The sequence below is a fragment of the Dickeya zeae NCPPB 2538 genome (assembly GCF_000406165.1).
Taxonomy (GTDB): Bacteria; Pseudomonadota; Gammaproteobacteria; order Enterobacterales; family Enterobacteriaceae; genus Dickeya; species Dickeya zeae.
In genome coordinates this window covers 1,122,812-1,204,643 of sequence record NZ_CM001977.1, presented here as the reverse complement: position 1 = coordinate 1,204,643, position 81,832 = coordinate 1,122,812, and the positions used below count along the sequence as shown (strand labels likewise).

Annotated in this window: 67 protein-coding genes and 1 other annotated feature (1 of these 68 only partly in view); of the genes, 33 read left to right on the top strand and 34 right to left on the bottom strand. The window is 54.1% G+C overall.

Annotated elements, in window-relative coordinates; all coding sequences use genetic code 11:
* Both DZE2538_RS05380 and DZE2538_RS05375 read left to right on the top strand, forming a co-directional pair.
* Positions 1 to 516: M15 family metallopeptidase (locus DZE2538_RS05380; protein ID WP_038915780.1), on the top strand; the 516-nt coding region annotated here is incomplete at its 5' end.
* 137 nt (positions 517 to 653) lie between these two features.
* A complete protein-coding gene (locus DZE2538_RS05375) occupies positions 654 to 842 on the top strand; it encodes a YpfN family protein (RefSeq protein ID WP_019844574.1) in 189 nt (62 codons plus the stop codon).
* Positions 843 to 967: 125 nt separating this feature from the next.
* On the opposite strand, the gene ypfH is transcribed toward DZE2538_RS05375, so the two are convergent.
* The 6 genes from ypfH to dapA form a co-directional block, all read right to left on the bottom strand.
* Entirely contained in the window at positions 968 to 1,654 is a 687-nt protein-coding gene (gene ypfH, locus DZE2538_RS05370) for an esterase (protein ID WP_038915779.1), read from the bottom strand.
* Between the two features lie 238 nt (positions 1,655 to 1,892).
* Positions 1,893 to 3,911 (bottom strand): tRNA(Met) cytidine acetyltransferase TmcA, encoded by a 2,019-nt coding sequence (locus DZE2538_RS05365; RefSeq protein ID WP_038915778.1) that lies wholly within the window; start codon positions 3,909 to 3,911, stop codon positions 1,893 to 1,895.
* A 19-nt stretch (positions 3,912 to 3,930) separates the two neighbouring features.
* A complete protein-coding gene (locus tag DZE2538_RS05360; RefSeq protein ID WP_019844577.1) occupies positions 3,931 to 4,383 on the bottom strand; it encodes a DUF441 domain-containing protein in 453 nt (150 codons plus the stop codon).
* A 313-nt stretch (positions 4,384 to 4,696) separates the two neighbouring features.
* Positions 4,697 to 5,410: a phosphoribosylaminoimidazolesuccinocarboxamide synthase gene (purC, locus tag DZE2538_RS05355; protein WP_038913415.1), complete on the bottom strand. Its 714-nt coding sequence runs from the start codon at positions 5,408 to 5,410 to the stop codon at positions 4,697 to 4,699.
* Between the two features lie 121 nt (positions 5,411 to 5,531).
* Entirely contained in the window at positions 5,532 to 6,572 is a 1,041-nt protein-coding gene (bamC, locus tag DZE2538_RS05350; RefSeq protein WP_012883841.1) for an outer membrane protein assembly factor BamC, read from the bottom strand.
* A 16-nt stretch (positions 6,573 to 6,588) separates the two neighbouring features.
* A complete protein-coding gene (dapA, locus tag DZE2538_RS05345; protein WP_038915777.1) occupies positions 6,589 to 7,467 on the bottom strand; it encodes a 4-hydroxy-tetrahydrodipicolinate synthase in 879 nt (292 codons plus the stop codon).
* Positions 7,468 to 7,614: 147 nt separating this feature from the next.
* Between dapA and DZE2538_RS05340 the strand changes: the two genes are divergently transcribed.
* The 4 genes from DZE2538_RS05340 (at position 7,615) to arsC (ending at position 10,687) form a co-directional block, all read left to right on the top strand.
* On the top strand, positions 7,615 to 8,184 hold the full coding sequence (locus DZE2538_RS05340) for a glycine cleavage system transcriptional repressor (protein WP_019844581.1): 570 nt from the start codon (positions 7,615 to 7,617) through the stop codon (positions 8,182 to 8,184).
* Between the two features lie 2 nt (positions 8,185 to 8,186).
* Positions 8,187 to 8,654 (top strand): thioredoxin-dependent thiol peroxidase, encoded by a 468-nt coding sequence (gene bcp / locus DZE2538_RS05335; RefSeq protein ID WP_019844582.1) that lies wholly within the window; start codon positions 8,187 to 8,189, stop codon positions 8,652 to 8,654.
* A gap of 198 nt (positions 8,655 to 8,852) precedes the next feature.
* Positions 8,853 to 10,316 (top strand): beta-barrel assembly-enhancing protease, encoded by a 1,464-nt coding sequence (gene bepA / locus DZE2538_RS05330; RefSeq protein WP_038915776.1) that lies wholly within the window; start codon positions 8,853 to 8,855, stop codon positions 10,314 to 10,316.
* Positions 10,317 to 10,330: 14 nt separating this feature from the next.
* Entirely contained in the window at positions 10,331 to 10,687 is a 357-nt protein-coding gene (arsC, locus tag DZE2538_RS05325; RefSeq protein WP_019844584.1) for an arsenate reductase (glutaredoxin), read from the top strand.
* Positions 10,688 to 10,696: 9 nt separating this feature from the next.
* Here arsC and hda read toward each other — a convergent pair whose 3' ends face one another.
* From hda to upp, 3 genes are all read right to left on the bottom strand, one after another.
* Positions 10,697 to 11,404 (bottom strand): DnaA inactivator Hda, encoded by a 708-nt coding sequence (hda, locus tag DZE2538_RS05320; RefSeq protein ID WP_016942004.1) that lies wholly within the window; start codon positions 11,402 to 11,404, stop codon positions 10,697 to 10,699.
* 115 nt (positions 11,405 to 11,519) lie between these two features.
* A complete protein-coding gene (gene uraA / locus DZE2538_RS05315; protein ID WP_038915775.1) occupies positions 11,520 to 12,833 on the bottom strand; it encodes a uracil permease in 1,314 nt (437 codons plus the stop codon).
* A gap of 187 nt (positions 12,834 to 13,020) precedes the next feature.
* On the bottom strand, positions 13,021 to 13,647 hold the full coding sequence (gene upp / locus DZE2538_RS05310) for a uracil phosphoribosyltransferase (RefSeq protein WP_012883833.1): 627 nt from the start codon (positions 13,645 to 13,647) through the stop codon (positions 13,021 to 13,023).
* Positions 13,648 to 13,917: 270 nt separating this feature from the next.
* On the opposite strand from upp, the gene purM reads away from it, so the two are divergent.
* From purM to speG, 11 genes are all read left to right on the top strand, one after another.
* A complete protein-coding gene (gene purM / locus DZE2538_RS05305; protein WP_038915774.1) occupies positions 13,918 to 14,955 on the top strand; it encodes a phosphoribosylformylglycinamidine cyclo-ligase in 1,038 nt (345 codons plus the stop codon).
* A complete protein-coding gene (gene purN, locus DZE2538_RS05300) occupies positions 14,955 to 15,593 on the top strand; it encodes a phosphoribosylglycinamide formyltransferase (RefSeq protein WP_016942008.1) in 639 nt (212 codons plus the stop codon). Before purM ends, purN begins: the two co-directional genes overlap by 1 nt.
* Before the next feature lie 278 nt (positions 15,594 to 15,871).
* Entirely contained in the window at positions 15,872 to 16,870 is a 999-nt protein-coding gene (galS, locus tag DZE2538_RS05295; RefSeq protein ID WP_019844586.1) for an HTH-type transcriptional regulator GalS, read from the top strand.
* 413 nt (positions 16,871 to 17,283) lie between these two features.
* Entirely contained in the window at positions 17,284 to 18,279 is a 996-nt protein-coding gene (mglB, locus tag DZE2538_RS05285; protein WP_016942010.1) for a galactose/glucose ABC transporter substrate-binding protein MglB, read from the top strand.
* A 121-nt stretch (positions 18,280 to 18,400) separates the two neighbouring features.
* Entirely contained in the window at positions 18,401 to 19,921 is a 1,521-nt protein-coding gene (mglA, locus tag DZE2538_RS05280) for a galactose/methyl galactoside ABC transporter ATP-binding protein MglA (protein ID WP_023639205.1), read from the top strand.
* Positions 19,922 to 19,940: 19 nt separating this feature from the next.
* Positions 19,941 to 20,951: a galactose/methyl galactoside ABC transporter permease MglC gene (mglC, locus tag DZE2538_RS05275; protein WP_023639204.1), complete on the top strand. Its 1,011-nt coding sequence runs from the start codon at positions 19,941 to 19,943 to the stop codon at positions 20,949 to 20,951.
* Positions 20,952 to 21,200: 249 nt separating this feature from the next.
* Positions 21,201 to 22,022, top strand: a complete 822-nt coding sequence (locus DZE2538_RS05270) for an ABC transporter substrate-binding protein (protein WP_038915772.1) — start codon at positions 21,201 to 21,203, stop codon at positions 22,020 to 22,022.
* A complete protein-coding gene (locus DZE2538_RS05265; RefSeq protein ID WP_023639202.1) occupies positions 22,022 to 22,867 on the top strand; it encodes an amino acid ABC transporter permease in 846 nt (281 codons plus the stop codon). Before DZE2538_RS05270 ends, DZE2538_RS05265 begins: the two co-directional genes overlap by 1 nt.
* Positions 22,868 to 23,042: 175 nt before the next feature.
* A complete protein-coding gene (locus DZE2538_RS05260) occupies positions 23,043 to 24,152 on the top strand; it encodes an ABC transporter substrate-binding protein (protein ID WP_038915771.1) in 1,110 nt (369 codons plus the stop codon).
* On the top strand, positions 24,145 to 26,310 hold the full coding sequence (locus DZE2538_RS05255) for a TonB-dependent siderophore receptor (protein ID WP_038915770.1): 2,166 nt from the start codon (positions 24,145 to 24,147) through the stop codon (positions 26,308 to 26,310). Before DZE2538_RS05260 ends, DZE2538_RS05255 begins: the two co-directional genes overlap by 8 nt.
* Before the next feature lie 131 nt (positions 26,311 to 26,441).
* Positions 26,442 to 27,008, top strand: coding sequence for a spermidine N1-acetyltransferase (gene speG, locus DZE2538_RS05250; protein ID WP_038915769.1), 567 nt, complete (start codon positions 26,442 to 26,444; stop codon positions 27,006 to 27,008).
* A gap of 40 nt (positions 27,009 to 27,048) precedes the next feature.
* On the opposite strand, the gene ybbP is transcribed toward speG, so the two are convergent.
* Positions 27,049 to 29,481, bottom strand: coding sequence for a putative ABC transporter permease subunit YbbP (gene ybbP, locus DZE2538_RS05245; RefSeq protein ID WP_038915768.1), 2,433 nt, complete (start codon positions 29,479 to 29,481; stop codon positions 27,049 to 27,051).
* Positions 29,478 to 30,164 carry a putative ABC transporter ATP-binding protein YbbA gene (gene ybbA, locus DZE2538_RS05240; RefSeq protein ID WP_019844594.1) on the bottom strand — a complete coding sequence of 229 codons (687 nt, stop codon included), beginning with the start codon at positions 30,162 to 30,164 and terminating at the stop codon, positions 29,478 to 29,480. Before ybbA ends, ybbP begins: the two co-directional genes overlap by 4 nt.
* Here ybbA and tesA point away from each other — a divergent pair.
* The 3 genes from tesA (at position 30,132) to DZE2538_RS05225 (ending at position 32,536) form a co-directional block, all read left to right on the top strand.
* Positions 30,132 to 30,773 carry a multifunctional acyl-CoA thioesterase I/protease I/lysophospholipase L1 gene (tesA, locus tag DZE2538_RS05235; protein WP_152486123.1) on the top strand — a complete coding sequence of 214 codons (642 nt, stop codon included), beginning with the start codon at positions 30,132 to 30,134 and terminating at the stop codon, positions 30,771 to 30,773. The genes ybbA and tesA overlap by 33 nt on opposite strands.
* Positions 30,774 to 30,837: 64 nt before the next feature.
* Entirely contained in the window at positions 30,838 to 31,614 is a 777-nt protein-coding gene (locus DZE2538_RS05230; protein ID WP_038913406.1) for an SDR family oxidoreductase, read from the top strand.
* A gap of 61 nt (positions 31,615 to 31,675) precedes the next feature.
* On the top strand, positions 31,676 to 32,536 hold the full coding sequence (locus tag DZE2538_RS05225) for a thioredoxin family protein (RefSeq protein WP_038913405.1): 861 nt from the start codon (positions 31,676 to 31,678) through the stop codon (positions 32,534 to 32,536).
* A gap of 98 nt (positions 32,537 to 32,634) precedes the next feature.
* Here the strand turns inward: DZE2538_RS05225 and DZE2538_RS05220 are convergent, their stop codons facing one another.
* The 8 genes from DZE2538_RS05220 to menF form a co-directional block, all read right to left on the bottom strand.
* Positions 32,635 to 33,831 carry a nicotinamide mononucleotide deamidase-related protein YfaY gene (locus tag DZE2538_RS05220; RefSeq protein ID WP_038915767.1) on the bottom strand — a complete coding sequence of 399 codons (1,197 nt, stop codon included), beginning with the start codon at positions 33,829 to 33,831 and terminating at the stop codon, positions 32,635 to 32,637.
* A 184-nt stretch (positions 33,832 to 34,015) separates the two neighbouring features.
* On the bottom strand, positions 34,016 to 34,561 hold the full coding sequence (locus DZE2538_RS05215) for a YfaZ family outer membrane protein (RefSeq protein WP_038913401.1): 546 nt from the start codon (positions 34,559 to 34,561) through the stop codon (positions 34,016 to 34,018).
* A gap of 281 nt (positions 34,562 to 34,842) precedes the next feature.
* Positions 34,843 to 36,234, bottom strand: a complete 1,392-nt coding sequence (gene menE / locus DZE2538_RS05210; RefSeq protein WP_038915766.1) for an o-succinylbenzoate--CoA ligase — start codon at positions 36,232 to 36,234, stop codon at positions 34,843 to 34,845.
* Positions 36,222 to 37,190 (bottom strand): o-succinylbenzoate synthase, encoded by a 969-nt coding sequence (gene menC / locus DZE2538_RS05205; RefSeq protein WP_038915764.1) that lies wholly within the window; start codon positions 37,188 to 37,190, stop codon positions 36,222 to 36,224. The genes menE and menC overlap by 13 nt, the downstream gene beginning before the upstream one ends.
* Positions 37,190 to 38,047 (bottom strand): 1,4-dihydroxy-2-naphthoyl-CoA synthase, encoded by an 858-nt coding sequence (gene menB, locus DZE2538_RS05200; protein ID WP_012883812.1) that lies wholly within the window; start codon positions 38,045 to 38,047, stop codon positions 37,190 to 37,192. Before menB ends, menC begins: the two co-directional genes overlap by 1 nt.
* Positions 38,031 to 38,822 (bottom strand): 2-succinyl-6-hydroxy-2,4-cyclohexadiene-1-carboxylate synthase, encoded by a 792-nt coding sequence (gene menH / locus DZE2538_RS05195; RefSeq protein ID WP_038915763.1) that lies wholly within the window; start codon positions 38,820 to 38,822, stop codon positions 38,031 to 38,033. The genes menB and menH overlap by 17 nt, the downstream gene beginning before the upstream one ends.
* Positions 38,822 to 40,498, bottom strand: a complete 1,677-nt coding sequence (gene menD, locus DZE2538_RS05190; protein ID WP_038915762.1) for a 2-succinyl-5-enolpyruvyl-6-hydroxy-3-cyclohexene-1-carboxylic-acid synthase — start codon at positions 40,496 to 40,498, stop codon at positions 38,822 to 38,824. The genes menH and menD overlap by 1 nt, the downstream gene beginning before the upstream one ends.
* A gap of 98 nt (positions 40,499 to 40,596) precedes the next feature.
* Complete coding sequence (gene menF / locus DZE2538_RS05185) at positions 40,597 to 41,922, bottom strand: isochorismate synthase MenF (protein WP_050568654.1); 1,326 nt, start codon at positions 41,920 to 41,922, stop codon at positions 40,597 to 40,599.
* 1,088 nt (positions 41,923 to 43,010) lie between these two features.
* Between menF and rcsD the strand changes: the two genes are divergently transcribed.
* Together rcsD and rcsB are read left to right on the top strand one after the other, a co-directional pair.
* Complete coding sequence (gene rcsD, locus DZE2538_RS05180; RefSeq protein WP_019844605.1) at positions 43,011 to 45,680, top strand: phosphotransferase RcsD; 2,670 nt, start codon at positions 43,011 to 43,013, stop codon at positions 45,678 to 45,680.
* A gap of 6 nt (positions 45,681 to 45,686) precedes the next feature.
* On the top strand, positions 45,687 to 46,337 hold the full coding sequence (gene rcsB / locus DZE2538_RS05175; RefSeq protein WP_019844606.1) for a response regulator transcription factor RcsB: 651 nt from the start codon (positions 45,687 to 45,689) through the stop codon (positions 46,335 to 46,337).
* A 101-nt stretch (positions 46,338 to 46,438) separates the two neighbouring features.
* Here the strand turns inward: rcsB and rcsC are convergent, their stop codons facing one another.
* Together rcsC and gyrA are read right to left on the bottom strand one after the other, a co-directional pair.
* Positions 46,439 to 49,327 (bottom strand): two-component system sensor histidine kinase RcsC, encoded by a 2,889-nt coding sequence (rcsC, locus tag DZE2538_RS05170; protein ID WP_269077915.1) that lies wholly within the window; start codon positions 49,325 to 49,327, stop codon positions 46,439 to 46,441.
* A gap of 124 nt (positions 49,328 to 49,451) precedes the next feature.
* Positions 49,452 to 52,085, bottom strand: a complete 2,634-nt coding sequence (gene gyrA / locus DZE2538_RS05165) for a DNA topoisomerase (ATP-hydrolyzing) subunit A (protein ID WP_019844608.1) — start codon at positions 52,083 to 52,085, stop codon at positions 49,452 to 49,454.
* Between the two features lie 254 nt (positions 52,086 to 52,339).
* Here gyrA and ubiG point away from each other — a divergent pair, with 254 nt between their 5' ends.
* The 6 genes from ubiG (at position 52,340) to DZE2538_RS05135 (ending at position 58,990) form a co-directional block, all read left to right on the top strand.
* Positions 52,340 to 53,098: a bifunctional 2-polyprenyl-6-hydroxyphenol methylase/3-demethylubiquinol 3-O-methyltransferase UbiG gene (gene ubiG / locus DZE2538_RS05160; protein ID WP_038915759.1), complete on the top strand. Its 759-nt coding sequence runs from the start codon at positions 52,340 to 52,342 to the stop codon at positions 53,096 to 53,098.
* A gap of 544 nt (positions 53,099 to 53,642) precedes the next feature.
* Entirely contained in the window at positions 53,643 to 55,931 is a 2,289-nt protein-coding gene (gene nrdA / locus DZE2538_RS05155) for a class 1a ribonucleoside-diphosphate reductase subunit alpha (RefSeq protein ID WP_019844610.1), read from the top strand.
* A 162-nt stretch (positions 55,932 to 56,093) separates the two neighbouring features.
* Positions 56,094 to 57,224: a class Ia ribonucleoside-diphosphate reductase subunit beta gene (nrdB, locus tag DZE2538_RS05150; protein ID WP_038915758.1), complete on the top strand. Its 1,131-nt coding sequence runs from the start codon at positions 56,094 to 56,096 to the stop codon at positions 57,222 to 57,224.
* A 5-nt stretch (positions 57,225 to 57,229) separates the two neighbouring features.
* A complete protein-coding gene (gene yfaE / locus DZE2538_RS05145) occupies positions 57,230 to 57,490 on the top strand; it encodes a class I ribonucleotide reductase maintenance protein YfaE (protein ID WP_038915757.1) in 261 nt (86 codons plus the stop codon).
* 133 nt (positions 57,491 to 57,623) lie between these two features.
* On the top strand, positions 57,624 to 58,538 hold the full coding sequence (locus DZE2538_RS05140) for an SPFH domain-containing protein (protein WP_019844612.1): 915 nt from the start codon (positions 57,624 to 57,626) through the stop codon (positions 58,536 to 58,538).
* A gap of 2 nt (positions 58,539 to 58,540) precedes the next feature.
* On the top strand, positions 58,541 to 58,990 hold the full coding sequence (locus tag DZE2538_RS05135) for an NfeD family protein (RefSeq protein WP_038913393.1): 450 nt from the start codon (positions 58,541 to 58,543) through the stop codon (positions 58,988 to 58,990).
* A gap of 16 nt (positions 58,991 to 59,006) precedes the next feature.
* On the opposite strand, the gene cueR is transcribed toward DZE2538_RS05135, so the two are convergent.
* Positions 59,007 to 59,438, bottom strand: coding sequence for a Cu(I)-responsive transcriptional regulator (gene cueR / locus DZE2538_RS05130; protein ID WP_012883798.1), 432 nt, complete (start codon positions 59,436 to 59,438; stop codon positions 59,007 to 59,009).
* Positions 59,439 to 59,561: 123 nt separating this feature from the next.
* Here cueR and copA point away from each other — a divergent pair, with 123 nt between their 5' ends.
* From copA to ybaK, 3 genes are all read left to right on the top strand, one after another.
* Complete coding sequence (gene copA, locus DZE2538_RS05125; protein WP_038915756.1) at positions 59,562 to 62,387, top strand: copper-exporting P-type ATPase CopA; 2,826 nt, start codon at positions 59,562 to 59,564, stop codon at positions 62,385 to 62,387.
* 238 nt (positions 62,388 to 62,625) lie between these two features.
* Complete coding sequence (locus tag DZE2538_RS05120; RefSeq protein WP_038915755.1) at positions 62,626 to 63,438, top strand: TraB/GumN family protein; 813 nt, start codon at positions 62,626 to 62,628, stop codon at positions 63,436 to 63,438.
* Between the two features lie 17 nt (positions 63,439 to 63,455).
* Positions 63,456 to 63,935, top strand: coding sequence for a Cys-tRNA(Pro)/Cys-tRNA(Cys) deacylase YbaK (ybaK, locus tag DZE2538_RS05115; RefSeq protein ID WP_038915753.1), 480 nt, complete (start codon positions 63,456 to 63,458; stop codon positions 63,933 to 63,935).
* A 119-nt stretch (positions 63,936 to 64,054) separates the two neighbouring features.
* Here ybaK and DZE2538_RS05110 read toward each other — a convergent pair whose 3' ends face one another.
* From DZE2538_RS05110 to ushA, 4 genes are all read right to left on the bottom strand, one after another.
* Positions 64,055 to 65,437, bottom strand: a complete 1,383-nt coding sequence (locus tag DZE2538_RS05110) for a glycoside hydrolase family 28 protein (RefSeq protein ID WP_038915752.1) — start codon at positions 65,435 to 65,437, stop codon at positions 64,055 to 64,057.
* 250 nt (positions 65,438 to 65,687) lie between these two features.
* Positions 65,688 to 67,280 (bottom strand): methyl-accepting chemotaxis protein, encoded by a 1,593-nt coding sequence (locus DZE2538_RS05105; RefSeq protein WP_012883794.1) that lies wholly within the window; start codon positions 67,278 to 67,280, stop codon positions 65,688 to 65,690.
* Positions 67,281 to 67,973: 693 nt separating this feature from the next.
* Entirely contained in the window at positions 67,974 to 68,366 is a 393-nt protein-coding gene (locus tag DZE2538_RS05100; protein ID WP_019844619.1) for a hypothetical protein, read from the bottom strand.
* Between the two features lie 595 nt (positions 68,367 to 68,961).
* On the bottom strand, positions 68,962 to 70,614 hold the full coding sequence (gene ushA, locus DZE2538_RS05095; protein WP_038915751.1) for a bifunctional UDP-sugar hydrolase/5'-nucleotidase UshA: 1,653 nt from the start codon (positions 70,612 to 70,614) through the stop codon (positions 68,962 to 68,964).
* Positions 70,615 to 71,209: 595 nt separating this feature from the next.
* Between ushA and ybaL the strand changes: the two genes are divergently transcribed.
* A complete protein-coding gene (gene ybaL / locus DZE2538_RS05090; protein ID WP_023639179.1) occupies positions 71,210 to 72,895 on the top strand; it encodes a YbaL family putative K(+) efflux transporter in 1,686 nt (561 codons plus the stop codon).
* 54 nt (positions 72,896 to 72,949) lie between these two features.
* Here ybaL and hemH read toward each other — a convergent pair whose 3' ends face one another.
* The 8 genes from hemH to DZE2538_RS05050 all read right to left on the bottom strand — a co-directional run bounded on the left by hemH (position 72,950) and on the right by DZE2538_RS05050 (position 81,348).
* Entirely contained in the window at positions 72,950 to 73,912 is a 963-nt protein-coding gene (hemH, locus tag DZE2538_RS05085; RefSeq protein WP_038915750.1) for a ferrochelatase, read from the bottom strand.
* A gap of 267 nt (positions 73,913 to 74,179) precedes the next feature.
* Positions 74,180 to 74,824 (bottom strand): adenylate kinase, encoded by a 645-nt coding sequence (gene adk, locus DZE2538_RS05080; protein WP_012883789.1) that lies wholly within the window; start codon positions 74,822 to 74,824, stop codon positions 74,180 to 74,182.
* A 287-nt stretch (positions 74,825 to 75,111) separates the two neighbouring features.
* Entirely contained in the window at positions 75,112 to 76,995 is a 1,884-nt protein-coding gene (gene htpG, locus DZE2538_RS05075) for a molecular chaperone HtpG (protein WP_023639177.1), read from the bottom strand.
* Positions 76,996 to 77,170: 175 nt separating this feature from the next.
* Positions 77,171 to 77,776, bottom strand: a complete 606-nt coding sequence (gene recR, locus DZE2538_RS05070; RefSeq protein ID WP_038915748.1) for a recombination mediator RecR — start codon at positions 77,774 to 77,776, stop codon at positions 77,171 to 77,173.
* Positions 77,776 to 78,105 (bottom strand): YbaB/EbfC family nucleoid-associated protein, encoded by a 330-nt coding sequence (locus DZE2538_RS05065; RefSeq protein WP_012883786.1) that lies wholly within the window; start codon positions 78,103 to 78,105, stop codon positions 77,776 to 77,778. The genes recR and DZE2538_RS05065 overlap by 1 nt, the downstream gene beginning before the upstream one ends.
* Positions 78,106 to 78,148: 43 nt before the next feature.
* The gene (gene dnaX / locus DZE2538_RS05060; RefSeq protein ID WP_038915746.1) at positions 78,149 to 80,176 is read right to left on the bottom strand and encodes a DNA polymerase III subunit gamma/tau; all 2,028 of its coding nucleotides are present in this window, start codon (positions 80,174 to 80,176) and stop codon (positions 78,149 to 78,151) included.
* Positions 78,758 to 78,822 (bottom strand) — a sequence feature (DnaX frameshifting element). (Overlaps the previous gene by 65 nt.)
* Positions 80,177 to 80,250: 74 nt before the next feature.
* Positions 80,251 to 80,799, bottom strand: a complete 549-nt coding sequence (gene apt / locus DZE2538_RS05055; RefSeq protein ID WP_019844626.1) for an adenine phosphoribosyltransferase — start codon at positions 80,797 to 80,799, stop codon at positions 80,251 to 80,253.
* 180 nt (positions 80,800 to 80,979) lie between these two features.
* Positions 80,980 to 81,348 carry a DUF454 family protein gene (locus DZE2538_RS05050; RefSeq protein WP_019844627.1) on the bottom strand — a complete coding sequence of 123 codons (369 nt, stop codon included), beginning with the start codon at positions 81,346 to 81,348 and terminating at the stop codon, positions 80,980 to 80,982.
* 118 nt (positions 81,349 to 81,466) lie between these two features.
* Here DZE2538_RS05050 and miaE point away from each other — a divergent pair, with 118 nt between their 5' ends.
* Positions 81,467 to 81,832 carry the 5' portion of a tRNA isopentenyl-2-thiomethyl-A-37 hydroxylase MiaE gene (gene miaE, locus DZE2538_RS05045; RefSeq protein ID WP_019844628.1) on the top strand. It continues 405 nt past the right edge of the window, so only the first 366 of its 771 coding nucleotides appear in the window; its start codon is at positions 81,467 to 81,469; its stop codon lies off the right edge, out of view.

Here is an 81,832-nt window from a genome sequence, read left to right as displayed (position 1 = left end):
CGCCAGCGCCAGATCTGGAATGGCAAGTTTACCGGTCAGCGCCCGCTGCTGGACCGTCACTGCCAGCCGCTCGATGCACTAGCGCTGGATGAAGGCGCTCGTTGTGAGGCTATTCTACGCTGGTCCGCATTACCGGGCGGCAGCCGCCACCATTGGGGCAGTGATCTGGATGTTTACGACCCGGACTTATTACCTGCCGGTCAGAAATTGCAACTGGAACCCTGGGAATACCAGTCAGGCGGTTATTTTTCCAGTCTGAACGACTGGCTCACCCACCATATGGCCCGCTTCGGTTTTTACCGGCCATTCGCCCAGGATAACGGTGGTGTCGCGATAGAACCCTGGCACCTCAGCTACGCACCGCTGGCTCAGGTTGCGCAGTCACAGCTAACGCCTGAGTGCATTTTACACGCCTGGCAAGGCGAAGAGATTGCCGGGCGGGAGTGGTTGGAACACAATCTATCGAGCCTGTTTCAGCGCGTTATATTGTCTGCTGATACACAATATACCGGTTGATCAATATATCGGTTGATAGACAGCGTATCCGCTGACATGCAACCGATCTGTATTTACCGATAACCTGAAATAATGGCAGCTCACCAGCTACAATAAGGCTTATACGATAAGAGTCGCTAAAATAATGAGGAACAACCATGGGATGGCTGGCTGATTACTGGTGGGTAATACTGCTGGTGCTAGTGGGGATGCTGCTCAACGGTATCAAGGAACTACGCCGCCTTGACCATAAACGTTTTCTGAATAACAAACCGCCTTTGCCGCCACACCGCGATAACAACGCACAGTGGGACAACGAAGACGACTGGCCGCAGAAAAAACCCTGAGACATACACTGAACATCATAAGGCCGGGTCACTCTTGTGGCCCGGCCTGTTTATTGATGAGCGGTTTCTGCTGCATTTCTCGCTTAAAATACATGGCTTAAAACACGAACCCCGCCATCGGTCAGTTAGCGAAATGCCACCAGCTCACCGCGTTCCCCCATCACCGCCTCATCCCAGAAGCGTTTAGGAATATAGTGATGCAGTCGGTCCAGCGCGTATTCCATCATGCGGCCATCGATGGCGTGCCCGAGTTGCGGCACCAGATCCAACGTAAAATCCGATCCCTGAGCGCGCAAGCTCTGTGCTGCCTGCCGGGCATGATCGGCGGTAATCACCGGGTCTTCCTCACCATGAACCAGATGAACCACCACATCGTACATCGGCTGGTCAGGCAGCGTGGCAAAACGGCCACTGAATGCCACAACCCGCCCAGCCAGATTCTTCTCTGCTTTCAGCGCTTCCAGGATCATGATTGAGCCCTGAGAAAAACCAATCAACGCCGTGTGGGAATAATCGATTCCCGTAGACGCCTGCCAATAGCGAACCGTATCGATAAAACGCGGCATAACGGCATTCACGCGGCGGGCACGGTTATCTTCCGTTACCCCCTGAACCGAAAACCACTGGCGTCCTTCGCCCAAGCCAATCGCTTCCGGGCCCCCCACACTGATAACCTGCGCCATGGGAAATGCATCGGCAAAATAACGGCCAATCTGTCCCATAGAAACCGGGTTGTCGCCTACGCCGTGAAATAGTAAAAACAACTGCTTAGGTGAAGGTGGCTGTTGCACCACAAAATAGTCATGCTTCATATCGCCTCTCCTGCGGTTCTCTTCTGGGGGAACCGACTATGTAAAATATTCAGCGGTCACTATACGCCCCTCGATGGCGGGTCAATATTGAGGTTTATTGAACAAGTTATTCCATTATCCTGTATCAGGATCAGTGTATATGAACGGGGAAAATCAGCAGGTCATCTCACAGTTTTAGTTGCAAAATTGTGATCGCTACCACTTGAAATAAATCTGAGGAATAAAACCACTTATTTCGCTATAGGATAACGTCATGCCAGCGTTGCCATTGTGCGGCATCCAAATGCTGCAACGCCTGGGCCGTTTCGGTACGCCAGCGCTGAACCAACGCCTTTTTGCCCGCCAGTTGCAGTTGCTGAACGCACTCCGTCGCACTTTTACCTTGCTCAAGCCACAACCTTAAGGCCACCAATGCCATCGGCGAATGGAATACCAAACGTGACAACGCCCCCTGACAGGCTTCCGGCGGACGGTGAGCCAGAGCAAACCCCGCCAGATTACGCCAGTCATCAACCGTGAATGCCTGTTCTGTCTCCAGTGGCAAATCCAGCGTCAACGGAATATCGCGCCGCAGCCAAAACCAATCCCGACGTAATTCATGGTGTGCTAAAGCGGTCAACGCCTCCCCCGCTTCACTGAGCGGGAACAGTGCCATCGCGCTATAGCACCCACTGCTGGCCTCAACATGACTACCGATACGCACCAGTTGGAACCCGCAACGTTGCCAGAACTGCCACAAGTCTGGCTGAAAACCGAAACTGACAGACAGAAAATCCAGTTGCGCCTGTTGAGCCTGTTGCTGTTGATCTCGCACCAGTGCCAGACCGATTCCCTGACCTCGATGGGCGGCTAGCACAGCGATACGACTGATACGACGCGATCGTAACACCGGTGCCTGCCATTGATTAGCGTGTGCGGCCAACGACTGCGCCACCAAATTTCCGCTTGGGCGACGGCGTCCGGCCCACACCTCCTGCGCCAGTGTCGCCGACAATCCCCCTTCATCCACCAGCCAGATAACCCCGCCAATCTTCTCGTCGACACAAGCGCTGGCAACATACATACCGGGGGCATCCATCAAGCGGCGTAAATCTAGCGCAGAAGTACGGTAATGGGCGCTACAGAGCAATCCATAGCAGCCTTCCAGACGTTCGGGCTGGCTCAGCCAGTCATCCTGCCTCTCCAGACGAATAACAGGGGGAGCATCAAGTCGTTTCGGTACCTGTTTTTCAGCATCAAACAGCATCATGCGATCCACAATATGCTCCAGCGGATCATGCTGCGCCCAACGTAATGGCTCAGTCAGTTCGATAGCCTGCCAGTTCGGCAATGAGGCACAAAATTTAAGCAGAAAACCACGACCAGTCCCCTCATAGCCTTGAACCGTGGTTGTCATCACCACACGACGGAAAAACGGCAATAACGATCGCAATAGCGACGTAGGGATAGCGGCGGCTTCATCAATCAACAGCCAGTCTACCGGTGGTGTACCGTGCTGCTGACAGAACGCCAACAGGGCGTCCGGCGCCCAAAATGTTGCTGCATCCCCGGCTTGTCGTAACAGAATCTCGCCAGCAGCGCGTGACGGTGCCGTTACCCAACATCCCCCCTGACACTGGCTCGCCAGCATACCGGACAGCGTTGATTTGCCACGCCCACGCGGGGCGGTAATCACCGACACGGCACATGCGGTATGCTGCAATTGCTGCACGATGCGGTACTGGCAAGATGTCGGCTCACCAGTAGCGGGTAGCCAGTCCGGGCGGTGTGCCGGGGGAGACATCACCGGTTCGGCGTCTTGCTGGCGCCATACCATGACCTCTTCATCCGCCAGCAGTTGGCACTGCACATGTCGGATAAAACGAGGCGTGGCAATCGGCTGTGATTGTTCACTCCAGCGCAGGCTATCGGCATCCGGGCTATCAGGCCACGACGCCCACTCGGGAACCAATAACACGAGCCAACTACCAGCCTTGAGCGCCCCAGCCAACATCGCCAGCGCTTGTGCATCGAAGCCTTCTCTGGCATCAAATACCGCGTGCAGATACTCCTGCCCTAACACACCACGCACGCGCGAAGGCGCTAAAGGGGTCATGTGCTGCGGTGCTGATGTGCCCACCCACAACCAGTCTCCGGGTAGCAGAGCACTCAAGCGTATAGCCTGCTCGCCGCACCAGTCAGACTGGCCGCTTAGCACCAGCAGACGACGAATGCCATAACGCTGCTGATAGTGCTGGCTGACAACGAAAGATTCCACGACACTCCCCAAAGCACACTTAGCCTTTGCCGATCAGTAACGAGAGCAATCCCGCTGCAATCAGTGGCCCCACTGGCACGCCACGAAATAGCGCTACCCCCATCACGGTACCCACCAACAAACCGGCCACAACCGAGGGTTGGTTACTCATCAGTGCGACGCCTCGCCCACCGAGCCAGGAAACCGCGATACCAATAGCCACCGCCAGTAACGATTTCCAGTGTAAAAATGAAGAGAGCACATCACCGGCAGAAATTTTGCCGCTGGCAATGGGTGCCATCACGCCGATGGTGAGTACCAGCACCCCAAACGACAGGCCATATTTTTCCACCCACGGGAAATAGTGATTCAGCGGCGTAATACGCACCACCACCAAAAACAAAATAGCCAGGGTAACCGTCATGTTCTGGCTGATAATACCGAGGGCAGCCAATGCCAGTAAGATAAGTAACGTTGGGTCAAAAAAGGCCATAAAACATATCCTTGCCTGAATCGGTCGACACACAGGCAGGAAATAATAGCACTCATTTCACTCAGACAGCATGATTCACTAAAGCAATATGAAGAGTGCCACGCAGCAGGAGACCAGCCGCGAAGAGGCATCAGAGAGACCTACGATCGGATGTCGTCAGGCAGTATCCGGCAACGGGCTAACAGACACCGACTTGTCAGACAAATCGCTACCAGATAGACCTTTGGCAGATTAACAGGTATCAGGCAAACAGCTGTCCCGTTCTGGCAACCGGAAACTACAGCCGCCTGCCAGAACGTAAACGATTGCGCAGTTAGTCCAGTTTAACACCCAGACGGCGTGCGACTTCTTCATAGGCTTCAATCAGGCCACCCAGGCTCTGACGGAAACGGTCTTTATCCATTTTGTTCAGGGTTTCTTTATCCCACAGGCGGCTACCGTCCGGCGAGAACTCGTCGCCCAGCACCACTTCGCCTTTGAACAGACCGAACTCCAGCTTAAAGTCCACCAGGATCAGGCCCGCATCGCCAAACAGCTTGCTCAGTACTTCATTGGCTTTGTAGCTCAGTTCCTTCATACGCGACAGATTCTCTTCGCTGACCCAGCCGAAGGTCTTGCAGTAGGACTCGTTCACCATCGGGTCGTGCATGGCGTCGTTTTTTAGGAACAGGTCGAACAACGGCGGATTGAGAATCTCACCTTCCGTGATACCCAGGCGTTTAACCAGCGATCCTGCAGCACGGTTACGCACTACGCATTCGACTGGCACCATTTGCAGCTTCTTCACCAGTACTTCAGTATCCGACAGCAGACTCACCATCTGGGTTGGGATCCCAGCTTCTTCCAGCTTGGTCATGATGAAGTGGTTGAACTTGTTATTCACCATCCCTTTACGATCAAACTGCTCAATGCGAGCACCATCCCCTGCTGACGTATCATTGCGGAACTCCAGCACCAACAGATCCGGATCTTCCGTGGTGTAGACCGTTTTCGCTTTTCCGCGATACAACTCAGCTAGCTTTTGCATCTTTTATTACTCCACACAAGTAAGGGCCACCCGCACCGGGCCCGTTAATTGAACGTGTTGATAAACCCATCACGTTGATGACTAAATGAAGAAGGGCCGGAGAACCCGACCCTTTTGCGTTTTACGACTTGCTGAACGCGGCCTGCAACACAGCGACCAGCGCATCATTTTGCGACTGGCTTAGCGTATGTCCTTTGGAGTCGATAAATTGCAGCGTACTGCGGTTACCCAAATCACCGACCTGCAGTTTGTAATCGCCGTTCGGCAATTGTGGATCGCGCGCACCCAGTTCATTCCAGGTTCCGCTGCTCGGTGCCTTATAGCTGACAGACACCGAACCTTGCGGACGACTGCGATCGTTAACGGTCATCCCGACTTTATCCAGCGCTTTCGGCAGACGGTCCCATACCTGATTGTAGGTACCACGCACCACCAGCAATGGCAGACCGGAATCATCAGCACCGCTCTGCACATTGAGCTGCTGGCTGTTACGACTAGCCTGAGCGCTGTCATTATCGTTCAGGCGCTTATCCAGTTCGTCAGACAGCGTATTGAGCATCATCGCGGTATAACGCTGAGTTTCGCTACTATCTGTCACCGGGCTGGTGTTCTGCTGCAGATCCAGCAGTTTCACGGTCAACGCCAATTGATAGCCTTGCGTCTGCAGCGTTATCTGGTAACGCGCCTGATGCGCGACATCTTCATCTTCACGCTTCCAGGTGATCCAATCGGTCGTCAGCGTCCGGTTGGCATCCTGGCGGCTGGCAATCGTGTAGCCTTTCGACTGGAGGACCTGCGTCAACACCGACCACAGACTGCTGTTGCGCGCATTGTTCTCCAGCAACAACGTCGCCGTATTGCCAGACACCTGACCGCGGGAACCATTCAACAAAGCCAATGGCTGCATCGGCGGGCGAATATCCAGCGCTTTACCAACCAGCCCATTCTGGTTGACTGGAGGAATATCGAAATCCCCATTCTGCAGCGGCAGAATCAGACCGGGCGGTACATTCAACGCCCGGTGTTCGGGGGTTTGCAGATAGGATTCATCGCCGTTAACCTGACGCTTGTAGCGTTGATCGCTGGTACAGGCGGCCAGCAACATGATCAGCGAAACACCGACAACCTTTGCCACCATCGACTTTTGCAATGAAGAACTCATCAAATCTCCCTAACGGTTACAGCAGACCCGCCTGCTTCATAGCCTGCTCCATCACGTCGCGACCGGCATCGGTCAGCGGCGTCATCGGCAGACGAAGCGTATCGGTCGCCATCAATCCCAATGCCTTACAGGCCCATTTCACCGGAATCGGATTGGGTTCAACAAACAGTTTATGATGCAACGGCATCAGACGCTGATTAAGACGGCGGGCTTCAACGAAATTCCCTTGAGCCGCCAGCTTGCACAGCGCCGCCATTTCACGGGCCGCGATATTGGCTGTCACGGAAATCACGCCGTTGCCACCGAGTTGCATAAAGTCCAGCGAGCTGGCGTCGTCGCCGCTCAGCAAAATGAAATCTTCATGAACCAGCTCTTGGATCTGGCTGACACGGCTTAAGTTCCCGGTCGCTTCCTTAATGGCAACAATATTTCTGACTTCTGACAGACGGGCGACGGTTTCCGGCAACATGTCACAACCCGTACGGGATGGCACATTGTAGAGGATCTGCGGCAGGTCGGTGTGCTCGGCAATCGCCTTGAAATGCAGGAACAAACCATGCTGGGTCGGCTTGTTGTAATACGGCGTCACGGTCAGGCACCCGGCCACATCCGTATTGTTAAAACGCTGGGTGAGGGAAATCGCCTCAGCCGTTGAATTAGCACCGGTACCGGCGATAACCGGGATTCGACCGTCGCTTAATTCCAGCGTCAACATCACCACGTCGCCATGTTCATCGTGACTCAAGGTGGCGGACTCGCCGGTGGTGCCCACCGACACAATCGCGGACGTACCGCTAGCGACATGATAATCAATCAGTTTTTTCAGGCTCGCGCGATCAACGGCACCTTTGTCGTCCATCGGCGTCACCAGAGCAACAATACTACCCGTAAACATTAGCCATCCCCTCCACAAACAAGTGCTTCATGGTACTTTTGACTTCTATGCAAAAGCAAGCAGACAACCGTGGTTGTCTGCGCTTGGCAGGTGGTTTTTTTTATGTTTACCATGTTACTCCCAACATTTTGTACAGGAAGCACTATTTTGCCGCGCCCACAAGAACACTATCTGGTCATTACCGCGTTGGGGACGGATCGTCCCGGTATCGTTAATACGATTACCCGCCACGTCAGTAGCTGTGGTTGCAACATCGAAGATAGCCGACTTGCGATGCTGGGCACCGAGTTCACGTTTATCATGTTGCTTTCTGGCAGTTGGAACGCGATTACGCTTATCGAATCCACCCTGCCGCTCAAAGGTGTCGAACTGGATTTGCTGATTGTGATGAAACGTACAGAATCGCAGTCCCGCCCGCCGATGCCTGCCACCGTGTGGGTCAAAGTGGATGTTGCTGACTCCCCACACATCATTGAACGCTTTACTGATCTGTTTGATTCTCATCAAATGAACATCGCCGAGCTGGTGTCCAAAACCCGCCCTGCCGATGGCGATACGCCGCCGCAACTGTATATCCAGATTACGGCGCACAGCCCGGCTGCGTTAGCCAGTTCAATTATTGAGCCGGCCTTTCATCAGCTATGTACAGAACTGCACGCGCAAGGCAGTATTAGCGTTGTGAACTATCCACAGCACGAAGAGAAAGATGGAGAGTAGTGATGACCACACTGAAAGCCGGTGATACCGCACCGAAATTTAGCTTGCCCGACCAGGATGGCGAACAAGTTAATTTGGCCGACTTCCAGGGACAACGGGTGTTGGTGTATTTCTATCCCAAGGCCATGACGCCAGGTTGCACCGTGCAAGCCTGTGGGCTTCGCGATAACATGGACGAGCTGAAGAAATTCGGCGTTGAGGTTCTGGGTATCAGCACCGATAAGCCGGAAAAATTGTCCCGCTTTACGGAAAAAGAGCTGCTGAACTTTACCCTGCTGGCTGATGAAGACCATCAGGTAGCAGAGCAGTTCGGCGTCTGGGGTGAAAAAACCTTCATGGGTAAAACCTATGATGGCATTCACCGGGTCAGTTTTCTGATCAACGCTGAAGGCAACATCGAAAAAGTATTCGATGACTTCAAGACCAGTAATCACCACGATATCGTATTGAATTACTTAAAAGGTGCCTGAACCTTTTCCTTTTCTTGATTATTCTGCTCCTGATTATTGCCGACGCGGTATTCGGTGCGTCGGCAAACCACAAACCACAAACCACCACGCATTTCCCATTTTTTACACCGCCTTTTTCCCTATTCATGTTTCATTGTTTGCCACTGCTGGCTAAGATGATGACCATTCTTTCAGGTTGTTCGAAAGGTTGTCTTCGTTATGTCCTATCGGTTTAAACAGACGGTCATCGCCCTACTGGCAGGCACGTTACTCAGCGCAAGCCCGCTGATGGTCACGGCCACGACACAGGACACATTGCCGGATATCGGCACCACCGCGGGCGGAACGCTCAGTATTAATCAGGAACTGGTGATGGGGGATTTCTACCTACGCCAGTTGCGTGCCGGTGCGCCGCTGATTAACGACCCGCTATTGCTGCAGTACATCAATCAGTTGGGCGGACGGCTGGTTAAGTCAGCTGATTCCGTGCGTACGCCGTTTCACTTCTTTCTGGTCAACAACGACGAAATCAACGCCTTTGCCTTCTTCGGCGGCAATGTTGTGCTGCACTCTGGGCTATTCCGCTATGTGGAAAGTGAAAGTGAGCTGGCCTCGGTACTGGCACACGAAATCTCCCACGTAACCCAGCGCCATTTAGCACGCGCCATGGAAGCCCAGAAAGCCAGCGCCCCGCTCGCCTGGGCTGGCGCGTTTGGTTCACTGCTGCTGGCGATGGCAAACCCACAGGCCGGGATCGCCGCACTTAGCGGTACGCTGGCAGGTGCACAGCAAAGCGTCATCAGCTTTACCCAAGCGAATGAACAGGAAGCGGATCGCATCGGGATTCAGGTATTGCAACGAGCCGGGTTTGACCCACAGGCGATGCCCAATTTCCTGCAACGACTGGCGGATATCTCGCGCTACGCCACTAAACCGCCGGAAATGTTGCTGACGCACCCATTGCCGGAAAGCCGACTGTCGGACGCCCGCAACCGCGCCAATCAGATGAAGTCCACGCCGGTGCACTCCTCACAGGATTTTCTGTTCGCCAAGGCGCGTGTGTTGGGAATGTACGTCTCGCAAGATAACCCGTATGGTGCCGCCCTGTTGGACAACTGGGCCAAAGGTAACGCACGCGAGCAGTTAGCGGCTCAATACGGCCGAGCTATTCGGGCCTATCAAACCAAAAAGTACGATGAAGCACGCGCGACGCTGCAACCCTTGCTGGATAAATCGCCGTCAAACCCTTGGTTTCTTGATCTGATGACCGACATCGATATCGGTCAGCAGCGGGCGGATCAAGCCGTCGCCCGTTTGCAGAAAGTGCCGGATGCGCAGGACAACCCAGTCCTGCAGATCAATCTGGCTAACGCGATGGTAGAAAGCCATAAATCCGCTGACGCTATTCGTATCTTGCGTAAATACACCTATGCCCATCCGGACGATCCAAATGGCTGGGACTTACTGGCGCAGGCGTCTGCCGCGCAGAATATGCGCGGCGAGGAGCTGGCATCCCGGGCGGAAAGTCTGGCACTTAACGGCAAACTGGATCAGGCGATTCGTTTGCTGAGTAACGCCAGCTCACAAAGCAAGCTCGGCAGCCTCGATCAGGCACGCTACGATGCCCGCATCGATCAGTTACGTGCGCTGCAGCAACGTTTCCGCCCTTATGAAAAATCCTGAGAAAGGTGAATGGAATGAGTAAATCGGTGACCATCTATCATAACCCCCGTTGTTCCAAGAGCCGCGAAACGCTGGCTCTGCTCCAGCAACAGGGCATCGAACCGGAGGTGGTGTTGTATCTGGATACGCCACCGGACGCCGCAACCCTCACCAGACTGATTAAACAGCTTGGATTGAGCAGTGCGCGCGAACTGATGCGTCGAAAAGAGGAGTTGTACCGCGAGTTGAATCTGGCCGACGGCGCGCTGACAGAGGCTCAACTGATTGAGGCAATGGTCACCCACCCGAAATTGATTGAACGCCCAATCGTGGTTGCCAACGGTCACGCTAAACTGGGTCGCCCACCGGAGCAGGTGCTGGATATCCTGTGACAGAGGGCGTTACAGCCCGAGGATCTCTTTGACGAAAGGAATCGTCAGTTTACGTTGGGCAGTGATGGACGCGTGATCGAGCTGGTCTAGCGTCATAAATAGCGTGCGCATTTCCCGGTCCAGCCGTTTTAGCAGAAAACGGCTGACGTCTTCCGGCAGTTCAAAACCACGTAACCGAGCCCGCAATTGTAACGCTTCGCCTTTTTCTTCATCCGACAATGGCTGCAAGCGATAGATTTGCCCCCAGTCGAGACGTGAGGCCAGATCCGCCAGTTGCAGATTGATCTGACGCGGCGGACGATCGCCGGTAATTAGCAAGCGGGTGCGGCCACCTTCCTGAATGCGGTTGTATAGATTAAACAGCGCCATTTCCCATGCATCATCACCGGCGATCGCTTCAATATTGTCGATACAGACCAGCGACAGTTGCTCCATCCCGTCCAGTACTTCTGGAACGAAATAAGCACGCTTATCCAGCGGCACATAGCCGACCGCACGACCAAGACGGGACAATTCAGCGCAGGCTGCATGCAACAGGTGACTACGACCGCCGCCTTCACGTGACCAGAAATAGATGTAACTACCATGTTCCTGATCTAACGTCGTGTGGATAGCGGCCAGCAGAGACGTGTTTTCTCCCGGGTAGAAACTGGCAAAGGTTTCGTCATCGGGTAAGTAGAGTGGCAATGATAACTGTGCCGGTGTGTTCAGAAGCACCTCAAACCAAACAGGCAGGAAAACGAATCAAGTTTAGCATAGAAACCTTTTGCGATTGAACCGGCATCCCGCCGGTTCACCGCACTGCCCGTCGCAACATCAACGGGCCGGAGAATTAGTGTGCAGAAGAGGAGTGAGTAGAGGTTTTGTCGCCCGCATCGTCACTCACATCAATCACCTCTTCTTCTTTACGGAACAGGCTGATAACGCGAAACACGAGGCTCAGGAATACACCCACCACCGTGGCCAGCGCCATCCCTTTGAGCTCGACCGCCCCCAGATGGATCTTCGCACCACTCACGCCGATGATCAGGATGACCGAGGTCAGGATCAGGTTCTGCGCCTTGTTGTAATCCACCTTGGATTCGATCAGCACACGAATACCGGATGCACCGATAACACCGTAAAGCAGCAGCGACACACCGCCCATGACCGGAACCGGCACTGCCTGAATTGCCGCAGCCAGCTTACCGACGCAGGAGAGCAGAATCGCAATGATTGCCGCGCCGCCAATAACCCAGGTACTGTACACTTTCGTGATCGCCAGTACGCCGATATTCTCGCCGTAAGTCGTATTCGGCGTGGAACCAAAAAAGCCGGATAGCATGGTCGAAATACCGTTAGCAAACAACGACCGGTGCAGACCAGGGTCACGCATCAGATCTTTTTTCACGATATTGGCGGTGACCACCAGATGACCCACATGCTCAGCGACCACCACCAGCGCGGCGGGCAGTACCGTCAGCATCGCCACCCACTCAAAACGCGGTGTATAAAAGGTGGGTAAAGCGAACCAGTGCGCCTGAGCGATCGGCGTTAAATCCACCATGCCCATCACGAAAGCAAGCGCATACCCTACCAGTACGCCAATCAGGATAGGGATAATCGCCAGAAAACCGCGAAACAAGACGGAGCCCAGCACGGTTACCGCTAGCGTTACCAGTGAAACAGTGACAGTCTTGGTATCCATTTCAGTACCGGCAGCAGGCAGCAAGCCCGCCATATTGGCCGCCACACCCGCCAGTTCCAGCCCGATTACTGCGACAATCGCCCCCATCGCCGCCGGTGGGAAAATCACGTTCAGCCAGCCGGTTCCGACTTTTTTCACCAGCAACGCCACCAGACAAAACAGTGCGCCGCACAGAATAAAGCCGCCCAGCGCCACTTCATATCCCTGCGGCAACAGCAGAAAAACCGGCGAGAGAAACGCAAAACTAGAGCCCAGATACGCCGGGATTTTACCTTTACAGATAAACAGATAAAGCAATGTACCGATACCATTGAACAGCAGTACGGTCGCTGGGTTAATCTTAAACAGAATGGGCACCAGTACGGTGGCTCCGAACATCGCAAACAGATGCTGGAAACTCAGCGGTATCGTTTGCAAAAGCGGGGGGCGTTCACTGACGCCGATGGCGCGACGAGTCATCGTGTTTTCCTCTGTGTCTCAGACTGAAAAATACCGGGAACCCCGGCAGAAAGTTCAGCGTCGACCATTTTCCATCGACGCTGAAAAAATCTCGCCATCCGTGGAATGCGCAGGGGCCAGCCGTTAGGTTAGGTCAGAAACGGCGGCTTATACGCAAAAAAAAGCCGACTCTACAGTCGGCTGGATATCATTTCGTACCAAACAGCTTGTCGCCCGCATCGCCCAGGCCCGGCATAATGTAACCGTGCTCGTTGAGGCCCTTGTCGATAGAGGCGGTGTACAACTCTACATCCGGATGCGCTTTCTCCAGCGCGGCAATCCCTTCGGGAGCAGCAACCAATACCAGCACCTTAATGCTACGGCAACCGGCTTTCTTCAGCAGGTCGACAGTGGCAATCATCGAGCCGCCAGTCGCCAGCATCGGGTCAACGACCAGCGCCATGCGTTCGTCGATGTTAGAAGCCAGTTTCTGGAAATAAGGGACCGGCTCCAGCGTTTGTTCGTCGCGGTACATCCCTACCACGCTGATACGCGCACTCGGTACGTTTTCCAGCACCCCTTCCATCATGCCAAGGCCGGCACGCAGGATCGGTACGACGGTAATTTTTTTACCTTTGATTTGGTCAACTTCAACCGGGCCGCACCAGCCTTCGATGGTCACTTTTTCCGTCGCCAGGTCGGCGGTGGCTTCATAAGTCAGCAAACTACCGACTTCAGACGCCAGTTCGCGAAAACGCTTGGTACTGATATCGTGCTCGCGCATCAGACCCAATTTATGCTTAACGAGCGGGTGTTTTACCTCGACGATTTTCATTACTTTTTACTCCCATCGGCAGTGGACGGCCAAAAAAATCGCGGGATTATACCGCTTTTTCAAATGTACGCCATAGATTCCAGTCTGATCCAAATCAAGCGAAAACGGAAATTATCGTTCTCCATCCCCCAGACCGCCGATAACGGCCTCCATCGTCTCCTGACGAAAGCGTCACACAGCGAAGACACCGCTCGCAAACGTTTGCTTACGCTGTTAGAATTAGCGCGCTCCATTTTTTAAACCAATCGTAACCTCCGTGGGGACTCCGCAGTGACCGATAAAACCTCTCTCAGCTATAAAGACGCAGGCGTGGATATTGATGCTGGCAATGCATTGGTAGACCGTATCAAAGGTGTAGTGAAACAGACCCGTCGCCCGGAAGTCATGGGTGGATTGGGCGGTTTCGGTGCCCTGTGCGCCTTACCGCAAAAATACCGCGAACCGGTACTGGTTTCCGGTACCGATGGGGTTGGCACCAAGCTGCGTCTGGCGATGGACCTGCAGCGTCACGATACGATTGGTATCGACCTGGTGGCAATGTGCGTCAACGACCTGGTGGTACAAGGTGCTGAGCCACTGTTTTTCCTGGATTATTACGCCACCGGTAAGCTGGATGTGGACACCGCAGCGCGCGTGATCACCGGTATCGCCGAAGGCTGCAAACAGTCTGGCTGTGCACTGGTGGGTGGCGAAACCGCTGAAATGCCCGGCATGTACCACGGTGATGATTACGACGTGGCCGGTTTCTGCGTCGGCGTGGTTGAAAAAGCCGAGATCATCGACGGCAGCAAAGTACGTGAAGGCGATGCACTGGTAGCACTGGCTTCCAGCGGCCCGCACTCCAACGGTTACTCGCTGATCCGTAAAATCCTCGAAGTGAGTGGCACTAATCCGGAACAGATTCAACTGGATGGCAAACCACTGGCTGATCACCTGCTGGCCCCGACTAAAATTTACGTGAAATCTGTACTGTCACTGATTGAAAACGTAGACGTACACGCTATTTCCCACCTGACCGGCGGCGGTTTCTGGGAAAACATTCCGCGCGTACTGCCGGAAGGTATGCAGGCGACTATTGAAGAATCCAGCTGGCAGTGGCCGTCTGTGTTCCAGTGGTTGCAGCAAAACGGCAACGTTAGCCGCCACGAAATGTACCGCACCTTTAACTGCGGCGTAGGCATGATCATCGCGCTGCCAGCCGAACAAGCGGACAATGCTATCGCTCACCTTACCAGCAACGGTGAAACCGCCTGGAAAATCGGTGTTATTACCCGTACCGATGGCGGAGAAACCGTGGTCATCCAGTGATGAAAAACATCGTTGTCCTGATTTCAGGTCAGGGAAGCAATCTGCAGGCGTTAATTGACGCCTGCCAGCATGGTCGCCTTCCCGGGCGAATTAGTGCGGTACTGAGCAATAACCCTGATGCTTTCGGTCTCAAGCGGGCGCGTGACGCTGGTATCGCCACCCATGCGCTACTGCCGGGCGATTACGCCAGTCGTGCTGACTTTGATGCAGCACTGGCAGTCGAAATCGAGAAATATCAGCCAGATGTCGTGGTATTGGCCGGATATATGCGGATCCTCAGCGCCGAATTCGTTACCCGTTTTCTGGGGAAAATGCTGAATATCCACCCATCGCTATTACCTAAATATCCCGGCTTGCATACCCACCGCAAGGCGTTGGAAAACGGCGACAGCGAGCACGGCACCTCAGTGCATTTTGTCACTGAAGAGTTGGATGGTGGCCCGGTTATTCTGCAAGCCAGAGTGCCCATTTTTCCCGGCGATACCGAGCAGGATATTCAAGAACGGGTGCAAACGCAGGAACACAGCATCTACCCGCTGGTTGTCGGCTGGTTCCTGGCAGGACGTCTGGCACTGCGCGATAATCACGCCTGGCTTGACGGCGAAGTGATTCCCGCAAGCGGCTACGCCGCCGAATAAACCGCCTGATTCAGCGTCCGCCTACCTCACGCCCTGGCATCGTCGGGGCGTTGTTTTTGCGTGTTATCCTCATCATGCCTTCATAAACAGAGTCGCATCAAGCCGCGCTCTTTTTCCCGGATAATGACCCTCGTCACAAAGGTTACAGAATTGTATGTAACCGCTTTCATCACTGTGACATGACTCACGTAGTCTATCCATAACGCCTGACAGAATAGCCCCCAACAGGTTGAATGCCAGAGGCGCCCTTGTGAACTTTTTCTTCTGTGGTGAGTTGCATGATTACCATCCGTGATGTCGCACGTCAGGCGGGCGTTTCCATCGCTACCGTTTCCCGTGTGCTCAATAACAACAGCGCGGTCACCCAACAGACACGCGATCTGGTACTGCAGACCGTCGAACAATTGGGCTACCGGCCAAATGCTAACGCGCAGGCACTGGCATCACAGGTCAGCGACACCATCGGCGTGGTGGTCATGGACGTGTCGGACCCGTTCTTCGGCGCGATGGTCAAAGCCGTTGATACCGTAGCGCAGCGCCTGCAAAAGCATGTGCTGATAAACAACTCCTACCACCAGGAAGAAAAGGAGCGGCATGCCATCGAAGTCCTGATCCGCCAGCGTTGTAACGCGCTGATCGTGCATGCCAAAGCCTTATCCGATGAGGAGCTGGCAGGCTTCATGGATCAAGTCCCCGGCATGGTGCTGATCAACCGGGTGCTGCCGAACTACGCGCACCGCTGCGTCTGCCTCGACAACGTTAGCGGTGCCATGATGGCGACCCGCATGTTGTTACAACAAGGGCATCAACGCATTGGTTATCTGCGATCCAGTCACCCGATAGAAGACGTAACGGAGCGTCTGACCGGCTGGCGACAAGCGTTACAGGAACATGGCATCGAGCCGCCTGATGAGTGGATTGCCGCCGGCGAGCCAGACCTGCAGGGGGGAGAAGCGGCGATGGTGGAACTGCTGGGACGCAACCAACAGTTAACAGCCGTCTTCGCTTATAACGACGGTATGGCGGCAGGTGCGTTAATGGCATTGAAAGATAATGGCATTGCGGTACCGGAACGGTTCTCGGTGGTCGGCTTCGATGATATCCCCATTTCCCGTTACACCGACCCGCGCCTGACCACTATCCGCTACCCTATTGTTTCCATGGCAAAAATCGCCACAGAGCTGGCGCTAAAAGGCGCGGCAGGGTTGCTGGACCCAACAGCCAGACACTGTTTTATGCCGACACTGGTACGGCGGCATTCGGTGGCGGCCCGTTAAAATGTGGAAGCGGTCACTAATTCATTCAAATCATCCATGTAACCGCTTTCAATTTGTGAGTAAATTCACAGTTAATTAACATTGCGCTCTCTATGATGGTGGCGTACTGCGTAGGCCGGACGCCTTGTAACACGGTCGCCCAGTCAGTTGAATTGTTAGCGGCCGCCACGGCGAAAACGTTCACAATATCAGTTTCAGGACGCTGTTTATATTCAGGATGCATTATCAGGTCGCACCGCCAACCGGCGAACGCCGCCTGAAACAGGGAAGTCAGGCTTTAAGCGGGCCATGCCTGCAAACTCCATCAGACCGGCGTTACCCGCCACTGATGACGACTAACTGACTGCCGTACTACGTCTACCTTGCGTTGTGCGGCCGGACTGAGAACTACCCTGCATAAACCCGGAGATATCATGAATAAGAAGGTTTTCACTCTCACCGCCCTGGTTGCCAGCATGATGTTCGGAGCCTCCGCCCATGCCGCGGATACCCGTATCGGCGTCACCATCTACAAATACGACGACAACTTCATGTCGATGGTGCGTAAAGATATTGAAAAAGAAGCCAAAGCCCTGGGTGGCGTCGAACTGCTGATGAATGACTCGCAGAACGACCAATCCAAACAAAACGATCAGGTCGATGTCCTGCTGGCCAAAGGCGTTAAAGCACTGGCTATCAACCTGGTTGACCCGGCTGCCGCCGCCATTGTGGTACAGAAAGCGAAAGCGGCCGATGTACCGGTGGTGTTCTTCAACAAAGAACCGAACGCTAAAGTACTGGCCAGCTATGACAAAGCCTACTACGTCGGTACCGATTCCAAAGAATCCGGGATCATTCAGGGTCAGTTGATCGCCAAACACTGGAAAGCCAACCCATCATGGGATCTGAACAAAGACGGCGTTATCCAGTACGCTCTGCTGAAAGGCGAACCGGGCCATCCGGATGCCGAAGCACGTACCAAATACGTGATTGATACCCTGACCAAAGACGGCATCAAAGTCCAGCAGTTGCAGATGGATACCGCCATGTGGGATACCGCTATGGCGAAAGACAAGGTTGACGCCTGGATGTCTGGTCCTAACGCCGACAAGATTGAAGTGCTGATTGCCAACAACGACGCTATGGCAATGGGTGCGGTCGAAGCACTGAAAGCGCATAACAAGAGCAGCATTCCGGTATTTGGCGTTGACGCGCTGCCAGAAGCCCTGTCGCTGATCAAATCCGGCGCACTGGCTGGTACCGTGCTGAATGACGCCGATAACCAGGCCAAAGCCACTATCGATCTGGCGAAAAACCTGGCGTTGGGCAAACCGGCAGCGGAAGGCACCAACTTCAAAATTGAAAACAAGGTGGTTCGCGTACCTTACGTGCCGGTTGATAAAGACAACCTGGCGCAATTCACGAAGTAATCTTGTCGGGGCGCGGCAACCGCTGCGCCCTTCACTGTTTGAACGACCGGTTTTTTCAGCCAGACAGTCATGTTCGGTCTGGCAACGTTTCAGCCAGGTAATTATTTCGACCAGGTAAAATATGACCAGTGATACTCTAACCACTCAGCGCGAATTCCTGCTGGAGATGACCAATATCAGTAAGTCGTTTCCCGGTGTAAAGGCATTGGATAATGTCAACCTGAAGGTGCGCCCTCACTCTATCCATGCCCTGATGGGAGAAAACGGCGCAGGAAAATCGACTCTACTGAAGTGTCTGTTCGGCATTTATCAGAAAGATACAGGCAGCATTCAATTCCAGGGGCAGGAGATCGATTTCAAAAGCGCGAAAGAAGCGCTGGAGAACGGCGTATCCATGGTGCATCAGGAATTGAACCTGGTTTTGCAACGCTCGGTCATGGATAACATGTGGCTCGGCCGTTATCCCAAAAAAGGGTTGTTCGTCGATCAGGAAAAAATGTATCGCGACACCAAAGCCATTTTCGATGAACTGGATATCGATATCGATCCGCGCGACAAAGTAGCCACACTGTCCGTGTCGCAGATGCAGATGATCGAAATCGCCAAAGCATTCTCCTACAATGCCAAAATCGTCATCATGGACGAGCCCACCTCATCGCTGACGGAAAAAGAGGTGAACCATCTGTTCACTATCATTCGTAAGCTGAAAGACCGGGGTTGTGGCATTGTTTATATCTCCCACAAAATGGAAGAGATCTTCCAGTTGTGCGATGAAATCACCGTACTACGTGACGGTCAGTGGGTCGCAACTCAGCCGCTGGAAGGCCTGAATATGGACCAGATCATCGCCATGATGGTGGGCCGTTCCCTCAATCAACGCTTCCCGGATAAAACCAACACCCCGGGCGACGTGATGCTGGAAGTACGCGGTTTGACCTCAATGCGTCAACCGTCTATCCGCGATGTGTCGTTTGACCTGCGCCAGGGCGAGATTCTGGGGATTGCGGGTCTGGTCGGTGCCAAACGTACCGATATTGTCGAAACCCTGTTCGGTATCCGCGAAAAACTCAGCGGCACTATCAAGCTGCACGGCAAAGAGATCAGCAACCATAACGCTAACGAAGCGATTAATAACGGTTTCGCGTTGGTCACCGAAGAGCGCCGCTCTACCGGTATCTACGCCTATTTGGATGTCGGCTTCAACTCGCTGATTTCCAATATTCACAAATACAAGAACAGCCTCGGCCTGCTGGACAACAAACGCATGAAAAGCGATGTGCAGTGGGTGATTGATTCCATGCGGGTAAAAACCCCAGGCCACCACACCGCTATCGGCTCGCTGTCTGGCGGTAACCAGCAGAAGGTCATCATCGGACGCTGGCTGCTGACTCAGCCGGAAATACTGATGCTCGATGAACCGACCCGCGGCATTGACGTGGGCGCGAAATTCGAGATTTATCAGCTGATTTCAGAGCTGGCGAAAAAAGGCAAAGGAATCATCATCATTTCGTCTGAAATGCCAGAGCTGCTGGGCATCACCGACCGTATTCTGGTGATGAGTAATGGCCTCGTCGCAGGCATTGTCGAAACCAAGAACACCACGCAGAACGAAATTCTCCGTTTAGCGTCGTTACACCTTTAATGATGCAAGGGCTGTTACCATGAAAGCTACAACTAAAAAAAGTGCGCTCACCTGGCTGAAAGACAGTGGCATTTACGCCGTACTGCTGGTACTGCTGGTGATTATTATTATCCAGGACCCCACCTTCCTCAGCCTCACCAACCTGAGTAACATTCTTACCCAGTCTTCGGTGCGCGTCATTATCGCGCTTGGCGTCGCTGGGCTTATCGTCACGCAGGGTACTGACCTGTCAGCTGGTCGTCAGGTCGGCCTCGCCGCCGTGGTTGCTGCCACGCTGTTACAGGCGATGGACAATACCAACAAGGTGTTCCCACACCTGGAAACCATGCCGATCCCGCTGGTTATTCTGATTGTTTGTGCTATCGGTGCAGTGATTGGTCTGGTCAACGGTCTTATCATCGCCTACCTGAAAGTGACGCCGTTCATCACCACATTGGGTACGATGATCATCGTTTACGGTATCAACTCACTGTACTACGACATCGTGGGCGCTTCCCCGATCGCCGGCTTTGACGACCGTTTCTCCACTTTTGCACAGGGCTTTGTGCGCTTCGGCGATTTCAAACTGTCCTACATCACGTTCTATGCAGCGATTGCGTCACTGTTCGTGTGGATTTTGTGGAACAAAACCCGTTTTGGTAAAAACATCTTCGCTATCGGCGGTAACCCGGAAGCCGCCAAAGTGTCTGGTGTGAACGTGTCGCTGAACCTGATTTGGGTGTATATGCTGTCCGGCGTGTTCTATGCCTTCGGCGGTATGCTGGAAGCAGGCCGTATCGGCAGTGCCACCAACAACCTCGGCTTTATGTACGAACTTGACGCCATCGCGGCGTGCGTGGTCGGCGGCGTGTCGTTTGCCGGTGGTGTGGGTACGGTTGCCGGTGTCGTGACCGGGGTTATCATCTTCACCCTCATCAACTACGGTCTGACTTACATCGGCGTCAGCCCTTACTGGCAGTACATTATCAAAGGCGGCATCATCATTTTCGCCGTTGCCCTGGACTCCCTGAAGTACGCCCGCAAAAAATAACGCGAACCGTGCCTCACGCTGTCAAACCTGCCACTTCGGTGGCAGGTTTTTTTTATCCAGCTTAATGTATCGGTACGATAAGATACCGCCAATCAACGATGCTTATGCCCGGCTTTCCAACTGCCCGACAAAGACCGTATTTTGCACTCGCCCGCTGCTGCTATAAAATAGCGCCTTTGTGATTTCCACACGGAATGCGGCCACTCGCCCCGCGTTCATCGTTGTGATGCTCGCTTATAGGGAAAATAGATGAAAAAACTCCTCGCTCTGATGGCTCTCACGCTGAGTACCTGTTTGGCGCTTAGCACCGCGCAGGCCGGTGGCACACTGGACCGGGTTAAACAAACCGGTGTTGTCCGTAACGTGTTGTTCAATGACTACCCACCCTTCAGTTATCTGAATGATAACAATCAGTTGGTCGGTTTTGATGTCGATGTTGCCAACGCTGTCGCGCAGAAACTGGGGGCAAAGCTGGAACTGGCAACGCCAGGCTGGGAAACCATCGTCGGTGGTAAATGGCAAGGCCGCTGGGATATGTGCATCTGTTCGATGACGCCAAACGCCGAACGTGCCAAGGTTTTGGATTTCGCTACCCCTTATTACAGCACCTTCGCCGTGCTGATCGTCCATAAAGATGAGAAAAACATCCACTCCGCCGCTGACCTGAGCAACAAAAAAGTCGGGCTGGGGTTGGGTTCCAGCTACGAGAATTACCTCAACAAAAGTCTGGTGATCCCCGGTGGCAAGCCGATTGCCTTCCCATTTGACCATGTTCAGGCAGTCCCCACCGATGAAGAAATGGCATTCCGTAATCTGGCGTTAGGCCCAGGTAAACGTCTGGATGCGGTCATTTCCGATCGCATCACCGCTAAACCTCGCCTCGAAAAACTGCCGCAACTGCGCATTCTGCAGGAACTGTATGCTGAACCAAACTGGATTGCTGTTGATAAAGGCGACCCGGAATGGAGCAAAACACTGGCCGACACCATCACTGCGCTGCGTGCCGACGGTACCCTAAAAGCCATCTCCATGAAGTGGTTTGGTGAAGACATCACCGGGGTCACCCCGTAATGTCGCGCTCCCCCGCTAAAACCCCATCCAACATGCCACCGGCGCCTGAGCGCGCCGGATTCGGTTTTCGTTTGCGTGCGGGGCTGACCTGGCTGGTGTTGCTCAGCCTGCTGTTGTGGCTGTTTTCGTTTATGGATTTGGATACCGGCCTTATCCGTCAGAAACTGCCCTCCATGCTGGGCATGCACCTGTCGCCGGATGGCTTCATCCAGGGGGCGGTGCTGAGCGTCGTCATCACCATCATCTCCATGCTGTTCTGTATCCTGCTGGCGGTTATCACCGCAGCAGGCAGGCTCTCTTCCAGCGCCATCGCATTTGGTTGCGCCACGTTTTACGTTTCGCTGTTTCGCGGCACGCCGCTGCTGGTGCAGGTACTGATAATCTACCTCGCACTGCCCCAGGTCGGTATTGTGATGAGCGCTTTCACCTCCGGTATTATTGCGCTATCGCTCAACTACGGCGCTTATCTGGCGGAAACCATTCGCAGCGGCGTCCTCTCGGTTCCCCGAGGTCAGAAAGAAGCGGCGATGGCCCTGGGGTTGTCGCGCTGGGTCATTACCACCCATGTGGTAGCACCGCAGGCGCTGCGCATCATCATTCCTCCAGCCGGTTCTCAGTTCATTTCAATGATCAAAGACTCGTCGCTGGTATCGCTGATGGGCTTGTGGGAACTGAACTTTCTGGCGCAGTCTTACGGGCGCAGCACCTACCACTACATGGAAATGCTTACCACCGCCGCCGTAATTTACTGGTTGCTGTCTATCGGGCTGGAATTGCTCCAGGGCCGACTGGAACGACGCTTCGGACGTGGTTACGAACATCACGACGATAAGGCCCCTTCTTAAACCTCCGTTAGTGCGCTCGCCGTACCACAACGGCAGTAACAATTATCCGCATCACCCACGATAGCCCTGTGAAATAGCAGGGCTTTTGTTTTTTTACTTTCGTTTTTCGTCTTTTTGTTGCAAATAAAAATAATTCTTATTATTTTTTCACGCCTAATTTTTACGAGAAAAGCACATGCGCATCCTTTTTCTCCTCTTCACCCTACTCAGCCTTTCCCCTCTGGTGCAGGCCAAAACCGTCACCGATATCACCGGTCGTCAGGTCATCATTCCGGATAACCCACAACGGATCGTGCTGGGTGAAAGTCGCATGTTGTATACGCTGGCCTTGCTGGAACCGGGGAACCCGGCGCAGCACATCGTGGGATGGCCAGGCGACCTGGCACGTTACGATGCCCAAAGCTGGGGGCGCTACATAACGGCATTCCCTGATATCGCACGTATTCCACAGTTGGGTAATGGCAATCTCAACAGCGTCAACGCGGAGATGCTATTGCCACTGAAGCCCGACCTGGTGATCCTGCCTCGGCTGGCCAAAGGAGCTGACAACGAACAGAGCATCCAGCAAGCGTTAACGCAGGCGGGCATTCCTTATATCTATGTCGACCTGCGCATTGACCTGCTGAAAAACACCGTCCCCAGCCTGCGCCTGTTGGGTGAGGTACTGAACCAGCAGTCACGTGCCGATGCCTTTATCACGTTCTACCAGCAGCATATGGATGCCATCAGAACACGGCTCGCGCAGTACCAGGGGCGCAAACCGACGGTGATGTTGCATTTGCATCTTGGTCGCCGGGATACCTGCTGCACCACTGCCGTCAACGGTAATCTCGGCGAACTGTTGACCTTTGCTGGCGGCGATAACATCGCGGCAGGCAAAGTCAAAGGGGTGTACGGTGAGCTGAGCCCGGAACAGGTCTTAGCCGCTCAACCTGATGTCTATATTGCCACCGGCATGGCCGGGCCTGACGGCAAACGCTTTTCTGACCTGATGCTCGGCCCGGACGTCACGCCCCGTCAGGCAAGTGACAGTTTACGCACGCTACTGCTGCAAGAGCCTCTGCTCTCACACCTCAGCGCCGTCGGCAACGGCCGGGCCTGGAGTATGTGGCACAACTTTTATCTCAGCCCTTATCACGTGGTGATGGTGGAAATGTTCGCCAAAGCCCTCTACCCGACGCTGTTTAGCGACATCGATCCACAGCGCACCTTACAACAACTCTATCAACAATTTTTACCGATTGATTTTTCAGGGACCTATTGGAGTCAGTTAACACATGAATAACCGCCACTGGCAAAAAAGCTGGCCGCTGCTAGCTTTGCTGCCACTCAGCCTTCAGGCCACCGCCGCATCAACCGATAGCACTACCCCGTCAGAGACCAAAAAGCAGGAAGATACCCTGGTGGTAAACGCCAGCACACCTGCTACCAGCACTGGGGATACCGGCTATCAGCCGCACAACGCCGTCATCGGCACCCGTACCGACAGCCGCCTGCTGGATATACCGCAGGCCGTTAATGTGGTGCCGCAGCAGGTGCTGGAGGATCAGGCGGTCAGAAACCTTGACGATGCGTTATACAACGTCAGTGGCATCACTCAGGCCAACACGCTGGGCGGAACACAGGATGCCGTGATGAAGCGAGGTTTCGGTGATAACCGCGACGGTTCCATCCTGCGTGACGGTGTGCGTTCGATTCAGGCTCGCAACGTCACCCCGACCACCGAGCGAGTAGAAGTCCTCAAAGGGCCGGCCTCCATGCTGTACGGCTGGGGCGACCCTGGCGGTATGATCAACATCATCAGCAAAAAACCGGAACTGGTGCAGAAAACCCATATCGAAGGCTGGAATAGCAGCTTTAATGGCGGGGGCGGCCAGTTTGACATCACCGGCCCGCTCAGCACCTCTGGTCTGGCTTATCGTCTGATTGTCGATCACGATGAAACCGATTACTGGCGTAATTTCGGACGCAATCGTCAGACAACCGTTGCCCCTTCACTGATGTGGTATGGCGAAAATACCACCGTGCTGGTTGCTTATGAGCACATGGAATACCTGACGCCGTTTGATCGCGGGACCGTTATCGATAGCCGTACCGGCAAACCCGTTGCCACGCCGCGCGAACGACGGTTTGATGAAACCTATAACGCCACCCGTGGCGATCAGGATACCCTGACGTTCCAGATGGAAAATACGCTGAACGAGCGCTGGAAAAGTAAACTGAATTACGCTTATAGCCGCAATACCTATAACGATAATCAGGCGCGTGCCATGTCGCTTAATCCAACAACCGGATTTCTGACACGCCGGGCTGATGCAACGCAGGACGCACACAGTCAGTCACAGAATGTGCAACTGGCGTTAAATGGCGATATCGACTGGGGCAGCATCAACCACCAGTTGTTATTCGGTTTCGATCATGAAGCTGACCGTACCCATCGCGGCAATATGATTCGTGGTAAAAACAACAGCAGTTTCAATATTTATAACCCGGTATACGGCCTTTTCCCGGCATCCAACTCGGTTATCGCAGCTGAGAGCGACCAGAAAGAAGACGTCGACAGCACCGGCGTTTTCATGCAGGACGCCATACGACTGGATGAACACTGGATGCTGTTAGGCGGCGTGCGCTATGACCGCTTCGATGTCATGTCAGGCAAAGGACGTCCCTTCGTGACCAATACCGACAGGTCGGACAGCCGACTGGTGCCACGCGCGGGTGTCGTGTACAACCTCACGTCTTACGCCTCGTTGTACACCAGTTATAGCGAATCCTTTAAGCCTAACTCGGCAGTCAACAAAGCAATAGGGGCGACGATGGAGCCGGAAGTCGGGCGCTCCTATGAGATTGGTGCCAAGCTGGATCTCCCCAATCGTATTACCGCCAACCTGGCGTTATTCGATATTCAAAAACGCAACGTGATGGTGGATGAACTACAGGTCATTAACGGCATCAGCGAAACCGTTACCCGCACTGCCGGTAAAGTGCGTTCGCAAGGGGTAGAAGTGGATGTGGCGGGTAAACTAACCGACAGCCTGAGTCTGATTGGTGCCTACGCTTTTACCGATGCACGCGTCACTTCCGACCCGACGAATCAGGGTAATGAAATGTCTAACGTGGCGCGCCATACCGCGTCACTGTTCCTGACCAACGATTTCGGCAATCTGGGCCTTCACGCGGGTGATGATCTGCGCGCAGGCGTCGGCGCTCGCTACGTGGGCCGTCGCCCCGGCGATGCCGCCAACAGCTTCTTCCTTGACGACTACACCGTGGCGGATGCCTTTATCGCCTATAGCGTGCCGCTCAACGGTTACAAGGTGAAATGGCAGTTGAACATCAAAAACCTGTTCGACAAAACCTACTACCCCTCCAGCGGCAGCAGCCAATATGTGGCGATTGGCGACCCGCGTGAAGTGGTGTTGCGCGCCAGCGTCGATTTCTAATTATTACCGCGACGCCTCTCATGCGTGCCGTCTCCCGGCTGCACGCATGAGATGCACTTTCGGCATCGGCCGATTGACCACACGAGGCAAGCTGGTTAACGTCTCGTCATCACACATGATCAGGAGGCGTTATGCCGGAGATCCACGAAGTCGTACGTCTGCGCCCGCTAGAGCGTGACGACCTCACCTTTGTTCATCAGTTGGATAATAACGCCAGCGTTATGCGCTACTGGTTTGAAGAGCCTTACGAGGCATTTGTCGAATTGAGCGACCTGTACGACAAACACATCCACGACCAGAGCGAACGTCGTTTTATTATTGAGCACGACGCCACCAAAGTCGGTCTGGTGGAACTGGTGGAAATCAACCATATCCACCGTCGCGCCGAATTTCAGATAATCATCGATCCAGCCCATCAGGGGCAAGGTTATGCCAGCGCCGCCGCGCGACTGGCAATGGATTACGGCTTTTCAATTCTCAACCTCTACAAGCTGTACCTGATCGTAGACAAAGAGAACCAGAAAGCCATCCACATCTACACCAAACTAGGCTTTGAAGTGGAAGGCGAGTTGATTCATGAGTTCTTCACCAACGGCGAATACCACAACGCCATCCGTATGTGCATCTTCCAGCATCAGTATCTGGCGAAGTACAAACACCCCGGCAACAAAAACACTGAAGACGCGATAACACGCTGACTCATTGAGAGTCAGCGAGAGTAAAGCGCCTGAGTCAACCTCAGGCGTGATAACGACGGAACAGCGCCTTACCGCGTAACAGACGTAACCCTAGCCAACTGCCGTACAGCGACAGCAGCAACGCCGCCACGACCGGCAACCCGCCCCACAGCCACAGGTTCGGCTGCCACGGAAAATCAAACACCTTGCGTTGCAACAACCACAATGCCGCTTCCGCTCCCAGTGCTGCCGCCACACCGGCCGATAACCCCAGCACCGCGAACTCCCACCACAAGGTGGCGCGTAATAAACGCTGCCCGGCCCCTAGCGTGCGATAGACAATCAACTCCTGACGTCGCTGGCGCATCCCCACCTGAATCTGTGCCAACAACAACAGTGCGCCGCAGAACAGCACCAGCACCACCATCACTTCTAGCGCCAGCCCGACCTGCTGCAACACCGCACCAAGCTGCTGCAGAATCGCCCCGACATCCAACACCGTCAGCGTGGGAAACTGTCGATTCAACTGGGTGATCAACGTATCGCCGCCGTCATAACGAAAGCTGGTCAACCACGACTGCGGCTGGCTATCCAGCGATCCGGGCGGGAAGATAAAGAAAAAGTTCGGCCGCAGGCTTTCCCAATCCACCTGCCGCAGGCTGCTGATGGTGGCCTGAAACGGCTGGGTATCGCCGGTAAACGTCAGCGTATCGCCAATCTTCACCCCCAGACGTTGCGCCACACCTTTCTCTATCGACACTTCGCCCGCTTTGGGCGGCCACTGCCCTGCCACCAGCGGATTATGCCCCGGCAACTGCGCCAGCCAGGTCAGGTTCAACTCCCGGTTGACGGTTTCCCCACCGGGGTCATCCTCGTGCACCAGATCGGTCGCCCTCAGCCCATTGATTTCCGTCAGACGGGCGCGAATGATCGGGTAGAACGTTTGCGGTTTTACCTGATGCTGCACCAGAAAATCCCTGACCTGTGGCACCTGATCCGCATTGATATTCAACACAAAGTAGTTAGGGCTACCGGGGGGTAACTGCTGTTGCCAGCGCGCCAGCAAATCACCACGCAACAGCAGCAAAAGCGACAACAGCATAAAAGAGAGCGAAAACGCCGCCAGTTGCCCCAGCGTGACCCATGGTTGACGTAACAAGCGGTTAATTGCCAAACGCAATGACAGCCTTTTCAGCGTCAGGCGACGCAACACGAGCAAGCTGCCCCAGCCAATCCCCCCCAGCAGCAGCGATAATGCCAGCATCCCGCCAAGCAGCGACCATAACAACGCGCCGCCACCAGACAACACCACCAGTAAACCGATAACAACCACTGCCACGGCGGGCAGGTAATAGCGCAACGGCCACACATTCGCGACCACATCCTGACGTAATACCCGCAGCGGCAGGGTCGCCAGCAACTGCCGGTAAGGGCGAATCCCCACCAGCAATGAAATCAACACCAGCGTTCCCAGCGCCCAGCACCACGGCCATAGCCCGGCAGCGGGTAATTCGCCCGGCAACACCGGTGCAAGTACCCGTATCAGCAACGCTTCAAAGCCCATTCCCAGCAGGCTGCCGCACAATGCCGATAGCATCAGTACCGAGACCCACTGCCCGATAATCAGCCGACGCAACGCCTGACGCCCAGCCCCCAGCGTTTTCAGTACCGCCACCAGGTCGTAACGGCTGCGGCAATAATGCCCCATCGCCACCGTGACCGCCGCCACCGAAAGCAGTAACGTCAGCAGTGCCGACAACAGCAGGAACTGCTGGGAGCGTTGCAACGATTTACCCACGGCCCCCTGCGAATCCGCCATGCCATACCAGCGTTGATCCGGCTTCAACTGTGGCGTGATAACATCGCTAAAGCGGGTGAGTTGTGAGGGTGTCCCGGCAAACATATAGCGCCAGGTAATGCGTCCACCGGGCTGAATCGCGCCGGTTTTTTCCACATCCGCCAGATTCATTAATATCCGTGGTGCGGTCTCGAACGGATTAAACCCCGCGTCCGGTTCTTGCAGTAGTTCACCGGCGATGGTCAAGGTGGTATCGCCGACATCCAACTTATCGCCCACCTTTATCCCTAGTAACGCGAGCAGACGCGGGGCGACCAGCGCCGTGCCCGGCGACACCCTAAGTCCAGCGGGTTGTGTCTTCAGCTCGCCATACAGTGGATACTGCGTATCGGTGGCTCTGACCTGTGCCAGTTGCGCGTTGTCCCCCGCATAAGTCATGGTCATGAACGATACTTGTCGACTCTGCGTCAGTCCTACTTGACGCGCCTGCTGTAACCACTGTTCATCTACCGGGCGGGATGCCCGCAGCACGCGATCACCCGCCAGAAAATCCCGACTTTGCAGACTCAGCCCTTTCTCCATCCGATCGCTGATAGACCCCAGCGCCAGCACGCAAGCCACCGACAGCGTCAGTGCAAGCCAGACAATCAGCAACGACGGCGATCGCCACTCTCGCCAAAACCAACGCCAGATCATGCATCCTCCCACAATTTTCCGTCGCGCAACCGCAGGCAACGCTCACAACGCGCCGCCAGTTGTTCATCATGCGTCACCAAGATCAGCGTGGTAGCAAAGTCGCGATTGAGGGAAAACAGCAGATTAGCGATACGATCGCCGGTTTGACGGTCGAGGTTACCGGTCGGTTCATCGGCAAACAACAACCGTGGGCGGCCGCTGAACGCACGAGCCAGCGCAACGCGCTGCTGTTCACCGCCGGAAAGCTGCGCGGGCAGGTGGTGTAATCGCGCTCCCAACCCAAGCTGTTGTAAAAGCTGCTCCGCCTGCTGGCGGCTGTGGCGATCGCTTTCGCCACGCAGCAACGCCGGTAGCTGCACGTTCTCGAGCGCGGTCAGGGTCGGTACCAGCATAAAAGACTGAAACACAAACCCCACATTCTGCGCCCGCAGTGCGGCACGGCCTTCTTCATCCAGGCTATCGAGCCGCTGACCAAGCAGCGACACCTGCCCACTGCTGCCGTCATCCAGTCCGGCCAGAATCCCCAACAGGGTCGATTTCCCTGAACCGGACTCGCCCACCAGCGCAATGGTCTGAGCAGGTTTGACAACCAGCTCAACTCCGGTGAGGATGGAGAGCTGATGTTCCCCCTGACCAACGTGCTTACTAAGATGATGAACTTCAAGAATGTTTTCTGCAGGCATGTCGTTATCCTTCTATTCTGGGGCCTGTTCAGTCTGCGCGCCTTCGCGACAGATACGCTATTGGTGCTGGGCGACAGCCTGAGCGCAGGCTATCGTATGGCGGCGAACCAGGCCTGGCCTGCATTACTGGATGCGACCTGGCAGTCGCGCTCCCCTGCCGTCACGGTCCGGGTGGTGAACGCCAGCATCAGCGGCGACACCGCCGCACAGGGGCTGGCGCGACTGCCGGTGTTGCTACAACAACATCAGCCGCGCTGGGTATTGATTGAGCTGGGCGGCAATGACGGTCTGCGTGGGTTTCCCCCCCAAAACCTGGAGCGGGAACTCGCCAGCGTAATTACTCAAGTCAAAGCGGCCCATGCCCAACCGTTGCTGATGCAAATCCGCTTGCCAGCCAACTATGGACGGCGCTATACGGAATCGTTCAGCGCGGTTTATCCGCGGCTTGCTACAACGTTAGGCGTTCCTCTGCTGCCGTTTTTCATGGAACAGGTTTATCTCAAACCAGAATGGATGCAGGATGATGGCATCCATCCTAACCGTGACGCTCAGCCGTTTATCGCACAATGGATGGCGACACAGCTTGACCCCATTATTAACCAACACTGAGTCTAGTAAAGATTAACAGTTAACCACGACTCTTGATATTTAAGCGTTTTCGTTAGGTAAAGTTATGCAAAAAGCGGTTTTGATTACCGGTTGCTCCAGCGGCATTGGCCTGATTGCCGCTCAATGTTTGCAACAACGCGGCTATCGCGTACTGGCGGCCTGCCGCCGTCATCAGGATGTGGCGCGCATGAATTCGCTGGGCTTTGAAGGGATCGATCTGGATCTCGACAACAGTGCCAGCGTCAGGCAAGCGGCGGATATCGTGATTGCCTTGACCGGCAACCAGCTCTACGGCTTGTTTAACAACGCCGGTTACGGGTTGTACGGCCCGCTCAACACCATCTCCCGTCAGCAACTGGAACAGCAGTTTTCCAGTAATCTGTTTGGCACCCACCAGCTAACCCAGCTGTTGCTGCCTGCCATGTTACCGCACGGCGAAGGGCGAATTATCCAGACCAGTTCAGTCATGGGACTCATCTCCACCCCAGGGCGAGGCGCTTACGCGGCCAGTAAATATGCGCTGGAAGCCTGGTCCGACGCCTTGCGTATGGAACTACACGGCAGTGGTATACATGTATCGTTGATCGAACCCGGCCCCATCAGTACCCGATTCACTGACAATGTGGCACAGACGCAACAGGATAAACCGGTTACCAACCCCGGTATCGCCAGCCGTTTCACGCTGCCGCCGCAAGCCGTGCTGCCGAAATTGATTCACGCGCTGGAAAGTCCACGCCCGAAATTACGCTATCCGGTCACGTTGCTTGCCCACGGCATTACCATACTACGCCGCGTGCTACCGGGCTGCGTGCTTGACCATCTGCTGCGGACAAAATCCTGATTCGGGGTTGAAGTGTCGGACATCACCCCCATAATGGCTAAAAAGGCTGAGAGAGAATGACATGTTTGAACAACACGCCAACGTGATTGATATCAACGAGACCAATTTGCATCAGGTGCTGGAACAGTCCATGAGCGCCCCGGTGCTGTTTTATTTCTGGTCTGATCGCAGTACTCACTGCCAGCAACTGGGCCCGGTGCTGGACAAACTGGCGGCGGAGTATGCCGGTCAGTTTATTCTGGCAAAAGTGGACTGCGATGCTGAGCAACGTGTGGCGGCGCAGTTCGGTCTGCGCGCTATTCCAACGGTGTATCTGTTCAAGGACGGTCAGCCCGTAGACGGTTTTCAGGGTCCGCAGCCGGAAGACGTCATCCGTGAACTGCTGCAACGTGTCTTGCCGAAAGCCGAAGACCTCAAACTGGCGCAAGCGCAGCAGTTGATTCAGGAAAACCAGTTAAAAGAAGCGGTAGTCCTGTTGAAAGACGCCTGGCAGTTGGACACCAAGCGCAGCGACATCGCGCTGTTGCTGGCGGAAGTGCAGATCCAACTCAATCGCTCCGAAGATGCGCAAGCGGTGCTGGATACGATCCCACTACAGGATCAGGACACCCGTTATCATGGGCTGGTGGCGCAAATCGAATTGATGAAACAAGCGGCGGATACACCGGAGATTCAGCACCTCCAACAGCAACTGGCGGCGTCACCGGATAACCAGGAACTGGCGGTACAGTTGAGTCTGCAACTGCATCAGGTCGGGCGTAACGAAGAAGCGCTGGAACTGCTGATGGGCTTGCTGAAAAAAGATCTGGCGGCGGCCGATGGCAGCGCCCGTAAGACACTGATGGATATCATGGCGGCACTGGGTACTGGCGATGCGCTGGCTGCTCGCTACCGCCGTCAGTTGTACTCTTTGTTATACTGATCGTTGTTGTACTGATCCTTGTTGTATTGATCCTTAGCGAATTCCTGACGCTAACGACGGGGGCCACGGCCCCCGCTTTCGTTTTCCCAGGTGGCAGATTAGCGCGTCGCCAGCACGCTTATCCAACCATGACCACCATACACCGGCCAGCCGTTAAGCCAGCGGCGCAGCATATTCATCGCCAGCATCGCCACCACATCCTGATGGGTTTTACGGCTATAGCGTCGTGCATTCACCTGAATGGTCTGGGCAAATGTCCCTTCTGGGGTATGCAACGCCAGCGTCAAAACACCGTCCTCCTCAGAACGACCCACGTATAACGCTAATTGCGCCTGATGACGCTCTGCCAGCGTTAGCGTCTCTCCGGCGGAGTCGTCCAGTGTTAATGCAGTCTTCTCCAACCGTAATTCACCGCCGGATAGCGGGACTTCCGCCTCGCGTAACTGCCAGTTGAGCAAACCGGCGGTGAAGTCTTCCGCCACCGCCAGACGCAGCCCACGCTCGTGCAGGCGTCGGGCCAATTGCGCAGGTAACCCTTCCGTGCCCTCGAAAATCATATTCTCGCCCGCGACATCACGCACCGTTTGCCACACCGCTTCCATCTCCTGACGCCGGGCTGCGGGGCCAGTGAGTTTCAGCTCGATTATCGGCATTGAGGAGCGATACCCCAGCACGACGTCCGGTGGTAACGACAAGCAGTCAAGCTGGCTGGCAAGATCGCTTTCGGAGCGCCCAAATGTGGTCAGCCGCAGACACAGTGGCGGTTCAGCCACCGTAAAACGCTGGCGAAGACGCGGCAGAATCTGCTGCTCCACCATCACTTTAAATTCAGAAGGCACGCCGGGGGTGAAAAACATCAGGCACCGGTTCAGTTGCATGGCAAACCCGCAGGCGCTACCAACCGGGTTATCTACCAGTTCCGCACTGGCAGGCAGTTGTGCCTGTTTGCGGTTGCTATCAGCCATAACACGGCCGCGCTCGGTGAAAAAGGCCTCCATCTGGACGAGCCATTCAGGATGCTCAACCAGTGTTTCTCCGGCAGCGGTAGCGGCCGCCAGCGCACTGAGGTCATCACTGGTTGGGCCCAACCCACCATTGACGATCAGTACGTCGGCTATCTGGCTACGCTCGGTTAACGCGGCGACCAGTTCTTCGAGTTTATCGCCCACTGTCATACGACTGGTCATCGGCACACCCTGTGAAAACAGGTAATCCGCCAGCCAGGCGGCGTTGGTATCCACAATCTGCCCGTGCAGGACTTCATCACCGGTACATAACATCTCAACCCTAAGCATCCACGGCACTCCTTATGATGGTTTCACACCACTTTAGAAATTCGACGCCATAAACACAATGGTGCGTTTTAGCTGATAAAACCGTCAGCAGGCAAAATCCGCCATCTGATAAAAAGACAAAAGGCGTGACTCAGCACGCCTTGGGTTTTTACACATCGATCGTTTTACACATCGATAATGGGGATTAGAAATTCAGCCCCACGCCAACGTAAGCGGTATCCGCGACACGGTTATTGTTGCTGGATTCGCCAGACGCCATATTGATATAGCGATAACCGACATCCAGCGATAACGGACGGAACGGCTGCCAACGCACACCACCACGGGCTTCCACATAGTGATCAACGTGGCTGGAGAACGCGTCCGGCGAGTAATACCCTTCACCGTACAGGGAAATAGAACTGGTCATCGGCACTTGCAATCCACCACCCAGCGCCACGCCATAACCGTCTTTAAAACGATTCTGGTTCAGATAAAGCCCTTTGGCACCGACTTTCAGCGACGCATTACTCAAGGCAAAGGTATAATCCACACCGGCGCTGTAAACGTCGTTGCTGTGTTTGTCATCATGACCCCAGCCGACATTACCAGACAAACCGGGCATGCCCAGACCGAAACCTGCACTGGCACCGGTGTAATCTCGTCCTGCTTCCCCGGAAAGACTGATGGCATGAGCGGAAACCGTCGCCATCAGCAAACCTCCCGCCAAAGCAATACCCCACTTTTTCATATCTATAATCCTTAATACGATTAAGAGCCTATCCCAGTAGGCGTTATTGACGCAGCCAGTTTGGACTCGGACAGCGCGGAGAACCCGGAGCGTACACGGAGTACGTGAGGAGTTCGAGCACTGCCCAGGGCCAAAATGGCCAGTGAAATAGCCCTAATGGGATAGGCTCTAAGTTAAACGCGCATAGCACGATGATGCTAACAGGCATTTTACCCGAATATTCAGCGGCCAAAAGCGTAAATAACCGCAAGTGTAATACGATTGGGCTGGGAATCAGGTGGTTATACCAGACTACGCGGTTGCTGTTCCACCCAGGCTTTCACCTGTTGACGGGAGATTTTTATCCCGCCGTTTTTCAATTCGTCCGGCAACAGGTAACAGGCTATCGGACGTTGAAACCCCGCCAGCCGGGATTGCCACCACGCAACTAATTGCGACAACGGCAGATGGTTCGCCACCTCCACCACCGCCACCGGACGCTGACCGAACTCGGGGTCATCCACAGGCACCACGCACGCGTAGGTCACATCTGGGTGTTGCATCAGCACGGCTTCCACATCTTCAGGTTGAATGCCTTCACCGCCGCTGAAAAACTGGTTATCCAGCCGCCCCAGAATTCGCCACTCGCGGCCATCCCACTGGCCACGATCACGGGTATGAAACCAACCCTTCGCGTCAGTAAGCGGGTTGACCCGCCCTTCGCGCCAGTACCCCAGCGCCAGACAACGGCCACGCAGCAAGATCTCCTCACCCTCCAGCATGATCTCACGCCCTGCCAGTGGTAACCCAACGCCGTCATGGCCGTCAGCCCGCTTGGCGCAGACTGTCGATGCCAGTTCGGTAAGACCGTAGCCACACCAGCAACGGATCCCCCGCGCTTCGGCCTGTTGCATCAGCTCTGCCGGGATCATCGATCCGCCCAGCAAGACCGCCCGCAGGCTTACCGGTGAACGATTCTGCGACAACAAACGCCAGAGCTGGGTAGGCACCAGCGACGCATGGGTACACACGCGCAACGCGACATCCAGCGGCTGCTCGGGTTTCACGACCAGTGACGCACCGGCGGCCAGCCAGCGCCAGACGATCCCCTGTCCGGACACATGAAACAGCGGCAGCGACAGCAGCCAGCGATCGCCAGCACTGAACGCCATCAACGCCAGCACACCTTCAGCGCTGGCAAGATGCGCTTCACAGGTATGCACCGCGGCTTTCGGCATGCCGCTGGAACCAGAGGTTAGAGTCATGGTCGCCAGTCGTTGCGCCGCCCATGGCAGCGGTGGCGGCATCTCTGGTGCTGACAGGGGTGACGGCACATGTAACGGCATGATGCCTTGCGGCCAGCCGTGTTCGCCGGTACACAACCCATACTCGATATTCAGTGACGGCAACAACGCATCCAGCAGCGTATCCGGTAGTTGAGGATTCAACGGCAACAGACGTGCGCCGCACTGCAACAACGCCAGATAACAAAACAGCATCGTGGTGCTGTTTTTACCGCGCAGCGCTACCCCCATCCCCGGCTTAACCCCCTGACGCACGAAACCGATCGCCAGTTGATTCAGATGTGTTGCTACCTGCTGCCAGGTCCAGATTCCGCCATCGTCTATCAGCGCCGGGGCCATCGGCTGAGACACCGCCCAGCTTCGCCAGGGCCAGTCGCTCAGGCCTGCCATACCTGCTCCAGACGGTCTACCGTCATCAGCGGTAACGTACTATCAGGCCAGGCGCGAACGACCTGCGCCTGCATCAGGTCCAACGTATCCAGCCCTGGTAGCACTCCCGGCGTCAGCCAATGCGCCACCCGTGCCAGTTGCGTCAACCCCAGACTGGATTCAATGCTGGAACTGATAACCGCCGTCAAACCGGCCTGATGCGCCTGCTCAGCCAGTTGCCGACAACGGCTCAGGCTGCCAGTGAGTGACGGTTTGATGATAATCGCTGCCACCCCCGGCTCGGATTCCACCTGAAACCCCGGCTCACGCACGCTTTCATCCCAGGCGATAGCAATACCGGTAGCCTTGGCGAAATCGCGCGACTCGTCACGCGTTTTACACGGCTCTTCCAGAAAAGCGATGCGGGCACGATAAGCCGGTGTGACATAGCGGGCAAAACCGTCGGCCTTCTGCCGTGTCCAGCTACGGTTCGCATCCAGACGCAACCGCAAATCAGGCAAGGCTTCCAGCAACAGATTGACGATCATGCCGTCACGTACCGCCTCATACAGCCCGACTTTCACCTTTGCCAGCGGCTCGGGCAGGTGCTGCAACATGGCAAACAGTTCATCCGGATCGCCACTACACAACGGTGCCTTACGGTAATCCGCCGCGTTGGGTAACGCCCCTGTCAGTTCTGCCAGCGCACAACTGACGCCGAAATCCACCGACGGCATCCCACATTCATCCGGCGCTTGTCCAGCCAGCCAACCTTGTAACGGTAGCTGCGCCGTATTGAATGCCTCTTCAAGCGTTTCCACGCTGAACTGCGGTAGCGGCGCTATCTCACCCCACCCTTCGCGCTCGCCATCACGCAAGCGAAGCAGCAGCCCATCACGGGTTTTCAGACGCTGGTTACGCAACACCACCCCGGCGTCCATCGGCACGCTGTAACGATAGAGGGTAGCCTCACGCATCAGGGGTTCCGTTTGAATTTGCTGAAATCAGGCTGACGTTTTTCATTGAAAGCATTACGGCCTTCCTGCCCTTCATCCGTCATGTAGAACAGCATCGTGGCGTTGCCCGCCAGTTCCTGCAAGCCCGCCTGCCCGTCGCAGTCTGCATTCAGCGCCGCTTTCAGGCAACGCAGCGCCATCGGGCTGTTCTGCAACATCTCGCGACACCAACGCACGGTTTCGCGCTCCAGTTCAGCCAGCGGCACCACGGTGTTAACCAGTCCCATATCCAGCGCCTGTTGAGCGTCATACTGACGGCACAGGAACCAGATCTCACGGGCTTTTTTCTGCCCCACGATACGCGCCATGTAGGACGCGCCCCAACCGCCGTCAAAAGAACCGACGCGCGGCCCGGTCTGACCAAAAATGGCATTATCCGCCGCGATGGTCAGATCACACATCATGTGCAGCACATGACCGCCACCAATGGAATACCCGGCCACCATCGCCACAACCGGCTTCGGACAGGTACGGATCTGACGCTGGAAATCCAGCACATTGAGGTGGTGAACACCGCTGTCATCCTGATAACCGCCGTAATCGCCACGAACTTTCTGATCGCCACCGGAACAGAATGCCTTCTCACCAGCACCTGTCAGGACGATGACACCAATACCATCATCATGACGGGCATTGTCCAGCGCCTGAATCATCTCTTTTACCGTTTGCGGGCGAAACGCATTGCGCACCTGGGGACGATTGATGGTGATTTTGGCGATGCCGTCGGTCGACTTGTGATAGAGAATATCGACAAAATCCCCGCTGCAATCGTGCCATGTTACCGGGGCGTAAAGCAGTTCTTCACTGGGATAAAGCATAGTGGATCTTCCTTTCGGGATACGAAATAAACTGGCGAACCCGGTCGGCATAACCTGACGGGTTCGCATGATGAGCGTTGTGCCCGGCACCCTCCACACTCAGCAGCGGTAAACGATGCTGTGTGGCCAGCGCCTGAAATTTTGTGTCCTGGCTACCACAGAGATAACCGAATGGAACCTGTAACTGATGCAATGCGTCAACCAGACAAGGCTGACGAGATAAGGATGTCGCCTCCAGCATATCGGCGACGGCAGGCCCGTGGTTGTTGCTGCGCAGTGCTATCAACGTTGCACGCTGCTCCGGGGATAACCGGGCGAAAACCGGCTGTTGATACCAGTCCACCAGCACACTATCGAGAGGTTCAGCGCGAAAACGCCGCGCCCAGTTGGCATCATGCTGCTGTCGTGCCTCACGTTCGTCTGGCGATACCAGTCCCGGATGCCCGCCTTCCACCAACAGCCCCTGCAACCCATCCGCAGAACCCTGACAGGCGTGGTACATGGCGATACGACCACCCAGCGAATACCCTAACAACCAATACCCGGCAATGCCTTGTTGTGCCAATAACGTGGTCAACTGCCAACTGACATCGGCGAAATCAGCCACCGTTAACTGCCGGGACTCGCCGTGCCCCGGCAAATCCACCAGCAGCAACGGCCAGTCGGTTAAATACGGCAGCACGGGTTGCCAGTCCTCGCCGCTGCCGAGCAGTCCGTGCAGCACCACCAGCCAGGATTTTCCCGGTTGTGGCTGCCCCAGACGACGGCAATGCATTACCACGCCGACACCTCGGCCAGCAGTTGTTGCAATGTTTCCGCTCCCGCTTTGGGTTCTACTACCACTTCAAGCAGTGTCGTGCCACCCAACCGCCACCCATTGCTGACAGCTTCCTGTACGTCTGACCATTGCTGCGCTCTGGCATAACGTAGCCCGAACAGCGCCGCCGCATGGCGGAAATCCACCTGCTGTGGCATGCAATAGAAGGTTTCGCGTTGAGCTTCCGGGGTCGGCAATAACGAGAAAATCTGCCCGCCATTATTGTTTACCACCACCAGCACCAGTGGCGCAGGTGGCTGGCGCAATAATGCCAGCCCATTAAGGTCATACAGCGCCGACAAGTCACCGACAATCGCCAGCATCGGCCGGGCGTTAGCACGCTGTACGCCAGCCAGCGTCGACAGCAGTCCATCAATACCGCTGGCACCACGGTTGGCGTACACCGGATACCCAGCAGGTAAACGAGCAAACGCATCCACCAGTCTGACCGTCAGGCTGTTGCCGACAAAAAATTGCCCTTCTGGCGGCAGCAGTTCCGTTACGCGATGCGCCAGTTGCGCCTCACCGAAACCACTGGATAAACGGACGGCAACCTGGCGAGCAACCCGTGCCGCGCAAGACTCCACCTCAGGAGCCCAGGCAGGCTGTACTGCCACTGGATGCGCGGCCAGCCAGCCGGAAATATCGGCAACCAGACGACGCCCACGATGGTGGGCAGGGTCGAGCCGACCCGGCAGTGCATCAACCAACCAGTACTGTTCAGGCGCTATCGTCGCCTGCCACTGCAATAGCCGCTTACCGGTCAGGCTGGCGCCAAACTGCACCACAATCTCAGCCTGACGTAGCGCATCCGCTTGCGGGTGTTTTAGCCATACATCGGCGCAGGCCAGCGGTTGGCCCGTCTGCGATAAGACATCGCCGATAAGTGGCCAGCCGAGCTGACGCGCCCAATCGGTTATCTGCACGCCAGCCTGTGGCGGCACTCGCCCGACCAGCACGACACCACGCCGCTGTCGCCATTGCGGCCAGTCTGGCTGCATCGGCACCATCGGTAATGTCTGTTCATGCTGCAACCACGGCTGGGGCTGATGCCACCAGTCGCCCAGCACCTGTAACCAGTCCTGAAACGCGGCCGGGTCGTCATCACCGTATAACGGCTCAGCGAAGGGGCAGTTAATATGCAATGCACCGTGGCGTAATTCACCCAACGCATTATCGAGCGCAGACACCAGCCAGCGAGCGGGAATGTCTGGGGTAGGACGCGGCAATTCCAGCGTCACCGTCGGGTGCGAAGCAAACATACCGGGTTGCCGAATCGCCTGATTCGCACCGCAATCGATAAGCTCCGGTGGGCGGTCCGCTGTCAGTATGACCAGCCGTTCGCCGGTCAATCCCGCTTCAATGATCGCAGGATAAAGATTGGCGGCCGCCGTACCGGACGTCACCACCACCGCCACGGCTTCACCTGAGGCCTTAGCCAGCCCCAATGCCAGATGACCAAGACCACGCTCGTCAAAATGAGTATGGCATACCAGCGCCGGATGCGAGGCCGCCGCCAGCGTTAACGGGGTCGAACGTGATCCGGGCGCAATACAGACATGGCGCACGCCTTGATGACTGAGCGCCTCGAAAACCACCGTTGCCCAGCGACGGTTAAAAATATGTGTGGACATGATCGACTCAACAACTCCGGTTGCGGGTTGTGGCAATAATTATATTTTTTTTCATCCGGCCAACTTTGATATAAGCCAGTAACAGGCAATAAATCGCGCTATGAAATAGCCTCATCCAGCAACGATTTTAACCCGGCAGCCTTATTTTCCAGCTCCTGCCATTCTTGCTCAGGATCAGAGCCCGCCACGATTCCCGCGCCAGCGTACAGCGTCAGTTGACTCTCAGCCACACTGGCCGAACGCAACGCCACGCTGAATTCAGACTGCTGGCGCGACAAATACCCTGCCGAACCGGCATACCAGCCACGCTGAAACGGCTCATGTTGAGCCAGAAACGTCCGTGCCACAGCACGCGGTAACCCAGCCACAGCGGCGGTCGGCTGCAGTAAATACAGACACTCGCTATCCCTGCTACTGCGCAGCGTCGCCTGAATTGTCCGCCGTAAATGTTGCACCTTGCGTAAACGCACAATCTCCGGCGGCATCACATCCAGTGTCAATGCGACCTGATGCAATCGCTGGCAGATATCGTCCACCACCAACATATTTTCACACTGGTTTTTAACATCGTTCATCAGCCAGTCTGCCAATTCAGCAGCTTTTTCATCGTTCTGGTGGCTGGCTACCGTTCCAGCCAGCGCCTCGGTTTCCAGACGGGTATGCCGTCGGCGATAGAGGCGCTCAGGGCTGGATCCAAGAAATGCCTGGTGCGGTGCAAATGCCAGCATAAAATGGTAGCAGTGGTGATTAACGGCACGACTAGCCGCCATGAATGTCGTCGCCCGCAAAGGTTTATCAAGCGATAAGACCGTCGCTCGTGCAGGCACGACTTTTTCCATTTTACCGGCAGCAATATCCGCCAGAGCCTGATGCAATAACGCAATCCACTGCTGGCGATCTGGACAATGCTGGGTGGCTTCAATGCGGGAATGCAGTTGCGGCAACGGTTGAGGAGCTTGTAGCTGACGCAGAAAGTCTTGTGCGTCGCGAGCCTCGGCACGCAGCGATATATCGCTGAATAAATTCACCCGCAGGCGAAGACGTCGTCCTTGCCGTAATAAGGCGATACGCGGCAAAAACAGAAAGGAAGACGTGTTGGCTCCTGATGGGCGCTGTTCAAAGGCATTCAACCCCCACAAGCGCACGCTATCATCCACATCATGACGTTGCAGAAATGCCTCGGCGTGCGCGATATCCTCAAACACACGCACCTGACCACACACCGCTGCTTCTTCATCATCCTGACGGTGCTGCCAGTAAAACTGCGGATGAACAGGCTGCGAGGCCAGCCACGCCAGCAATTGCGAACTGTCCTGCAATGACATGGTCAGCGTAATCGCATGAAAACCTGCCTGCTCCGGCAAGGGTTCGTTGAGTGCCTGATGCATCTGGCGCAGCAGGTCGGAGAATTGCAACACATTCACCCCATAGCCTAACTGAAAGTAGGGAATTATACGGGCCTATCCCTACAAAAAAAAGTCATTAGCTTGATATCTACCCCGTAATAACCCGCATATTCACCCATTATTTCTGTATTGCGCTCACAATCTGGCAAGATGCGCTAAACACATCCGATGTGAAGCGCATCGCCATAAGCTGCACAAACGTATTGTATAACCAGACGGCCTGCGATTTCCGTTTGCCTACCGACATATTAGCCACACAATCGCCTAAAATGGTTTCTCAATAATTCTGCGTCAATAACGCAAATTGCCACAAAATGAAACACCTCCATTATCCTTATAAAAAGGAGGGATTATTGTGTTTTTCTTCATTCTGACTGTTTATGCTTTTTTCCTATTTATTCCTGCGATAAATCAATCGATAAAAGCGCTGATTGTTCATCTGGTATATAAAAATGGGTAGTATTTATTTTACGTGCGGCGACTGACGTGAATACCGTAAGCAGCCCTAAGCGCCTTACCGCTTAAACAACGTGTTGTATAAACAGCCATGGTATAAATCGCTACCGCACAGAATGAAAAACAATCCGGTGAAGTTAGCATTAAGTGACAAATTTCTTATTACCGACGGCCCTAGAATTTCATTGCTATCATCAAATTTCACTCCGTTTTATCATAAATTACCTTCTCTTTGCCGGGTTATTCCCGGCATTTTTTATCTGCACGCACATTGTAGAATTCGTGGCGTATTTCCCGCTGACCTACCACTTCAGCGGCTGTACCCTCTGGTTGTCGTCACACTTCCCCTTTCGATAAAACGCCACAATTGTGGTAAAAATACCCTTCTGTCAGGTTCAGTGACGATAGTTATTGAGTAATGGATACGATTTCAGGTTCCTTTTTACGTTCTTTCACACATGCTCTGTCATCGCGGAAGGGTAACAACGCGGTGCTCCTCGCCATGCGGGCTGCTGGTTTTATTGCCCATCATGTCCTCGCGGGGAAGGCATTCATCGCGTGGAGGCGGCCGGGACCCGGCTTTGCCCAGCCACGGCTGACAGATAACGTCAGTCCCCGTCTTTTTATCTCTTCATCAGGAGCCTGATGTCATGCCTGCGGTTATCGTGCGTTTTTTCCTGCTGTTTATTCTGTTATTGCTGCTGATGACCGGCACCTATAGCTATAACTACGTTACTGGCTGGATGACGGAGAAAAAGTCCACCCTGACAGACATTGCGGAAGGCATGCAAAAGCGTATTGACGCCTATCGTTTTTTTACCGACCAGATTTACAAAAACCTCATCAATGATGCCAGCGCGCCGACTCCCCCTAACGTCAATCTGATTACGCTGATGCCGAACGTGTTTTATGTCGAGAAAAGTGGTCATAAAACCGATGCATTGGTATTCGGCCCCTACGACAAGAGCACCCTCGGCACCATGCAACGGATGTCGCAATATCTGGATGTATTATGGGGCGCGAAGACGGATATCTACTCGATGTACTACCTCAACGGGCAGGACAATAGCCTGACGATGATATCCACCCAGCCGCTGAAAGATATCTCGTCGCAATTCCGTGGTAGTTATTTGTCATCCATGGTGGAGTCACGCAAAGCCGAGATGCTACAGCAGGCGAATACGCTGGATGAACGTGAAAGTTTTTCCCCTTTGCGTAAACTGCGTTTTTACAACGATTACTATTTTACGCTGCGTACCACTTTCAATCAGCCCGGACATCTGGCGACTGTCATTGCATTTGATTTATCAATCAATGATTTAATTCCACACTCGCTATCTCAAGACGGCTTCATCCTTCGACAGCAGACACCACCGGTCAACGCCGACGCCAGCGCTGATAACGACATTCCCACCGACATTCGTCGCCAGGGTTCCTTACTGGAAATCTCCGCCCAGTTAATGAACGCGCCGATCAAGCTGGTATATGCCATTCCGTTGGGCCGACTGGTGGCGGATATGCTACGCAATAATATCTGGCTGATTGCGCTCAATCTGGCGTTGCTATTTATCTCACTGGCGTGGTTTTACGCGTTACGACGCTACTATGCCCGCCCCAAAGATGACCTGTCACATCACCTGCAAGAACAGCAGCGGATGTACAGCGAAATTGTCAGCCGTATCCCGATAGGCGTACTGGTTTACGATTTCAGCAACAATAAAGTGATGGTGGCAAACGCACTGGCGGAAAGGCTGTACCCTCACCTTAGCCTAAAGAAAATCTCCACGCTGGCAGAAGAACATCAAGGGGTGATCCAGGCTACTGTGGATAATGAAATGTACGAAGTCCGCGTTTTTCACAGCCAGCACACGCCTTCACTGTGCCTGTTCCTGTTACGCGAACAGGATCAGGAGATACTGATTACCAAAAAGCTGCAGTTGGCACAGCGGGAGTTCGACAAGAATGTGTCGGTTCGAAAACGCCTGTTCCGCAATCTGAGTCAGGAGTTCCGACAACCGTTGTCCGCTGCGCACCAATTGGCGCTGGCATTACGTCACATCGATACGCCGTCAGAGCAGCAAAAAGCGATCCAGACGCTAATAGCCGAGACCAGCAGTGCTATCCGTCTGATGGAAAACATCGCCCTGCAAGCACGGCTGGAAACCGCTGAATGGCATCTGGTGCATGGCTCGTTTTCACCGCTGACGTTATTCGACGATTTAATCCTGGAGCTACTGCCGCGTATCCAGCAAAAAGGGCTTAAGCTGTTCAATCACTACAAACTTGACCCACGCCAGACCTATCTGGGCGACAGCGAATTGCTGAAGAAAACCCTGTCGTTACTGCTGGATTACTCCATCACCAATACCGATTACGGCAAAATTACCCTCACTTGCGAGCTGTCGACCCATGCTGCCGATCAGTTGCTGATCCGAATCAGCGACACCGGCACGGATATCTCCGGCATGGAGCGAGATAATCTGGTGCATCCGTTCGCCACAACCCCACTTTCCGATCGCTTCCGCCACAATTCCGGATTAACCCTATTTTTATGCAATCAACTGTGCAACAAACTGGGCGGTCAACTGCAAATCAATAGTCGGCCAGGGCTTGGCACCCAGTATGTGCTGACCTTGAAAATGCAGCCGGAGCCACTGCCTGCGCAAGAAGATGAGAAATTATTGGACGATATCACACTGCTTCTGAATATCACCTCGGACGAAGTTCGTACCATTGTGAGCCGTATGGCTGGCAACTGGGGTGCGGATGTCGTGGTTTATGACGAGCGGCTGGTGAATCAGGATGCAGATATCACGATTACCGATGATCCCAACAGGGTGAATAGCGATACGTTACTGGTCACCAGTGACGATACGCAGTTGATCCCGCTGGGGCACCGTCGTCTGCGTACCAATTACAACATCAGCCAACTGCTGCAGGACGGTCTGCTAAAACTGATCGAACAGCAACTGGAGACAGGCAACGATGATGGCCGGTCTGAAGAACAGGATGATATCGGCTTCTATGTCCGTCAGTTACACAACAGTGACTACTATTCCTTGTTTGTTGATACAGTACCGGAGGACATAAAGAGACTATATACTGAAGCCCAAAATGGCGATTTTTTGTCACTCGCGCAAACCGCACACCGCCTGAAGGGTGTCTTTGCCATGTTGAATCTTCATCCCGGCAAGCAGTTATGTGAAGCGCTGGAAAAGCTTATTACCACCCAGGATCGTGCGCAGATAGAAGACCATCTTCAGCAGATAGACAGTTTTGTCACAGCACTATTGCAGCCTGGTGGCCAACAATACGAGTAAAAAACAATGAGCAATCTAAACGTAATTATCGCAGACGACCATCCTATTGTTTTGTTCGGCATTAAAAAATCGCTGGAGCAAATCGAATGGATTAACGTCGTGGGTGAATTCGAAGACTCGACAGCCCTGATTAATAATCTTCCCAAACTGGACGCCAACGTCCTGATCACCGATTTATCCATGCCTGGCGATAAGTACGGTGACGGCATTACCTTAATCAAATATATCAAGCGCCACTTCCCCCATTTGTCCATCATCGTGCTGACCATGAACAACAACCCGGCGATTCTCAGTGCCGTATTGGAGTTGGACATCGAAGGGATAGTGTTGAAACAAGGGGCACCGACTGACCTGCCCAAAGCCCTGGCCGCGTTACAAAAAGGCAAAAAATTCACGCCGGAAAGCGTCAGCAAGGTACTGGAAAAAATCAGCGCCAGCGGCTATGGCGATAAACGCCTGTCACCGAAAGAAAGCGAAGTGTTACGCCTGTTTGCCGAAGGCTTCCTGGTGACCGAAATCGCCAGAAAGCTCAACCGCAGCATTAAGACTATCAGCAGCCAGAAGAAATCGGCCATGACCAAACTGGGCGTGGACAACGATATTGCGTTGTTAAACTACCTCTCCTCGGTCGGCGTGTCGCCGTCTGACAAAGAGTAATCATCTTGTCGGCAAACAGGTTTGTTTGCCGACATCCTCTTTCTTTATATTCTTTGTGACGTGGTGATGGGATCAGCAAAGACTGCGTGACGGCTATACCGTTACACCGTGTTACCCTGCCTGACCAGATTACTGTAATACGACAGTGATTGTTGCAATGTATCCAGCGTCACCGGTTTAGACAGGCAATTATCCATCCCGGCCTGCAGGCAGCGTTGCCGCTCTTCGGCTAACGCGTTAGCCGTTACACCAATCACCGGTAGTGTCTGCCCCATCTCCCGCAACCGCTGTGTGAAACGGTAACCGTCCATATTCGGCATGTTGACGTCAGTCAGGACGATATCTACCGGGTTTTTCGCCAGTACGTCCAACGCATCCAGCCCGTCATTGGCAGTAATCACCTGATACCCGAGCGAACCGAGCTGGTCAGCCAGCAACCGACGGTTAATAGGATGATCATCCACCACCAGCAGGCGAATATCGCCATTTTCAGTACGACTGTAGCTGACCGTCGACAGGGAAGACGCCGCCGTCGACAGCGCCTCTTCTCCGCGATAAATACGCTGCAACAACGTCGGCAGTTCGTGTAATACAGCGGTACTGTAGAGCCAGTACCCAGTCCGGGTCTCCTGAGCAGCGCCGGCATGCGTTCCGCTGATTTCCACACAGGCGTGCGTACTCGGTTCAACCTCTGGTGGATGGTCAATTATCATCACGTCATCGTGGCTTACCGTGAGCTCCTCTTCATAGCGCTGAACGGTCAGACCGTAGGACTGGAGTAAATCCAGCAGATAGCGCTCCATCACCGCATTGCGAATCTGTAACCAGCAGGTTTTTCCCTGCACATCCGGTAATTCGACTGTCTGCGGATAGCTCGCACGGTAAAGCGGAATACGAATGCCGAACTCACTGCCAAGCCCAGGCTCGGATTCAATCGTAATGTCGCCATCCATCAGGCTAACCAGTTTTTCACAAATCGCCAGCCCTAACCCGGTCCCCTGAAAATGGCGCTGCACACCGGTTCCAGCCTGAAAGAACGGGTCAAACAACTTCATTACGGCACGGGTATCGATTCCCACCCCAGTATCCCGCACTTTAAACACCAGATACCCTTCATCGCTGCACACCACCTGAAACACGATACAACCGGTATCGGTGAACTTGATGGCATTACTGAGCAGATTACTCAACACCTGTTGTAGCCGCACCGCATCTCCCATCAATTGCAAGGGGACGCGAGGGTCGATATAGCAATACAATTCGAGGCGCTTTTTCACCACCAGCGGCAGATAGTTGCTCACGATGTGATTGATCATCTCACGCGGTGCAAACTCGCTGGGCTCAATCTTCAACTGTTCCGATTCAATCTTCGAAAAATCAAGGATATCGCTGATGATCTTCAGCAGCAGCGATGAAGAGTTTTGCATTGCCTCCACCAGCCGGTTGGCATCCGAAGGCAGCGATTTGGTCTGCAGCAAATCCAGGTTGCCAATAATCCCATACAGCGGCGTGCGCAGTTCATGACTGACTGTCGCCAAAAACATCGATTTGGACTGGCTGGCCTGCTCGGCGGCATTCGCCATTTCCTGCAACGACTCTTCCATACGCACCCGGGCGCTGACGTCAAGCAAGACACAAATGGCCACATTCTCGTTGCGATAGCGTGAGTGTACGAAACTGATTTGCAAATGGTGGTTGCGTCCGGTCACCACATCCAGCGATTTGGACTGCTGTTCGCAAATGATACGAATAATGCGTACCCGGTCCTCATACGTCAGGAGGCTGAGGTAATTGTGGGCCAGTTCATTACTGAGAATATTGGTGCCGTCACTAATCCTTAAAATACAAATCCCGACGGGGGCCGAGGCCACGATTTTACGGTTAAATTGCTCATTCTCTTCCAGTTGGAACGCGTTACGCTCTGCTGGCAAAAAGATCTTGCGTTCAAAAAGGCGCGTCAATAAAAACAGACAGATAGCCGATATCAGGTTCAACAACGCGATATTGATCATCAGCGTATTGAGCGACATCAGCAGCACTTCCAGTGGCAGTGAATACACCACCGCCATTGATGTCGGCGGTAGCGCCTTTTTCATCAACAGCGCGCTATACCCCTCGCTATAACCGAAGTAATTGTTCGAGTCGGGATAACGGCCAGGAATATTACCGCCAGACTGGTTATTGGTCAGTTGCAGCAAGACACGGTCATTCTGATCTAACAATCTGACGCTAAACGGCAGGTCGCCATTGAGTATGAAATCATCCAGCCTGATGGTCTGCTCGATCCCCATCATGGTGACCAGATGATTATCAACATACACTGGCGTCAGCGCGTACAGATAACCCACTTCCGGCGTCGGCCCTGGTGTCACCCAAAACAGGCTTTCCTCGCGGCGATTGCCGGTCAGGTTGGATTTCTGGTTCTGTAACCGCTCCTGCACACTTTTCAACAGGCTATCGCTATCCAGCGATTGATTGCGGATACTAAAATCGACGAGACATTGCTGGCTGCCATCAACAAAAAAGATACGGTTAAGGTCATACACCGACGAAAAGTCATCATGCCACTGTTCAAAAAAACTGCTCAGTGACTGTAACTGGGCGGGGTTCTTTGCGTACTGCTCGGCGCAATTAAACGTGGGTGACAACGGGTAAAGAGAAAATGGCGTTTTTTTGGTCGATGGACGTTCGCGAGATAACGTCGGGGTACTGAAGCGATTGGCGGCGATATACCGTAATTCACGTGCAATATCTGTAGTATGGCGGATATACCCCAGCGACTGTTCAAAATTGAGTGAGAAAATCTGGCGCAGGTGCGATTCCCGTTGATTCAGTTCTTTGTTCACATAAAAAACTGAAATCAGTGCGCCAAGAATCCACAACGTGGTCGCCAGCACCCGGAACATATACCGGGAGACTTTAAGGGTAGTCTGAAAAGAAGCGATAACTTTCAAAGGGATACCGTAGAGGTTGTCAGCACGGGAAAACACGGTCAGAACCAGCCGATACAGTACCGATCCTGCATAAAAAAAGCCAGCGCATCAGGCGCTGGCTCTTGCGGGCTTACCGACAGTACAATTTACCTGCAGGACTATTTACCTGCAGGACAAAGCATTACTCATCGTCTGCGGGAATATCATCATCGCTGTCCGGCTCGTCGATATCCTCTTGCGGTAGTTCACCATCAACCGGTACCACGCTATCGAGTTCATCGTCTTCCACCGGCTCAGCCACACGCTGCAGGCCGACCACGCGCTCTTCCTCAGCGGTACGGATCAAGGTGACCCCCTGAGTGTTACGGCCAACAATGCTGACCTCGGATACGCGGGTGCGCACCAGCGTACCGGCATCGGTGATCATCATGATCTGATCGGCGGTATCAACCTGCACCGCACCGACCACTTTGCCGTTGCGCTCGCTGACCTTGATGGAAATCACGCCCTTAGTGGCACGCGATTTCACCGGGTACTCGGTCACGGCTGTACGCTTACCGAAGCCGTTTTGCGTCACGGTCAGAATATCGCCATCACCGCGTGGAACAATCAGCGACACGACGCGATCGTCATCCTGCAGATTGATGCCACGTACCCCGGTAGCCGTACGTCCCATCGTACGCACTGCGGACTCAGAGAAACGTACCACCTTGCCTTCGGCGGAGAACAACATCACTTCGTTGCTGCCGTCGGTCAGATCGACGCCAATCAGTTCATCGCCGTCATTCAGATTGACCGCGATAATACCGGCGCTACGCGGACGGCTGAATTCAGTCAGCGCGGTCTTCTTGACCGTACCGCTGGCCGTCGCCATGAACACGTTCATCCCTTCTTCGTACTCACGTACCGGCAGAATGGCGGTAATACGTTCATCCTGTTCCAACGGCAACAGGTTAATAATCGGACGACCACGCGCACCGCGGCTAGCTTCCGGCAACTGATAGACCTTCAGCCAATAGAGGCGACCACGGCTGGAGAAACACAGGATAGTATCGTGAGTATTCGCCACCAGCAGACGGTCAATAAAGTCCTCTTCTTTGATACGAGCGGCAGATTTACCCTTACCACCACGACGCTGGGCTTCATAATCGGTCAACGGCTGATACTTCACATACCCCTGATGAGACAGGGTCACCACCACGTTCTCTTGGGAGATCAGGTCTTCAATGTTGATGTCAGCGCTATTGTGGGTGATCTCGGTACGGCGCGCATCGTTATATTGCTCGCGAATCGCCACCAACTCCTCACGGATAACTTCCATCAGGCGCTCAGGGCTACGCAGGATAAACAGCAACTCGGCTATCTGCGTCAGCAGTTCTTTGTATTCATCCAGCAGTTTTTCATGTTCCAGACCGGTCAGTTTCTGCAAACGCAGATCCAGAATCGCCTGAGCCTGCTGTTCGGTCAGGTGATATTTGCCGTCATGGATACCGAATTCCGGCTCCAGCCATTCCGGACGCGCGGCGTCATCACCGGCACGCTCCAGCATCGCAGCCACGCTGCCCAGTTCCCACGCCTGAGCCACCAACGCAATTTTTGCATCAGCAGGGGTCGAGGCATGACGAATCAGTTCGATAATGGGGTCGATATTAACCAGCGCAATCGCCAGACCTTCCAGGATGTGGGCACGTTCGCGTGCTTTGCGCAGCTCGAAAATGGTACGGCGCGTCACCACTTCACGACGGTGACGAACAAACGCCGCCAGAATTTCCTTCAGGGTCATCAGCTTCGGCTGTCCCTGATGCAACGCCACCATATTGATGCCGAACGACACCTGCATCTGAGTCTGGGAATACAGATGGTTAAGCACCACCTCGCCCACGGCATCACGCTTGATCTCAATAACGATACGCATGCCGTCCTTGTCGGACTCATCACGCAACGCGCTGATACCTTCGATGCGCTTGTCTTTGACCAGTTCGGCTATCTTTTCAATCAAACGTGCTTTGTTCACCTGATAAGGGATTTCATGCACGATGATGGTTTCACGACCGGTCTTGGCATCCGCTTCGACTTCGGCGCGCGCGCGGATATACACCTTACCGCGGCCAGTACGGTAGGCTTCTTCAATACCGCGTTTGCCGTTGATGATAGCGGCAGTCGGGAAGTCCGGCCCTGGAATGTGAGCCATCAGCCCTTCAACGCTAATGTTCTCATCATCGATATAGGCCAGGCAGCCGTTAATCACTTCAGACAGGTTATGGGGCGGAATGTTGGTCGCCATCCCCACCGCAATCCCGGAAGAGCCGTTAACCAGCAGGTTGGGGATACGGGTGGGCATCACGTCCGGGATCTGTTCTGTGCCGTCATAGTTGGGCACAAAATCCACGGTTTCTTTGTCCAGATCGGAAAGCAGTTCGTGGGCAATCTTCGACATGCGCACTTCGGTATAACGCATCGCCGCGGCGGAGTCGCCGTCGATGGAACCGAAGTTACCCTGCCCGTCTACCAGCATGTAGCGTAACGAGAACGGCTGGGCCATACGCACAATGGTGTCGTAAACCGCGCTATCACCATGTGGGTGATATTTACCGATAACGTCCCCGACCACACGGGCCGATTTCTTATAAGGCTTGTTCCAGTCGTTACCCAGCACACTCATCGCGTACAGCACGCGGCGGTGTACCGGCTTTAGACCATCGCGAACGTCCGGTAACGCACGCCCGACAATGACGGACATGGCGTAATCCAGATATGAACTTTTCAGCTCTTCCTCGATGTTGACCGGTGTAATTTCTCTGGCTAGGTCGCTCATGGAGCCGCTATCCCTCTATTCACATCTACCCGATTTTAAAAGGTGGAAAATGATATCATAAACCGGGGTTTCAGGGGAAACTTCGCGCCGGTTTGCTGGCGCTTCTTTACCAGATGCAGCGCATTTCATTGCGGCGGTGTTACCCCCATCACAAGACGCCGCAAGTTATCAAACCGGTGCGAGCGACTACACCCCGCGCCTTTCGCTCGTTATACTCGGCCCCAGTCAATATTGATGAAAGGTGATCACGCACCATGAATACAGACACCACGAACCCCGCAGAAGCCGATGTTCTAAAATCCTCGGCTGCAACACCGAATGTCGACCTTGATGAAATCGCCAAATTTGAGGCTGTCGCCTCACGCTGGTGGGATCTGGAAGGGGAATTTAAACCGCTGCACCGTATTAACCCGCTGCGCCTGAACTACATCATCGAACGTGCCGACGGCATTTTCGGCAAACAGGTACTGGATGTGGGCTGCGGCGGCGGTATTCTGGCCGAAAGCATGGCACGAGAAGGTGCCCGTGTGACCGGCCTGGATATGGGGGCTGAACCCTTGCAGGTTGCCCGGCTGCACGCGCTGGAAAGCGGCATTGAGGTCAGTTACGTGCAAGAAACGGTGGAAGCGCACGCCGACGCCCATACCGGTGTTTATGACGTCGTCACCTGTATGGAGATGCTCGAACATGTGCCGGACCCACGATCCGTGGTGCTGGCTTGCGCCAGACTGGTGAAACCCGGCGGCCACGTCTTTTTCTCTACTATCAACCGCAACGCCAAAGCCTGGCTGATGCTGATTGTCGGCGCCGAATACCTGACCAACATGGTGCCGCGCGGCACACATGACATCAAAAAATTCATCCGTCCGGCAGAACTGCTGACCTGGGTAGACCAGACGCCGCTACAGGAACGTCACATGACCGGGTTGCACTATAACCCGTTACTAGACCGTTTCCGGCTCGGCACGAACGTCGATGTCAATTATATGATTCATACCGCGCACGCAGGCTGATCACACAGAGCAGTCAGGCGTAACCGTTAGCGGTATATGTCTTTGTTAACGGTATATCGCTTTCATGACGCAAGCCGGTGTTCACTCCACCGGCTTTTTTATCAATGGAGAATAAGTTTCCTGGCATAAACTGCGCCTTATCAACAATTGGGCAACAGATCAAACTCAGATTATTCCTAACAACTTGTCTGAAACACGGTTTTAGTCATAACGCGAGCGCGGCAACAGGACAAGAAACCGGCGGTTGATCAATTTTTTTATTTTTTATCCCCTGCGGTTGACAAAATAAGGAAGCCGCACAGTGGCTGGGATTTAGCGCGCTTGTAACATTTATTCCCTATGTTATCCACAAGAGAGCCCCATTTTGCTCACTTGCAATACGCCACTTTTCACATTATCTTGTTATCAAAAGCTGGCCCACCCCCTATATATAGTGTTTACTTCTGACAGAAAACACTATTTTTTTGTTTGCGTTTTTTGTAAATGAAGCAGCGGGGGGGCCGATAAAAACAAAACTCGTGTCAAAAAACAGGTGCTACGCCACATGAACCAGAGTCTGCTTGTTACCAAACGCGATGGCAGTAAAGAACGCATCAATCTGGACAAAATCCACCGGGTAATCACCTGGGCAGCAGAAGGGTTACACAATGTCTCTGTTTCTCAGGTAGAACTGCGTTCCCACATCCAATTCTACGACGGCATCAAAACTGCCGATATCCACGAGACGATCATCAAGGCTGCGGCTGACCTGATCTCTCGCGAAAGCCCCGACTATCAGTATCTCGCTGCTCGTCTGGCTATCTTTCATCTTCGCAAAAAAGCCTACGGCCAGTTCGAACCACCGAAGTTGTATGATCACGTGGTGAAAATGGTCGAGATGGGTAAGTACGATCGCCATTTGCTGGAAGATTACACGGAAGAAGAATTCGCTCACATGGACGCTTTCATCGATCACTGGCGTGACATGAATTTCTCCTATGCAGCCGTAAAACAGCTGGAAGGGAAATATCTGGTCCAAAACCGCGTGACCGGTGACATCTACGAAAGCGCCCAGTTCCTGTACATTCTGGTCGCCGCTTGCCTGTTTTCCAGCTACCCGCGTGAAACCCGGCTGGACTACGTCAAGCGTTTCTATGACGCCGTATCGACGTTCAAAATCTCGCTGCCAACGCCGATTATGTCTGGCGTGCGTACGCCGACCCGCCAGTTCAGTTCTTGCGTGCTGATCGAATGTGGCGATAGCCTGGACTCCATCAATGCGACATCCAGCGCTATCGTGAAATACGTGTCCCAGCGCGCCGGCATCGGCATCAACGCGGGCCGTATTCGTGCACTGGGCAGCCCGATCCGTGGTGGTGAAGCCTTCCACACTGGCTGTATCCCATTCTATAAGCACTTCCAGACCGCGGTGAAATCCTGCTCTCAGGGCGGGGTGCGTGGCGGCGCGGCCACACTGTTTTACCCGCTGTGGCATCTGGAAGTGGAAAGCCTGCTGGTGTTGAAAAACAACCGTGGCGTGGAAGGCAACCGCGTGCGCCACCTTGACTACGGTGTACAGCTCAACAAGCTGATGTACCAGCGTCTGGTGAAAGGCGAAGACATTACGCTGTTTAGCCCGTCCGATGTCCCGGGGTTGTACGACGCCTTCTTCAACAATCAGGATGAATTTGAACGCCTGTACGTGAAATACGAGCAGGACGACAGCATCCGCAAAAAACAGCTCAAAGCCGCCGAACTGTTCTCGCTGATGATGCAGGAACGAGCCTCCACAGGTCGTATTTATATTCAGAACGTCGACCACTGCAACACGCACAGCCCGTTTGATCCGCAGGTTGCACCGGTGCGCCAATCCAACCTGTGTCTGGAAATCGCGTTGCCGACCAAACCGCTGGAAGACGTCAACGATGAAAACGGCGAAATCGCACTGTGCACCCTGTCAGCCTTTAACCTGGGCGCTATCAGTTCACTGCATGAACTGGAAGAGCTGGCGATATTAGCAGTACGTGCGCTGGATGCCCTGCTCGATTATCAGGACTACCCGATTCCGGCTGCGAAACGCGGCGCGATGGGCCGCCGTACGTTGGGTATTGGTGTTATCAACTTCGCCTACTATCTGGCGAAACACGGTGTGCGTTACTCCGACGGTAGCGCTAATAACCTGACGCACCGGACCTTCGAAGCCATCCAGTACTATCTGCTGAAAGCCTCGAATCAGTTGGCGCGCGAACAGGGTGCCTGCCCGTGGTTCAACGAAACCACCTATTCGCAGGGCATTTTGCCAATCGACAGCTACAAGCGTGATCTGGACAATATTTGCAGTGAACCGCTGCATTATGACTGGGAAACGCTGCGTAAGGATATCCAGACCTATGGTCTGCGTAACTCTACGCTGTCAGCACTGATGCCGTCGGAAACGTCGTCGCAGATCTCCAATGCTACCAACGGCATCGAGCCTCCGCGCGGCCACATCAGCGTCAAAGCATCCAAAGACGGTATTCTGCGTCAGGTGGTGCCAGAGTACGAAACGCTGAAAAACGCCTATGAGTTGCTGTGGGATATGCCGTCTAACGATGGTTACCTGCAATTGGTTGGTCTGATGCAGAAATTCGTCGATCAGGCGATTTCAGCCAACACCAACTACGACCCGGCGCGTTTCCCGTCAGGCAAAGTGCCGATGACGCAGTTGCTCAAAGATCTGCTCACAGCGTACAAATTTGGGTTGAAAACCCTCTACTACCAAAACACCCGCGACGGTGCCGAAGATGCGCAGGACGACCTGCTGGACTCTGCACCGCAGGATGACGGCTGCGAAAGCGGCGCGTGTAAAATCTAAGCACGGCGCTGGGGGAGCCGCACTGGCGGTTCCCCCCGCAATGACGACTTCCTCATCTCGTCGCGGTTAGCCTGACAGGGTAGCGGCGACATAGCCCGCTCGGGTTACAGAGGTTTAACAGCGCCGCCCTCGGGCCGCGCTGTTGGCTTGTTTGGAGAGACCATGGCTTATACCACTTTTTCACAGAATAAAAACGATCAGTTGCTGGAGCCGATGTTTTTCGGCCAGCCGGTTAATGTGGCGCGCTACGATCAGCAGAAATATGACATTTTCGAAAAGCTGATCGAAAAACAGCTGTCCTTCTTCTGGCGCCCGGAAGAGGTAGACGTTTCCCGCGACCGTATCGACTATCAGGCGCTACCAGAACACGAGAAACACATTTTTATCAGCAACCTGAAATACCAGACCTTGCTGGATTCCATTCAGGGCCGCAGTCCTAACGTCGCCTTGCTGCCGCTCATTTCCATCCCGGAACTGGAAACCTGGGTGGAAACCTGGGCGTTCTCGGAAACGATTCACTCCCGTTCCTATACCCACATTATTCGGAATATCGTCAACGATCCGTCGATAGTGTTTGACGACATCGTCACCAATGAGGAAATCCTCAAACGGGCTAAAGACATCTCCGGCTTCTACGATGAGCTGATTGAGCTGACCAGCTACTACCATCTGCTGGGAGAAGGTACCCATCAGGTCAACGGCAAGACCGTGACCGTCAACCTCTACGAGTTGAAGAAAAAACTCTATCTGTGCCTGATGAGCGTTAACGCGCTGGAAGCCATTCGTTTCTACGTTAGCTTCGCCTGCTCTTTCGCCTTCGCCGAGCGCGAACTGATGGAAGGCAACGCCAAAATCATCAAGCTGATCGCCCGCGATGAAGCATTGCACCTCACTGGCACCCAGCACATGCTCAACCTGATGCGCGCAGGCCAGGACGACCCGGAAATGGCCAAGGTCGCGGAAGAGTGCCAGCAGCAATGCTACGATCTGTTCGTGCTGGCGGCACAACAGGAAAAAGAGTGGGCGGAATACCTGTTCCGCGACGGCTCGATGATCGGCCTGAACAAGGACATCCTGTGCCAGTATGTTGAATACATCACCAACATCCGCATGCAGGCAGTTGGTCTACCGTTGCCATTTGAAACCCGCACCAACCCCATTCCGTGGATCAATGCCTGGCTGGTGTCGGATAACGTGCAGGTGGCACCGCAGGAAGTGGAAGTCAGCTCCTATTTGGTCGGCCAGATTGACTCAGAAATCAACACCGACGACCTTAGCGACTTCCAACTGTAATCACGATGACGGCTCCCACCATTACACTGCGCCTGTCAGGGGCGCAGTTGCTTTGCTCTGACGAACACGCCACTTTGTTGGAAGCGCTCGAATCCCAGCGTGTGCCGGTCGAGTACCAGTGTCGTTCTGGTTATTGCGGCTCCTGCCGACTACGTCTCACCAAAGGCAAAGTCGCCTACCGGGAAACACCGCTTGCCTGCCTGCAACGGGACGAAATTCTACCCTGCTGTTGTATGCCAGTAGATGACATCGAACTGGATATGTAATCGGTGTTTTGCTCTTGCAGCCTGCTTTACAGGCAGGCTCGCATAATCCCTTGTTCACCCGTAACTTTACTACGCCAGTTAGGCTATCCTGCGTTACACTTTCCACAGGAGAAACCCACGGAGAACAGAGCACATGCTGACCTTTATCCCGGTTCTGATTGTCGTTGCGCTGGTGATCGTCTGGTCTGGTATCAAAATCGTACCGCAAGGCTATCAGTGGACAGTGGAGCGCTTTGGCCGCTATACCCGCACGCTGATGCCCGGCCTGAACCTGATGGTGCCGTTTATGGACAGAATCGGCCGCAAAATTAATATGATGGAGCAGGTGCTGGACATCCCATCGCAGGAAATCATCTCCAAGGATAACGCCAACGTTACCATCGACGCCGTCTGCTTTATTCAGGTGGTAGATGCTTCCCGCGCCGCCTATGAAGTCAGTAATCTGGAACTGGCCATCATCAACCTGACCATGACCAACATTCGTACTGTGCTCGGTTCGATGGAGCTCGATGAAATGCTATCGCAGCGCGACAGTATCAACACCCGGTTGTTGCATATCGTTGACGAAGCCACTAACCCCTGGGGTATCAAAGTTACCCGCATCGAAATTCGTGACGTGCGCCCGCCAGCTGAGTTGATTGCCTCGATGAATGCTCAGATGAAAGCAGAGCGAACCAAACGCGCCGATATTCTGGAAGCGGAAGGGGTGCGACAGGCCGCGATACTGAAAGCCGAAGGGGAAAAACAGGCGCAAATTCTCAAAGCCGAGGGGGAGCGTCAATCCGCCTTTCTCGAAGCCGAAGCGCGGGAACGTGCAGCAGAAGCGGAAGCCCGCGCCACCCAAATGGTGTCTGAAGCCATTGCCGCAGGCAACATCCAGGCAATCAATTACTTCGTGGCGCAGAAATATACCGACGCGCTGCAAACCATCGGGTCTGCCAACAACAGCAAAGTGATCATGATGCCATTAGACGCCAGCAACCTGATGGGCACCATTGGCGGCATCAGTGAACTTATCAAAGAGAGTCAGGCAGACCGGAGAAAATAGTCATGATGGCGCTGGTGTTGGAAAACGCCCACTGGTTCTGGTTATCGCTCGGCGGGTTGCTGCTGGCGGCTGAAATGCTGGGTGCCGCCGGTTACTTGCTGTGGAGCGGTGTCGCGGCACTGCTCACCGGCATTCTTGCCTGGCTATTACCGCTGGACTGGGCCTGGCAATCTACCGCCTTTGCCGTACTCACAGTGATTGCCGCGTTATCATGGTGGCAGTGGTTACGTCGCCGCCTTGAAAAACAGCCCTCTCCGGTGCTCAATCAGCGTGGGCAGCAGTTAATTGGCCTGCATACCACGTTGAGCGAACCGCTGGTTAACGGCTTTGGTCGCATCAACATTGGCGACAGCAGTTGGCGCATCCAGGCGGAGCAAGACCTGCCTGCTGGCACCGTGGTGGAAGTCACCGCCGTGGAAGGCATTACGCTACAGGTCAAGCCGCGTGCGTAATATCATGGGATAGATTCTAAGGCTGTGGGTGCTTACCCTGCCCACCTGCGCCAGTATGGCAGCACCCTGCCAGTTGGGTAATGATCGGGCATTCTGCGCTACTGTCACCGGGGCAGGACTCTGCCAACGTTAGTAAACGCTGACGCATCGACTTAAGCTCTTCTATCTGCTGCTCGATATCCTGCACTTTCTGTAATGTGCGGGCTTTCACATCGGCACTGTGCCGCATCGGATCATTGAACAAGGTGACCAGTTCACGACACTCCTCCAGCGTGAACCCCACCTGACGCGCCTGACGCAACAGCGTTAGCTCTTCGATATGGTGAAGATCATAACTGCGGTAACCATTTTCGCATCGCAGCGGCGCCGTCATCAGTCCCTTTTCTTCATAGAAACGGATAGTCTTGCTGGTCAGTCCGGTTTTTTTCGCCACATCACTGATATTCATGATTCCCCCTTGACCCTTCCCTTGCTGGAAGGTTTACGCTTCAGGTAGTGCTTAGAACTAATCAAAATCACGACGGCGGTCAATGCCTTTGACAGTCTGCTGTGATCACCGAGGAATATTATTATGTCGCAAACCATACGTCTTTCATTACAGGGATTATCCTGTGAACACTGCGTCGGCAGGGTAAAAAAAGCCCTGGAGTCCCGGCCGGATGTGGAACAGGTTGATATATCACTGAAACACGCCAACGTTACCGGTGATGCGGATCCCCAAACACTGATAACCGCCATCGAAGAAGCCGGTTATGAAGCCAGCCCAGCCATCCCCAATGCTACCCTGCAACTCTCCGGCCTCAATTGCCAGCATTGCGTGGCATCAACCCGTAAAGCGCTGGAAGCGGTACCGGGTGTCGCCGCAGCGGACATTACCCTGCAACAGGCGGCAGTTTATGGTGATGCCGACCCGCAAACGCTGGTAGCTGCCATTGAGCAGGCCGGTTTCCATGCCACGCTGGCAGCGGAGAGCCACCACCCAAAATCTGAGCCGCTGACATTCGACGCCACCTCGCCGGACAGGCTGTCAGCGGCTTTTACCTCTGTTCCGGCAAACACCGACGCTATCGATACAGGTGCCGTTGTCGACCTGAGCACGGCCCACTCGCTACCGGCTGGCGTCGCGCCAGCCGACAACCTCGTCGCGAGTGATGACAATACGGTCCAGTTGTTATTAAGCGGTATGAGCTGCGCCAGTTGCGTCAGCCGGGTACAGTCAGCGCTGCAACGGGTTCCCGGCGTAACACAGGCACACGTCAATCTGGCCGAACGCAGCGCACTGGTCAGCGGCAGCGTAGCGCATCAGGCGCTGATCGATGCGGTACAAAACGCTGGCTACGGTGCGGAAATCATCCTTGATGAAGCCGAGCGGCGCGCCCGGCAAGAGCACACATCGCGTCAGGCGGTGCGGCGTTTTCGCTGGCAGGCCGCTCTCGGCCTGGCACTCGGTATTCCACTGATGGTTTGGGGCATGATCGGCGATAACATGATGCTCACCGACCACAATCGTACCGGGTGGTTACTGGTTGGGGTGTTGACGCTGGCGGTCATGATCGCCGCTGGCGGGCATTTCTATCGCAATGCCTGGCGTAGCCTGATGAACGGCGGCGCGACCATGGATACCCTGGTGGCACTCGGTACCGGTGCAGCCTGGCTTTACTCCATTACGGTCAACCTGTGGCCGACTGCCTTCCCGATGGAAGCTCGTCATCTTTACTACGAAGCCAGCGCCATGATCATCGGTTTGATCAATCTTGGTCACGCGCTGGAACAACGGGCACGTCAACGCTCATCGCAGGCGCTGGAGCGATTGCTGGATTTGACGCCGCCCACCGCCCGTTTGGTCACCGCACAAGGTGACCGTGTTATTCCGCTTTCGCAGGTGCAAACCGGTATGACGCTGCGCCTGACCACCGGCGACCGTATTCCGGTAGATGGTGAACTGGAGCAAGGCGAGTTGTGGGTTGACGAAGCCATGCTCACCGGCGAAGCACTCCCGCAACAGAAATCGGCCGGTGATAACGTACACGCGGGAACACAGGTACAGGATGGGAGTGCAACCCTGCGCGCTGGTGCTATCGGCAACCAGACCACGCTGGCCCGTATTATTCATCTGGTGCGTCAGGCACAGAGCAGTAAACCCGCCATCGGCCAGTTGGCTGACCGGATTTCCGCTGTCTTCGTACCGGTTGTGGTGGCGATAGCCTTGTTGAGCGGTGCTATCTGGTATGTTGTCGGCCCGGAACCCCACCTCGTGTACACGCTGGTGATCGTGACAACCGTGCTTATCATCGCCTGTCCTTGCGCATTGGGGCTGGCAACGCCGATGTCGATAATCTCCGGCGTCGGGCGAGCCGCCGAGTTGGGCATACTGGTGCGAAACGCGCAGGCACTACAGCAGGCCAGCCAGCTTGATGTACTGGTGTTCGATAAAACCGGCACCCTGACAGAAGGTAAGCCACGTGTGGTGGCCCTGCATACATTCGGTGGTGTCAGCGAATCTCAGGCACTGAGCTGGGCTGCATCGCTGGAGCAAGGCGCTCATCACCCACTGGCGCAGGCGATAGTTCAGCGTGCTGATGGCATCCCACTCAGTACCGTGACACAATTTCGCACCCTGCCGGGGTTAGGCGTCAGCGGCCAGGCAGGCGACACGTCACTGCTGCTCGGCAACCCGGCGTTGCTGGAACAGCATCAGGTCACACTGGCTGACGGTGAAAATTCGCCGCGTTACTGGCTGGAAAAACAGTCGACAGATGGCATGACCCCTGTGTTGCTGGCAGCTAACGGCCAGATAGTGGCGCTATTTTCCGTGCAGGACACCCTGCGTCAGGATAGCGTGAGTGCGCTGCAACGGTTACATCAACAGGGTTATCAACTGGTGATGCTCACGGGCGATAATGCAGCGACAGCCCAGACCATTGCCCGTGAAGCGGGTATTGATCAGGTCATCGCCGGAGTATTACCGGACGGTAAAGCCGACGCCATTCGCCAGTTGCAATCGCAGGGGAAACGGGTGGCGATGATTGGTGATGGTATCAACGATGCACCAGCATTGGCACAGGCCGACGTCGGAATCGCCATGGGCAGTGGCAGCGATATCGCCGTAGAAACCGCGACCATGACGCTGATGCGCCATAGTCTGCACGGTGTTGCCGATGCGCTGGCACTTTCCCGGGCGACACTGGGCAACATGAAGCAGAACCTGCTGGGTGCGTTTATCTACAACACGCTTGGTATTCCGATTGCCGCCGGTGTGCTCTACCCCTTAACGGACACCCTGCTAAACCCGGTCGTCGCTGGCGCAGCGATGGCGCTCTCGTCGATTACCGTGGTGAGCAACGCCAACCGGCTGCTGCGCTTTACCCCCCCGGACGCGCCAACCGGACATGGCTGAATCGGGGCACCTCTCTCGGTGCGATGTGCTATCGAACCGCGCTCGATATACTGCATCGCACCGCTTTCACACCGTTTTTTCTTACCACGACCGTAGCAGACATGCCGAATTAGCGATACAACTTGCCGGGTGAACCGTTTAGCATAGGGAACCTGACGGCACGAGAGGTCTTCATTGCGACGGCATAATGTCTGTTCGCAAGATGACACCCGAAACCGCCACTACCGGAGATGTCGATATGAAACGGCTGATACGCCAGATTGCGACGTTTCTCGGCCTTCTCGCGCCTGCGGGTTACCGTTACCCGGCGCTGGATGTCGAGATCGTTAACCAACGCCAGTTCCATCTGGTGGGCAGTATTCACATGGGTACGGTGGATATGTTCCCCTTACCCGCTGAATTATTGGGCCGCCTTGAACAGGCCACCGCGCTCATCGTGGAAGCGGATATCTCTGGCAGTGACTCACCGTTTGACCCGATTGGCGCAGAGCCCCCGTTGGCAGAACGTCTGGACGCCGCCACACTTGAGCGCTTGCAACAGATATGCCGGGAACTGTCGTTCAGCTACGACAGTATTGATAGGGTTCCCGCCTGGCAGGCCGCACTGATGCTACAGGCTCGCCAGGCGATGATGTTAGGCTTGCGACCGGATTATGGCGTCGATTACCAGTTGATTAACGCCGCCCGCGACAGAGGGGTGAACATCATCGAGCTGGAAGGCCAACAACAGCAGGTCGACTTGTTGCTGCAATTACCACAGGGTGGATTGCCTCTTTTGGAAGACACCCTTATCCACTGGCATACCAACGCGCGCCTGTTGCAAACGATGGTCAGTTGGTGGCTCAATCACAAACCAACCTGGGCGGACAATGTGCCGTCCACATTCAGCAACGAAATAACGGAAATGCTGATGAATCACCGCAATCAGCGCTGGCAACAGCAACTGGCCGCGCTGCCGCAGGGAAATTATGTTGTGTCTGTCGGCGCCCTGCATTTGTACGGTGAAAATAACCTGCCCGACTTGTTACAGGCCCATGCGGCCACCTTTTGAAGCAAGGACAGTACATTATGACACCCGCAGTCAAACTGCTTGAGAAGCAAAACATCACCTTTACGCTTCATAGCTACCATCATGATGCTGATGAAACCAATTTTGGTGAAGAAGCCGCCCGCAAACTCGGGCTGGATAAACAGCAGGTTTACAAAACCCTGCTGGTGTCGCTCAACGGCGATGCCAAACAGCTGGCTGTCGCGGTGACCCCGGTCGCCAGTCAGTTGGATCTGAAAAAAGTGGCCAAAGCGCTGGCGGCTAAAAAGGCCGACATGGCAGACCCACAGATAGCCCAGCGGGTGACAGGTTACCTGGTCGGGGGTATCAGCCCGCTGGGGCAGAAAAAACTGTTGCCGACGGTAATCGACGAAGGTGCTCAGCAATTCAGTACCATTTTTGTCTCAGGTGGCAAACGAGGATTAGACCTCGAACTGGCCGCGGCTGATCTGGCCAGTGTACTGAAGGCCCAGTTTGCCGACATAGCCAAACACGACTGACCATAGCGATATTAATCATCAGGAAGAAGACGGCGGCAGAGGGTTCCACGGCCAGTGTCGCCCTCTGCCACCGCTTCATAAGCGTCGTTCCACGGGAAGTGCGCTCACTTCCCGATACGTTATTGGGTGACGTTCGCCCCTTTATCCAGCAGCAACGCCTCTCCTTGTTTTACGTTAAGAGTCAGCCCGTTAGCCGCCAATTCCGCGTTGCGCACCCGCAATCCTTTTTCAGCGTCAATCCGCACCTGTTCAAAATGGAAACCACTCAGCGGTGCTTCCGGCACGCCAATAATGTACCCGGCAGCCTTGCTACGACCGGTTGATTCTAGATCAACGATGGTAACCTGGCTGAAATGCGGCGTTTTCACTTTATCGAACGGCTGAACCGGCTCGGTATCCGGCGGATAAATCTGTTCGCCTAGCGTAAACCCGCCCGCCTGAAGCAATTTATCCACCTCGGACTGAACGATAGGCGCGGCCTGATAATAACCCGAGAACACCAGCGGCACCTCGACATCCACCATCCGGGTATGACGATAGGTAACGTTCTTCACCTCACCGCCCTTGCCGCGCAACGACTTGATGCGAATACCGTACATCGATTCTTCAAAACGGTTGTTTTCCACCAGCACATTGTTGACGCCGCCAGAGGTTTCACTGCCGATGGAAATGCCGCGCCCCTGCTTTAACAGGTTGTTGGCGATATAAATATTGTCTACCACGCCGTTCGGGAAGCGACTGTCCGGTTTTTCCGCCTTGATAGCGATATGATCATCGTTGCAGTCGATAACATTATTGGTAATACGGATATTTTGGCTATCAATTGGGTCGATAGCATCTGTGTTAGGCGCATGCCAGGGGGCAGTAATCGTGGTGCCGTTCACCGTGACATCATGGGCATAGCGCATCACCACATGGAAGCTGGGAGAGTTAGTCAGGGTCACGCCGTCAATCAGCACCCGACTGGAGCGAGTGACATAAATCAATCGCGGGCGGTCAGTGCCGCCTTTCTTACCGGTGGCACGAATCGCCGCACGCCAGCGCTCCCACCACACCGCACCTTGTCCATCGATAGTGCCTTCGCCGGTAATAGCGACATTCTGTGCATCGGCAATGCTGATAAACGGCAGCCAACCATTTTCCGCTTCGGCGTAACGGGTGCTGTCGGTGGCGCGGTAAGCGCTTTCTCCGGTCGATGCCACCAGGGTGGCATTCTTTTCCAGATGCAGGCGAACATTGCTTTTCAGGAACAAAGGTTCTACCAGATAGTTTCCTGCCGGCACCAGCACGGTGCCACCACCAGCAGAGGCGCATTCATCAATCGCTTTCTGAAAAGATTCCGTGTTCAGCGCAATCTGCAAACGATGCCCTTCGGCACCATACTGCGTCACGTTACAGACCCGGTCCGGGAACGCCACCTCTTCAGCCGCCTGAGCCGCCTGAGCCGCCACACTTGCTAGTGCGCAGGATGCCAGCAACGAAAACGCCACACCTTTATGCATAACCACCCCACAACTAAAACAATGTTTCATTTATGAGGAATATATCACCGTCTACCGACTAAAACGGTTGTGGCGATCACGATTTGGTTTGTAAAACAAGTGATTGAGATGCGCCATAACATGGCAAAAGAGGGCCGAAAAGACCGCCAGAAGACAAGAATGAGTGCCAATCAAACAAACCCGGTGAGTGAGTACCCGAGGATGAAAAGGCGGCCATCTACCGGCCGCCAGTGTTATGAGTAGATTGACGTTACCGTGATGACACCCGGCCAATCGCCAGCGCCCCCCGGCTATGATCCACGCCGTCGGTATTAAAATAGGCAACCGAGGTTTTTAACCCCTGAGCCTGTATTTCCAGTTCATTCGCCGCCGCGACGGCCCGTTGAGCCAGAGCGGTATTCTGCTGAGTGATAGAATCAATCTGGACGATCGATTCATTGATATAGCTGATTCCTTTGCCCTGCTCGCTGGTCGCCGTCGCGATTTCTGACACAATGTCCGCCACATGCTGCACCGCGCTGATGACATCCTTGATGCTGCTGTCGGCCATTTTTATCTTCGCCGAGCCACTATTCACGCGGGAAACCGACTCTTCTATCAGGCTTTTGATCTCTCCAGCGGCTTGCGCACTGCGTAACGCCAGGCTTCGCACTTCACCGGCCACAACAGCAAAACCACGCCCTTGTTCACCGGCTCGCGCCGCCTCTACCGCCGCGTTCAGCGCAAGAATATTGGTCTGGAATGCGATGTTATTCACCACTTCGGTAATATTAGCGATTTTATCTGAGCTTTCAGAAATGCCATCCATGGTGTCGTTCACTTCCCGCATCACTTCACCACCGCGAGAGGCAATGCCCAGTGCCGAATGTGCCAGGTGGCGGGCCTGTTCCGTATTGTCGGCGTTCTGTTTAACGGTAGAGGTAATTTCCTCCATACTCGCCGAGGTTTTCTCCAGTGCGCTAGCCTGCCGTTCCGTATAAGAGGACAAGTCGCTATTACCGGCGATCACCTCACCACTACTGGCATCAATCACCTCTGCACCGGCACGAATATCTTCGATGACAGTAATCAGCTGTTTGCGCATCATCTCCATTTCATGCAGCAGGCTGATATTATCACCTGGCAATGTCGTCACCGAATGCGATAAATCCCCCGCCGCGATACGCTCTACGACTTCTGCGGCATAAGACGGTTCACCACCCAGTACACGCAAGATACTGCGATTTATCCAGTAAACCAGCAGCGAAAGTAACACGCTGACTAAGATAAAAATCATGCCGTTGTTATATAAAGAATGAGTAAACGCCTCATTAATATCATCAATATACAGCCCGGTCGTGATTATCCAATCCCAGGGCGCATAGCGTAAATTATAGGCTGCTTTAGGTTGTGCAACGGTGGAACCGGGACGGGGGAAAGCGTAAGCCGTATAACCCGCTTCACTGTTCTTTGTCACGGCCACCATATCCCGGTAAATAAAGGTACCGTTAGCGTCTTTTACATCTGGCCCTTGACCAATCAGCTTTTCATTAATCGGGTGCATTAAGACGCGGGGTTCGGAGTTGAGAATGGTGAAATAACCTGAATCACCATAGCGTAAATCTTTTATAGACCTCATTGCACGCCGCTGAGCTTCCTCTAAAGAAATCGCTCCGCTGCTGGCTAACTCAGCATTGGTTTTTACAATCCCCAACGCCAGCTGAGTCACATGCATTAACTCCATTTCCCTCAGTGATAATTGATCTTGCTTAATTTTCATCGATCCATAAAGCAGCGTCCCTGCCAGACATAACAAACTAATGATAAGTGGAAGCCAAATCTTCCTGGCAAGAGATATTTTCATTTGTTTAACACCTTTTTATGAGGTTGTATTATCAATTTTTTATGCCACACTCGCCAATCACATACCCTATATCTAATAAAATTAGCACCCCCCTTTTAAATAGCAGAAAACATAAAGATTACTTATATGCTTTTTAAGCATAAAAAAGAGTATTCATCAGTAAATCCGGTTTACTCTCTGCATGGCATAACAACCCCCGACATCACTCAGTAAGCTGTCGCACGGTGAAAAGACAGGCACCGCGCCCTAATACGATGAGTCAACAGTATCATAACGTTAAGCAAGCCTTCCCCCAGGATATGGCAAATTTGATGCTGACATCACTGATTTGAAAAAGAAAACAAAACGTATTTCCCCCGGACTAAAACGTTCTCAGGCTAACATTCTCATTTTCTTTCATAATGAAATGCGATCACGATCACCTGAAACGATACAGGGGCGGGAGGAGATAGAAAACACTCACTCAAAAACAGGTTCTCTATATAAGCGCAGTAGTAACAGAAAAGAATAACGCCGTAGGATTCACTCCGATGAGGCGCTATTTTCAAGCGAGCACCGTCAATAATCTTGGATGCATAAACACATCACCAACACTACAACACGTTTATATTCACGGTGGAAATTGATTTAATCCCAACAAGCAAACCATCAGCCTGTACCCGACAGCTAATTCGGCTACAGGCCATCACTCGATTAGTTTGCTTTTTGTATCAACAACGTGGCCTGACCAATATTATCAGAACAATTGTCATCGCTAACATAGGCGATAAACGCTGAGCCGGTTGAATCTACCACAACCGGATTACTGGTAACAGAAACACCCCAACGCGCGTTTTTAAACCCACCCTGCACCATGACGGTATCAATAATACAGCCAGAAGAGCTGGTACAGTTCATCGTGTTAGATACAAGCGATAAAACATACCTTCCTGGTTCTAAGGAGAATTTAGCCGATGTACCCGACACCGTGTCTACTAATGGCGCTGTCTGACAATTACGCAGAGCATCAATCGTGATGCTGGTTGCTGCTTCACTGACAAAAGGCAAGGTAGCCAGCATAAAAATGCCAATAGAGGTCATTCTCATTATTCAATCTCCTGAATAAATCGTATATGAAAAATAGTAATGTGTGATTTATTGTTCAAGCCATACGCTTCAACGAATTATGGCCGCGCCATCCTAGCTGATAAAATAAAAAACTGTCAACGTTATCACCTCATGACCTATTCAACCCTTTTTAAGTGGCAGGTAATTATTAGTGAGTTATATATCCGAAATAATTCGAATTACAGCTTAATACGCTTATGTTCTGCTCCACCAGAATGAAACTGACTGGGCCTTGTAACGCGATGCATCGTGCTGTCAAAGTGGGGGTAATTCAATCAACGCACTCGTAAAATGAAGCATGGCGAATATATCAACACACTTCATATTTTCATTATTTTAAAAACGCAGTTAAAAAAATATTCAAACCATCATCATTTATCGGGGAGTAAAAATAACAACTGTTATTTTACGAAATATCTCAAATACCGGGTAACCGGGTCCAGGCATGACCCACGATCCATGAGGTGACAAGTAAAGTAGCGGTTGCCCCGTTAATACCGGGATCGCAACCGCCACATGACTTATCGATTACATGCGAATCATTGACCCAGCAATCATTACTAATAAGCCATCACTACTGATAAACAATCTCACCTTTCGGCTCATAGTCTGCCGCCTGTAGCGGAGAATGATCCTCAACATATTGGCGCAGTACTTCTGCATCCACAAAACCGGTATTGACGTAACCCGGCAGCTCACTCAGCTTTGGATAACCGTCCCCGCCGGTAGCGTTAAAGCTCAGGGTGGCAATACGGTAGACTTTGTCAGACTGCAGTGGTTCGCCCTTAATTTTCACGTTCTTAACGCCAGTGCCATCGGCTTGTAGACTCACATTCAGGAACTGAGCATAACCGCCGGAATCGACTTTTTTATTAGCGACGACTGCCAGATATTTTTCCACCTCGCTGCCTTTCAGATCGGCGTATACCAGCGTGTTGCCAAACGGTTGGACTTTGAGCAAGGTCTTGTAAGTCATGTCGCCGGACTCAATGGAGTCACGCACACCACCACCACTCATGACGGCGAAATCAGCTTTGGCGCGTTCCAGTTGCGCAGACAGCAATACGCGCGCCAGGTTGGTTTGTACAAAACGCACCTTATTACGATCGCCCTCCAGTCGGCCATTCACACTCCCCACCTTGACATCCAGCTGTGCTTTGCCTTTTTCCTGAAAGGGCGTCAGCAGTTTTACCATGTCCGGATTCTGGCTGATTTCCTGGGTGTAATACACACATTCGCTGGTACCGTCGGCCTTCTCTACCTTCTTCTTCAGATTGACGGGAATCAGTTGATAATGCGTCAGCGCCAGCTCACCATTACGGAAGGTAAAATCAGCTCGACCGACGTATTTACCCCACTCATGCGCCTGCACAATCCAGGTGCCATTTTGACGATCCGGTGCGCAAGGCGTACCGGGCACATAGTTGACCTGTTTTTTATTCTCGCTGGCCATACATACCGGGTCCTGCGAATGGCCACCGACAATCATATCGAGATACCCCGCAGGCAGGCTGCGCGCCATTTCCACATCACCCGGTGCGTTAGAACCGTGCTCGCCATTATCGTAATGTCCCATGTGGGTCGCGGCGATAATCACATCTGGTTTTTCTTTTTTGCGTAGCTGTTCCACGACTTTCTTCGCCTCATCGGCTGGTTTGCGAAACTCAATATCGTGGAAATACTCTGGATTACCAATTTTGGCCGTATCGTCCGTTGTCAGGCCAATAACCGCGATCTTCACCCCCTGACGATCGAAGAGCGCATAGGGTTTGAATAATCGCTTATCGGTGCTTTTCTGGTAGATATTGGCGGAAAGCAGCGGGAAATGCGCCCATTTTTCCTGCTGACGCAACACCGTGAGTGGGTTATCGAACTCATGGTTACCGACTGCCATGGCGTCATAGCCAACCAGATTCATGCCACGAAAGTCCGGCTCAGCATCCTGCAGGTCTGACTCAGGAACCCCAGTGTTAATGTCCCCGCCCGACAACAGTAATACGCTGCCGCCTTTAGCGGTGACGTCCTGACGAATCTGATCGACCAGAGTTTTTTGCGCCGCCAGACCATATTCACCGTAATCGTTATGCCAAAAATGACCATGATGATCATTCGTATGCAAGATAGTGATGTTGTAGGTTTTATCTTTTTCCCATGCCTGTGCAGCAGGTGACGACACCACCAGAGTTACTGCAATCAGGCACCCCAGACTTTTGACAGAAAAATGCATGACAACTCCCGTAATAAAAATCCCTTATCCACTCGTCATACCCAAGGTTATGGCATCGTGCAAAATACGAGCAATGACACCCTGCACCCCGAATAGATTTTGGTATAGGATTGTTACATTAAATTTGTAAACACACGCACAAACTAACACAAGTTGGGGCGGGATAGTTGACGCTATGATGAACCTGGGCGTTTTTTCGCTATGGCGTTGTGACGACGATGCGCTGGCACCATCATAATGCAATAACACTATCTGACTGATAATGCATACATTGAATCATGGCCGTGATGTCACTAATAGCCTTTCATCCGGTTTATCCACAAACAGAAATTAAATTAGCTCTATATATCAATGATAAAAGCAATAATTTAACTATAAATATGTGTTACACTGTTTAAATAGATGAAAAACATCATTTATGTCTCACTCTGTCGCCTTTTCAACGGTTTTAACTCCTCTGGCGTTGCATAGCACCGGCGTTATATGGATGGGGAAAGGGTTGGTGCGGCAGAGCACATAAGCATTCAGGAGCCACAGCCTGCTGCCGGCTCAGGAATATCCGCCCATTCTCGTTACGCATGGTAAAGGAGTCGGAATGCATGATAATACTACCCCCTTAATCTCCACGATGGCCGTCGGTCTGGTGCTGGCTTTCTTGCTGGGTATTCTGGCTAACCGACTGCGTATTTCGCCCCTGGTCGGGTATCTGGTGGCCGGTGTGATGGTCGGCCCGTTTACACCCGGTTTTGTCGCTGATACTCAACTGGCACCGGAAATTGCCGAACTGGGCGTAATTTTGCTGATGTTTGGTGTTGGGCTGCATTTTTCGCTACGGGATTTAATGGCGGTAAAGTCGATCGCCATCCCCGGCGCAGTGGCTCAGATAGTGATGGCGACCCTGCTAGGGGCTGGACTGTCATCAATACTGGGCTGGAGTCTGCCTGAGGGGTTGGTATTTGGTTTATGTCTGTCCACCGCCAGTACCGTGGTACTGCTACGTGCGCTCGAAGAGCGCCAGTTAATTGACAGCCAACGCGGGCAAATCGCTATTGGCTGGCTGATTGTTGAAGACCTGGCGATGGTACTGACATTGGTACTGCTGCCCGCGTTCGCCGACATGTTGAAAACCGATACCGCCAATACCAGCAAGCTCTTGCAAGATCTGGCGATTACGCTGGGTAAAGTGGTGGCGTTTATTACGCTGATGGTGGTGGTAGGCAGACGCGTGGTGCCATGGGTGCTGGCAAAAAGCGCCAGTACCGGCTCGCGGGAATTATTTACGCTAGCCGTACTGGCAATGGCGCTGGGCATCGCATTCGGTGCCGTCAAACTGTTCGATGTCTCGTTCGCGTTGGGGGCTTTTTTCGCGGGGGTGGTGTTAAACGAGTCAGAACTCAGTCAGCGTGCCGCCCACGACACTCTCCCCTTGCGTGATGCCTTTGCCGTTCTGTTCTTTGTGTCCGTCGGCATGTTGTTCGACCCGATGATCCTGATACGTGAACCACTGGCGGTATTGGCCACGTTGCTGATTATCGTGATAGGTAAGTCGATGGCCGCGTTCCTGCTGGTGCATATGTTCGGTCACTCAAGACGTACGGCACTGACCATCTCTGCCAGCCTGGCACAAATTGGCGAGTTTGCCTTTATTCTGGCGGGCCTCGGTATTTCGCTCGGTATGCTCTCGGAGAATGGCCGCAATCTGGTGCTGGCGGGCGCGATTTTGTCGATTATGCTCAACCCGCTACTCTTCACCTTGTTGGAACGTTATCTGGCCCGGCACGAAACCATTGAAGAGCAGATCGTTGAAGAAGCGATCGAAGAAGAAAAGCAGATTCCGGTTGATCTGTGTAACCATGCGCTCCTGGTCGGCTACGGACGAGTAGGCAGCTTGATCGGCGCCCGGCTGCATCAGGCCGACATTCCGATGGTGGTGGTTGAAACATCGCGAGCGCGCGTCGATACCTTGCGGGAACAGGGGATTAAAACCGTACTGGGTAACGCGACCCGTCCTGACATCATGGACATTGCCCGCCTCGATTGCGCCAGTTGGCTGCTGCTGACGATCCCTAACGGGTACGAAGCCGGGGAAATTGTGGCAGCGGCAAGAGCCAAACGTCCAGACCTGAAAATTATTGCCCGAGCGCACTATGACGATGAAGTCACCTATATCACTGAGCACGGTGCCGACCACGTTGTGATGGGCGAGCGGGAAATCGCCGAAACCATGATAACGATGCTGGACGTGGATGAGATCGTCGCCGCCAAAGCCTGTCCAATCTAGGCGGTCTCTTGTCAGGCACCCCTCGGTGCCTGACGTTTCCTCACCGATATCGTTTTATCCCTGCTCACCGACCAGTTGCGCCAGCAGTGCAATATGCAACGGCGCGTCGTTCAGCGCGGGAATATACTCAAAAGACTCGCCGCCCGCGTGCAGGAAGATCTCCCGATTCTGCTCTTTGATCTCTTCGAGCGTTTCAAGGCAGTCAGCCGCGAAGCCGGGACAAATTACCTGGATTCGTTTCACACCCTGCTTCGGCAACGCCTGCATTGTTTCATCGGTATAAGGCGTCAACCAGGCCTCACGACCGAAACGAGACTGGAAGGTCATCATCACTTGCTCTGACGATAATCCCAGTGCCACCGCTAATGCCTGTGCCGTAGCGGCACAACGTTTAGGATAATCATCACCTTCATCAGCGTAGCGCTGTGGAATGCCGTGAAAGGAAATCACCAGCTTATCCGGTACACCATGCTGTAAAAATGACTGTTCAACGCTGTGCTTTAACGCTTCGATATAAGCCGGGTGCTCAGCATAATCACGAATAAAGCGAATGCCTGGAATTTGTCGCCGGTTACGCAACAGCGCGGACACACCATCCCACACTGCCGCAGTGGTGGAGCAGGAATACTGTGGGTACATCGGCAATACCGTCACCTCGGTAACGCCCTTCGCCAGCAACGCCTCCAGTGCGGACTTCAGGCTCGGTGAGCCATAGCTCATCCCCAACTCTACCGGGATATCCGGCAGGCTTGCAGCCAGCGCCTGCTGCTGTCGGCGGCTGTAAACCAGTAGTGGCGAACCTTCATCCATCCACACCGACTGATACAGTTTCGCCACTCGCGGCGAACGGGTCGGCAGAATAATACCGTGCAGCAACGGACACCATATCAGCCGGGTCAGGTCAACCACACGCCGGTCATGCAGGAATTCGGCCAGATAACGTTTTACCGCTTGCGGCGTCGGTGCATCCGGCGTCCCCAGATTCACCATCAACACACCGCGTTTCTCTTTTTTCATCAACGTTTTCCTTTACTGTCGCTTCGGCATCATGTGTAGACGAGGGTGAAACCACATTGTAGCGGAAACAGGGCGATGAGGAACCGCAGGCTGCGAGGTTAAAGCCGATACCAGCGATTGTCAGGAACGATATTCCCTCATCGGGGCAAACTGTTGGCTGAAAACGCCGTTGTTATCCTGCTGTCGAATAGGGAAAACAGCGAAAGGGACTGTCAGGGGATAAAGAAGAAGCGCCGCCAGTGATGGCAGCGCCTGCGAAAAACGGGATCAGCCCAGAATACGAGCCAGTTCTGCACTGACATCGTTAACCGGACGGGTACCATCAATCTTGTGGTAAAGGGTGTGGTTAGCTGCCGCTTCCTGCTGATAGTAGTTCACCAGCGGAGCGGTCTGCTGGTGGTATTCCACCAGACGTTTACGCACAGTGTCTTCCTGATCATCTTTACGGATAGTCAGCTCGTCACCGGTCACGTCATCTTTGCCTTCCACTTTGGGCGGATTGAATTTCACGTGATACACACGACCGGAAGCCGCGTGTACGCGACGGCCGATGATACGTTCAACGATCAACTCATCCGGCACATCAAATTCAATGACGTGATCGACGGCAATGCCAGCCTCTTTCATCGCGTCAGCCTGAGGAATGGTACGCGGGAAACCATCCAGCAGGAAACCATTGCGGCAGTCATCCTGTGCGATACGCTCTTTAACCAGGGCAATCACCAGTTCGTCTGTCACCAGTTTACCCGCATCCATGATCTCTTTTGCCTGCTTGCCCAGTTCGCTACCGGCCTTTACCGCTGCACGCAGCATATCGCCGGTGGAGATTTGCGGAATGCCATACTTCTCCATGATGAACTGAGCCTGAGTACCTTTGCCTGCGCCTGGAGCGCCCAGCAGAATAATACGCATTGCGTAATTCCCCTTGCTATGTAGTTTTTTTAAAAAAAATTTGAAAAACGCTAAACCATACCATTCCGGAGGCGCTTCCTCAAGGAACGGGCTCGCTTCAGCGGGCGCGGCAAAGCTGAAATTCGTGATGGCGCATGGCTTTTCAGCCGACTCTGAGAGTGTAGACGACAGGGCGTCAGGCGGGAAACCGATATGGTAACAAACCCTCATTACCCCCGAAGACTTGGCCTTAGGCTGATAAAAAACGCCCCGGTAAACCGGGGCGCTTATCATGCTAACGGTGCCAATCAGGCGGTCAGCAGTTGGTTCATACGGCGGATAAACTGGTTAGGGTCTTCCAGCGTGCCACGTTCGGCAAACAGCGCCTGATCCAGCAACAGTTCGACCCACTCACCGAACTGCGCGTCATCCTGGGTGTCAGCAGCACGTTTCACCAGTGCATGTTCCGGATTCAACTCAAAAATGTACTTCACTTCCGGTGCCTGCTGCCCGGCGGCAGCAAACAGCTTCGCCATCTGGGTGCTCATGTCATTGGCATCCGTCGTTACGATCGCCGGGGTATCGGTCAGGCGATGCGTCAGACGAACCTCCTTAACCCGTTCGCCCAGCAACGTCTTAACGCGCTCGACAAATGGCTCCAGCGCTTTTTCTGCTTCTTTTTGTGACTCGTTGGCTTCATCTGCCAGCTTATCCAACGATTCGTCAGCTTTGCTAACCGACTGGAACGATTTACCGTCAAACTCGGTCAGGTAGCTCATCATCCATTCGTCGATACGATCGGAGAGCAGCAGGACCTCAATGCCTTTCTTGCGGAACAGTTCCAGATGCGGGCTGCTCTTGGCCGCAGCATAGCTGTCAGCAGTGATGTAATAGATCTTGTCCTGACCTTCCACCATGCGGCTGATATAGTCATCCAGCGATACGGTCTGTGCATCGCTATCATTGTGGGTGGTCGCAAAACGCAGCAGTTTGGCAATGGCTTCACGGTTGCCACCGTCTTCCGCCGGGCCTTCTTTCAACACCAGGCCAAACTGACTCCAGAACGTCTGGTATTTTTCGCTGTCATCTTTAGCCAGTTTTTCCAGCATTTGCAGCACACGCTTCGTCAACGCCGTACGCAAACTCTGCGTGACACGGTTATCCTGCAGAATTTCACGGGATACGTTGAGCGGCAGGTCATTGGAGTCTATCAAACCACGGACGAAACGCAGGTAGTTCGGCATGAACTGTTCGGCATCGTCCATAATGAATACGCGCTGCACATACAGTTTCAGACCATGCTTGTGATCGCGATTCCACATGTCCCAAGGAGCTTGGGAAGGAATATATAACAGGCTGGTGTATTCCTGCTTTCCTTCTACCCGGTTGTGGCTCCAGCTCAGTGGGTTGGTAAAGTCATGGGCGATATGTTTGTAAAACTCGTTGTACTCATCATCGCTGATGTCTGACTTGTTGCGGGTCCACAGTGCCTGAGCCTTGTTGATCTTCTCCCAAGTGACGGTCTCTTCACCGCCCTCTTCCTCACTTTCCGTGCGGGATTCAATTTCTACCGGCAGTGCGATGTGGTCGGAATATTTGCTGATGACTGAGCGCACCCGCCAGTTATCGAGAAACTCATCTTCGCCTTCGCGCAGATGCAGGGTGATGTCGGTACCACGTTGCGCTTTAGCGATATCTGCGATGGTGTATTCGCCTTCACCGGCTGACTCCCAGAACACACCCTGTTCGGCATCGGCACCCGCCACACGGGTTTTTACCGTGACCTTATCGGCGACGATAAACGCGGAGTAGAACCCGACACCAAACTGGCCGATCAACTGGCTGTCTTTTGCCTGATCAGAACCGAGAGACTCCAGAAACGCCTTGGTACCGGATTTGGCAATCGTCCCCAGATTGTCGATAACGTCATCGCGGCTCATGCCGATACCGTTATCACTGATGGTCAGAGTGCGCTTTTCTTTATCGATAGAGACCCGAACGCGCAGTTCTCCATCACCTTCATACAAGTCTGGAGTGGACAGTGCACGAAAACGCAGTTTATCCGCGGCATCGGACGCGTTGGAGATCAATTCGCGCAGAAACACTTCTTTGTTGGAGTACAGCGAATGGATCATCAAGTGCAGCAGTTGCTTGACTTCTGACTGGAAGCCGCGGGTCTCTTGGCCTTTCATACTCATTATTACTTCCCTCAATACGTATTTATTCAGGCTGATTCAACGGAGGATGAGCAACAGATGGGGATTAACCGTCAGAGTTTCAAGGGGGGATGTGCAATTGGCGATACAGAAGACGGCTGAGGCAAACAGGCCGTCGGGTGACGGCCATAGAGATTGACGGTGGTAAAAATCAGAACCGGATAGGATGACGCCCGGCCAGTGAGTGAGACAGCGTGGTGCCGTCCACCATTTCCAGCTCACCGCCGACGGGAACGCCATGGGCGATACGGCTGGCCATGACCCCGTGTTCGGCGCACAGCTCGGCGATGTAATTCGCCGTTGCATCGCCTTCCACCGTCGGGTTGGTCGCCAGAATCACTTCATTGATGGTTTCCGCCGCCAGACGCTCTTCCAGCCGATCCAGCCCGATATCACCAGGGCCAATGCCATCAAGCGGCGACAGGTGCCCCATCAACACAAAATAACGACCCGCGAACTGCCCGGTCTGTTCAATGGCGTGGATATCCGCCGGACTTTCCACCACACAAATCTGACCGTTCTGCTGACGGCGCGGGTTCGCACAAATACTGCACACGTCCTGCTCGGTAAAAGTCCGACAATCGGCACAATGGCCTATCTCCGACATGGCACGGGTCAACGCCTGCGCCAGACGCATCCCCCCGCTGCGATCACGCTGCAACAGGTGGAACGCCATGCGTTGTGCTGATTTTGGCCCCACGCCGGGTAAGCAGCGCAGCGCCTCCATCAATGCTTCAAGAAGCGGGCTGGTTTGCATCAGAACGGCATCTTGAAGCCGGGTGGCAACGGAATACCGCTGGAAACCGAAGCCATTTTTTCCTGCTGAACTTCAGCGATACGGCGCGCCGCATCATTGAATGCTGCCGCAATCAGGTCTTCCAGCATTTCTTTGTCGTCTTCCATCAAGCTCGGATCGATTTCAACACGACGGCAATTGTGAGCGCCATTAATCGTCACTTTTACCATCCCTGCGCCCGATTCCCCGGTCACTTCCAGATTGGCAATCTCTTCCTGCGCTTTCTGCATTTTTTCCTGCATCTGCTGAGCTTGCTTCATCAGATTGCCTAAACCGCCTTTACCAAACATATCGCTCTCTCTACCACTTTCGGGCTGCCGATGGGCAGCGGGGTTAAACGGGGCGGATACTTTCTTCGTCCAGTTCCGCATCAAAGAAACGCCGTAGCGTTTGAATATTAGTATCAGACAGGATGGACTGACGCGCCTGCGCCAGCTTCTCTTCATAAATGGCCTGTCGCCACTCCAGTGGTGTCAGCACCGTCGGCGTATCGTCTTCGGTAACCGTCAGGCTGATATCGCGTCCATAATGCGCCGCCAGTGCCTCCGACAGCGCTTTCTGCGCCGCCGCTGAATTCAGATGACGCTGTGAAGAACGCAGGTGCAGATGAATCACCCCGTCTTCCGGCATCGCTTTAAATGCATTAAGCGCCAGCTGTTGTACCAGTTTCGGCAGCGTCAGACGATCGATTTCCGCCGCCCAGGCATCCCGCGCCATCGCTTCTACCGCCAACTTTGCGGCCAGCTCCGGCGTTTTTTCGTATTCCAATGCCGAACGCAGCGCTTTAGGCGTCGTCACTGGCTCGGTTTCCGTCGCCGCAGCTTTCTTTTGCGCCCGCCAGCGATACGCTTCTTGCTTTTTCTGCTCGTCCTGCGCCACCGCTTTGGCAGCCATTTGCTGCTGGCCACGCTCGGTCACTGACGCCAGACGCTCCAGTGCCGAGTTTACCGGCCGCGTTTTTCCTGACGCCGCCGGTTCAGCCTTTTTTGCGGGGGGATTTCCCTGCCGGTTCAGTAACTGGCTACGCGCCTGTAACAGTTGTGCGGTCGCATCCGGCAAATTACTTTCCTGCGTTGGCGGCAAGGCTGAAGGCGAAGAGGATTCGCTCCCCCCCGGCTGCGCATGGCTTACCACCGGCTCGGCGCTGGGTGCAGCCGGTACAGCACCGACCACCGGTGCTGATGCAGGCGTACGGACAGGCTCAGTCGCTAAAGGCACTCCAGCCGCAGGTGCGAGCGGCGAAGCGCTAACAGGAACCGGTTCAGCAATCACCTGACTGGGGTGAAACGCCAATGCCCGCAACAGCGCCATTTCCACACCCATACGACGATCAGGTGCAAACGGCAGCTCTTTGCGGCCGACCAACAATGTCTGATAGTAGAGTTGCACATCCGAAGGCGGGACAACCCGCGCCAGCTCGCGCAAGCGAGGGGCGACCTGGTGGTATTCATCGCCCAGAGCCGATGGCAGCAACTGCAGCATAGCAATCCGGTGCAGCAGCGTCAGGGTTTCGACCAGCAAGGCTTCCCAATCAATGCCGCGTGCTGCCGCTTGCTCCATCAGCGCCATCACCCCGGCCCCATCACCTTTTACCAGCGCTTCAATCAGCCCCAGCGGTTGCTCATCATCCAGAGTACCCAGCATGTCGCTGACAGCAGCGGCCGTCACCTGCCCTTGCCCCATGGCGATCGCCTGATCGGTCAGGCTCAATGCGTCACGCAAACTGCCATCGGCCGCACGGGCCAGCAATTGTAATGCACGTGGCTCCGCCGCCAGTTGTTCCTGCTCCAGAACCTGTTGCAGATGTTGGCGGATTTGCTCGGCATCCAATGCTTTGAGGTGAAACTGCAAACAGCGGGACAAAATCGTTACCGGCAGTTTTTGTGGGTCCGTGGTCGCCAGCAGGAATTTCACATGCGAAGGCGGCTCTTCCAGTGTTTTCAACAACGCGTTGAAACTGTGGCGGGAGAGCATATGCACTTCGTCAATCAGGTAAACTTTGAAACGACCGCGAGCTGGCGCGTATTGCACGTTATCCAGTAAGTCTCGCGTGTCTTCAACTTTAGTACGGGATGCCGCATCGATTTCAATCAGATCGACAAATCGGCCTTGCTCTATTTCCCGGCACGTATCGCACTGACCGCAAGGTGTCGCCGTCACCCCGGTTTCGCAATTCAGCCCTTTCGCCAGCAAACGGGCGATCGTCGTCTTGCCTACGCCCCGGGTACCGGAAAACAGGTAAGCATGATGGATACGGCCTAACGAAAGACCATTAGCCAACGCGGTCAGGACATGTTCCTGGCCTACCACGTCGGCAAAGGTTTGGGGACGCCACTTACGGGCAAGAACCTGATAGCTCATCAATACCGCAGAAGTTGAGTTATTGAGGAGGTGATGCTAACACAGTCTCGCCGCCATCGGCGAGACTGCTGTCATCAATGGCCGGGGAAATCGACCAGGCTGTAGCAAGTGATGCCCATGTTTTCAAGGCGCTGCTGTCCACCCAGGTCGAAGAGATTGATGATAAATGCCGCGTCGGAAACCTGACCACCAAGACGGCGAATCAGTTTGACGGTCGCTTCAATAGTGCCGCCCGTCGCCAACAGGTCGTCAACCACCAGCACCTTGTCACCAGCGGTAATAGAGTCGGTGTGAATTTCCAGCGTATCGCTGCCGTATTCCAGCTCGTAACTTTCGCTCAGCGTCGCTCGCGGCAGTTTACCCGGCTTACGCACCGGAACAAACCCAACGCCCAACGCCAGCGCTACCGGGGCACCAAAAAGGAAACCACGCGCTTCGGTACCGACAACCTTGGTAATACCGGTGTTCTGATAACGTTTAACCAGCATGTCGATGCTCGCCGAATACGCCTGCGGATTTTCCAGCAAGCTGGTCACATCACGAAACAGTATGCCCGGCTTGGGATAATCCGGAATACTCTTGATACTGTTCTTAATTAATTCTGGCTGCTGAGTTGCGGTCATAATGTTGTGCCTGATAAAACCTGATATTCACTGAACACCGCCACGGTGCTTCGCCATGCTGCCTACAGGCGCTGACGATAAAAAATACGATGGCGGCTCGCGCACGAAAACGCTCAAATCTAGTCAAACTGACGGGCAAATGCAACCGGCCCGCTCGGATCTGCACATTTTTATCGCAGGCTATTGCTTCGGATCAATAACCGGTAAACGCAGCATAAACGTCAGCAACACCGCCAGAATAACCAGCAGCATCCCCCTGACCCAACTGACTTCCACCAGCCACAATGACAAGGAGAAGGTCGCGATAACCACGATAACTGCTTTGACTTTGACGCCCGGAGGCAGGGCACGGTGCTGTTGCCAGTGACGCAGGTAACTACCAAACCAGGAACGATACAACAACCAGTCGTGAAACCGTGGTGAGGAGCGGGCAAAGCACCAGGCCGCCAGCAGTAAAAACGGCGTAGTCGGCAGCAACGGCAACACCACGCCCAGCGCTGCCAGCACCACCGCCAGCCACCCTACGGTTATCAACACTATCCGATACATATCGCCTCCTTGTCTTCCCCGCCTTTATCGGCCCCGGCAGCCCGGCCCGCTTGACCCGATCGCAATCCACAGGAAACGTTGTATCATACCGCCACGTTAACTCAACCCATCGTCGTACATGTTTGAACATTCCATCCTCGACCCGATTCACGCCTTTCTTCAGGCCACTACACCCGATGAGTGGATTGACGAAGCCCGCAAACCGGAAAACCTGCCCACGCTGTTGCGCGACCACGTACTGTGTGAGTTGAAAGCCGCCCAAAGCGCGCTGTTTCTGCTCCGACGTTATGCTGTCGAGCAGGATATCAGGCATCAATTGCAGGAGTGGATTGCCCCGTATGAGAAGTTTGCCTTTCGGGGAGTGGGCGACATGCAGACGCTGAAAGCCAATGCGCTGATTTCGCGGCAGATTACCGCACGCGCCAACTGCCATTACAGTCAGGACATGATCGATAAAATGGTGCTGTTGATCCGTGAAGAATTA

Coding starts and splice junctions, on each gene's coding strand:
- menH (WP_038915763.1), bottom strand. CDS start 38,822: ATGCATTGCCGTCGTCTGGGGCAGCCACAACCGGGAAAATCCTGGCTG.
- DZE2538_RS05360 (WP_019844577.1), bottom strand. CDS start 4,383: ATGGCCTTTTTTGACCCAACGTTACTTATCTTACTGGCATTGGCTGCC.
- gyrA (WP_019844608.1), bottom strand. CDS start 52,085: ATGAGCGACCTAGCCAGAGAAATTACACCGGTCAACATCGAGGAAGAG.
- DZE2538_RS05230 (WP_038913406.1), top strand. CDS start 30,838: ATGCAAAAAGCGGTTTTGATTACCGGTTGCTCCAGCGGCATTGGCCTG.
- DZE2538_RS05100 (WP_019844619.1), bottom strand. CDS start 68,366: ATGAGAATGACCTCTATTGGCATTTTTATGCTGGCTACCTTGCCTTTT.
- rcsD (WP_019844605.1), top strand. CDS start 43,011: ATGCCTGCGGTTATCGTGCGTTTTTTCCTGCTGTTTATTCTGTTATTG.
- DZE2538_RS05140 (WP_019844612.1), top strand. CDS start 57,624: ATGCTGACCTTTATCCCGGTTCTGATTGTCGTTGCGCTGGTGATCGTC.
- tesA (WP_152486123.1), top strand. CDS start 30,132: ATGATGAACTTCAAGAATGTTTTCTGCAGGCATGTCGTTATCCTTCTA.
- dnaX (WP_038915746.1), bottom strand. CDS start 80,176: ATGAGCTATCAGGTTCTTGCCCGTAAGTGGCGTCCCCAAACCTTTGCC.
- DZE2538_RS05105 (WP_012883794.1), bottom strand. CDS start 67,280: ATGAAAATATCTCTTGCCAGGAAGATTTGGCTTCCACTTATCATTAGT.
- bcp (WP_019844582.1), top strand. CDS start 8,187: ATGACCACACTGAAAGCCGGTGATACCGCACCGAAATTTAGCTTGCCC.
- menC (WP_038915764.1), bottom strand. CDS start 37,190: ATGCGTGAGGCTACCCTCTATCGTTACAGCGTGCCGATGGACGCCGGG.
- menD (WP_038915762.1), bottom strand. CDS start 40,498: ATGTCCACACATATTTTTAACCGTCGCTGGGCAACGGTGGTTTTCGAG.
- bamC (WP_012883841.1), bottom strand. CDS start 6,572: ATGAGTTCTTCATTGCAAAAGTCGATGGTGGCAAAGGTTGTCGGTGTT.
- DZE2538_RS05110 (WP_038915752.1), bottom strand. CDS start 65,437: ATGCATAAAGGTGTGGCGTTTTCGTTGCTGGCATCCTGCGCACTAGCA.
- apt (WP_019844626.1), bottom strand. CDS start 80,799: ATGACCGCAACTCAGCAGCCAGAATTAATTAAGAACAGTATCAAGAGT.
- nrdB (WP_038915758.1), top strand. CDS start 56,094: ATGGCTTATACCACTTTTTCACAGAATAAAAACGATCAGTTGCTGGAG.
- DZE2538_RS05270 (WP_038915772.1), top strand. CDS start 21,201: ATGAAAAAACTCCTCGCTCTGATGGCTCTCACGCTGAGTACCTGTTTG.
- DZE2538_RS05375 (WP_019844574.1), top strand. CDS start 654: ATGGGATGGCTGGCTGATTACTGGTGGGTAATACTGCTGGTGCTAGTG.
- rcsB (WP_019844606.1), top strand. CDS start 45,687: ATGAGCAATCTAAACGTAATTATCGCAGACGACCATCCTATTGTTTTG.
- ybaL (WP_023639179.1), top strand. CDS start 71,210: ATGCATGATAATACTACCCCCTTAATCTCCACGATGGCCGTCGGTCTG.
- menB (WP_012883812.1), bottom strand. CDS start 38,047: ATGCTTTATCCCAGTGAAGAACTGCTTTACGCCCCGGTAACATGGCAC.
- copA (WP_038915756.1), top strand. CDS start 59,562: ATGTCGCAAACCATACGTCTTTCATTACAGGGATTATCCTGTGAACAC.
- uraA (WP_038915775.1), bottom strand. CDS start 12,833: ATGACTCGTCGCGCCATCGGCGTCAGTGAACGCCCCCCGCTTTTGCAA.
- mglA (WP_023639205.1), top strand. CDS start 18,401: ATGACCAGTGATACTCTAACCACTCAGCGCGAATTCCTGCTGGAGATG.
- cueR (WP_012883798.1), bottom strand. CDS start 59,438: ATGAATATCAGTGATGTGGCGAAAAAAACCGGACTGACCAGCAAGACT.
- purN (WP_016942008.1), top strand. CDS start 14,955: ATGAAAAACATCGTTGTCCTGATTTCAGGTCAGGGAAGCAATCTGCAG.
- recR (WP_038915748.1), bottom strand. CDS start 77,776: ATGCAAACCAGCCCGCTTCTTGAAGCATTGATGGAGGCGCTGCGCTGC.
- nrdA (WP_019844610.1), top strand. CDS start 53,643: ATGAACCAGAGTCTGCTTGTTACCAAACGCGATGGCAGTAAAGAACGC.
- ybaK (WP_038915753.1), top strand. CDS start 63,456: ATGACACCCGCAGTCAAACTGCTTGAGAAGCAAAACATCACCTTTACG.
- ushA (WP_038915751.1), bottom strand. CDS start 70,614: ATGCATTTTTCTGTCAAAAGTCTGGGGTGCCTGATTGCAGTAACTCTG.
- speG (WP_038915769.1), top strand. CDS start 26,442: ATGCCGGAGATCCACGAAGTCGTACGTCTGCGCCCGCTAGAGCGTGAC.
- mglC (WP_023639204.1), top strand. CDS start 19,941: ATGAAAGCTACAACTAAAAAAAGTGCGCTCACCTGGCTGAAAGACAGT.
- mglB (WP_016942010.1), top strand. CDS start 17,284: ATGAATAAGAAGGTTTTCACTCTCACCGCCCTGGTTGCCAGCATGATG.
- DZE2538_RS05215 (WP_038913401.1), bottom strand. CDS start 34,561: ATGAAAAAGTGGGGTATTGCTTTGGCGGGAGGTTTGCTGATGGCGACG.
- arsC (WP_019844584.1), top strand. CDS start 10,331: ATGAGTAAATCGGTGACCATCTATCATAACCCCCGTTGTTCCAAGAGC.
- ybbP (WP_038915768.1), bottom strand. CDS start 29,481: ATGATCTGGCGTTGGTTTTGGCGAGAGTGGCGATCGCCGTCGTTGCTG.
- menE (WP_038915766.1), bottom strand. CDS start 36,234: ATGGCAGGCCTGAGCGACTGGCCCTGGCGAAGCTGGGCGGTGTCTCAG.
- DZE2538_RS05120 (WP_038915755.1), top strand. CDS start 62,626: ATGAAACGGCTGATACGCCAGATTGCGACGTTTCTCGGCCTTCTCGCG.
- upp (WP_012883833.1), bottom strand. CDS start 13,647: ATGAAAATCGTCGAGGTAAAACACCCGCTCGTTAAGCATAAATTGGGT.
- DZE2538_RS05065 (WP_012883786.1), bottom strand. CDS start 78,105: ATGTTTGGTAAAGGCGGTTTAGGCAATCTGATGAAGCAAGCTCAGCAG.
- bepA (WP_038915776.1), top strand. CDS start 8,853: ATGTCCTATCGGTTTAAACAGACGGTCATCGCCCTACTGGCAGGCACG.
- DZE2538_RS05255 (WP_038915770.1), top strand. CDS start 24,145: ATGAATAACCGCCACTGGCAAAAAAGCTGGCCGCTGCTAGCTTTGCTG.
- ybbA (WP_019844594.1), bottom strand. CDS start 30,164: ATGCCTGCAGAAAACATTCTTGAAGTTCATCATCTTAGTAAGCACGTT.
- DZE2538_RS05260 (WP_038915771.1), top strand. CDS start 23,043: ATGCGCATCCTTTTTCTCCTCTTCACCCTACTCAGCCTTTCCCCTCTG.
- yfaE (WP_038915757.1), top strand. CDS start 57,230: ATGACGGCTCCCACCATTACACTGCGCCTGTCAGGGGCGCAGTTGCTT.
- dapA (WP_038915777.1), bottom strand. CDS start 7,467: ATGTTTACGGGTAGTATTGTTGCTCTGGTGACGCCGATGGACGACAAA.
- DZE2538_RS05050 (WP_019844627.1), bottom strand. CDS start 81,348: ATGTATCGGATAGTGTTGATAACCGTAGGGTGGCTGGCGGTGGTGCTG.
- ypfH (WP_038915779.1), bottom strand. CDS start 1,654: ATGAAGCATGACTATTTTGTGGTGCAACAGCCACCTTCACCTAAGCAG.
- galS (WP_019844586.1), top strand. CDS start 15,872: ATGATTACCATCCGTGATGTCGCACGTCAGGCGGGCGTTTCCATCGCT.
- ubiG (WP_038915759.1), top strand. CDS start 52,340: ATGAATACAGACACCACGAACCCCGCAGAAGCCGATGTTCTAAAATCC.
- DZE2538_RS05225 (WP_038913405.1), top strand. CDS start 31,676: ATGTTTGAACAACACGCCAACGTGATTGATATCAACGAGACCAATTTG.
- htpG (WP_023639177.1), bottom strand. CDS start 76,995: ATGAAAGGCCAAGAGACCCGCGGCTTCCAGTCAGAAGTCAAGCAACTG.
- DZE2538_RS05135 (WP_038913393.1), top strand. CDS start 58,541: ATGATGGCGCTGGTGTTGGAAAACGCCCACTGGTTCTGGTTATCGCTC.
- DZE2538_RS05265 (WP_023639202.1), top strand. CDS start 22,022: ATGTCGCGCTCCCCCGCTAAAACCCCATCCAACATGCCACCGGCGCCT.
- purC (WP_038913415.1), bottom strand. CDS start 5,410: ATGCAAAAGCTAGCTGAGTTGTATCGCGGAAAAGCGAAAACGGTCTAC.
- adk (WP_012883789.1), bottom strand. CDS start 74,824: ATGCGTATTATTCTGCTGGGCGCTCCAGGCGCAGGCAAAGGTACTCAG.
- DZE2538_RS05220 (WP_038915767.1), bottom strand. CDS start 33,831: ATGCTTAGGGTTGAGATGTTATGTACCGGTGATGAAGTCCTGCACGGG.
- hemH (WP_038915750.1), bottom strand. CDS start 73,912: ATGAAAAAAGAGAAACGCGGTGTGTTGATGGTGAATCTGGGGACGCCG.